This window comes from Microbacterium sp. NPDC059771 (genome assembly GCF_042732495.1).
GTDB lineage: Bacteria > Actinomycetota > Actinomycetes > Actinomycetales > Microbacteriaceae > Microbacterium > Microbacterium sufflavum.
Map to the genome: position 1 here is coordinate 1,971,013 of NZ_JBHWHK010000001.1, position 97,643 is coordinate 2,068,655.

Sequence of the window (97,643 nt, forward strand, 5' to 3'; positions counted from 1 at the left end):
CCTGTGGACGGCAAACCCCGGCAGCTCTCAAGTCCACGACAAGGTCAATCCCGTCCCATTCGGCGAGTACGTCCCCGACCGATGGTTGTACGAGCGCCTTGCTCCCGACCTCGTCGGGCTGATCCAGCGCGAGTACACTGCCGGCACGAACCCACCCGTCGTGACCGTCGGCGAGACCGACATCGGTCTCGCGATCTGCTTCGACGTGATCTTCGACGACGTGATCCGTGCCGCTGCTGAGCAGGATGTGAAGCTCTACATCTTCCAAACCAACAACGCGGACTTCCGCGGCTCTGACGAGAACCTTCAGCAACTGGCCTTTGCCCGGATGCGTGCCATCCAGACCGGTAAGAGCGTGGTGAACGTTTCCACTGTGGGCACCAGTCAAGTCATAGCCCCGGACGGCGCGATCCTCGACACAGCAGGCGTCGACACGGTCGCTGCCGCAATCACGGATGTGCCGCTCCGCTCAGGCATCGCACCAGGCATCCTCGCGGAGAAGTGGCTCGCGTTGAGCGCGCCATTGCTCGCGTTCGGAAGCCTCGCAACACTTGCCCTCATCGTTCGACGTGCATCGTCGAACGGCCCAGACTCGACCCCCGAACCCGAATCCGGAGGCCCGAACCGTGACCATACATGACCCTCTCGAGCCGAACATTCGACCGGAGCCGCTTCTCACGCGCTCGGAGCTTCGACGCCGAGAGACCGCGTCGACAGCCCCGACTCCGCCAGTCACCCGCTCCGAACTTCGGCGCAGGCGCGAGGCCCTGTCCCATCCGCCGATTCCACCAATCAGCGCATCCGACCATCGACCTCGTGACGAGGGCATTCCGAGCCGAGAGCACGACGTGCTGACTCCGGCGGAGACGGTGAACACGACTCCACCCACCACGCCCACGGAGCAGGTCGCTCGACGCGTTGCGAAGCCCGCTCCTGCGAGGTCCATCGGGCGGCGAATCGGGAGAACGCTCATCGTGGTGGGCACATTGACCGTCGCTTCCTCGTTCATGGTCGGCATGACGATCCCGGCCGAGACCGTCGCGGCGACCAGGACGGATACCACGGCGCGGTTCGCGCCTTCCGAGAGCGACGGATCCGCCGCCGATAGTGACATTCAGGCGTTTGTCGTGCCGGAGGATGCTGCGGCGGAGGACCTTGGTCGGTCGAACGGCTTCAGCGTGACGTCCGTCCCGCAGCTCGCGGCGGCAGCAGGAATCCGTTATTTCAGCGGATCCCTGGTGCTCGATCCCGATGCTGAGGTGCAGTGGCCGTTCCCGGTCAGCGTGCCCACGTCGTCGAGTTTCGGGCCCAGGTGGGGGCGAATGCATGAAGGCGCCGACTTCACACCAGGTGAGGGAGCTCAGATCCGCGCCGTGGCCGGCGGGACGGTCCGTATCGCGACCGAGAACGGCGGGGCGTTCGGGGTCACGGTCTACATTGAGAGCAAGATCGACGGGCAGACGGTGTTCAGCCGTTACGCGCACATGTTGCGCGGCTCCCTCGGAGTTCGTGAGGGGGAGAGCGTCTCCGTCGGCGAAGTAGTCGGACGAGTCGGTAACACCGGACGCAGTTTTGGTGCGCACTTGCACCTTGAAGTCTCGACAGGAGACGGAACTGTCGATCCTGTCGCTTGGCTGCGGGAGCAGACCGGTGAATGAGCTCCGGCGCGTCCCGCTTGATGACCTCGACCTGAGAGGCGGGGCGATGAACACTCATCTAGGGCGAAAGGCGGCGACATCGCCGTTTGCCGTCGGTGTGATTGTCGTGGTCATGGCGTCACTGTTGCTCGTGTTGGGTGTCGCCTGCGCTCCGTATCTGGCGACACCTGATGTATCGACGTCCGTCGGCGTCGACGATCCCTCGGCGCTCGATGCTCGAAACGCTGCGCAGGACGTGCCCTCAGTTGCGTCGGTGGGGGAGCCCTCTGCATCGAGCATGGGCATGGGCCCCGTTGCGTGCGCTCTCGGACTGTTCTGCGGAGTACTTCTCCTGCTCCTCAGCGCTCTGCGTCGGCCAATACCTTTACTGAACCCGGGACGTATCAGGTCTCACCTGATACGTCGACTTCTTCCGAGCATCGTGATGAGGGCCACCGCCCCCTCTCTGACGAAACTCCGCGTGTCGCGGACCTGAGCTTCCTCGATTCACGCCGTCCTGCTCTCGTCACTCGGGAGCGAGACGTGACGTCGCCCCCGGGACCCGCTCCTCGTCGAGCACTGACGGCCGGGGCGCGAGGCATGAGCCCGATTACCAGCGGCTCTGCCCTGCCAACGAGATTCAGATCCGAAGAGGAACCCATGCTCAGCGAGCCCGTCCCCCGACCACCCGCCACCCGCGTCCCCACCGCGCAGGACCACGGCCGACGACGACGTATTCGTCACGCCGTGCTCGCCTCCATACCCGTCCTTCTCCTGCTCGCAGGGTGCGCGTCCAACGACTCTCTCTCCCAGCAATACAGGGATGGCAACGAGAAAGGCTTCATCGCAGGAGACTTCCAAGTCGTCGAGATCCCGCAAGGCGAGCGCGGAGAGCCGGTGACATTCGAAGGGGTCACGGAGACCGAAGAGCAAGTCGCGAGTGACGACTACCGCGGCGACGTCCTCGTCGTGAACTTCTGGTACGCCGCATGCGGCCCCTGCATCGTCGAGGCGCCATACCTGGAACAGGTGTGGCAGGACTATCGCGACGACGGCGTGGCCTTCCTTGGTGTGAACACCTACGACCAACCCGCCACCGCGCTCTCGTTCGCCAAAGATAACGGCGTCACGTATCCGAGCGTGATCGACGTCAACGACGGCAAGGTCAAGCTGGCCTTCGCGCAGGTGACGCCGATCCAAGCCACGCCGACCACCCTGGTCATCGACCGCTCCGGCAGAGTCGCCGCCCGCGTCATCGGTCAGCTCGACAGTGCCTCAATCCTCGCGACGCTCGTCGAGGACGTTATCGAGGAGAGCGTCCCATGAACCCTGGAACGCTTATCGTCGACGGAGTTCTGTGGATCGCCATCCCCGTGGCGATCCTCGCCGGGCTTGTCTCCTTCGTCTCACCGTGCGTCCTCCCGTTGGTGCCCGGGTACCTGGGGTACCTCGGCGGAACTGTGCGGCCAGAACAGGGCAAGAGCGGAAGCCAAGAGTCGCACCGCGGTCGACTGATGCTGGGGGTGGCGCTGTTCATCGCAGGTTTCACGACCGTCTTCGTCGCCGTGACCATCCTCGGTGGTGCGTTCGGCTTCGTGCTGCTGCAGTACGCGAACATTCTCACCAGGGTGTTCGGCGTCGTCATCATCGTGATGGGCTTCGTCTTCATCGGACTCTTCGGCGTCGCGCAGCGAACAATGCGCCCACGGATCGGCAGTCGTGCAGGTCTGGTCGGCGCCCCGTTGCTGGGGTTCGCACTCGGAGTGGGGTGGACACCCTGCATCGGCCCGACACTCGCCGCAATCATCTCGATGTCATGGAACTTGGGTGACCCCGCTCGAGCCGGCCTGCTCGGGCTGGCGTACTCGCTCGGCCTCGGTATCCCCTTCATCGTCCTCGCCGCCGGGTGGGGATGGGCGTCCTCCTCGCTCGCCTTCCTCCGACGCCATGTCCGCACGCTCAACCTCATCGGCGGAGCGATGCTCGTCGCTCTCGGGATCCTGATGGTCTCCGGCCTCTGGACCGCTCTCATGTCCCAACTTCAGCAGGTGATTATCAATGTCCCGCTCCCTCTCTGACCCCGACACCAAAGTCGATCCGCTCCGGCCAGCCGACCACGCCGATACCGGCACAACATCTGAGGTGACGAGCCCGGCGCTCAGCGTGACCGGCTGGCTGCGATGGGGGTGGACACAACTGACGAGCATGCGCACCGCCTTGTTGCTGCTTCTGCTCCTCGCTGTCGCAGCTATCCCCGGTTCACTGTTCCCGCAACGCAGCGCAGACCCCAACGGCGTGGTGCAATGGCGAAGGAACAACCCCGATGCGTTCCCGCTCGCGGACGGCCTTGGACTGTTCGACGTCTACATCTCGCCGTGGTTCTCCGCCATCCATCTTCTGCTGTTCGTCTCGCTCATCGGGTGTGTGATCCCGCGTGCGAAGCACCACTATGTCGCCCTGCGGTCACGACCTCCGCGCACTCCGTCTCGACTGTCGAGGTTGCCCGCTCATCGCGAGAGGTTCATCGCTGGGAAGGGTGGCGATGCTGAGGGGGCTGTCTCCGCGGCTTCCGACATGCTGCGCAGATCCGGTTACCGCGTCGAGCGTTACGACCAGGGAGGCACCTACTCGGTATCAGCAGAGCGCGGCTACCTCCGTGAGACCGGCAACCTCGTCTTCCATGTCGCGCTCGTCGGGGTGCTCCTCTCGGTCGCAGTAGGCGGATCCTTCGCGTACACCGGACAACGAGTCGTGGTGGAGGGGACGACGTTCGTGAATGCCTTGAGCGACTACTCGTCCTTCAACCCGGGACGATTCGTCGACGGCGCGGGACTTGTTCCGTACTCGCTCACGCTCGACGACTTCCGTGTCGCCTATCGACTGCCGGGCACACCGGGCGCGGGACAGGCAGAGAACTTCGATGCGCAGATCACGGTCCGCCAGCCGGGCGAACAGGACAGTGAGCGCAGCGTTCGAGTGAACTACCCGACCACGATTGCGAATGACCGGATCTACCTCCTGGGGAACGGGTACGCCCCGACGCTGACCGTGAGGAACGGTGACGGCGACGTCGTGTTCAGTGAGTCGCAGCCGTTCCTGCCGCAGGACTCGAACATGACCTCCCTGGGCATCATCAAAATCCCGGACGGGCTACCGAAGCAAGTCGGGCTCGTCGGGTTCTTCTACCCCACGCAGGGCACTCTCCCGTCAGGTGCGTTCACGTCCATCTACCCCGACGTCGTCGATCCCGTGCTCACCTTCAACGTCTTCAGCGGGGACCTCGGCATCGACGACGGCACGCCGCGCTCCGTCTACACGCTCGACGTGAGCGGACTCGACCAGGAGACGGGCGGCGACAGTGGCACCGACTCGTTGGAACTCCGACCCGGTGACACGGCTGACCTCCCGAATGGCTGGGGGTCCGTCACATGGGAGATCGCAGAGGAACAGCAACCAGTGAAGCGATTCGCCTCGCTGCAGATCCAACAAGATCCGAGCAGTGGGGGAGTGCTCCTCTTCTCGGTGATCGCCATGGTGGGTCTCTTCGCAGGCCTGTTCGTACCCCGGCGTCGCGTGTGGGTGAAAGCCCGCGACGGGATCGACGGCATCCACATCGAGTACGCCGGCCTCGCTCGCGGCGACGACCCCACGCTGCAACGAGCGGTCGACGATCTCGCACATCGTCACTCGACTTCGCTCGGCGCGGAGCCTGTGAAGCCCACCGGCCACTTCTGACAACGACCAGCAGCACGACACGACCGAAAGGAACCCGTCATGAATCAGCTCAGCCTCGACGGCATCTCCCTCCTCCTCGTCTGGACCGCGATTGCCACCTACCTCCTCGCGTTCACCGCGTACACCATCGACCTCGCGCAGCGCAGCGCCGCACCGGTTGCCGTTCCCGTGCGGAAATTGGCGACCGTCGGCGGGCGTGGGCTGGCATCCTCGTCCGAAGAGGTCGCCGAGGATGTTCCCGGCGCCGACACGGCCCTACAGCGGCCACCCCGACGCTTGTGGGCGCGAATCGGAACCTCGCTCACGGTTCTGGCGTTCCTCTTCCAGCTGGGAGGAACTCTCGGCAGAGGCATTGCGGCCGAGCGGGTCCCGTGGGCCAACATGTACGAGTTCGCGCTCACCGGGACGCTCCTCATCGTCGCCGTGTACCTCGTGGTGCTGCGGCTGTACGATCTTCGATTCCTGGGCGCGTTCCTGCTCGGAATGACCGTGCTGCTTCTCGGAGGTGCGACCCTCGGCTTCTATGTCGAGGTTGTGCCGCTGATGGATCCGCTGAAGAGCGTGTGGTTGGTGATCCACGTGTTCGTGGCCTCGCTCGCCACAGCCCTGTTCGCCCTCGCCTGCGGCGTGTCAATCACACAACTGATGCAGGGCAGGCGCGAGCGCCTCCTCAGCGCCGCTCCAGACACGCGACAGCAGAAGCGCGGTCCTCGCTTCCTTCGAACGATCCCGTCCGCGGACGCGCTGGAGACCCTGGCGTACCGCTTCACCATCGTCGGCTTCATGTTCTGGAGCTTCACCCTCATCGCGGGAGCGATCTGGGCGAACGACTCGTGGGGTCGTTACTGGGGATTCGACGTCAAGGAGGTGTGGACCTTCGTGATCTGGGTCCTCTACGCGGGGTACATCCACGCGCGCGCCACCCGGGGGTGGCGCGGTTCCCGGTCTGCGTGGCTGTCGATTGTCGGGTTCGCAGCAGTGCTGTTCAACTTCACCGTCGTGAACATCTACTTCCCGGGGCTCCATTCCTACTCCGGGCTGACGTGATCCGGCAGGGCCGCGGCGCTATCTCACACGTAGACGCCGCGGTCCTCCATGAAACGCACCGGGTTGGTGTAGCCACCGTTGAGGTACACCTCGAAGTGCAGATGGCACCCGAAGGATCGCCCGGTGTTGCCCGCGTATGCGATGACCTGTCCCGACTCGACCCACTGACCGCGACGAACGGCGATTCCGCCCGGCTTGATGTGTGCATAGCCCGAGCTCACGCCGCCACCGTGCTGAATACGGACGTAGTTGCCGTAGTTCCCGTTGGCGCCGGCGTAGTCGACTGTCCCCGAGTTCGCGGCGTAGATCGCCGCACCGCATCCGTTCGCCAGGTCTGCGCCGTAGTGGTAACTCGATGAGCAGCCCTGGGGTCCGCAAATCGGGGTCCGGGGCCCGTAGCTCGAACTGCGCGCGCCACCATGCGGTCGAACCCACCCTCCGCTACCGGCCTGGCCACCTCCGCCCCCATTGCCGCCGCTGTTCGCGGCGGCCTCGGCGGCCTCTCGTTCCCGACGAGCCTTCTCCTCCGCGGCGCGGGCTGCGACGCCGGCCTGATAACCGGCAACCGTCTGCGCGGTCGTATCCTGAAGCGCCGCGAGCTGTGCCTTCAGCGTCTCGAGGTAGGTGGTCTGCTCGTCGAGCGCAGCCTGTGCGGCGTCTGCGGCTTCCTGCGCCGCTGTCATCTTCTCCTCCGCGACCTGCTGAAGTCGGTCGCGCTCGTCTCGAGCGACGACCGCCTGATCTGTGAGCGACTGCGCCGCGTTCTTCGACGAGATCGCTTCGTCGTAGACCGCACGGTTGTGCTGCATGAACTTGTCGAGCGTTCCCAGTCGCGACAGCAGCTCATCCGATTCGGCTGCGGAGCCTGCGAAGAACAGCTGCAGCGTGGTGTCGTCGCCACCGTTGCGATAGAGCTGCGCGGCCAGCTGTCCGGCTTTCCTCGACGCCTCCTCAGCGATGAGGGTCTGTTCGTCGGCTTGCGCCCTCAGGTCGTCTGCGACCCGGATCGCCTCGAAGTACTGCTGCTGCGCTGCGTAGAACTCGTCGGATGCGAGCAGTGCTGCGGCCTCGGTGTCAGCGACCTTCTGCGTCAGCGACTGAATGAGGCCTTGGATGCGTTGAACTTCGACACCTTTCGCTGCCTCGTTGCCCTTGGCGCGCTGAACGTCGTCCCACGACGGGTACGTGGCGGCATGTGCGATGGAAACGCCGGATCCGACCCCGAACGCTGCGAGCGCCACCACGCTCAAGGCGCCGAGCTCGAAGACGCCGCGGCGATTGATTGGGCGCTTCCACAGTCGATCTCTCTCGGCGGGTGTCGGGGCACAGCCGCAGTCATCAGCAGCCGACGCGGAAGCGAGATCAGCGGCTGTCAGGCGTATCGGACTCACTCGTTTGGCTCCTCATCGCTGGGATATCGCCTTCAAGTTACATCACGAATTCGTGATGTATTGTCAGTTCGGAGAGAGTGTCGCCGTCGTAGACTCACTATGGTGACGCGAGACATGCACTTCGATGCGGCGACGATGCTGCCGTCGAGCGCAGCCGTTCGGCTGGCGGAAGTCATGCATGGCCTCTCCTCTCCGGTGCGGCTGCGGATCCTCACCGCGCTGCGACAATCGTCGCTGACCGTCACCCAGCTCTGCGAAGCTGTGGGAGCTGGTCAGACAGCCGTGTCGAACCATCTGCGGCTGATGCGCGAGCTCGGCCTCGTGTCAGGAAATCGCGACGGGCGCAACGTCCGCTACGACTTGTACGACGACCACGTCATGGCTCTGCTTGATGGCGTGCTTGGCCACGTGGCGTACCTCCCGACCGGTGTCGAGACCAGTCCACGCGAAAAGTAGCCGGCTTTCTCTCTGGTTGGGGCTGTGCCGTGGAGAGAGACGACAGCTCCAGGTCTATGAGCTCTTGCGCGAACTCGCCGAGAGCACCTAGCGCGAGCGCGACGAGGACTCGCCAGATGGCGAGTTGATGCAGGGGCTGAACACACTCGCCGGATCGTCATTCAACATGGCGCTCAGCGCCAACAACCACACCGGCGCGGGCCTCGAGATCATCCGCAGCCACGCCCGTCGTGAAGGCTATGAACCCGATGACAACACGGCACCCCGATCCTCGCCGCGCGCATTAGCCCTCCGATATGTTGTGACCAACATCCCTGAGGAGGCAACGTGACCCCCAGCAGCTTCGACGACGAGCTCGCCGCCGCGGCCGCCATCGTCCGCTCCGAGAACGCTGCCGCTCAGGCGAAAGCAGAGCAGGAACAGCAGGTCGCCGCGCAGGAGCTGCAGTCGCTGGGCGCTCGAGGCGCGATCTGGAACGATTTCCTCGACCTGGGCCGGGAATGCGCTGCCAAGCTACGCCAGGCCGGGATCAAACCGCCGGTGAACATCGACTCCTGGGTGCAAACCCACAGCAGTCGCAAGCCACTGGACAACAAGAACAGCGGCTACCGAGCCTGGCAGATCTTCGCAGGACAGCGCGAGCACGAGGTCGTCAAGACCAGCGACATGCTACTCCGCGAAGACGGGCAGGTCGGATGGCGTCACCTGGACGGGTGGGGCAAGCGATTCATGAAGCAGACCCCCGTGACCCTGGCGAATTTCCCGCACCCGGTGCCGGACCCCTGGCCAGACCCCCCTGCGCACTCGTCCGGGCTGCGCATACATGAAGGCAAGGTCGTCGTGCTCATCGTGGAGTCCTACTTCCTGGGCGACACAACCACCTACCACCTGTTCGACGCCCGCGAAGCGCTGCTCGTCGAAACAGTACGCCTCCTCGACGACAAGTAGGTCTACTGCTCTCTCGTCAGTGGATGCGATGCGGTTGTCGCCACTGACCCCTTCTGCGAGGTTCACCGTGCGATCTGCGCCGTCGACATCTCGATGAGAGTCGGCGAGGATGGACGCGTGGATATGCAGGAGAGGTTTGATGGTGTACTCGATGAGTGAGTCACTCCGGATCGTGGTCATCCTCGACTCTGCCGCATCCAATATTGAGATGGTGAAAGCGCTGAAAGAATTCACCGGCATCGGGTACTCGGAATCACGGTCACAGGTCGCAGCGGGTGCGCCGGTCGTTGTCGAGGAGACGTTCACGAACTCATGGTTCGACAGCCGTGGCGGTCAGCTCGTTGGCTTGTTGACGAGTCTTGCGGAGCAGCGAGTGAGCTTCCGACTGTGGGAGGCGTCGGCTGACGTGAACCCTCAGCTAGAGCATCTTCTTGAGGATGGTGACGAGATCTCGCTCGAGATTCTGAGGAACATCGTGGCATCCAGAGATGCCGCGGAGCGCGGCTAGTTAGATGGTGCGCTCAGCCCTCGCTTGAGCGGGCATCGTTCCCGTGGGAGTTCTGCTGAGTCTTCGCGCCGTTAGTGGGGCCATCGACCCGTCGACCGGCGCCGTCCTCTCCGACGCGGTCGGACAGCGGCGTCGCGCATCGCGTCACCGCCGACGGTGGGCATGCCCCAGAAGCTATCGCCAGCGACGCAGGCGTCGACAACTTCCGAGATCGGATCGTCGATCTGGGCTGGCGTCGCGACTATGAGCATGACCCTGGCTTCTGCGGGGGTGAGCACGATGGAGACTTCGGGTGCACCGACACCTTCTCGAATGACGCACGCGCAGGGCATGGTCTCATGAGCCCCACGCCCAGGCGTCGTGCTTCGCTTTGCGGATCACTTCCTCGAGGCGCCCTTCGTATAGCAGCGTGATGTTGCGGGGCGGATCCGCTTCGGGTACCGCGACGTTCAACCACTGCGCCCACGTCCAGGGGGAGCTCACTCCGGTCTGAAGGACGAGAAGAACGTCCGAAAGACCGGCGACCACCTCGCCGTCGTGCAGTTGAAAGACGGGGAAGAGGTAGACGCCGTCTTCGGTGCGCAACATGATGAGGCGGAGATCGTTCCCAGCCTCCATGACCTCAGCCTCCGTCCGTCCGAGGGTGCGGGCCATGCTGGTCACCGTGTAGCACGGACCGACGATCTCAGCCCAGGGGTTCGGTTCCTCCGCGGTCACGGCTCCTTTTTCGGGTTTCCGGGTATGGCGGCGACGAACGTCTTCGATGAGTTCGTTCAGGGTGCGGCGGCCCTCGATGTAGTTCCAGGCGTCGCGGATCGCATCACGTGTCGGAGCAAGGCCGTCGAGGCGGCAGGAGTGGAACGCTTCGAGGACTCCGTCCAGCCGCTCCTCTCGCGTACGGACGTGGTCATCGTTACCCAACGGGGAATGCCGCCTCTCTCATCTGCTGGACCGTCGGGACCTCTAGGCGCAGTGTCCGCAGGTCGAGGAACGCAAGGCTGCCCTGCATCGTGTCTCGTCCGAAGCTCGCCACGCGGCGCCCGTCGTCGGTCGCGCCGCCGCCAGCAACATGCATATGACCATGCATCAGCAGTCCTGGTCGGATGGCGTCCCAGACTTTGGCAACCCGCTCGCGTGACTGTGCGGACTCTGCGAGCGTTTCGTCGGGGAATCCCATCGGGTTGGACCGCAGCACCTCTTGTACGGCGCGAACGGGCGTGCGGGCAGGGGACTCGTGCGTCAGCATCAGATCAGCGGGACCGCCGCCGATGGCCGCGGCAACGTTTTCGTCGGAGATGCGCTCATCGGGCCACCATCCGGTGCCTTCTCGTCGCCAAAGCCTGTCGACGGAGGCTGCACCGCCGAGCGACAGCACCGACCGTCCGCCAATGGTGAGCCTGGCGGGCCTTGCCAGGAGCCAGGTGAGCTTCGAGACTCGGACGGCTGAACTACGCTGCTCGTCGAGGAGCGGCGTGACGTCCGACCATGGCTCGTGGTTGCCGAGCGTGACATAGATGCGGTCGATGTTCGTGTCGGCGAGTGCCTCATCGACGGCATCGGGATCGATCCACCAGTCGCCGAGCTGCAGGATCGTCGTCACGTCCGGTGCCAGAGCCGGCAAGATACGAGAGAGCGTTCTGACCCAGCCGACGTTGCCGTGCCAGTCCCCGCACACCGCCACGCGCTGATCCGGGAGATCGATGGTCGACGCGCGTTCGAGCGCTCTCATTGTGCCCTCGCTGCCTGCCGTGCGCGCGAACGTTCCCGGAACGTCGGGCCGACTCGAAGGCTGCGTTCGACACCCGGATCCCAGCTGATCCACCCGCCTCGCTTCCATTGGATTGCGACGTGGAGGCGGAATGCGTGATGGATCGTGGCGCGAACGGGGTAGGTCAGACCCGCAGGCCACTCGGGGTGCAGCTGGTCATGCGGGAAAAGCTCGGAGAATAGCTCGGAGAACGTCGGTCCGCGGCCGGTGCGTCGCCGCACGCGGGCGATGAAGATGGCCGCGGTCAGGCCCATTTCGTTGGCTCGCTCCTCATCGGTGAGCGCTCTGAACGCCGCGATCCAAGCGTCGGGAGCCTCGACCTCTGTGGCGCTCCACCAGATCGGTCGGGAATCAGTCACTGCTACTCAACAATCGGGGTCGACCTGAACGGGACCTACGCATCGAGGCGACCCGGAGCCGATGCGCAGCGGCACACGTGCAGGTCGAGACGCGAGATCGCGCCAGTCGATGGAGTGAATGTTTCGTATGGCTGTGGAAATTATGCCACATAGAAAAGGCTATATAGCCGAGCCTTTCCCGAAAGGCTTGGCCAGTGGTTCGAAAGAAGGCGGGCGTGACCGAGGGGTGGCAGGAGTTTGCCATAGAACTCGGTCACCAGATCCGCCGTCTTCGGGTGGCGAAGGAGCTGTCTCAGGAAGCGCTCGCGTTCCGTGCAGGACTCACGCGCTTCACCGTCCAGCGGTATGAGGCAGGCGAAGGTCAAACCGGATCGCCCGCGAACCCCTCCTTGCGGACTGTCGTTGCGCTCTCCCAGGTGCTGGATGTGCCCGTGGAGGAACTCCTTCCCGCCAATCGGCCGGACGTCACTATCCGATAGCTCGCTCCTCGGACGAATCCAGGGGATCGCGTGAACTCGGCGCTGGCGTATGCGGTGGCCGTCCGAGTGCACCCGGGATCGCGCATTGAGTCGACGACGCACTCCTGCCGGAGTATGCCGAGAAACGCCCATGAGCTTGCATGCTGTCCTAAGGCCGGATGCAGCGTCATTGGTGCGGCGGACGACAGCGGCGGGTCTGCTCCGACCTGCGGGGACGTCCTCCGCTGTGAGCGAGGTATCAGGGGCCGGGATGAGCGAGGAACTGACCGTACGTGCGTTGCGCTTCGGCGATGAACTCCGCAGGGGACGACGCCGTGATCAAGATTGCCGCGTCGGGGTCCTGATGGGTGTAGAGGCGGCCGATCCTCGATGTCTGCATGAACACGCCTAGGGCGCCGCGGGTCGGATCCTCGCCAGGCAACACGTACCAAGACGGGCCGCCGAACACGGTCGTTCGGTCGGCGACGAAATGGAAACCGTCCGCGTCGCCGGCTGCCCGAAGAGTGAGGCCGCCAACAGTGGCGACGGGTGAGAATGAGGTGAGCGCTTGCATGGAGGTCATGACACGAAAGCCGATGTCGGACTCGTAGACTGTTCCGATCCAGTCGGTAGCGAAGCGCTCCGCGAAGATGTTGTAAGCGTCCTCGTCACCGTCCCAGGCAATACCGCGATTCGTGCGTTGGTAGGCCATTCCGTCATAGACCGACCAGAGGCGGGGCGGGTTGAGCGCGGCGACGATGAAGCCTGCCCATGTGTCTTCGCAGAGACTGGCGAGGAGCTCGTCCAGCGGATAGTCGCGGTAGTAGGCGAGGTCGCGAAGACGCGCGTCGGGTTCTGTGCCGCTGAGAGCAACGGCGAGATCTGGGCGCAGGATGGCGATCTTCGGGATGGTGTGATCGTCCGGTTCGCGTACTTGCCCGTCTTCCCAGGTGACGAGGGTGTCGCTGACGATGTGGATGTTGTCGCCGTCGATGTAGCCCACGATAAGTGTCATTGAGGTACCAACCGGATTCGGTTGTCCCGAGCGGGTTGGAGTCGTCTGGACGCCGCGAGCATGCAAGCACCGTACCGTGCATCGGCGCGGTGAGGGGGTAGCTGCCCGCAGTGGTGAAGCGCGACGTTGTCGCATGGTGCGTGTGAACCACGCTCCGACGTGCGAGAGCGCGCTGACTCATCGCCCTCACAAGTCCGCACGCCATGTGTGTGTGTCCCAAGAAGGCTCTACTCTCGGATCATGCTTGAAGCTGCTGCTGCCATCGGGGGAGTTACTCGCGCCGTGAAGCCCGCCACCGCAATCGGTCGGCGTGCGCTGCAGCGATTGCGCTTGCGCGGTACCTTCGACATCCGATGGATCGAGCTCGACGATGAATACGGGCTCACGGCGGAGGACGTTGGAGACCTAGAGGCCTTTCTTGACAGTAGGGAGGGCCGCGCGATCCTCAGCGCCCTCGCTCTCACACTCCTCACTCCCTCCTCCTCGGTGCGAGTCTCTTCGCTCGCGACGGTCCAAGGGGTCTTCTCCAACAGTGCGCAGAAGTGGTGCGCCATGCATTCGAGCAAGTGGTATCCGGGGCGGGATTCGATATGGAACGACCTGGTCCGCATATACGACAACGCCACGCCAGCGGGTCAGGAGCTTGCTGACGCTGCAGCCGAGTATGAGGACTTTCTTCGCACACCGGTGGGGCGCAGCTCCGGGGCGGAGTCCGGCGCAGCCTCGCGGGTCCGGTATGTGGAGCGCCTCGCGGAGCTGTGCGGCGACATCGACAGGGTCGCAGACGCCGTCACGCTCGCGGATCGGGTCAAGGCATCCATAGCCAGCGCTCCGGCGCCTCCCATCATCACCTACACGAACTCGTCCACGCGAGCGACATTCGGCGACCTCTATGTGGGTCGCACACTGATCGATAAGAGCACCAGTGCGGTGGTGGATGGCCTTCAACTCGGCGAGCGAGGGACGCCGTACCGCGTCGTGGTCCACGGGGCCCCTGGGGCAGGGAAGAGCACGTTCGTGCGCAACCTGCGTCAAGAGCTGAGCAAGGATCCGGACGGTCAGCCAGTCCTGATGCTCACCTGTCGGGCCTACTTCCCAGGTGCGAAAGACCTCAGCATCGTTGAGTACCTCCGGGGAGAGCTGGAGGCTTCCTCGAGCATCGAACTCTCAACCGCCGACCTACACGACGCGTTGACGCTAGGTCTCATGGTCGTGATCTTCGACGGGCTCGACGAGGTAACCGACATCCATCAGCGCATCGAGATGGTTCATCGCATCTCCTCGTTCGCAGGCGAGTTTCCAGCGGTACCGGTTCTTGTCACATCCCGCTCAATCGGGTATGAGCGCGCGCCGCTACCGTCGAACACTTTTGACACTCTGGCGCTCGATGAGTACTCGCCCACGCAAACGCGCGAGTACATCCAGAAATGGTTCTCATTCGTTGAGCGTCCGGACCTGGTGCCCGACTTCATGAGCGAGTCGGAGTCGGTGGCAGACCTCAAGAAGAACCCGCTGCTTCTCTCGCTCCTTTGCATCCTGTACAGGGAGAGGGGATCAATTCCGCGCCGCCGGCGCGACATCTACGCCAACTGCGCCGACCTGCTGTTCCACAAATGGGACTCACATCGGCACATCAACCAGCCAGAAGAGCTTCACACTAACGGCGACCGCATCATGCAAGAGCTTGCGCGGTGGGTCTACAAATCGCAGGCCGCGCAGAACGGACTATCTGAGAAGGTGATCACGAAGACCATCGGCCAGTATCTCTGCGACACGGCGGGTGTCGAAGAAGGCGAAGCCCGACGACGCGCCGCCGAGTTCCTCGCGTTCTGTGCGGATCGGGCCTGGCTACTGGGGACGACCGGGACGGACCACGGCGAGCGGCTCTTCGGCTTCACTCACCGCACCTTCTTCGAGTACTTCGCTGCTGAAGCAATCTCTCGGGGAAGTGGAGATCCCGAGAGTATCGCTGAGACCTTGATCGAAGCGCACAAGCGTGACGCAACCACCGTGCTTCCGGAGTTACTGCTCCAGGCCATTGACGAACGACTAGAGCGTGGCGCAGCCGAAACGTTCAAGCGCGTGTGTGACCGGACCGATGATGAGGTTCTAATACTTCGGCTGATGGAAGGTGTATCGCTGCCCGCGCCCACCCGAGCGAAAGGGTTCGACCGGATTCTCGATCTGTGGCGTGCGAAGCGGGAAATGCCCTGGCCGGCGGTTCGCGCGCTACTGTCGCTCAACAGGGATGCGAGAGACCAGTTCATTCGTGACTACGTAGTAGCCGATGAGGCGCCGGGGCGGAGCCTCTTCGCTGGAGCATGGGCAACGCTCGACCTTCGAGGTGTGACGCACCGATACGCGGAACCATGGAAGGCGGCGGTTGCCGCGCTGACGCCTGATGACTCGCACGACGGAACTTGGTATCGCGGTGCGGTTTCCGTCTGGAACTGGCTCCATCGCGAAGCGCCACTGCCGCCCGCGGAGCGGTCCGCCTACACGGTAAAAGGGGCTTTTGGGTCCTGCATCGGGACTCTGTGGATAAGCCTCGAACAAGCCCACATGGCGTCTGCGTCTGTCGCTCGCTCCGATCTCGACGAGGTATTTCAGCACGCAATAAGTACCGCGCGAGCAAGACGAGTTCTAGATGCTCCGACCACGCTTGCGCTGGTCGACCTCGTGTTCGAGCGCGTTGAGGGGCGGGCGTTCCCTGACGGCAGGCGACTCGAGGGTGATGCGTTGTGGGCATACCTCTACGTGCTCGGGATCATTTACGAGACGCGTATCTATGACGAGCCAGAAGTAGTGGAGGAACTCGCGCCGGGCTTGCCGCGTCTGGGCCGGGACTTGTGGGCCCTGCGAACAGCCGCCGCGGAGAAGGACAGGACATCGAGAGCGGACCTTCCCGTCTCTCTTAGTCGAGCCCCGAGATGGATCCAAGACTGGGGGCTCGGGAAACGCGCGTTCACCTTCTACGGAGGTTAAGCCGCGGACGGGGTCGGGCGAGAGGGGCCGTAGAGCGGTCCATGACTGAGTAACATCAAAGAACCATGGACCTGTTCGTATCGTACGCATGGACGTCACCCGCGCATCGGCAATGGGTCCGGCTACTCTGCAGTTCGCTGCACCTACTGGGATATGACGTTCGAGTCGATCAAGACGTCGACTATGGGAACGGCCTGAGCGGGTTCATGCGCTCGCTCGCTGACGCGAGGCATGTCCTGCTAATAGCCGATGACAACTACGTCAACCGGGCCAACGGAGACGCGAGTTCCGGTGTGGCTGTTGAGAACCGATGGATCCGAGACGCCTTCGACCAACACCCGCCCAACTGGGCCTCCGTGGTCTTCGTCAACAACCCGACCTTTCGACTCCCCGATTGGCTGAGCAACCACAATCCGCTGTCTTTCGATTTCAACTCGTCCGCGGACGCAGTGAATTTCCCTGGTTCGGAACAACTAGACGACCTATGGCGATGGGTGGAAGGCCTCCCGCGGGACAAGACCAACGCTGTCCCCATCAGCACGCAAATTGCGCGAGCAGCCAGACTCGAGCGAATCCGTGGCCTCCGCGATCCGGGACTGCGTCGCAGCCCAACTGTCCAAGACGAGGTCGACTTCGTATTTGGCGAGAGCGTCGATTCAGTGTTCACGCTCGGTCAGGGTGACTTCGAGTTCCCCTTCCAAGTCTCCGCGTGCGCGTTCAATAGCGTTTACGTGTACTCAGACAGGCTCTCCGCCATCGGACTCTTGCGTACCCCGGAACAACTGGCTGAACCGAGCGACGCACTCCTTTCTGCTGGCCGCACGCTGGCCCCGACAGTCGGGCAAGGTGTGCTGCTACTCAACGACAAGGGCGCACTGTGCACGGTTCGGATTCTTGAGGTGCAGCGAGAGATCAACGACGGGTACGAGTACGTTCCGGCGCGAGTTCGATTCACGTACTCCATCGATCTCGACCGATAGAAGACCGACGCGCGCGTTCGGTGCTGCCGGTCCTGAGCGAGCTGACACGCGAAGCGCGTTGGGTTAGGCATGTCGGGACCATGCCCCTCGCCTTCAGCCGACGGTCGGTTGCTGAGTCGAGACGAGAGAAGTAGTCTCACAGGACCAGACCTGGTGTCTCATCGGAACGACGTGAAGTCGTTGTTCTCAACCGTTCTGATACATGAGACACCTCGGAAAACATACTTAGCTCCACCAGGTCGCTGTCACAGACGAAGCCCCCGTGTTCCTCATGAACACGGGGGCTTCGTCGTTCCGAGACCAGCTAGTCGGCGTCGGTGCCGTCGTGAGCCTCCACGTCGTCGTCGCCGGTGGGTGGCACCGTGGGCGGTTCGCCCTTGTTGTCCTCGGCGCCGAGGTTGTCGTTCTCGTCGGGCCCGGGGGAGGATTCGGTGCTGATGTCGTTGCGGTGGCTGTCGCTACTCATGCGCGTTCCTTTCTGGGTGACTTCCTCCAGCCTCTCCTCCCGGAGGATCGGGGGCCAGACGGTTGACAATGCGACCACGCGCGGCCCAGGGAGCAGACGCGGAGGAGGGCATGCCGCAGGAGACGCCGGCGCAGCCTATATTGAGGCCGTGACGATGACCCCGCCCACGCCCGCCGACGGACTCACGCGCGCCCAGGTGGCGGAACGCGTCTCGACGGGCCGAACGAACGCGTTCACGGCCGATACGAGCCGGAGCGCCTGGAGCATCGTCCGCGCGAACGTGTTCACCATCTTCAACGGGATCGTGTTCGCGTGCTTCTTCGTGCTGTTCGCGATCGGGCGGTGGCAGGATGCCCTTTTCGGTCTCGCCGCGTTCTCCAACGCGATCATCGGCTGCGTGCAGGAGTTCCGAGCGAAAGCGGCCCTCGATCGCCTCGCCCTGATGAACGCCCCGCGTGCGCTCGTCCGACGGGACGGTGCCGAGACGGAGGTGGTCCCCGGCGATGTGGTGCTCGACGACGTGCTCGTGCTGCGTGCCGGCGAACAGGTCCCGGCCGACGCCACGGTCACGCAGTCCCGCGGGCTGCAGATCGACGAGTCGATGCTCACCGGCGAGTCGGACCCGGTCGAGAAGCACCCGGGCGATGAGGCGCTGTCGGGGGCGGTCGTCGTCGCCGGCGAAGGGCTCGCCGTCACCACCCGCGTCGGGGCGGACTCGTACGCGAACCGGTTCGCGGGTGAGGCGCGGCGGTTCTCGCTGGTGGCGAGCGAGCTCCGGTCGTCGATCGATCGCGTCCTCACCTGGGTGGGCTGGATCATCGGTCCCGTCGGGCTCCTCGTGCTGAACGCGCAGATCATCGTGACCGGCGGCTATGCGACGGCGTTCAGCTCAGGCTCGTGGCAGCAGGCGGTGGTCAACACGATCGCCGCGTTGACCGCGATGATTCCGCTCGGCCTCGTCTTGATGACCAGCATCGCGTTCGCGGTCGGAGCGTCGCGGCTCGCGCGTCGACAGGTGCTGGTGAACGAGCTGCCGGCGGTCGAGGGGCTCGCTCGTGTCGACGTCGTGTGCCTCGACAAGACCGGCACGCTCACGGTGGGCGACATCGTCTTCGACGCCGAGCACACGATCGGCGGCGCGTCTCCGTCCCGTGCAGACGAGGTGGCCGCCGTGCTGGCCTGGTATGCGGCAGCTCCGGACGCGAACTCGACGGCCCGTTCCCTGCGCGCCGACCACCCGGTGCGCGCACCGCTGCACGTCCGCGGAGACATCCCGTTCTCCTCGGCGCGCAAATGGAGCGCCACGGTGTTCGAGGAGGTCGACGGCACCTGGGTGATGGGGGCACCGGAGATGATCTTCGGCGACGAGGCCACCTCGAGCAGCACCGAGCTCGGCCGCACGGTCACGAGGCTCGCGGAGAGCGGGCGCCGCACGCTGGTCCTCGCGCGGGCGGAACAGCCGCTGTCCGAGTCGGAGATCGCCGAGGAGCGCCTGCCCGCCGGACTGGCCCCCGTCCGCGTCCTCACCTTCCGCGAACAGGTGCGTCCTGACGCCGCGCAGACGCTGGAGTACTTCCGCCGCCAGGAGGTGGCCATCCGCATCATCTCCGGAGACAACCCGCGGACCGTGGCGGCGATCGCGCGCGAGGTCGGACTCGACGTGGAGGAGGGGTTCGACGCGCGGGAGCTCCCCGACGACGATGCCGAGCTCGCCCGGCTCCTCGACAGCCAGCAGGTGTTCGGGCGGGTGACGCCGGAGCAGAAGAAGCGCATGGTGACCGCGCTGCAGAGCCACGGACACACCGTCGCCATGACCGGAGACGGGGTCAACGACGCCCTGGCGATCAAGACGGCCGACATCGGGATCGCCATGAACTCCGGCTCGCCGGCGACGAAGGCCGTCGCGCGCCTCGTCCTGCTCGACGGGCAGTTCTCCCACCTGCCCGACGTCGTGGCCGAGGGGCGGCAGGTCATCGCGAACATCGAACGCGTCTCGATGCTGTTCCTCACCAAGACGGCGTATGCGACGACCCTCGCCGTCGTGTTCGGTGCGCTGATCCTGGCCTTCCCGTTCCTCCCGCGCCAGCTGTCGATCACCGACGGCCTCACCATCGGGATCCCCGCGTTCTTCCTGGCGCTCATGCCGAACGCCTCGCGCTACCTCCCCGGCTTCCTGCGGCGATCCCTCAGCTTCGCGATCCCGGCCGGCGTCGTCGTGGCGGGCGGCCTCACCTGGTACGACGCTGTCGCGCGCGGTCTCGGCGTCTCCGAGGAGCAGCTGCGTACCGGCGCGACCGTGATCCTCGCGATCGTCGGCATCTGGGTGCTGGCGGTGCTGGCGCGGCCCCTCAATCGCTTCAAGGTCCTCGTGGTGGGCGCCATGTTCGTGCTGCTCGTCGGCATCTTCAGCCTGCCGCCGGCGCGCAGCTTCTTCGCCCTGGTCGATCCGGGGGAGGAGCTCGCGCTGGCCCTCACCGGGATCGTCGCGGTGATGATCGCCGCGATCGAGATCATCCGGTTCGTCCATCGCCGCGTCGTCGTCGATCGTGTTCGCCCGAGCGGCGACCGCACCGGCGAAACCGAGCGCGCCGCTCAGGCTGCCCGCGGCAGCACCGTGGCGCGGGTCCTCACGAATGGGGTCGCAGCCCTCGCCTATGTCTTCGGCCTGCTCGCCACGGCGTTCGGTGTGCTGGTGTTCCTCTCGCGCTACGAGGGGACGGTGGGACGGACGGCGTTCTCGCTCCTCGGCGCATCGATCGCCCTGTTCGGGCTCCTGGTGCTCGCGATCGCGGCGGGCGTGCGGCGGGGCAGCGGGTTGTCGCGCCTGTTGCTCACGATCGTGCTGACGCTCGCCATCGCGGTCAGCGTCGCGGTGCTGCTCGCGGGGGATCGTTGGGACTGGGGTGCCGGGATCACGGGGCTGGTCGCGGGCGTGCTCGTGACCCTGCTGTGGACGCCGCCGACGACGCACCGGTTCGGGCGCATCCGCGACAGCTCGATGGGGCGCGGTCGCCCCTGAGCGGCCGCGGTGCCCTCAGTCCGCCCAGTCGACGAGCAGCAGGCTCTGGCGGGTGTCGGCGAACTTCACCCAGCCGTCGCCGAAGAGGTAGGTCATGCCGTAGCCGTCCTCATCGGTTCCCATCGAGAACTCCGGGTCCTCCGTGACGTACACGCCCTCTTCCGACTCCTCGCGCTGCCACCCCTCGGCGAGCAGCCCGGCCTGCGCCTCCGCCGCGTCCGCGGCGCTGACGCGGGCCCATCCGTACAGCTGACCGTGGTCCGAGGGCACCGAGAAGTCGGCCCAGAAGCAGAGCAGTCCCTCGGTGAACTCCACGCCTCCGGCCCGGAACTCCTTGCCCTGCGCACTCCAGCCGGCCGACGTCAGCGCGGCGACCGTGCCGTCGGAGATCATCGACTCGCACGTGAGCTCCTCGCCCGTGGGTTCGGGCGCCGGAACGGGGGCGGGGGAGGACGTCTCGACCGTGGTGTCGGCCGTGGCAGGAGGAGAGCGGGTGGGCTCGGCGTGCGGAGCCCCGCTGCAGCCCGCCAGCAGCAGCACCAGCAGCGCGCCGGTGGCGGCGGGAAGGCTGCGGGCGGTCATGGGGGTCCTCGGGATCGCGGTGGCGGTCAGTCGTCGTGCAGGAGCGCGAGGAGGTCCTGGTGAAGGACTCCGTTGGTGGCGAGTGTCGAGCGGGCGGAGATCGTCTCGCTGCCTTCGAAGGACGTCATCCGGCCGCCGGCTTCGCGCACGATCGCCACGGCGGCCGCGATGTCATACTCCTTCACATCGAACTCGGCCACCATGTCGAGGCGGCCCTCGGCCAGCAGCATGTAGGCGTACACGTCGCCGTAGGCGCGGTCCCGCCAGACCCGGTCCGACAGTCGCAGGAGGGCGTCGAGGTGCCCGGCGTCCCGCCACTGAGCGATGCTCTGGAAGCTCACGCTCGCGTCATCCAGGGAGGACACGGCGGAGACCGTCAGTCGTCGTTCCTCGCCGTCCACGGCGGTCCACGCGCCGTCGCCGGCGGCCGCCCACCAGCGTCGTCCCAGCGCGGGCATGCTCACCACCCCGACCTGGGGCACCCCGTCGACCGCCAGAGCGATCATGGTGCCCCACAGCGGCACGCCGCGCAGGAAATTCGCCGTCCCGTCGATCGGGTCGATGATCCACTGTCGGTCCGTGGCCCCCTGTGCGCCGAACTCCTCGCCAAAGATGCCGTCATCGGGCCGTTCGCTCTCGAGGATGCTGCGCACCGCACGCTCGGTCGCCAGGTCGGCGTCGGTGACATGCGACCGGTCGGCCTTGGTGGAGATCTCCAGATCCGCGGCGTCGAAGCGCGGCAGAGATTGGGCGTCCGCCGCGTCGGCGAGCCGGAGGGCGAGGGCAAGGTCGGCGCGCAGGTCGGTCGCGGCAGGGGGCTGAGTCACGCTCCCAGGATAGTGGCGGTGACCGCGCCGCCCTGAGTGACCATCGGCCACCATGGCCGCGTCCCGAGGCGTACGCGTGTGCTTGGCGCGCCCGGGCGGCACACGATTTCGTCGGCGGCTGATCGGCTGGTAATGTAATTCCTCGGTCGGGGTTATCCCGGGCCATGCACCTCTAGCTCAATCGGCAGAGCAACTGACTCTTAATCAGTGGGTTCAGGGTTCAAGTCCCTGGGGGTGCACCACGCAGAAGCCCTCGATCCGTGCTCCACGGTCGAGGGCTTCTCTCGTACGGTGCTCGTCCGGTCGACGGCGTGCGGTCAGGCGCGCCGGACGGACAGCATCTGCCAGCCCTCCGGAACCTTGGCCTCGAGCGACGCCATGTCTTCCGCCTCGATTTGCTCGACGCCGTCGACCCGGCGGAACGTTCCCGTGGCCTCCATCTTCGCCTCGCCCTTCAGCATCCGCACCGGTGCGGATGCCAGGTCGAACCCAGGCTGCGCGTGGGCGGCCAGCTGTGTGCGCACATCCTCGAGGGACGTGCCGACGACGTCGGCGGTTGCGGTGCCGAGGGGGCGGATGAGGGCGATGAGCATCCTCCCAGCTTAGGAGGCGCGCGACGCGTCAGAGGTCCCAGTCGAGGGCGGATCGCAGATCGACGGGAGGAGGCGCATCCGTGGTGCTCCGCCGCAGGTAGACCGCCACGCGAGAGTGCGCCGTGATCAGCACACTCGTCAGACTGTCGCCGGTGGCGAGATCGACGAAGGTCGGCTCGGAACGTGCCGCAGCCTCGATGCGCGTCATGAGGTCAGCCACGTCGGTGCTGGACGGGAGCGCGAAGTCGTGCCCATCGATCTCGATGTGCGTCGTGGTCGTCTCGGTGTTCCCCATGCGGTCCACGGTAGGCAGGGCTCACCGAGGCGGCAAGAGGGGTTGAACCAGCCTGCGCATCGTGTTACGGGCGGTCACGCCGGGGCGAGGACCGCTTCGCGATCCGTCGGTGCCTGCTCTGCGGGCTCGGACACCAGGTACAGCCCGGTGGGGGCGTTGGCCGTGAACGCGAGTGCGTCGACCCAGGCCCGGTTGACGGCCGGCTGGCGGCTGCCGCTGTACTTGAAGACGAGCGAGCTGCCCGCGTGCACCCATACCGTGGTGCGTCCGCCGCCGATGCTGGCGTCTTCCCGCCAGGTGAAGCCGAACGGCTCCCCGCGGCGGAGCTTCGCGGTCATGACGAGCTGGACGTGTGTGAGCGCCCGATCCTCGATCTCGACCTTCACGCTGTTCTCGTACACGAAACGACCCATGACCTGCTTCCTGTTCCGCCACAGAAACCTGTGCCAAGAGGCGCAACCAAGATGATCACTGGTGTGGTGTTCCTCTACGGTCTCACACATTCGAGGAACCGGATACCCCGGCCGGCGACAGGGGCGTCTCAGGCGACGGGATCGAGGAGGGTGGGGTCGGACGGGTCGAGCGTGCGGGTGTTGCTGACCTTGCGGTCCACGATGCGTCCGCGGATCGTGGCGGCGACATCCGCCGAGCTATGGTCCAGCATCGCCAGCGCGTCGAGCTTCGCCTGCCCGGTCAGCTTGTCCGGGCTGAGCCAGGTGTCCCACGTGTCCGGCGTCAGGAAGGCCGGCATGCGGTCGTGGACCTCTCCGCTCGCGTCCCTGGCCTCCCTGGTGACCACGACGAAGCATCGCACCCGCTCTCCCTCGTGCTCCATGGACCACGTCAGTCCCGCGGCGGCGAGCAGGCCGTCGGCGTGCAGGAAGTGCGGGGTCTTCCGCCCCTTCTCGCCGGTCCACTCGAAGTAGCCGCGCATCGGGACGATGCACCGGGCCGCAGAGAACGCGGGTGCCCAGAACCCGGCCGCCAGCTTCTCCATCCTGGCGTTGATGAGCGGCGCGCGCTGGGGGCGGTTGGGCGGGCTCTGCCAGTCCCAGCGGACGAGCTCGAGGATGCGGCCCTCACCGCGGTCGCGGACGATCGGTGCATTCTCGGTGGGGGCGATCGAGTAGGCGCCGTGCCACGACTTCCACCAGTCCTCGGGACGGCCGCCCTCGGCGACGAACTCGCGGATCAGCTCGTCGGTGGTCGCATCGTTCGCGAATCGTCCGCACATGTCTCACCCTCGCAGATCCGTGTCCGCCGATGCCCCGCGCACCGGACTCGATCGTCCCATCATGCTGCACGGGGTGCGCGGGTGCACGGCCCTGGATGCACGGAGCCCGGATTAGGCTCCGGCGACGTCGATCACGGTGCCGTGCGTGAGCTGCTCCAGTTCGGCGAAGGTGAGGGGCATCACCGTGTGCGGGTGCCCTGCGGCAGCCCAGATCTCCGGGAACGCCGTGAGTGCGCGGTCGAGGTAGGTCGGCAGCGGTGCCGGGTGCCCGACCGGTGCCACGCCGCCGATCGCCTGACCTGTCGCCTCCCGCACGACGGACGCCGGCGCCATCGAGACGTCCGTCGCGCCGACACTGCGCGCCAGGACGCCGAGGTCGACCCGGTGTCCGCCGCTCGTCATCACGAGCACCGGGTCACCGTCGGCGAGGAACACCAGGCTGTTGGCGATCGCGGCGACCTCGCAGCCGATGGCGGCCGCGGCCTCCGTCGCGGTTCGAGCGGAGTCGGGGAGGACCCGGATCTCCGCATCGACACCCGACTCGACGAGGTGCTGATGCACCAGGCGGCTGCGTTCGGGAAGCGAGGGCGCGTCGGTCATGGCACCACGGTAGTGGAGGGGCTCAGGCCGCGTCGCCGACGACGATGGCCTGGGCGTCCTCCGCCGCGGGGTCAGCGGGCTCGTCGTCGATGTGCGCGAGGGCACGACGGCCGAGGAACACGGTGAGCGCGGCGAGGAGCACCGCGACCGCCGCGAACAGGTACGGAACGGTCGCGCTGAACAGGTGCCACAGGAGTGCCGCGATCGGCGGAGCCATCGCGCCACCGAGGAAGCGGACGGCCGAGTAGGCGGACGATGCGACCGAGCGGGGCAGATCGGTGGCCTCCATCACGGCCTCGGTCAGCACCGTGTTCATGATGCCGAGCAGCAGGCCGCCCACGATGATGCACGCCACGAGCGCGGCGGCGCTGTCGACGACGAGTCCGGCGACCACGAGGTCGATCGCCAGCAGGGGCAGCACGACCAGGATGATCCGGGTGCGGGGCATGCGCCGCATCAGCACGGGTGCGACCCACACGCTGGTCACCGCGAGCGCGACACCCCAGCCGAAGAAGGTGAAGCCGATGCCCATCGCGCCGAAGCCCAGGGGGAACGGCGAGAACGCCAGCAGCACGAAGAAGCCGATGTTGTAGAACAGCGCGGCGACGGCGAGGATCGCGAGCGCGGGACGACGGAGTGCTGTGAACGGCGCGGAGAACGGAACGGGCGTGCGCTTCTCGCTCGGGCCGCGCAGCAGCAGGGACACCGCGATGAACGCGATCGCCATGAGCACGACGACACCGAAGAAGGGGCCGCGCCAGCTCTGCTCGCCGAGGATGCCGCCGAGCAGCGGACCCACGGCGATGCCCAGACCCAGGGCTGCCTCGTACAGCACGATCGCCGCGCCGCTGCCGCCCGAGGCTGCCCCGACGATGGTCGCGAGAGCCGTGGAGATGAACAGCGCGTTGCCGAGGCCCCAGCCCGCCCGGAACCCGATCACCGCGTCGACGCTGCCGCTCAGGGCGCAGAGGAGAGCGAACACCACGATCAGCGCGAGACCGACGAGGAGCGTCGCTTTGGCGCCGATACGGCTGGAGACCCAGCTGGTGACGAGCATCGCGAGGCCGGTGACGAGGAGGTAGCTGGTGAACAGCAGCTCGGTCTCGACCGGTGACGCCTCGAGCGACTCGGCGATGGCGGGCAGGATGGGGTCGACCAGCCCGATGCCCATGAACGCGACGACGCAGGCGAACGCGACCGCCCACACCTGCGCGGGCTGCCTCCAGACGGACGGGGTCGATGCGGCGGTGGTCTGGGTCACTGGTGGTCTCCTGCTCTGTCGGCGGTGGTGCGCTCGGCGAGGATCCGGGCCGCGCGGGTGAGCGCGGCCCAGTCGTCGTCGTCGAGGTCTGCGAATCGCGGGGCGATGGTGGAGCGGAACTCCGCCCTCCACTCGTCCACGGCTGCCGTCCCGGCCTCCGTGATGGCGACCGTGATCGCCCGGGAGTCGTCGGGATCGGGGGAGCGGTGCACGAGCCCCTCGCGTTCGAGGGTGCCGATCAGCCGCGTCATGCCCGGCTGGGTCGTGCGCGCCGCCGCGGCCAGCTCGCCCACGCGACGGGGCCCCGTCTGGGTGAGCAGGCTGAGGACGCGCCACTGTGCCGCCGGGGCGTCGTTCCCCGCGTCCTGAGCGGCGATCCGGCCGAGCGCGTACCCGGAGAGCACGAGCGACGGGATGACATCCTCGCGATTCATACCAGCCAGTATATATCGCTTGGTATGTATACGCGTCAGCGGCGGGCGTTCGCGATCCGCGCCGAGAGCTGATGGGCGTGCGCCAGCAGGATGCGGCCCAGCTCGGCCTGGCGATCCGGTCCGAACCGGAAGGCCACACCGGTCAGGCTCAGCGCCCATTCCGGGCGCCCCGCGCGATCGAACACGGCGGCGCCCAGGCCCCAGCTGCCCTCCACGATGAGACCGGGGTTCACGGCGTACCCGCGCTCCTTGGTCTCCGCCAGTCGCGCACGCAGGGGAGCCCGCCCGTGGGCGCGACCCCAGCGGGTCTCCAGGTCGGGGTGGCGTTCGAGATAGGCATCCACATCGTGGTCCGGCAGGAAGGACAGGATCGCCAGGCCGGCGCTCGCGACACCGAGGGGGAAGCGCACCCCCTCGCTCAGGACGAAGGAGCGGATCGGGAACGAGCCCTCCTCGCGCAGCAGGCAGACGGTCTCGTCGGCACGGCGCACCGAGAAGAACGCGCTCTCCTCGGTCGTGACGGCGAGCGAGCGCACGATGTCGCGCGCGAGGCCGGTCACGTCGTAGCGCGCCGCCGCCACGGATCCCATCAGGAACAGCTCCGGCCCCGGCATCCAGCGCGCGCTGTCCGTGTCCCGGTCGACCAGGCCCTCCACGCGGAGGGCGGTGAGCAGCCGATGCGCCGTGGAGCGCGACAGCCCCGAGGCGCGAGCGAGCTCCTGCAGCGTCGCGCCCTCCGCCCCGGACGCGGTGACCAGGCGCAGGAGCCCGGCCGCCCTCGCGATCGCCTGGGCCCCGGGCACGCTTCGAGACGTCGATTCCACATTGTGGACGGTAGTCGGCCTGCGGGCCACATCACAAGACCGTGCTGGCGTGGTCGCACCCGCCGGGCGGATCCTGGAGGAGAGCACGGAACCGAAGGAGCAGACGTGATCGACAAACACTGGGAGTCCGCCGCCGCGGCCGTCGCGGACATCCCCGACGGCGCCTCTCTCGCGGTCGGCGGGTTCGGCCTCTCCGGCAATCCGATCGCCCTGATCGAGGCTCTCCTCGCCCAGGGCACGACCGACCTGAGCATCGTCAGCAACAACTGCGGCGTCGACGACTGGGGGCTCGGCATCCTCCTCGCGGCGCAGCGCATCCGGAAGATGACCTCGTCGTACGTGGGGGAGAACAGGGAGTTCGAGCGCCAGTTCCTCAGCGGCGAGCTCGAGCTCGAGCTGACGCCCCAGGGCACGCTCGCGGAGAAGCTGCGCGCCGGCGGTGCGGGTATCGCGGCGTTCTTCACACAGACGGGCGTGGGCACACAGGTCGCGGAGGGCGGCCTGCCGCGCCGCTACCACCCGGACGGCTCCATCGCGGTCGCATCGCCGGCGAAGGACGTGCGCACCTTCGACGTGGGCGGGGAGCCGAGGGAGTTCGTGCTGGAGGAGGCCATCACCACCGACTTCGCCCTCGTGCACGCCGCCCTGGGCGACCGTCACGGCAACCTCGTCTTCACCAAGGCGGCGCGCAACTTCAACCCGCTCGCGGCCATGGCCGGACGCATCTGCATCGCGCAGGTGGAGCGGCTCGTGGAGCCCGGCGACCTGGACCCCGACGCGGTGCACCTGCCCGGGGTGTTCGTGCACCGCATGGTGGAGGTCGGCACCGACATCCCCAAGCGCATCGAGCGACGCACCGTCGCGGCGGAAGGAGCCTGACATGGCGCTCACGCGAGACCAGATGGCCGCCCGCGCCGCCGCCGAGCTGCAGGACGGCTCCTACGTGAACCTGGGGATCGGGCTGCCCACGCTCGTGCCCAACCACGTGCCGCCCGGCGTGACCGTGGTACTGCAGTCCGAGAACGGGATCCTGGGTGTCGGGCCCTACCCGCGCGAGGAGGAGGTCGACCCCGACCTCATCAACGCGGGCAAGGAGACCGTGACGACGCTCCCCGGAGCGGCTTTCTTCGACTCCGCCCTCAGCTTCGGCATGATCCGTGGCGGGAAGATCGACGCCGCGATCCTCGGTGCCATGCAGGTGTCGGCCGCGGGCGACCTGGCGAACTGGATGATCCCGGGCAAGATGGTCAAGGGTCCGGGCGGCGCCATGGACCTCGTGCACGGCGCGGGCAGGGTCATCGTGCTGATGGAGCATGTGGCGAAGGACGGGTCGGCGAAGATCGTCGACGACTGCTCCCTCCCGCTCACCGGCCGCGGAGTGGTCGACCGCATCATCACCGACCTGGCCGTGATCGACGTGACGCCCGACGGCCTGGTGCTCGTCGAACTCGCCCCCGGTGTCACGATCGACGAGGTCGCCGCCGCCACGGAACCGCCCCTCAGCCTCTCCCCGGAACTGCAGAACGGAAGGACCCCCACCCATGACTGACAACCACATGGTGACGGACGACGACGTGGTCATCGTCGCCGCCGCGCGCACCCCGCAGGGCCGGCTCAAGGGTCAGCTCGCCGCGTTCACCGCGCCGCAGCTGGGCTCGTTCGCGATCCGCGGCGCTCTGGAGCAGGCACACGTCGACCCCGGCGACGTGGATGCCGTGATCGTCGGACAGGTGCTCGCCGCCGGCTCGGGACAGAACGCGGCCAGGCAGGCGGCGATCGGCGCGGGGATCGGCTGGGACGTGCCGGCGCACTCCGTGAACAAGGTGTGCCTGTCCGGGCTGACGGCCGTGATCGACGCCGCCCGCATGATCCGCACCGGCGACGCCGAGGTCGTGGCGGCTGCGGGCATGGAGTCCATGACCAGGGCCCCGCATCTGCTGATGGGGTCGCGCGACGGCTGGGCCTACGGCACCGTCGAGGTGCTCGACCACCTGGCCTACGACGGCCTGACCGACGCGTACGACCGCGAGAGCATGGGGGCGTCCACCGAGCGGCACAACGAGCGCTTCGGCCTCACGCGCGAGGCTCAGGACGCGGTCGCCGCGCTCTCGCACCAGCGGGCCGCCGCGGCGCAGGAGTCCGGCGTGCTCGACGCGGAGATCGTGCCGGTCGAGGTGCCGCAGCGACGCGGTGAGCCGCTGCGCGTCACGAGGGACGAGGGCGTGCGCCCCGACACCACCGTGGAGTCGCTGGCCGGGCTGCGCGCCGCGTTCGCGGAGGGCGGCAGCATCACCGCGGGAAACTCCTCGCAGATCTCCGACGGCGCCTCGGCCGTCGTCGTGGCGACGCGGCGCATCGCGGAGGCGAAGGGCTGGCCCGTGCTGGCGACCGTCGGCGCGAGCGGGCAGACCGCTGGGCCGGACAACTCGCTGCAGGCGCAGCCCGCACGGGCGATCGAGCGCGCGTGCGAGAAGCAGGGCATCACGCCGGCGGATCTGGACATCGTGGAGATCAACGAGGCGTTCGGTGCGGTCGTCGCCCGGTCGCAGACCGAACTGGGTCTCGACAGCGACATCGTCAACGTGCACGGGGGCGGGATCGCGATCGGCCACCCGATCGGAGCGTCAGGGAACCGCCTGGTCGTGCACGCGGCTCACGAGCTCGTGCGACGCGGGGGCGGCACGGCCGCGGTCGGGCTGTGCGGCGGCGGCGGGCAGGGCGAGGCGCTCATCCTCACCCGGTGAACGACCGCGGGCCGTGGGGGCGCGTCAGGACCGCTTGTCCTGGGCGTGCCCCTGCGCGTCGGCGAGGGCCTTCTGCGACCGGAACTGCAGCCGCTGCGCCTTCTTCGACTTCTTGACGGACTGCGGGGAGTCGGCGTCGACCGGGACGCCGTGGCGCTCGCGACGCATGTCGACCACGGCGCCCACCGCGAGTGCCATCGTGATGCCCCAGCTCACCCACGACAGGAGCGAGCGCCAGGTGATGGGTTCGTTGCGGGTGCCGCGCAGCAGCGAGATCCCTGCCGAGATCGCGGCGACGAGTCCGGTGCTGAAGAGGTAGCGCATGCCCCTACGCTACCCGCCGCCCTCCGTCCCTCGCCCTGCCTTGACAACGCGAGGGCGGTGCTGGCAGGGCGCCCATGCAGGCGGGGTCGTTATCATGGGGGAGTCGCGGGTCACCCGCGGCCGCACACACCGTGTATCTACCGGCCGCCGGCCTCTCCGGCGGACAGCGGCGGCACCCGACATCGCGTCATCGACGCGCGAGAGCCATGACACACGTCACCGTCACCCCTCCTGCCCGCGCCCACGAGCCGAGCCTCTTCCGCCTCGCCGGCCTGCCCTACTTCCTGATCGCGTTCATCGCGCGACTGCCGTTCGCCATGATGGTCGTCGGCGTGCTCACCGTGGTGGTCTCGGCCCGCGGCTCCCTCGCCCTCGGCGGACTCACCTCCGCCGCGGTCGGCCTGGGGACCGCCTGCTTCGGGCCGCTCCTGGGCGCCGCGGCCGATCGGTTCGGTCAGCGCGCTGTGCTTCTCGTGCTCGCGGTCGGCAACGCCGCCATGCTGCTGCTGTTCACCGCGGTCGTGTACGGCGAGGCCGCCGACGGGTTCGTCCTGCTCGCCGCGGTCGGCATCGGGGCGACGGCGCCCCAGGTGGCCCCGCTGTCCCGCTCGCGCCTGGTCACGCTGATCGTGGAGCGGATGCCGGAGGAGCGCCGCACCAGGACCGTGTCCGGAACGATGGCGTACGAGTCGGCGGCCGACGAGACCGTGTTCGTGTTCGGGCCGTTCCTGGTCGGCATCCTCGCGTCTGCTCTCGCGCCCTGGGCCCCGCTGGTGGGCGCGGCGGTCCTGACGCTGGTCTTCGTGGGAGCCTTCGCCCTGCACCCCAGCGGTCGCCAGGTGTCGCAGGACCGCGACGCGGACGGCCGTGCTCCCTCGGCCGTGTCCGAGCTGTTCCGCCCGCGACTGCTGATCGTGGTGCTCGGCATCCTGGGCGTCGGACTGTTCTTCGGCGCGATGCTCACCTCGCTCACGTCGTTCATGGCCGACCGCGGTGCGCCGGAGCAGGCCGGGCTGCTGTACGGCGTGATGGGCGTGGGATCGGCGGCGCTCGCCCTGGGCGTCGCGTGGCTCCCCGCCCGCTTCACGCTGCGGGCGCGGTGGCTCGTGTTCTCCGCGATCCTGCTCGCGGGCACGCTGCTCCTCTGGGTCGTCGACAGCCCCGCGGCCATGATGATCGCGCTGGCCGTGATGGGCATCGGCATCGGCCCCACCCTGGTCACGCAGTACAGCTTCGGTGCGGCACGCAGCCCACGCGGTCGGTCCGCGACGGTCATGACGATGCTCGGATCCGGTGTCGTCGTGGGTCAGTCCATCGGCGCGGCCGTGGCGGGCGAGCTCGCGGAGAGCGCGGGAACCGAGGCCGCGCTGGTGCTGCCCATGGTCGCCGCAGCCATCGCGTTCGGCGCGGGTGTCGCGAACTGGGCCCTCAGCGGCGTGACGCATCGACGCGCGCCCGTCAAGCCCTGAGCGCAGATCGGCGAGCGCCGCGGTTCCTCGATAGCCTGGATGAAACCCCCAAGGAGCTCTCCGTGACCGCTGCTGACTTCGTCGTCGTCGCCAACCGCCTACCCGTCGACCGGGTGGTGGGCCCCGACGGCGAAGAGACATGGCGCACCTCGCCGGGCGGTCTCGTGGCCGCCCTCGAGCCCATGATGCGCCGTGTGCACGGCGCCTGGGTCGGCTGGCCGGGGCAGCCCGACGTCGCGCTGGACCCGTTCGAGGCGGACGGCATCGATCTGATCCCCGTCGCTCTGAGCGCGGAGGAGGTCGCCGACTACTACGAGGGCTTCGCGAACGACACCATCTGGCCGCTCTACCACGACGTGATCGCGCCACCCCAGTACCACCGCGAGTGGTGGGAGGCGTACGTGACGGTGAACCGGCGCTTCGCCGAGGCGGCCGCGGCAGCCGTGGCGGAGGACGGCACCGTCTGGGTGCACGACTACCAGCTGCAGCTCGTACCGCAGATGGTGCGCGAGCTGCGACCCGACGTGACCATCGGCTACTTCCACCACATCCCGTTCCCCGCGCACGGCCTCTATGCGCAGCTGCCCTGGCGCGACCAGGTGCTGCGCGGCCTGCTCGGGGCGGACGTCATCGGCTTCCAGCGGGCGCAGGACGCGACCTACTTCCTCACGGCGGTGCGGCGTCGGCTGCGCTATGAGGTCAAGGGAGCCAACGTCGCCGTACCCGAGGGCGGCGAGACCAGGACCGCGCTCGCCAAGGCGTTCCCGATCTCCATCGACACGGCGCCGTACCTGGAGCTCGCCGCGCGACCGGACGTCCGAGCGAGGGCGGCCGAGATCCGCGCGAGTCTCGGCAACCCCAAACGGATCCTGCTCGGGGTCGACCGCCTCGACTACACCAAGGGCATCGGTCACCGGATCAAGGCCTACGGCGAGCTCCTCGAGGACGGGCGCCTGGCCGTCGAGGACGTCACGCTCATCCAGGTCGCCAGCCCGAGCCGCGAGCGCGTGGACGCCTACGCCCACCTGCGCGACGAGATCGAGCTCGCGGTCGCCCGCATCAACGGCGACCACGACACGGTCGGACACTCGGCCATCCGCTACCTGCACCAGGGCTATCCCCGCGAGGAGATGGTGGCGCTCTACCTCGCGGCCGACGTGATGCTCGTGACCGCGCTCCGCGACGGCATGAACCTCGTGGCCAAGGAGTACATCGCGACGCGGACCGACAACCACGGCGTGCTGGTGCTGAGCGAGTTCACGGGTGCCGCCGACGAGCTGCGCCAGGCCGTCCGGGTCAACCCGCACGACATCGCCGGGCTCAAGGACGCGATCATGGAGGCCGTCGAGATGTCGCCCGCCGAGCAGGCGCGCCGCATGAGGTCGCTGCGGCGCCGCGTGCTCGACAACGACGTGAACGCCTGGTCGACCTCCTTCCTCGACGCCCTCGCCGCGGTACGCGGTCGCTGAGCTCGCCCGATACCCGCACCTCGAACGGAGAACCCGTGACGCGCCCCTGGACCCCCGGAACCGCCGACGCCGACCTGACCGCGCTGGCCGCGACCCCCCGGCTCGTGGTGGCCCTCGACTTCGACGGCACCGCCTCGCCGCTCGTCGTCGACCCGATGGCCGCCAGGGCACATCCCGCGGTCGCCACCCAGATCGCCCGGCTCGCCGCGATGCGCGACACCGTCGTGGCCTTCGTCTCCGGCCGCAGCATGCACGACCTGCGTGAGATCACCGAGCACACGGACGACTCGGTGATCGCGCTCGCGGGGTCGCACGGCGCACAGTACTGGTTCCCCGGCGAAGGCGCGGCGGATGCGCCGGGTGCCCCCACGGCGGACGGTGCGCGCGAGGAGCTGTGGGCGGCCGCCCAGCCGATCATCGACCGCTACGAGGGGGCGGAGCTGGAGCCGAAGACGTTCGGCATGGGGGTGCACACGCGCCGCGCCGACCGCGAGACCGAGGAGCGCGTGTTCGCGGAGATCGACGCGCTGGTCGCCGAGCGGTTCCCGCACTGGCGTCGCCGGGCGGGCCATCGGGTGCTGGAGTTCTCGTCCCGGGCGGAGGGGAAGGATGCGGCGATGGCCGCGCTGCGGGAGCGCTTCGACGCGACGGGCATCCTCTTCGCGGGCGACGACGTGACCGATGAGGACGCCATGCGCGTGCTCGGGGAGGGCGACCTCGGCGTGCGCGTCGGCCCGGGGGAGAGCGCCGCGGCCCTGCGGGTGGATTCCCCGGAGCAGGTGGGCGCCCTGCTGGAGACGCTCGCCGACGAGCGGCAGGTCGCTCTCGGGGGCTGACCCTCCGGCTCCCGCTGCGCGCGTGTGGACACCCCACAACAGATCGCCGCGCTTCTGGAGCCCGCGTGCGGACGAACGGGTGCTCGCGCAGGAATAGACTCTCGTCATGTCCTCGCATGATCCCTCCTCCAGCGCGCCCATCGACATCAAGCCCCGCAGCCGCGTCGTCACCGACGGCATCGAGGCCACGACCTCCCGCGGCATGCTCCGTGCCGTCGGCATGGGCGACGAGGACTGGGACAAGCCCCAGATCGGCATCGCGTCCAGCTGGAACGAGATCACGCCGTGCAACCTGAGCCTCGACCGTCTGGCACAGGGCGCGAAGGAGGGCGTGCACGCCGGCGGCGGCTACCCGCTGCAGTTCGGGACGATCTCGGTGTCGGACGGCATCTCGATGGGCCACGAGGGCATGCACTTCTCGCTCGTCTCGCGCGAGGTCATCGCCGACTCGGTCGAGACCGTGATGATGGCCGAGCGCCTCGACGGCTCCGTGCTCCTCGCGGGCTGCGACAAGTCGATCCCCGGCATGCTCATGGCCAGCGCCCGCCTCGACCTCTCCAGTGTGTTCCTCTACGCCGGATCGATCGCGCCGGGGTGGGTCAAGCTCTCGGACGGCACCGAGAAGGACGTCACGATCATCGACTCGTTCGAGGCGGTCGGCGCGTGCCGGGCCGGTCTCATGAGCGAGGAGGACCTCAAGCGCATCGAGTGCGCGATCGCTCCCGGTGAGGGGGCGTGCGGCGGCATGTACACCGCCAACACGATGGCGTCGGTCGCCGAGGCGCTCGGCCTCAGCCTTCCCGGCTCGGCTGCTCCGCCCGCGGCCGACCGCCGTCGCGACTACTTCGCGCACCGCTCCGGCGAGGCCGTGGTGAACCTGCTCCGCCAGGGCATCACGACCCGCGACATCCTCACGAAGGAGGCGTTCGAGAACGCGATCGCGCTCGCGATGGCCCTCGGCGGCTCCACGAACGTGGTGCTCCACCTGCTCGCGATCGCCCGCGAGGCCGAGGTCGAGCTGAGCCTCCACGACTTCAACCGCATCGGCGACCGCGTGCCGCACGTGGCCGACATGAAGCCGTTCGGCAAGTACGTGATGAACGACGTCGACCGTCACGGCGGCATCCCCGTCATCATGAAGGCCATGCTCGACGAGGGCCTGCTGCACGGCGACGCGCTCACCGTGACGGGCAAGACGCTCGCCGAGAACCTCGCCGACCTCGACCCACAGCCGATCGACGGCGAGGTCATCCACACCTTCGACAACCCCATCCACGCGACGGGCGGCCTCACCATCCTCCACGGCTCGCTCGCCCCGGAGGGTGCCGTGGTCAAGACCGCCGGATTCGACGCGGCCGTGTTCGAGGGACCGGCGCGTGTGTTCGAGCGCGAGCGTGCGGCGATGGACGCGGTCGCCGAGGGCTCGATCGAGCCGGGCAGCGTCATCGTCATCCGTTACGAGGGCCCCAAGGGCGGACCGGGCATGCGGGAGATGCTCGCGATCACCGCGGCCATCAAGGGCGCTGGGCTCGGAAAAGATGTACTACTCTTGACGGACGGACGATTCTCAGGCGGCACAACCGGCCTGTGCATCGGCCACATAGCACCCGAAGCGGTGGACGCTGGTCCCATCGCCTTCGTGCGCGATGGTGATCTGATACGGGTCGATATCGCAGCTCGCTCTCTCGACCTACTCGTCGACGAGGCGGAGCTCGCCTCCCGCCGCTCTGGCTGGGAGCCGCTTCCCCCGCGCTACACCCGAGGCGTTCTTGCCAAGTACTCGCGCCTCGTGCGGTCCGCCGCCGAGGGAGCGACCACCGGCTGACCCGGATGCATCGGCATCCGGCGTCCTCCACAGTTCACCAGAAGGAAAGTCATGACTGCTGACACCGTCTCGGCCGTGCCGAGGCCGCCCGCCCGTTCATCCGCCCCGGAGATCACCGGTGCCGAGGCCGTCGTGCGCTCGCTCGAGCTGCTCGGCGTCACCGACGTCTTCGGTCTCCCCGGTGGCGCGATCCTGCCGGTGTACGACCCGCTCATGGACGCGTCGCAGCTGCGCCACATCCTGGTGCGCCACGAGCAGGGCGCCGGTCATGCGGCCGAGGGGTACGCGTCCGCGTCGGGCAAGGTCGGCGTGTGCATCGCCACCTCCGGTCCCGGCGCGACGAACCTCGTCACCGCGATCGCCGACGCCTACATGGACTCGGTGCCGCTGCTGGCGATCACCGGCCAGGTGTTCTCGACCCTGATGGGGACGGACGCGTTCCAGGAGGCCGACATCGTGGGCATCACGATGCCGATCACGAAGCACTCGTTCCTGGTGAAGGACGCGGCGGACATCCCCGGCGCGATCGCGGCCGCCTACGAGATCGCCGGCACCGGTCGTCCCGGTCCCGTGCTCGTGGACATCACGAAGGATGCGCAGCAGGCGGTCGCCCCGTTCGTGTGGCCGCCCAAGATCGACCTGCCCGGCTACCGCCCGGTCACCAAGGCGCACGGCAAGCAGATCCAGGCCGCGGCCGCCCTGCTCGCCGAGGCCAAGAAGCCGGTGCTGTACGTCGGCGGCGGCGTCGTGCGCGGTCGTGCGGCCGCCGAGCTGCTGGAGCTCGCGGAGTCCACCGGCGCCCCCGTGGTGACCACGCTGATGGCCCGCGGCGCCTTCCCCGACTGCCACGCGCAGCACCTGGGCATGCCCGGCATGCACGGCACCGTTCCGGCGGTCCTGGCGCTGCAGGAGGCCGACCTCATCGTGTCGCTCGGCGCGCGCTTCGACGACCGCGTGACGGGCAAGGCGGCGCTGTTCGCTCCGCACGCCAAGGTCGTGCACGTGGACATCGACCCCGCGGAGATCTCGAAGATCCGCACGGCCGATGTGCCGATCGTGGGCGACGTGCGTGACGTGCTGACCGACCTCGACGCCGCATTCCGCGGTGCGACGGGTGGCGCGAAGCCCGACATCGAGGAGTGGTGGTCGTACCTCGACGGCCTCCGCAACGAGTTCCCGCTCGGCTACGCGCCGACGACCGACGGGCTGCTGGCGCCGCAGTACGTGATCCAGCGCATCGGCGAGCTCACCGGACCGGAGGGCATCTTCGCCTCGGGCGTGGGGCAGCACCAGATGTGGGCCGCGCAGTTCATCAAGTACGAGCGTCCGAACGCGTGGCTCAACTCCGGGGGAGCCGGCACCATGGGCTACTCGGTCCCCGCGGCGATGGGGGCCAAGGTCGCCGAGCCGGAACGCCACGTCTGGGCGATCGACGGCGACGGCTGCTTCCAGATGACCAACCAGGAGCTCGCGACCTGCGCGATCAACAACATCCCGATCAAGGTCGCCATCATCAACAACTCCTCGCTGGGCATGGTGCGGCAGTGGCAGACGCTGTTCTACGACGGCCGCCACTCCAACACCGACCTGAACACCGGCCACGGCACGGTGCGCATCCCCGACTTCGTCAAGCTCGCAGAGGCGTACGGCTGCCTCGCGATCCGTGTGGAGAAGGAGGAGGAGGTCGACGCGGCCATCCAGCTCGCTCTCGACACGAACGACCGCCCCGTGGTGATCGACTTCGTGGTGAGCGCCGACTCCATGGTGTGGCCGATGGTGCCGCAGGGCGTCAGCAACAGCTATGTCCAGTACGCGCGCGACCACGCGCCCGCCTTCGACGAGGAGGACTGAGCCATGTCGACCCACGTGCTGAGCCTGCTGGTGGAGAACACCCCCGGCCTGCTGACCCGTGTCGCGGGGCTCTTCGCCCGCCGCGGCTTCAACATCGACTCCCTCGCGGTCGGCGTGACGGAGGTGCCGGGGATCTCCCGCATCACGGTCGTCGTCGACGTCGAGGAGCTTCCGCTCGAGCAGGTCACCAAGCAGCTGAACAAGCTGATCAACGTGATAAAGATCGTCGAGCTCGACCCGACCACCTCGGTGCAGCGCGAGCACATGCTCGTGAAGGTGCGCACCGACAACGCCACCCGGTCGAACGTGATCGAGGTCGTGAACCTGTTCCGCGCGTCGGTCGTCGACTACGCCTCCGACGCCCTGGTGATCGAGGTCACCGGGGACAAGGGCAAGGTCGAGGCGCTGCTGCGTGCGCTGGAGCCCTTCGGCATCAAGGAGATCGCCCAGTCCGGTCTCCTGGCCATCGGCCGCGGCGGCAAGAGCATCACCGAGCGCGTCCTGCGCGGCTGACCATTCCCCACTCTTCCGAACCACAATCAAGGAGAAACACACCGTGAGCACCGAGATCTTCTACGACGACGACGCCGACCTGTCCCTGATCCAGAGCAAGAAGGTCGCGATCGTCGGCTACGGCTCGCAGGGTCACGCCCACGCGCAGAACCTGCGCGACTCGGGCGTCGAGGTCGCGATCGCCCTCAAGGAGGGCTCCAAGTCCGCCGCGAAGGCGGAGGAGGCCGGCTTCCCGGTCAAGACCGTCGCCGATGCGACCGAGTGGGCCGACGTCATCATGATCCTCGCGCCGGACCAGCACCAGCGCACGATCTACAGCGAGTCGATCGCCCCGAACCTGACCGCGGGCAAGACCCTCGCGTTCGCGCACGGATTCAACATCCGCTTCGGCTACATCGACGCCCCCGAGGGTGTCGACGTGATCCTGGTCGCCCCGAAGGCGCCCGGTCACACGGTGCGCCGCGAGTTCGTCGCCGGTCGCGGCATCCCGGACATCATCGCGGTCGAGCGCGATGCGTCCGGCAAGGCGTGGGACCTCGCGCTGTCGTACGCGAAGGCGATCGGCGGCACCCGGGCCGGCGTCATCAAGACCACGTTCACCGAGGAGACCGAGACCGACCTCTTCGGTGAGCAGGCCGTGCTCTGCGGCGGCATGAGCCACCTGGTGCAGGCGGGCTTCGAGACGCTCGTCGAGGCCGGGTACCAGCCGCAGATCGCCTACTTCGAGGTGCTGCACGAGCTGAAGCTCATCGTCGACCTGATGTGGGAGGGCGGCATCGCCAAGCAGCGCTGGTCGATCTCCGACACGGCTGAGTTCGGCGACTACGTCTCCGGACCGCGCGTGATCGACGAGCGCGTCAAGGAGAGCATGAAGGGCGTGCTGTCCGACATCCAGTCCGGCGCGTTCGCGAAGCGCTTCATCGAGGACCAGGACAACGGCGCCGAGGAGTTCCTCGCGCTGCGTGCCAAGGAGGAGCAGCACCCGATCGAGGCCACCGGCAAGGAGCTGCGCTCGCTGTTCGCCTGGAAGCAGCAGGACGAGGACTACGTGGACGGCAGCGCCGCGCGCTGAGTCGATCGTCGAAGGAACGGGCGTCCCCTCGGGGGCGCCCGTTCCGCGTTTCCGGACCTCATTCGTCCGTCAAACATCGGATGTCTATGCCAGGATGGGAGGCATGCGACAGGAATGGTTTGATCACGCCCGCTTCGGGATGTTCGTGCACTTCGGGCTGTACAGCGGCGCGGCGCGGCACGAGTGGGTGCAGAACTATGAACGCCTCACCGACGAGGACTACCGCCCGTACTTCGACAACTTCGACCCCGATCTGTTCGATGCGGCCGCCCTGGCCAGGACGGCCAAGGAGAGCGGGATGGGCTACGTCGTGCTCACGACGAAGCACCACGACGGCTTCTGCCTGTGGGACTCCGCGCTCACGGACTTCACGTCGATGTCGGCCGTCGGACGCGACCTCGTGCGCGAGTACGTCGACGCGCTCCGCGCCGAGGGGCTCAAGGTGGGGCTGTACCACTCGGTGATCGACTGGCACCACCCGGACTTCACGGTGGACTGGAACCACCCCCGCCGCGACGACGAGAACGCGCACGCGCTCAACGAGGGTCGCGACATGTCGCGGTACCGCGCGTATCTGCACGGGCAGGTGCGCGAGCTGCTGACCGCGTACGGCGACATCGACTACCTGTTCTTCGACTTCACCTACCCCGAGGAGAAGGACGGCTGGGCCGGCAAGGGGCCCGAGGACTGGGACGCCGAGGCGCTGCTTGCTCTGTGCCGCGAGCTGCAGCCGGAGATGCTGGTGAACGACCGCCTGGGCATCCCCGCCGACTTCGTCACCCCGGAGCAGTACCAGCCGACCGCGCCACTCCTGCGCGACGGCGAGCCCCTGGTGTGGGAGGCCTGCCAGACCCTCAACGGATCGTGGGGATACCACCGCGACAACACCGATCAGAAGTCGCCGACGCTGCTGGTGCAGATGCTGGTCGACTCGGTCTCGATGGGGGGCAACATGCTGCTCAACATCGGTCCGGACGGCCGCGGGGCGATCGCGCCGCGGGATGCCGGGACGCTCGCGGAGATCGGGGAGTGGATGCGGCTGCACGAGCGCGCGGTCATCGGTGCAGGGCACGCCCCGTTCACCCCGCCGCGCGAGGGCGTGTACACGCTGCGGGGCGACCGCCTCTACCTCAGCCTGTTCAGCTGGCCGCTCGGGTTCGTGCACCTTCCCGGGCTCGCCGACCGCGTGACGTACGCGCGCCTGCTGAACGACGGCTCGTGGCTGCGCACCTCGGTGTCCGACCCCGAGCAGCAGGCGGATCTGATGACCCCCGCCGGCGAGGCCGAGGGGACGCTCACGGTGCATCTGCCCGTGCGTCGTCCCGACGTGCTGGTGCCGGTGATCGAGCTGCGCCTGCGCGTGGAGTGAGCGGGCGGTGGCGGCGGCTCAGGCCGTCGCCACCGGGATCTCCACGCCTTCGAGCGCCAGCCGCGCGGCGCCGTACAGGATCGCGTCCGCGCCCGTGGTCGCCGCCTCGATGCGCAGGCGCTGCGTGGCCAGGGGGTGGCAGGCCTCGTAGACCCGGCTGCGGACGGCCGCGATGAACGGCTCCGAGGCGCTCATGCTGCCCGTCAGGAACACGGCGTGCGGGTTGAAGAAGTTCACGACACCGGAGAGCGCCTGACCCAGGTGCGTGCCCGCCGTGCGGACGAGCGTGGTCGCGACGGGATCGGCGTCGCGCGCGAGCGTGAGCACGTCGGCGGTCGAGGCGACGGCGGTGTTGCCGCGCTCGTGCATCTGTCGCACGAGGCTGGCACCGCTGGCCACGGTCTCCAGGCATCCGGTGTTGCCGCACGAGCAGGGGATGTCGCCGCTGCCGTCGATGCGGGTGTGGGTGATGTCGCCCGCCGCGGCCGTCGCGCCGCGGTGCACGTGACCGTCGACGATGATGCCGCTGCCGATCGCGGTCCCCGCCTTCACAGTGATGCTGTGCTGTCCGTGACCGAGCTGCTCCCGATGCTCGCCGAGCGCCGCGAGGTTCGCGTCGTTGTCGACGACGACCGGCACGCCGTAGCGCTCGGCGAGGTGCTCGCCCACGCGGAAGCCCGGCCATCCCGGCATGCGCGAGGGCTGGTCGACGGATCCCGTGGCGATGTCGACCGGGCCGGGGAGACTGACCCCGATCGCGTGCACCCTGGTGTCCGCCACGAGGCGGTCGAACACCTCGGCGACTCGCGCGAGCGTGGCCTCCGGGCCGTCGGCGACGTCGATCGCGATCGTCTCGCTGTCGAGCAGCGCACCGCTCAGGTCGTGCCGTCCCACGCGGGCGTGCTTTCCGCCCAGGTCGGCGGAGAGCACGAGGCCGTCGGAGGCGATCTGCAGCACGCGGGGCCGGCGACCGCCGCGCGAGGTGCCGGCTCCGGCCTCCTGCAGCACGCCGGCGTCGAGCAGCGCCTGCACGCGGAGTCCGACCGTGGACGCGGCGACGCCCATCGTCGCCGCCAGCTCCGAGCGGGAGCGGGCCTGACCGCGCGCGACGAGGTCGAGGATGCGCCGCGTGTGCGGGTCGTCGACGGGGGTGTCGGCGGGGTTCGTCATGGGAGCCCTTCGTCTCGGAGCATCGTCAGCGTAGCGGGGGAGTGTCGTGTTTCGGGGAGGTGACGCCGTATCACCGTCCGATAAACATCGGATGTTCAGCTTGCGGCACTCACCGAACTATGAAAGCCTCACTTCATACGAAATCCTATTAGGTTAATTCGACCCGCGAAATAACCTTTCCCTTCTCAGGAGGCATTCAATGAAGAAGTTGCGTGTGGGGGCTGTCGCCGCTGTCACGGGCGTCGCCGTGGCGATGACCGGTTGTGCCAGCACGGGCGGCTCCGGAGGCTCCGCCGACGGCGACACCATCGTCGTCGACATGTGGGCGGGCAGCGAGTCCGACGTCGATGCGCTCGAGGCGCAGATCGAGTTCGCGCAGAAGCAGAACCCCGACATCACCATCAAGCTGCAGACGTCGCCCTGGAGCGACTTCTTCACGAAGCTGACGACCAACATGGCCAGCGGCAACATGGCGTGCATCACCGGGATGAGCGGCGCGCAGCTCGGCGGTTACACGGGCGGCTTCCGCGAGCTGAGCGAGAAGGACCTCGAGACGGCCGGGATCGACTGGTCGGAGTTCAACCCGAGCGCCGACGGCATCCTCAGCTTCGAGGGCAAGGTCTACGGCGTGCCGTTCGACGTGGCCACTATGCTCGTCTACTACAACCAGGACATGCTGACCGCCGCCGGTGCCGCCACGCCGGAGATCGGCTGGACGTTCGACGACTTCTCCGCGATCGCCGCCGACGCCACGAAGGACGGCAAGTACGGCTTCGGCATGGGCATGGGCGGCTACCAGTGGATGTCGATGCCCATCGCGTACTCCGCCACGCAGCCGGCCTCCGAGGACGGCACGCTGCACATCGACGACGACGCGTTCGTCGACGCGGCCACCTGGTACGCCGGGCTGGTCACCGAGCAGAAGGTCGCGGCGCCCGTCGCCTCGGCCTCCGACACGGGCTGGGGCGAGAACCAGTACACCGGCGCCAACGCGGCCATGGCCGTCGACGGCACCTGGAACGCGGTCAGCTACCTCAACAACGAGTCCGGCTTCGCCGCCGGCATGGTGCCGCTGCCCGCGGGCGTCGACGGCAACCCCGGACCGATCCTCGGCTCGGGCTACGGCATCGCCGCCAACTGCAAGAACCCGGAGGCCGCGCTGAAGGTCCTCGGCTCGCTGGTGGGTGAGGACGCGCAGGACTACATCGCGTCGTCCGGCCGCTCGTACCCCGCGCGCACCTCCTCGCAGCCGCTGTACTTCGAGTCGATCGACGAGCAGTACCGCGACCAGGTGCAGTCGGTGTTCGAGGCCGCGTTCGCCGACACCGTCCCGCTGTACATGACCAAGAGCTGGCAGAAGCTCGACAGCTACATCCAGCCCAACCTCGTCAGCGTCTACAACGGCCAGATGACGATGGAGGAGCTGCTGTCGAACGCCCAGGCGCAGTTCGGCGAGTGACCCGGCTCCGGCCGCCGCAGCAGTAACAGAGAAAGACAAGAGATGACGATCACGACGACACGTCGAGGATCGCTCGCCAAGGTCGAGGGCCGCCAGGCGCTGGGTTTCGCAAGCCCGGCCCTGGTGGGCCTCGCCCTGTTCACGATCGTGCCCGTCGGGCTGTCGATCGTGATGAGCGTCTTCGACTGGCCGACCTTCGGCGAGCGGACCTTCAACGGGGTGGACAACTACGTCAAGCTGTTCACCAGCAGCCCCGACTTCTGGCCGGCGCTGCGGAACTCGGCGGTGTACACGCTGCTGTACGTGCCGCTGAGCGTCGCCCTCTCGCTCGTGCTCGCTCTCGGACTCGGACCGCGGATCCGCGGTCGCGGCGCCCTGCGCGTGCTCTTCTTCATCCCGGTCGTGACGCCGATGGTCGCCAACGTGCTGGTGTGGAAGATGATGCTGCAGCCGCAGGGCCTCTTCAACGGCCTCTCGGTCAGCTGGTTCGGGATCGAGCTGCCGAACTTCCTCGCCGATCCCTCCTGGGCCATGATCATGGTCGTCGTGATGAGCGTCTGGCAGGGCCTCGGCTACAACATGCTGATCTTCTCGGCGGCTCTCGAGCAGCTCCCCGAGAGCGTGCTCGAGGCGGCCAGCATCGATGGCGCGCAGGGCTTCCGCCGCGTGTGGAGCATCATCATCCCGATGATCTCGCCGTCGATCTTCTTCGCCACCATCATGACGATGATCACCTCGCTGCAGGTGTTCGTGCAGCCGCAGATGCTCACCGGCGGCGGCCCGGGCAACGCCACCAAGCCGCTCGTGATGTACATCTGGGAGCAGGGCTTCACGTTCGGCGACCTCGGCCTCGCGGCCGCCGCCGCCTGGATCCTGTTCGCCATCATCATCGCGATCACCGGCCTCCAGTTCGCCGCGCAGAAGAAGTGGGTGCACTATGAGCACTGAGACCCTCGTCCGCCCCGCCGGCCCCGCGCCGCGCCGCGACCGCGAGCGTGAGCGCGAGAAGGCTCGCGGAGCCTCCACGACTCCGGGTGCCCGCCTCCGCCTGGTACTCGCGCACGTCTGCATCTACATCGCCGCGCTCATCTTCATCGCGCCGCTCGTGTACGCGTTCTTCTCGGCCCTCAAGCCCAACTCCGAGATGTTCTCCATGCCGCCGACGCTCGTCGGCTCGGAGATCCGCTGGAGCAACTTCGTCGACGTGTTCGCCTACGGGCCGTTCCTGACGTACATCATGAACTCGTTCATCGTGGCGGTCGGCGGCACGCTGGTCGTGCTGGTGGTCTCGACCACCGCCGGGTACGCGTTCGGGCGGCTGCGGTGGAAGGGGCGCGACGCCGTGTTCGTGCTCTTCCTCGCCACGCTCATGGTGCCGGCCGAGGTGCTCGTGATCCCGATGTTCCAGGTCATGCAGTGGTTCAACTGGGTCGACACATACCAGGCGCTCATCCTGCCGTTCGCGTTCGGCGCCTTCGGGACCTTCCTCATGCGGCAGTTCTTCCGCGGGATCCCCTATGAGCTGGAGGAGGCGGCACGCGTCGACGGCGCCGGTCCCGTCCGGTCGTTCCTGCAGATCATCCTCCCGCTGTCGAAGTCGGCCGTCGCCGTGCTCGCGGTGTTCACGTTCCTGTCGTTCTGGAACAGCTACCTGTGGCCGCTGATCGTGACGGTCGACTACAACGCCCACGGCACGCTGCCGGTCGGACTGGCCAGCTTCGCCGGTCTCACCGGCACCCGCTGGGACCTGCAGATGGCGGCGGCGATCATCTCGATGATCCCGACCACCGTGCTCGTGATCGTGCTGCAGAAGCACCTGGTCAAGGGCATCGCGATGGCAGGACTGGGCGGGCGCTGAGCATGATCGGTCAGGGACAGGGCACCACTGTGCCCATCGACGGTCGGCCGCGTCCGCGAACCGGGCTGGCGGGGATCGACATCGGCGGCACCAAGATCGCCGCGCTCGTCGTGGGGGAGGACGGCTCCGTCGTCGCCCGCGGCAGCGTGCCGGCCCCGGCCGCCCTGGGCGGAGCGGCCATGGCCGATGCCGCGGCGGGCCTCGTCCGGGCACTCGCCGACGAGGCCGGAGTGCCGCTCGCCGCCGCGGGCGTGGGCGCCGCGGGCGTCATCGACCACGAGACCGGCACCGTGCGGGCGGCCTCGGCCACGTTCGTCGGCTGGGCGGGATTCCCGCTCGCGGACGAGCTCGGACGACGCCTGGGCGTGCCGGTCAGCGTCGAGAACGACGTCAACGCGTTCCTGCTCGGAGAAGCGGCCGCGCTGAGCCGCACCGAGCGCGACGTGCTGGGCGTGATGCTCGGCACGGGCGTGGGCGGAGCCGTCATCATCGACGGCGCGCTCCACCACGGGCCCCACGGTGCGGCGGGCGAGATCGGACACACCCCCGGGTACAGCGAGCTCGTGTGCACCTGCGGGCAGACGGGGCACCTGGAGACGCTGGCCTCCGGAACCTCCATCGCCCTGCGCTACCGCGAGCGGACGGGCGGCGAAGCGGCAGACGCCCGGGCGGTCGCCGCCCTCGCTCGGGGTGGAGACGCGGACGCCCTCGCCGTGTTCGCCGCCGCCGGTCGCGCGGTCGCCCTCGCCAGTGCGAGCGCCGCGACCCTGCTCGACCTGCCGACCGTGATCGTGGGCGGTGGCGTCGCCTCGGCGTGGGACCTGCTGGAACCGGCGATCCAGGCGACCCTGCGCACGGACTCGCCGGTGTCGGGCATCCCGCTGCGCATCGTCCCGGCGCAGCTGGGCTCCGATGCGGTCGCCCTCGGAGCGATCGAGACCGCCCGTCGGGCCCTCGCCCCCGCACCCCCACTCTGAATCGACTCCCCGGATGAGAGGTATCGCATGGTGACCGCACCCCAGGACGCCCACGAGATCTGGATGGGCCCGCTGCCGCCCGTCGCCGACGGCGGCCTGCCGAAGCCCCGCGTGGGCATCGCCGGCATCTCGATCGAGTCCAGCACGTTCTCGCCGCACATCTCCGGCGACGAGGCCTTCACGATCCGTACCGGCGCGGACCTCCGCGCCTACTACCCGTTCCTCGACGAGGGGCGCGAGCTGGCCGAGGCCGCCGAGTGGGTTCCGCTCACGCACGGCCGCTCGCTGCCCGGCGGCGCCGTGGACCCCGAGACATACCGGCGGATGAAGGACGCGATCCTCGACGGCATTCGCGAGCACGGGCCCTTCGACGGCTTCTTCTTCGACATCCACGGCGCCATGAGCGTCGTGGGCATGGACGACGCCGAGGGCGACCTGGCCCGTGCCGTCCGGGAGGCACTGGGACCCGACACGCTCGTCTCCACGTCGATGGACCTGCACGGCAACGTGTCGGAGGTGCTGCGCGATGCGGTCGACCTGCTGACCTGCTACCGGATGGCTCCGCACGAGGACTGGCTCAACACCAAGGAGCGCGCGGTGTGGAACCTGCTCGACCGGCTGCGCGGGCCGCACGGCGCCGACCCGCTCGCGCGACGGCCCTTCACCGCCTGGGTGCCGGTCCCCGTGCTGCTGCCCGGTGAGAAGACCAGCACGCGGCTCGAACCGGCGCGCGGCATCTACGCCGAGCTGCCCGCGATCGAGGCGCTGCCCGGCGTGGTCGACGCGTCCGTCTGGATCGGGTACGCGTGGGCCGACGAGCCGCGCTGCCAGGCCTACGTCGTGGTCACCGGCGACGACCGTGAGCTCATCGCCCGGGAGGCCGAGCGCGTCGCCCGCCGGTTCTGGGACGCGCGCGAGGACTTCGTGTTCGTGGCCGAGACCGGCACGCTCGACGAGGCGCTGGACCGCGCGCTCGCGCCCGCAGCCGCCCGGCCGTACGTCATCTCGGACTCGGGCGACAACCCCACCGCCGGGGGAGCGGGCGACGTGACCTGGACGCTCGCGCGCCTGCTGGAGCGACCGGAGCTCACCGACGGGAGCCAGACGACCCTCGTCGCGTCGATCTTCGACCGTGAGGCCGTCGCGCGGGCGGTCGCAGCGGGTGTCGGCGCCGAGGTCGAGCTCGAGGCGGGGGCCCGCGTCGACCCGGGTCCGCACGGGCCCGTCACGATCCGCGGCACCGTCTTCTCGATCACGCACGGCGACCCCGACGCGGGCACCCAGGCCGTGATCGCGGTCGGCGGCCTGCACGCCATCGTGACCGAGCGCCGCAAGCCCTTCCACCACCTCTCGGACTTCCGGATGCTGGGCCTCGAGCCCACCGAGGCCGACATCGTCGTGGTGAAGATCGGCTACCTGGAGCCGGAGCTGTACGAGCTCGCCGCCGACTGGACGCTCGCGCTCACGCCCGGCGGCGTCGACCAGGACCTGCTGCGCCTCGGCCACCACCGTCTGCGCCCTGGCGTCTACCCCTTCGACACCACCGGCACGCCCGACCTGACCGCGACGGTCGTCCGCCGCGGCGACGCCGAGACGCCCGTCGACTCCACCCCCGCAGAGGAGACCCCCGCATGATGAACTTCGAGAAGCGCACCGGGCCCGACCTCGGCTCCGCGGCACCGGTGTACCCCGCGAACGGTGTGCCGGAGTGGTACCGCGACGCGAAGCTCGGCTTCTTCGTGCACTGGGGCCTGTACTCGGTGCCGGCGTGGGCGGTGCAGCACGGCGAGGGCGTCAACATCCCCACGGAGGACGCCTACGCGTGGCACCAGTACGCGGAGTGGTACGGCAACACCGTGCGCATCGCCGGGAGCCCCACGTGGGAGCGGCACCAGCGCCTGTACGGCCCCGGCACCTCCTACGAGGACCTCGCCGACCGCTGGGACGCCGCGGCGTTCGACGCCGACGCGTTCGTCGGAGAGCTGGTGGGCGCGGGCGCGAGGTACATCGTGCCCACCACCAAGCACCACGAGGGCTTCTGTCTGTGGGACACCGCGACGACCGGCTTCAACGCCGTCGCGCGTGGGCCCCGGCGCGACCTGATCGCCGAGTTCCACGACGCCACGCGTCGCGCTGGCGCGAAGTTCGGCGTGTACTACTCCGGGGCGCTCGACTGGCACGTCAGCGACTTCCCGGCGATCGAGTCCGACACCGACCTGTTCCGGTTCCGCCGCAACGACGAGCACTTCGCGCGATACTCGGCCGCCCAGCTGGAGGAGCTCGTCGAACGCTTCGCGCCGGATGTGCTGTGGAACGACATCGAGTGGCCGGACGGCGGCAAGGGCGACCAGGAGTACGCGGTCGCCGCGCTGCTGCGCCGCTACTTCGATGCGGTGCCCGAGGGCGTCGTGAACGACCGCTGGGGTGTGCCGTACCACGGCTTCCTCACGCGCGAGTACACGGACATCCCGGAGATCATCCCCGAGCCGTGGGAGTCCACGCGCGGACTCGGCTATTCGTTCGGCTTCAACCAGGACGAGGACGAGCGCCACTCCCTGTCCGGCGCGGCCCTGATCCGCCTGCTGGTCGACGTCGTGGCCAAGAACGGCAATCTGCTCATCAACGTCGGCCCCGCGGCAGACGGCTCGATCCCCGAGCTGCAGCGCCGGGCCATGCGCGAGCTCGGGTCGTGGCTCGACGCGAACGGCGACGCCGTCTACGGCACGCGGCCATGGATCCGGATGGGGGAGCAGGCCGGGGCCCCGCGCCGCTACACGACCTCGGCCGGTGCCGTGCACGTCCACGCGCTCGACCCCGCGGCCGGCCGCATCGAGCTCCCCGCGGAGCTCGACCACGCCACGCTGCGCTGGAGCGACGGCTCGGGGGCGGAGGTGTCGCGAGACGGCTCCGGCGCTGTCGCCACCATCCCGCCGGGGCTGCGGCCCGCTCCGGTCGCGGTGCTGTCCGCCCAGGGCGTCTGAGCAGCCACCCCGCACGATGCGAACGACGAGGGCTCCGGTGTCGCGCACCGGAGCCCTCGTCCGCTTCCATCGCCCCGCGCGGCTCAGGGTCGCGTGAGCTCCTCCAGCACCTCGATCACGTGCCGGTAGGGGCGCCCGGTGGCGCGGGTCATGCCGATCTCACACGTGCGGTTGGCGGACACGAACGCGTCGAAGCCCCCGCGCTCCCCGTCAGCGGCCGCGACCTCGGCCGACTCCTGCGCAGTCGCACTCGCGGTGAGCTCGGGGTGCAGCATGCCGCGGTCGCCCGCGAACGCGCAGCAGCCCCAGCCCTCGGGCACGAACACGTCGTCGGCCACGGCGACAGCGATCTCCGTCAGGGCCCCGGTCGCCCCGAGCGCCGTGGTCGAGCAGGTGGGGTGCACCGCGATGGAGGGGAGCTTCGCCGGCACGCTCAACCGCGGCAGCACCTCGCGGGCGACGAAGGTCGTGGCGTCCTCGATGCGCAGTCCCGCGTAGCGCGGATCCTTCGCGACGGACTGGGCGAGCATCACGTCGAGTCCCTCGGTGCACGACGCGGCGTCGCACACCACGGGGAGCTCGCCGTGACGGCTGGCCTCCCACAGCGACGCCAGCACCCGGTCGGACATCAGCCGGTAGCCGTCGAGGTGTCCCTTCGACTTCCACGGGGTGCCGCAGCAGAGCCCGCCGTTCTCCTCCGGGATCACCACCGCGATCCCCGCCCGGTCGAGCAGGTGGCGCAGGGCATCACGGGATCCGTGGCCGCCGTCCTCCGCGCCGAACATCGTGCCGATGCACGCGCCGAAGAACACGGCCTGCGCGTCGGGCGGTGACACCGGTCGATCGGGCTTCGAGCCGCCGCGGGGGAGTCCGCCGTCGTACAGCGGCACGGTGTCGGCGCCGAGCACGGCGCGTCCGAGCTGCGTCACCCCGCGGACGAGCGGGGCGGGGAGGGCGTCCGCGACCGTGAGGGCCACGCCGCCCGCGCGGGTGACCATGCTCCAGTGCTTCGCGGCGGTGCCCCAGACGGCGCCCTCGACCGCGTTCGACTGCTCGGCCCGCAGCCGCCGCACGAGGTCGCCCGTGTTGATGTCGACCGGACACGCGACCCCGCACATGCCGTCGACGGCGCAGGTCTGCACGCCGTCGTAGTCGTAGTCGGCGCGCAGGTCGCGCAGCAGCTCGGTGTCGCCCTGCTCCTCGGCCCACGCCATGTCGCGGCGCAGCACGATGCGCTGCCGCGGGGTGAGGGTGATGCTCTTGCTGGGGCACGTGGGCTCGCAGTACCCGCACTCCACGCAGCGGTCCACCTCGCTCTCGACCGTGGGAACGCGCTTGAGGTCGTGCAGGTAGGAGTCGGGGTCGTCGGAGAGCACCACGCCGGGGTTGAGGATGCCGTCCGGATCGATGAGTCGCTTGAGCTCCCACATCAGGTCGGTGAGCTCGTCGCCGTACTGCCGCCGGACGAACGGCGCCATGATGCGACCGGTGCCGTGCTCGGCCTTGAGCGACCCCTGCTGGGAGAGGACGAGCTCGACGAGGTCGTCGGTGAAGCGGCGGTAGCGGGCCACGCTGTCGGGGTCGTCGAAGCGCTCGTTGAGCAGGAAGTGCACGTTGCCGTCCTTCGCGTGCCCGAAGATGACGGAGCCCTCGTAACCGTGCTCCGCGAACAGCTCGATCAGGCGCTCGCACGTGGCCAGCAGCCGGGGCACCGGTACCACGATGTCCTCCAGCAGCGCGGTCGTGCCGGAGGGGCGGGCACCGGCGACGGCGGTGTAGAGGCCCTTGCGAACGTGCCACAGCGCGGCCCGCTCGGCCGCATCGGTCGTGAGTCGCGGCGGGACGGCGAGGGGGAGGGCGTCGAAGTGCGACTGGGCGGCAGCGCTCGCGAGTGCCAGGGCGTCGGTGTCGGCCGCGTGCACCTCCACCAGCAGGGCGGCCTGCCCCCGCACCTCGATCTCCGCGATCGCCGCCGGGACATCGCTCAGCCCCTGGGCCACGCGCAGCGACGCCGCATCCAGGAGCTCGATCGTGGCGAGACCGAGACGGGTGAGGTCGGGCAGTGCGGACATGGCGGCGGACAGCGTCTCGAACACGAGCAGCCCGGTCGCGATCGCGGGGCGTACCTCGATCGTGCGGAAGCGCGCCTCGGCGACGAAGGCGAGCGTGCCCTCCGAGCCGATCACGAGGTGCTCCAGGATGCGGACGGGGTCGTCGAAGTCGAGCAGGGCGTTGAGGCCGTAGCCCATGGTGTTCTTCATGGAGAACTGCTGTCGGAGGAAGGCCACGTGCTGGGGGGAGGCGAGCAACCGCGCGCGCAGGGCAAGCAGGCCGTCGGCGATCGCCGGCTCGGCGGCGCGGAGCACCTCGTTCGCGTCGGGACGGCCCGTGTCGAGGATGGTTCCGCTGGGCAGCACGAGCGTCATCGACGTGATCGTCTGGTACGAGTTCTCGGTGATGCCGCAGGCCATGCCGCTGGAGTTGTTCGCCACGACGCCGCCGATCGTGCACGCGATCTCGCTCGCCGGGTCGGGTCCGAGCTTGCGGCGGTACCGGGCGAGCCGTGTGTTGACCTGACGCACGGTGGCGCCGGGCCCGACGCGGACGGCGGCGCCGTCGTCCTCCACCCGGATGTCGCGGAAGTGGCTGCGGGTGTCGACGAGGATGTCGCCGCTCACCCCCTGTCCGGAGAGACTCGTGCCACCGGAGCGGAAGGTGAGGGTGCGCCCGGCGGCGCGCACGGCGCCGAACGCGCGCGCCACGCCGGCCGCATCGGCGGGGGAGAGCACGGCATCGGGGACGAGCAGATAGTGGGAGGCGTCGTGGGCGCGGGCAAACCGGTCGATCGACCGGGCATGCACCTCGGTGTCCGGCCCGAGCAGCTCGTGGTCCAGCGGTTCGGCGATGGTGGTCGGCACGGTGCTCCTCTGCTCCGGGTCAAGATTGTCTGACAAGTGTACCGATGACCGGATGCTTCGCTAGGCTGACGGCCATGACCACCCTCACGGACCGCGGCCTCGGCGTCGTCGGCGTGGTCGATGCGGTGACCGCCCAGCTGCGCGCGCGCATCCTCGGCGGTGAGATCCGATCGGGCGAGCCGCTCACCGAGGCCGCGGTGTCGCAGTCCTTCGGTGTGGCCAGGCCCAGCGCGAAGGCGGCGATCGAACAGCTGGTCGCGAGTGGCCTGCTCGTGCGCACGGCTCATCGCACCGCACGCGTGGTGGGTATCGATCAGGCGACGGTGCGCGACGTCTACCGCACGCGCACCCGCCTGGAGAGCGCCGCGCTCCGGGAGCTGGCACGGGCGCGCAGAGTGCCCGCCGCCGCGGTCGAGGCGAATGCGGAGCTGCTCGCGATGGGACCGGGGCCCGACCCGGCGACCGTGGACCCCGATCTGCGCTTCCATACGGCGCTGATCGATGCGCTGCACAGCGAGCGGACCGGACGGATGTATCGGAGCGTGCTCGACGAGGTCCGGTTGTGCATGGCGCAGGTGCAGGGGCGGCGCCTGCTGAACGCGGAGGAGATCGCCGCACAGCATCGGGAGATGCTCGATGCCGTCGCCGCGGGTGCGGAGGACGAAGCGGCCGAGCTGCTGCGGGCGCACCTCACGTCCGCGGAGGAGCGACTGGTCGAGGCGCTCGGGCGCGACTGAGCGTCAGCCCACGTTCGCCGGGGCGTCCTCGATCTGGATGGGCGCGTCCGCCGGGTCCGCCCACACCGGCGCGGGCAGCGGCGTGTCCACTGCGCCGTCCTGGATCGCGCGCAGCGCCTCCGTGATCTCGTCCGCGTTCTCCGGCACCGCGAGGCCGCACGTGCGCAGCTCCGAGGCGAACTGCAGGGTGAGGCGGATCTTGCCCGCCTCGATCGCCTGCGCCGTCGTGCCGGTGCGGATCTCACTGCCCGTCTGGATCGCCGGCACCTCGTCGCACACGTGATAGACCTTGCCGCCGTCGACCCAGACCACCTCGTCCTTGCCGAGCAGCTGGATCACGGTCGACTGGTCGGCCGTGTACTGCTCGACCGACGGCGGGGCGAAGTCCACGCCGACGAACACGGCCAGTGCGGCCAGGACGACGCCGACGATGCCGGCCGTCGTCTTCTGCCCCTTGTCCATGTCCTTGTTCAGGAAGATCAGGATCACGAGCGGGAGGAAGGCGACGATCGCGATGATCGCGCCGAGCTGGTTCTGCACGAAGAAGCGGGTCTTGTCCGCCTTCCGCGCGGGATCGAGCCGGTTCGCCTTCTTCCAGAGCACGGAGCCCGTGATCGACAGGGCCGCGATCACGACGAGCAGCACGAGCAGGGCGATGAACGCCCACTGCGGGAACTGTGCCGTGACGCCCTGCTCCTGGAGCAGACCCGTGTCGGGGTCGCGCACGAGCGTGCCGTCCTCGCCGACGTAGACGCGCTGGCGGAGCAGCCAGAAGATCCCGACGCCCTCGCCGATGATCGCGAGGGCCCACAGCGCGCCCGCGATCCAGCGGAAGCGCATCGCCGTCGTCTTCGCCGCGGCGCTCGGCGTCCACCCCGCCGGTGGCTCCGTGCTCGCGGCGGTGTTCCTGTCCCTGCCGGCGGTCCTGTCGTCGCTCTCGGCCACGTTGATCCCTTCCCCCGAAGGCCCGACCGCACCGGCCAGGGCACGCAAGATCCTAGTGGACGGGGTGTCCTACGCTGGAGGCATGACCTCCGACTCCGACGACGCCCTGAGCTGGGAGGGCGACGACGACACGGCGTCGCATCGCACCGGTCGCCCGCGGCGACGTGAGAACGCGGCCCCGCCCGTCGAGCCGCCTCTTCACGACGCCACGACCACGGAGAGCGCCGCGGTCGCGCCCACGACGCGACCCCCCGCGTCTCCACCGCCCACCGAGGCGGCACCGCCGTCGGCGCCCGCGGCGTCCGTCGCCGCCGACGACGACGAGGCGCCAGCGGGACTCAGCAATGCGATGCTCCTGCTCGTCGGGGTGGTCGGCGGGGTGTATCTCCTCTATTCGGTCGGCTGGGTCGTCGGTGGCCTGCGGCTGCAACCGCTCGCCTCGTTCCTGGTCGCCGACGCGATGTTCCTGCCCTGGTTCGTGCTCGCGATCGCGGCGCCCGCGCTGTGGTTCCTCGCGACGTGGGTCCTCACGCGGGGGAGGGCCGCGTGGGTGCGGGTCGCCCTGCTGCTCGCCGGGGTCGTGCTCCTGGTGCCGTGGCCGTTCGTGACGGTGGGGGTGGTCGGATCATGAGCTCGTCGGAGAACGCATCGGCGGTGTCGTCCGGATCGCCGCGCTGGCTCGCCGGCACCGTCATCGTCCTCGCCGGGCTGTTCTACGCCTACGCGGTGTGGAACGCGGTCGCGCATCTGATCACGATGGCGCAGACCGGTCTGACGGGTGCGGGCTGGGCCGTGCTGCTGTTCGGTGTCGTCTTCCCCCTGATCGTGTTCGGCTTCGCCTCCGCGATCGGGCGTCGCCGGCGCGTGGGCGAGCTCGCCCTCGTGTTCCTCGCGGGGCTGGGCATCGTCGCCGTCTTCTGGATGAGTCTGCTCGCGCTCAGCCTCACGCTCCCCAGCGCCTGACCCGGACGCCACCGGTGGAGCTGGACCGCGCGGCGTCACACGGCACGGAGCGGCATGGCGGCTCGGGTAGAGTTGTCGCGATCGCGCCCCCGACGGTGTGCGGCGCATCGGCCCCTCCCGCCTGTCGCGCTGCCCCGAAGGATCCACTGTGCCGAAGCCCGTCGTGCTCATCGCCGAAGTACTCTCTCCCGCCACGATCGAGGCGCTCGGCCCCGACTTCGACGTCCGCCACGTCGACGGCACCGACCGCGAGGCCCTGTTCGCCGCGCTGGCCGAGGCCGACGCGGTGCTCATCCGCTCGGCGACCCGCATCGACGAGGAGGCGCTGGCGCACGCGCCGAAGCTGAAGGTCGTCGCGCGTGCGGGCGTGGGCCTCGACAACGTCGACATCAAGGCCGCGACCACGGCGGGCGTCATGGTCGTGAACGCTCCGACGTCGAACATCGTCTCGGCCGCCGAGCTCACGGTCGGTCACATCCTCAGCCTCGCTCGGCGCATCCCGGCCGCGCACGCCTCGCTCGCCGCCGGGCAGTGGAAGCGCAGCTCGTTCACGGGCGCCGAGCTCTTCGAGAAGACGGTCGGCATCGTGGGGCTCGGACGTATCGGTGCGCTCGTCGCCGCCCGCCTCGCGGCGTTCGACATGCGCGTCGTCGCGTACGACCCCTACGTCACGTCCGCCCGCGCCCAGCAGCTCGGCGTGCAGCTCCTGTCGCTCGACGAGCTGGTGGCGGAGTCCGACTTCCTGACGATCCACATGCCCAAGACTCCGGAGACCACGGGCATGATCGGCGCGGAGCAGTTCGCGGCGATGAAGCCGACCGCCTTCGTCGTCAACGTCGCGCGCGGCGGGCTGATCGACGAGGAGGCGCTGCACGAGGCGCTCGTCGCTGGCGAGATCGCCGGCGCCGGTCTCGACGTCTTCACGTCTGAGCCGCCGGCGGAGGGCGGCAGCGCCCGTCCGCTGCTCGACCTGCCCAACGTGGTCGTCACGCCGCACCTCGGCGCGAGCACGGAGGAGGCGCAGGAGAAGGCCGGTGTCTCGGTTGCCCGCTCGGTGCGACTCGCGCTGGGCGGCGACCTGGTGCCCGACGCGGTCAACGTGGCCGGCGGCGTGATCGACCCGTATGTGCGTCCCGGGATCTCGCTCGTGGAGAAGCTGGGCCAGATCTTCGCGGCCCTCGCGACCTCGCCGCTCACGAGCCTCGACGTCGAGGTGCACGGCGAGCTCAACGACTACGACGTCAGCGTGCTCAAGCTCGCGGCGCTCAAGGGCGTGTTCACGAACATCGTCAGCGAGACCGTGTCGTACGTGAACGCTCCGCTCCTCGCCGAGCAGCGGGGGATCGCGGTCCGCCTGCTCAAGGACGACGTGAGCGAGGAGTACCGCAACGTCATCACCCTGACGGGGGCCCTGTCCGACGGTTCGCAGCTCTCGGTGTCCGGCACGCTGACCGGCCCGAAGCAGGCGGAGAAGCTCGTCGGCATCAACGACCACGCGCTGGAGCTGCCGATCGAGAAGCACCACGTCGTCATGCTCTACACCGACCGTCCGGGCATCGTGGCCGTGTACGGCCAGAAGTTCGGTGAGGCGGGCATCAACATCGCGGGCATGCAGATCGCGCGCCGCGCGGCCGGCGACCAGGCGCTCAGCGTGCTGACGCTGGACTCGCCCGTGTCGGAGGAACTGCTCGACGACGTGCGCGACGCGATCGACGCCGACCTGTTCCGGCAGATCGAGATCACCGAGGTCTGAGCCGCAGCACCACGGAAGAGGGGCGGGAGCGTGACGCTCCCGCCCCTCTTCGGTTCGCGAGTCAGGCGGTGGCGCGCAGGACCAGGGCGATCAGGTCGGCGAGCTCATCGCTGCGGGGGACGAGCCGCTCGGGTCCGTGCACGTCGAGCGAGTTGTTGAAGTAGAGCCCGTCGCTGACCAGCATCACCAGGTCGAGGCTGGCGGTGTCGCGCACGTGCGGGCGGATGGTGTCGGCCCAGCGGCGCCGGGTCTCGCGGAGCATGTCGGCCGCACGGGCCGAGCCGCCCTGGGCGAGGCGGGTCGTGGCGATCAGGGCGCGGTCGAGGGCGTCGTCCTCCATGACCGACGTGCGGACGTAGTAGGCGACCGGGCCCTCCTCCGCCGCGTTCATGCGCTCCAGGTCGAGGGTGGTGAGGTGGTCGAGCCGCTCCACGAGGCCGGCCTCGAGGTCGTCCTTGGAGTGGAAGTGGTACAGCAGCCCGCCTTTGGAGACGCCCGCGGCCTTGGCCGTCGCGTCGAGCGTGGCGGCGCGCTCGCCCTCGTCGATGAGGATCGCCTCGAAGGCGTCGAGAACCTTCTCGCGGGCGAGGGGAGGTCGGGGCATCGTTCATCCTCTGTTCGGAAACGGGAGGCCGGTCTCTGTTACTATACCAGCCGGACGGTTCACTAACGGAGCCGCCGAGAGTCTGAGAGGTGTTCCATGAGCCGTACTGCGTCGATCCCGACGACAGAGACGGAAGCTCCGCGCGTCGGCGCCAGAGGGTGGGCGGCGCTCGTCGTCCTCATGCTCCCCGTGCTGCTGGTGTCGGTCGACAACACGGTGCTGAGCTTCGCCCTGCCCGAGATCTCGATCTCGCTCGCACCCACCGGTGCCGAGCAGCTGTGGATCATCGACGTGTACCCGCTCGTGCTGGCCGGACTGCTGGTGACCATGGGCACGCTCGGTGATCGGTTCGGGCGGAGGAAGCTGCTGCTCATCGGAGCCACGGGGTTCGCCGTGGTCTCGGCCCTCGCCGCGTTCGCTCCGACGGCCGGTCTCCTCATCGCCGCCCGCGCCCTGCTCGGCTTCTTCGGCGCGATGCTCATGCCCTCCACGCTGTCGCTCCTGCGCTCGATCTTCCAGAACCGCGATCAGCGGCGCATGGCGATCGCGGTCTGGGCGTCCGCGTTCTCCGCCGGTGCGGCCCTGGGGCCGATCGTCGGCGGGTTCCTGCTCGAGCACTTCGCGTGGGGCTCGGTGTTCCTCCTCGCTGTACCGGTGCTGATCCCGCTGCTGATCGGCGCACCGCTGCTGGTGCCCGAGAGCCGTGACCCGCACCCCGGTCGCATCGACCCGCTGAGCATCGCCCTGTCGATGGCCGCGATGATCCCGGTCGTCTACGCGATCAAGTCGTTCGCGGTGGACGGGCCCTCGCTGTACGCGGGGGGATGGGCCGTGCTCGGCCTCGCGATGGGCGCGCTGTTCGTGCGGCGTCAGCTCCGCTCCGACGTCCCGATGCTCGACATGGCGCTGTTCCGAAGGGGCTCCTTCTCCGGGGCGATCCTGGTGAACCTGCTCAGCGTGGTCGCCCTGGTGGGCTTCCTCTACTTCGTGTCGCAGCACGTGCAGCTCGTGCTCGGGCTCTCGCCGATGATGGCCGGGCTCGCACTCGTGCCCGGCATGGCGGCGATGATCGTGGCCGGCCTCACGGTCGTGCCGATCTCGCGTCGCGTGCCGCCGCACGTGCTGATTCCCGCGGCGCTGGTCTTCTCCGTGGTCGGCTACCTGATCGTGGCGATGACGACGCACGACCACGGTGTCGTGCCGCTGATCCTCGCGTTCGCGGTGCTCGGCATCGGCATCGGTGCCGCGGAGACGATCTCGAACGAGCTCATCCTCTCCAGCGCTCCGGCCGCGAAGGCCGGCGCGGCCAGCGCCGTGTCCGAGACCGCGTACGAGCTCGGCGCCGTGCTCGGCACCGCCATCCTGGGCGGCCTCATCACGGCGTTCTACCGCGGAGCGCTCGTGCTTCCGGAGGGGCTGCCCGCCGACGTCGCGCATGCGGCGCAGGAGACGCTGGCCGGCGCGTACACCGCGGCGCAGCAGCTCCCGTCGCAGCTCGGAGACGCGCTGTGGCAGGCCGCCGCCGACGCGTTCGGCTCCGGGGTGACGGTGACCTCGCTGATCGGCGCCGGGCTCGTGGTCATCGCCGCGGTGATCGCCGCCGTCACACTGCGCAAGGCACCCACGCACTGACCACTACGCTGGGGGGACCGGCCCGTACGACCCGCGGTCGCGCCGCGGCCGGTCCACCCCCGTGCAGTGCGCAAGGAGTCTCATGTCGCGTGTCGTGAAGCTGGCCGTCATCCCCGGTGACGGCATCGGTCCCGAGGTCATCGCGGAGGCGGAGAAGGTGCTCGACGCCGTCACCGCCCACAGCGACGTGACGTTCGACAAGACCCGCTTCTCGCTCGGAGCCGGCCGGTTCCTCGAGACCGGCGACACACTCACCGATGACGACCTGGCGGCGATCTCGGCGCACGACGCGATCCTGCTCGGCGCGGTCGGAGGCACGCCGGGCGACCCGCGCCTGAAGAACGCGAACATCGAGCGCGGCCTGCTGCTGAAGCTCCGCTTCACGCTCGACCACTACGTGAACCTCCGCCCGTCGAAGCTCTTCCCGGGTGCCCCTGGTCCGCTCGCCGACCCGGGGGAGGTCGACTTCGTCGTGGTGCGCGAGGGGACCGAGGGGCCCTACGTCGGCAACGGCGGCGCGATCCGCGTCGGCACGCCGCAGGAGGTCGCCAACGAGACCTCGGTCAACACCGCCTTCGGTGTGGAGCGCGTCGTGCGCTACGCGTTCGACCTCGCCGAGCGTCGGCGCCGGAAGCTCACCCTCGTGCACAAGACCAACGTGCTCGTGCACGCCGGGGCGATCTGGCAGCGCATCGTGAACGAGGTCGCGGCCGAACACCCCGATGTGACCGTCGACTACCTGCACGTCGACGCCGCCACCATCTTCCTGGTCACGGACCCCTCGCGTTTCGACGTGATCGTGACGGACAATCTCTTCGGTGACATCCTCACCGACCTCGCCGGCGCCGTCACGGGCGGCATCGGCCTCGCAGCCTCGGGGAACATCAACCCCGACGGCGCCTTCCCGTCGATGTTCGAGCCCGTGCACGGCTCGGCTCCGGACATCGCGGGTCAGCAGAAGGCCGACCCGACCGCCGCGATCCTCTCGATCGCGCTGCTGCTCGACCACCTCGGCTTCGCGGCCGAGTCGGCGCGTGTGAGCGCCGCGGTCGAGGCGGACATCGCCGCGCGCAGCGGTGCCCGCACCACCGCGGAGATCGGCTCCGCGATCACTGCCCGCCTCTGAGCGGCGGGCGTAGGCTGACAGGGCGCGAGGATGCGCCCACCCACGAGGATTGGATGACGACATGACGACGATCGACGCCGAGACGAGCGTGGCTCCCCTGGAGTTCGCCGTGACGAAGAACCTGAACGCCGCGAGCCCGACGCGGCTCGCCGAGGTGCTGGAGAACCCCGGGTTCGGGGTCGTCTTCACCGACCACATGGTCGACATCTGCTGGTCGGCCAAGGGCGGCTGGCACCGTCCGCGCGTGCAGCCCTACGGCCCGATCCCGCTCGACCCCGCCGCCTCGGTTCTGCACTATGCGCAGGAGATCTTCGAGGGCATCAAGGCCTACCGTCACGCCGACGGGTCCATCCACACCTTCCGTCCCGACCGCAATGCCGCGCGCCTGCAGGCGAGCGCGCGTCGTCTGGCGCTTCCGGAGCTGCCCACCGAGTACTTCATCCAGTCGCTGCGCGAGCTGATCGCCGTCGACGGTCGCTGGGTGCCGTCGGGCGCCGACCAGAGCCTGTACCTGCGGCCGTTCATGTTCGCCAAGGAGGCTTTCCTGGGCGTGCGCGCGGCGCAGAAGGTGGCGTACTACGTGATCGCGAGCCCGGCCGGCGCGTACTTCAGCGGCGGTGTGAAGCCGGTGCGCATTTGGCTCTCGGAGGACTACGCCCGCGCGGGCAAGGGCGGCACCGGGAAGGCGAAGACGGGCGGCAACTACGCCTCGAGCCTCCTCCCGCAGGCCGAGGCCGCCGCCAAGGGCTGCGACCAGGTCGTGTTCCTCAACGAGAAACGCGACGTCGAGGAGCTCGGCGGCATGAACGTCGTGTTCGTGTTCAAGGACGGCCGCGTCGTCACCCCGGAGTCCGACAGCATCCTCGAGGGCATCACGCGCGACTCGCTGCTGCAGCTCGCGGAAGACCGCGGCTACACGGTCGAGAAGCGACCGATCTCGATCGACGAGTGGCGCCAGGGCGTCGCCTCGGGTGACATCGTCGAGGTGTTCGCGTGCGGGACGGCCGCCGTCGTCACCCCCATCGGTGCGCTGGTGGGCGAGGGCTTCGACGAGCCCCAGCCGTTGGGCGAGCTGGCGCTGTCACTGCGCGAGGAGCTGACCGACATCCAGTACGGCCGCCGCGAGGACAAGCACGGCTGGCTCGTGCGCCTCGACGCCTGATCCCCACCTCCGAAGACCCCGCGCCGGCTCGCCCGGTCCGGGGTCTTCGTCGTCGCTAGGCTGGACGCATGAAGATCGCCCGGTTCAGCCACGACGACGCCATCATGTACGGGATCATCGACGAGCGCGAGCTCGTGGTGCTGGCCGGGGACCCGATGTTCGCCGGGTACGAGACCACCGGCGACCGGGTGCCGCTCGCCGAGGCGAAGCTCCTCGCCCCCGTGATCCCGCGCTCCAAGGTCGTGTGCGTCGGCAAGAACTACCACGACCACGCCGCCGAGATGGGTGGGGTCGCGCCCGAGGAGCCGCTGCTGTTCCTCAAGCCGAACACGGCCGTCATCGGCCCGGACGACGCGATCGTGCGTCCCACCGCCCTGTCCGAGCGCACCGAGTACGAGGGTGAGCTGGTGGTCGTGATCGGCAAGATCGCCAAGAACGTCACGGCGGAGAACGCCCTCGACTACGTGCTCGGCTACACGATCGGCAACGACGTCACCGCGCGCGATCTGCAGCGCAAGGACGGACAGTGGTCCCGGGCGAAGGGCTTCGACACCTTCTGCCCGCTCGGCCCCGTGATCGAGACCGACTTCGACGCGTCGACGGCGACCATCGAGACCAGGGTCAACGGCGAGGTGCGGCAGCACGCGCCGCTCACCGACATGATCCACTCGGTGGCGGACATCATCGCGTACGCCTCGGCCGTGTTCACCCTTCTCCCCGGTGACGTGATCATGACGGGGACCCCGGCGGGTGTCGGCACGTTCACGGCGGGCGACGTCGTGGAGGTGGAGATCTCCGGCCTCGGCATCCTCCGCAACACCGCGCGCGACGCCGTTCCCGCGACATGACCTCCGGCGCCCTGACGGCGGCGCAGCAGACGGCGGTGCAGCGGCGCACCGTCCTCGTGCTGTCGCTCGGGCAGGTCCTCGGGGGCATCGCGTTCGGGGCGACCGTCTCGCTCGGTGCTCTGCTCGCGGCCGACATCTCCGGCAGCGACGCGCTCTCCGGGCTGGCGACCGCCTCCGTCACGCTCGGCGCGGCACTGTGCGCGATCCCGCTCGCTCGGCTGGCGGCACGGCTCGGTCGACGCCGCGCGCTCACGCTCGGCAACCTCTTCGCCCTGGTCGGCATCGCCGTGGTGATCCTCGCGGCCTCGGTCCGGGTGTTCCCGTTGCTCCTCGTCGGCATCCTGTTGATCGGTGCGGGCAACGCGGGCAACCTGCAGTCGCGGTTCGCCGCGACCGACCTCGCGGCCCCGCAGCACCGCGGCCGCGATCTGTCGATCGTGGTGTGGTCGACGACGATCGGCGGCGTCGCGGGACCGCTGCTGCTCGGCCCCGGCGAGGTCGTCGGCCACGCGATCGGGATGCCGCCGCAGACCGGGTCGTACGTGTTCTCGTTCGTGGCGCAGTGTGCCGCGCTCGTGCTGTACCTCGTGGCGCTGCGCCCGGACCCGCTCCTCGCGGCGCAGCGCCTCGCGACGCAGGCGGCCGCCGCCACCGGGACGACGGCGGTCGACCGTCCGCGGGTCGCGCGCTACGCCATCTTCGCCATCGCCGGTTCCCACGTGGTGATGGCGTCGGTCATGGCGATGACCCCGGTGCACCTGTCGCACATGGCGCACGGGGCACACGGCGCTGCGGCGACCCCGGCCGACGTCTCGGCCCTGGTGGGGATCACGATCGCGCTGCACGTCGGGGGCATGTACGCGCTGTCGCCCGTGTTCGGTGTGCTGGCCGACCGGTGGGGGCGGCTGCGCGTGGTGCTGCTGGGGCAGGTGCTCCTGGGCGGCGCGCTGGCGTTCGCGGTGTTCACGGGGACCGAGGCGTGGGGTGTGATGGTCGCGCTCATCCTGCTGGGCCTGGGCTGGAGCGCGGCGACCGTGGCGGCCGCCGCCCTGCTGACCGAGGCCTCGGCGCCCGAGCTGCGTACGCGCCGCCAGGGTCGCAGCGACTCGCTCATGAGCCTCTCGGCCGCCGCCGGTTCCGTGCTCGCGGGCATCGTGCTGTCGAACTTCCAGTACGCGGGCCTCGGCATCGCCGCCTCCGTGCTCGTCCTCGCGATCGTGGTGTTCTCGCCGCTCGCGCGGACCACTGCGCGGTGACCGACGGCGGGGGAGCCGTCACACGGCGATCGCCCTGAGCGCCATCCGCTGAGCTCACGCGGAGGCGGTGTGTACTGCGCTACGGTCGAGCCATGTCCTCCCAGGCCGGACGAGTCGCCGCAGGTGCTGCGCTCGTCGTCATCGTCGGCGCGCTCACCGGGTGTGCACCGAGCATCGGGACGCTGGTGAGGGACAGCCTCGCCGAGTCCGTGGAAGACGCGCAGGACTCGTTGTGGGAGTACCGCGACCAGATCGTCAGCGACCCGGAAGCGGCCGTCGCCGGACTCGGCTTCGTCCACGACGCGCGTGAGGGTGCCGAAGACGGATCCGGTCTGTACACCCTGGTGGCCCTCGACGACGCCGAGGACGCCGTGACCCTCACTCTCGTCGTGGGCGGCGGTGCGACGACCGGCGGCGGGCACTGGTATCAGCAGTCGAGCGCCGCGACGTGCGTCGACTTCGTCTTCCCGCAGGCCGCCGCCGAGATCCGTGCGGAGGACGGCGTGTGCGGAGACATCCCGGACGCGGACAGGTACGACGAGGTCGTCCCATTCAGGGACCTCGACGTTCGGGAGTCGGTGACGGCGGCGGACTACCCGCCACCGATCTGCCAGTGCCACAGCGGAGGCGACTGCGACTGCCCAGGAGGCTGAGCGAGCGCCGCGGGCTGAGCCCCGCGCACCCGTAGAATCGAAAGGCTATGGCTACTCCTCACCCCCTCACCACGACCGCCAGCGGCGCCGACATCCGCGTCCGCTTCTGCCCCTCTCCGACGGGGCTGCCGCACGTCGGCATGGTCCGCACGGCTCTGTACAACTGGGCGTACGCGCGCCACAACGGCGGGAAGATGGTGTTCCGCATCGAGGACACCGACGCCGCGCGGGACAGCGAGGAGAGCTTCCGTCAGCTGGTCGACGCGCTCACCTGGCTTGAGATCGACTGGGACGAGGGCGTCGAGGTGGGCGGTCCCCACGCACCGTACCGCCAGTCCGAGCGGCACGACATCTATCGCGGAGTGATCGACAAGCTGCTCGCGACGGGCGCGCTCTACGAGAGCTACTCGACGGCGGAGGAGATCGACGCCCGCAACGAGGCCAACGGTCGGGCGAAGCAGCTCGGCTACGACAACTTCGACCGCGACCTCACGGATGAGCAGAAGGCGGCGTTCCGCGCGGAGGGCCGCCAGCCGGCCCTGCGCCTGCGGGTGCCGGACGAGGACCTCACGTACGTCGACCTCATCCGCGGCGAGGTCACCTTCCCGGCCGGGTCGTTCCCCGACTTCGTGGTCGTGCGTCCGAACGGCGTGCCGCTGTACACCTTCGTGAACCCGGTCGACGATGCGCTCATGGGCATCACCCACGTGCTGCGCGGCGAGGACCTCATGCCCTCCACCGCCCGTCAGCTGTCGCTCTACGCCGCGCTGATCGACGCCGGGGTGACGACCTTCGTCCCGCGCTTCGCGCACATGCCGCTGGTGCTGGGGGAGACGGGCACGAAGAAGCTCTCCAAGCGCGACCCCCAGGCCGACCTCTTCCTGCACCGGGAGCGCGGCTTCATCCACGAGGGGCTGCTGAACTACCTGGCGCTGCTGGGCTGGTCGATCGGCCCCGACCGTGACGTGTTCTCGCTCGACGAGTTCATCGCCGCGTTCGACATCGAGAACGTGAACCCGAACCCGGCCCGCTTCGACCAGAAGAAGGCGGAGTCGATCAACGGAGACCACATCCGCATGCTCGACGTGAAGGACTTCGCCGAGCGCTCGGTGCCGTACCTCGCCGCGGCCGGCCTGTTCGACGAGCCGACCCACGAGCAGCTCGTGCTGGCCTTCCGCGCCGCGCCGCTCGTGCAGGAGCGGGTGCAGCTGCTGGGTGAGGTGCCGGGCATGCTCGGCTTCCTCTTCCGCGACGAGGTGTCGTACGACGCCGACGCGCTCAAGGGCCTGCCGGCGAACGCCGCGGAGGTCCTGGAGGCCTGCGTCGCCGCGCTCGAGCCCGTGCAGGACTTCACCCCGGAGAACGTCCAGGAGGCCCTGTCGACGGCGCTCGTGGACGAGCTCGGGCTCAAGCCCCGCGTGGCCTACGGGCCGCCGCGCGTCGCCATCACCGGGCGCCGCGTCTCGCCGCCGCTGTTCGAGTCGATGGAGCTGCTCGGCAAGGACGAGTCGCTGCGGCGACTGCGCGCCCTGGCCGCGTTCCTGGCCGACTGAGCCGCGACGCGCCCGAGCGGCGGCACACGCCGGTGGTTTTGGCGATCGGTCGCCGCTCGGGTAAGCTTGACTCTCGGTGCGAGGCTCCGGTTTCGCCCTTGGGGTATGGTGTAATTGGCAACACGGCTGATTCTGGTTCAGTTGTTCTTGGTTCGAGTCCAGGTACCCCAGCACTTCACAGAAGCCCGGAAATCCGCAGGAATGCGGCTCCGGGCTTCTGTCGTTCTCGGGCGAGGGCGGGCACGCTACGGCGTCTTCGCCGGCGGGCCGGTCTGCTCCGCGCGGAGCACCAGGGCGATGCTGGCGAACGCGATCGATGCGGTGACGGCGGGGAGATAGGTCAGGATGTCGGGCGTGACCGTCGAGGCGCCCCAGCACACCGCGGCGGCAAGTGCGGACACCAAAAAGGCGAGGATGTCGAGGGGGCCGCGCTTCCTGACGAAGACGGCGGCCAGGAGCAGCGCCGCGGCGATCAGTGGTGCCACGGTGGTCAGCACGGCGGCGACGCCGTGGTGGTTCGCCGCGTTCCAGACCGCGAAGTAGAGCTGCGCTCCGGCGAGGACGGAAGCCGCGACGCGGCGGGTTTCGCGATAGAAGGCGTGCATCAGTGCTCCTCAGCGACCCGGGAGCATGGGCCGCTCCCGACGGAGCGAGGGTACGCCAGATCCGCCGTCATGTCCGCATATGAGGACGCCAACGCGACCGAACCGTGCTCCCCGCTACTCGCACTCCCCGAGGAAGCCCAGGTAGCAGACGGCCTCGTGGGTCACGGCAGGCTCATAGTCGTCGTTGGATACCTGGCGGGTCGCGGTCTCCGGCGTGCGGGTGAGGTGTCCGAAGTCGCCCAGGGAGGCGACGTACGTGCCGTCGACATCCTCCGCGATCATCCGGTCGATCTCGGCGCGGTGCTGTGCGCACAGGTCGGCCGCGGTCGGCACCAGTTCCACGCCGGCGCACGCCCCCGCGTACTGGGCCTCCATCGCGGCGATGCAGTCGGTCCAGTCCTGGTCGACGTAGCACGGGCTCACCCCGTCGTCGGCGACGAGGTAGGCGCCGGTCTCGTACTCCTCGCTGTGGAAGGTCTCGGGCTTCTCCGGCACGTCGACCTTGGTCCAGTGGCGCGCCGTGACCACGGCGTAGACCGTGACGATCGCGGCGATGAGCAGCAGGGCGCCGACGATCGACAGCGCGATCCAGAGCCCCGCACGACTCTTGCGGCCGGTGCCGTCGGCGGGCGGGGCGTTCGGGTCGAGCGGCGGGGTGGCGAACGGAGCGGCGCCGGTCGCGTACGCCTCGGTGGTCGCGCCGTACGCCGCGGGGTACGCGGTCGGCGCGGACGTGGGGAGGTCGTGGCCGCCCAGGGGCATCGTCGCGGCGACGGTCGCGGCGGGCGGCGTGGCCTGGCCGCTGACGGTGAGCCAGTAGTCGTACCAGCTGCGGCTCGCCTGGTCGTCGGCCTGCACGCGCTGGGCCTCGGCGGCGGTCAGCGGGAGGCCGAGGGCCTGCAGCCCCTCGTCGCTCAGCAGGGACGATCGGAACTCCTCGTATGACAGCGGCATGGTCGCAGAATATCGGTTCGGCGCCGGATCGGCAGGCCGCGCGGCCGATGTCGGAAGACCCTGGAACACTACCGAGGTGATCGGAATGAGCTCCTTCTGGAAAGCGCTGCCCACCGAGGGGCGCTGGCTGCTGTCCACCGTCGCCATCCAGACGCTCGGGCGGGGCATGACGTTGCCGTTCACGATCATCTACCTGCACGAGGTCCGCGGGTTCGACCTGGGGCTCTCGGGCGCGCTGATGAGCCTGATCGCCATCACCGGGCTCGTCGTGACCGGTCCGGGAGGCACGCTCATCGACCGCTTCGGTGCCCGCCGCGTGCTGATCACGGGGCTGCTGGCGATGATCGCGGGGTGCACGCTCCTGGCGTACGCGACGCATCCTGCCGTGGCCACCGTGGCCGTGGTGCTGATCGGCGTGAACTTCGGCGTCTCCTGGCCGGGGTTCAACGCCCTGATCGCCTCGGTGGTCGAGGGTGAGCTCCGCCAGCAGTACTTCGGCGTGAACTTCGCGCTCGTGAACCTGGGCATCGGCGTCGGCGGCATCGTCGGCGGGTTCTTCGTGAACGTCGACGATCCCGCGACCTTCACCACGATCTTCCTCATCGACGCGGCGACCAGTCTCATCCCGCTCGCGCTGCTCCTCGGGCCGCTGCGACGTGTGCGCACGCAGCCCGACCACGACCCGGCCGACGAGACGGCGGGTGGCTACCGCGAGATCGTGCGCCGGCCCGCGGTGCTGTGGCTGACGCTGCTCACCTTCCTCTCCGTCTTCATCGGCTACGGACAGCTGGAGGCCGGCTTCCCGGCGTTCGCGCGACAGGTGGCAGAGGTGTCGACACAGGTGGTCGGCATCTCCTTCGCCGTGAACACCGCGGTGATCGTGCTGCTGCAGTTCGCGGTGCTCCGGCTGATCTCCGGCAAGCGTCGCACGCGGGTGATGCAGGTGATGGCGCTCATCTGGGCCCTGTCCTGGGTCGCGCTCGGAGCTGCGGGGCTGCTGCCCGACTCGCTCGCGGCCGCGATCGGGGTGATCGCGTTCATGGGGGTGTTCGCATTCGGGGAGACGATGCTGCAGCCGACGGTGCCCGCGATCTACAACGACCTCGCCACCGACCGCACCCGGGGCCGCTACAACGCGATCAACTCGGCGGCGTTCCAGGGTGGAGCGATCACCGGGCCGTTGGTGGCCGGTCTGCTGCTCGGCGCGGGTGCACAGGGCTGGTTCATCGGCGTGATGGTGGCCGGAAGTCTGGCGGTGGGCGTTCTGGCTCTCGTGCTCGAGCGCGTGGTGCCTTCGGAGGCGAACGGCGTCCCCCTCCATCGAACGGAGGAGGTCGCGGGCGAGGCCGCGGTCTAGGCTCCGGAGCATGGCACTCGAATCGCTCTTCCTCCGCCTCGATCGGATCGCCGGCGGGCGGCAGGCCGGCGTCGCGATCAGCGAGGCCGGACGCACCCATCCGAAGACCGTGCGCGCCTTCACCTGGATCCTCTGGCTGCTGGTCGCGGAACTGGTGCTCGGGGTCGGCGCCGTCGTTGTCGCGCTGATCCTCGCCGTCGACGGCGAGAGGGTGCCGTTCGCCGTGTGGATGCGCACGCTCATCGTGCTGGCGATGACGGCGACCCTGTTCTACTTCGCCTGGCGGGCCCGTCGTGGTTGGCGCTGGGCCTACCAGCGCCTGCGCCTCTTCGCGCAGATCTTCCCGGTCATCACGCTCGTCATGGCCGCCATCCCCGGGCTGTACCCGGTGTGGATGGTGACCGAGCAGATCGTGTTCAGCCTCATCATGATCGGCATCGCCGACTTCCTCACCAGCGACCACATGCGCTCCGTCTTCGCGAAGGATCCGCCCGCGGATAGCACCTCGGCCGGGTGACGCGCCACTCCCTTTTCGTCCGGTCGCACCCGAGGCAGGCTTCAGGGGACCGGAACGACGACGGCGGGAGGAGCAGGGATGGCGCGGCTGATCAGGGTGGTGCCGGGCGTCGACCCGGGGTTCCGTCGACAGCGGTCGGGCTCCGGGTTCCGCTACGTCGACCCGACCGGCGCACCAGCGCCCGAGGCCGACCGGGAGCGCATCAACGACCTGGTCATCCCGCCCGCGTGGCGCGACGTATGGATCGCGGCGGATCCGCTCGCGCACATCCAGGCCGTCGGCATCGACCAGGCCGACCGCAAGCAGTACCTCTACCACCCGCTGTGGCGCGTCTCCCGCGACCGCCGGAAGTTCGTGCGCGCCCTCGATCTGGCCTCCGCGCTCCCGAGCGCGAGGGCGCAGGTGACCAGGGCGCTGCGCGAAGAGGGGCAGACCAAGGACAGGGCCCTCGCGATCGCGTTCCGACTGCTCGACGACGCGGCCCTGCGCATCGGATCCGAGCGGTACCTCGCGCGTCACGGCAGCCGTGGACTGACCACGCTGAGGCGCCGCGACGTGCGGCTCAGCGGCCGCGACGTCGCACTGTCGTTCCCCGCCAAGAGCGGTCGCACCGCCTCGATCGAGATCACCGACGAGGCCCTCGCGGAGGCGCTCACGGACTTCGCGGCGGGAGCCTCGAATGCGTTCCTGCTCGCGTACCGCAAGGGGAGGAGGCGTGTGAAGATCACGCCCGCGGAGGTGAACGCGTACCTCAAGGACGTGTTGGGGGCGAGCTTCACGGCGAAGGACTTCCGCACGCTGCACGGCACGATCATCGCCGCCGACGCCCTCGCCCGCATCGGGGCCCTCGACCGCAAGGGTCAGCGCGCGCAGGCCGAGCGGCTGGCCGTGCAGGCCGCAGCGACCGCGCTCGGGAACACGACTGCCGTCGCCCGCAACAGCTACATCGACCCGCGCGTGTTCCGGCAGTACGCGCGCGGACGCACCCTCGATCTCGACGTGACCCCGGAGACCGCGATCCGTCGCCTCCTCGGCGGTCCCGAGACCTCCCGCAAGGTCAACCGGCGAGGGACGAGCAGAGGGCGGCGATCAGCAGCGGCACGAGCCGCGTGAGCACGGCCGCGACCACCGGCCAGCACTGCGCGCGCGTCTTGACGCCGCGTACCGCGGCCGGGACCCGGTCGCGCGGCGACGAGGCCGTCGCGTCGGCCCGGCAGGCCGCGTCCCGGGGGCTCTCCGCGGAACCGGGGGCATCGGCTCGTCCAGGTCTGAACCTCGCCGAGGCCGTGCGAACGGCTCCAGGATGCCAGGATGGAAGGATGGACACCGCCAACCTGACCCGCGAGGAGACCGCCGCGCGATCCGCGGCCGTCACCCTCCACCGCATCCGCGTCGAGCTCGACCTGACCGGAGCGCCGGAGCGGGCCCGCACCGGATTCCCCACCGCGACCACGCTGGAGTTCGACGCGACGACCGACGCGACCTGGCTCGACTTCATCGGCGAGGAGGTGCGCCGCGTCGAGGTGAACGGCGAGGAGCGCGAGGTCGACTACGACGGAGCACGGATCGCGATCACCGGTCTGGCACCGTCCAACGTGGTGCGGGTCGAGGCGGTCGGCGCTTACAGCCGCTCGGGGGAGGGGCTGCACCGCTTCCACGACCCCGCCGACGACCGCACCTACCTGTACACGCAGTACGAGCCGGCGGACGCCCGCCGCGTGATGGCGTGCTTCGAGCAGCCCGACCTCAAGGCCGAGTACACCTTCGTGGTCGATGCGCCGTCGGGGTGGGAAGTGCTGTCCAACCAGTCGCCCGCCCATGTGGACCTCGGCGTGGGCGTGCAGCGCGTGGAGTTCGCCCCTACGCTGCCGATCTCCAGCTACATCACCGCGGTGGCCGCGGGACCGTACACCCGCGTGGACGGGGAGTGGACGCGCGACGAGCAGCGCATCGCCCTCGGACTGTTCGTGCGACGCTCGCTGGCCGAGCACCTCGAGTCGGACGAGATCCTGGAGGTCACGCGGCAGGGGCTCGACTTCTTCACCGAGGCCTTCGCCTATCCGTACCCCTGGGGCAAGTACGACCAGCTCTTCGTACCCGAGTACAACCTCGGCGCGATGGAGAACCCCGGGCTGGTGACCTTCACCGAGTCCTACCTCTCGCGCGGTGCCGCCACCGACGCACAGCGGGCGGCCAGGGCCAACACGATCCTGCACGAGATGGCTCACATGTGGTTCGGCGACCTCGTGACCATGACCTGGTGGGACGACCTGTGGCTCAAGGAGTCGTTCGCCGACTACATGGGCTCGCACGCGTCCGCGGTGGCGACGCGCTTCCACGACGCCTGGGTCACGTTCGCGATGCGGCGCAAGTCGTGGGCCTATCAGCAGGATCAGCTGCCGACGACGCACCCAATCGTGGCCGACATCCCCGATCTCGAGGCGGCGAAGCTCAACTTCGACGGCATCACGTACGCCAAGGGTGCCTCGGTGCTGAAGCAGCTGGTCGCCTACGTCGGCGACGAGGCGTTCTTCGAGGGCGCGCGACGCTACTTCGCGGCGAACGCCTTCGGCAACACCACGCTCGACGACTTCCTCGTGGTGCTGAGCGAGGCGTCCGGGCGCGACATGAGCGACTGGGCGGCGGCGTGGTTGCAGACCACCGGGGTCTCGACGCTGTGGATCGAGGCGGACGACGACGGCCGCCGCACCCTCGTGCAGAGCGGGACCCGTCCGCATCGGCTCCGCATCGGCTTCTACGACCGGGTCGACGGTCGGATCGTCCGCCGCGAGCAGCGGGAGCTCGACCTTCCCGGCGAGCGGGTCGAGCTCGACGTCCCCGAAGCGGACCTCGTGCTCCTGAACGACGACGACCTCACCTACGCGAAGGCGAGAATGGACGACCGCTCGCTGGCGACCGCGGAGGAGTCGCTCTCGGCCATCGAGGACCCCCTGGCGCGGGCGCTCGTGTGGTCGTCGCTGTGGAACGCGACCCGCGACGGTGAGCTCGATGCGGGACGCTTCCTGCGCATCGCCCGTGCTCACGCCCCGGCCGAGCCGAACGGCGGACTGTTGGGGGCGGCGATCCAGAACGCCGCGTTCACCGTGCGCCACTTCGTGGCCGACGAACGCCGGGTCGAGGAGCAGCGCGCCTGGACGGAGGCCGCCTGGTCGGCGCTGCAGGCCGCGGAGGCGGGAAGTGACGCGCAGCTGTCGTGGGCGCGAGCGCTGGCGACGGCCTCGGCGTTCGACGATGTGCACCACGCCGACCTGCGCGACATGCTCGACGGCCGGGGTCCGGACGGTCTCGTGATCGATCCCGACCTGCGGTGGCAGCTGCTGACCGCGCTCGTCACCACCGGACACGCCGACGGTGCCGACATCGCGGCGGAGGAGGAGCGGGACGACACCGGCGACGGACGCACGGCCGCCCGCCGTGCCCGCGCGTCGCGCCCGGAGGCGCCCGTGCGCGCCGCGGCCTGGGCGGCTGCCTGGGATGACCGCTCGCTGACGAACGACCACCTGGACGCCGAGATCGCCGGGTTCCGCGCGGGCGGCCGTCGCGACCTGATCTCCGATTTCGACGCGGAGTACTTCTCCCGCATCCGCGACGCGTGGAGCGAGCGGAGCATCGAGCTGGCGCAGCGCCTGGTGATCGGGCTGTTCCCGGCCGGTGACACGCTCGACCCCGTCGACGCGTGGCTCGATGCGAACGCGGACGCCCCGGCGGCGCTGCGTCGCCTCGTGGTGGAGCAGCGCGACCACCTGGCGCGGGATCTCCGGGTCCGCGCCGGCCAGGCCTAGATCGGCTCGACGCTCATCCCCATGACCGTGCGCACGATCCACGGGTGCGCTCGGTCGTCGTCGATGTGGCGCATGCCGAGCTTCTCGGCGACCCGGCGGGACGCGGTGTTGTCGGGGTGAATGATCGCGGTCAGCAGCGTCGGCGCGAGCTCGCGCCCGACGAGCTCGACGCAGGCGCGTGCGGCCTCCGTGGCGTAGCCGCGCCCCTGGAGCTCCGCGCGCACGTGGTAGCCGACCTCGAGCACGGGTTGCCCGTTCGACGACTGCCACGTGAGACCGCAGTCACCAACGAACGCGCCGTCGTGGGTCTCCAGGGTCCACAGGCCGTGCCCGTCCTGCGCGTAGCGCTCGCGCATGCGGACGATCCACGCGGCGCTCTCGGCGCGGGTCTTCGGCGCGGGATAGTAGGTCATCACCGCGGGGTCGCCGAGGAGCGCGGCGAGGTCGTCGAGGTCGTCGTCGATCATCTCGCGGAACACGAGCCGCTCCGTGGGGCGGGGCAGGAGCCGTCGCGGGGCCGACCGCGGTGGGGTGCTCACAGGTCGAGCGTGTCGCCGGGGTCGAGCACGAAGAACTCGCCGCCGTTCTGTTCCGTCGCCCACTGCAGCCGCTGCCGGTGCATGTTCCTGCCGATCACGGACAGCGTCATGTCGTGCGTGCCGAACGCCCGGCGCGGCTTGACGGCGAGCACGTAGTCCATCGCCTCGCCGATCTTGAGCCACGGGCCGCCGAGCGGTGCGGCCAGGGTCTGCACGTCCACGCCCTCGGGCACCGCGTACGAGTCGCCGGGGTAGTAGAGCTCGTCGTTCACGAGCACGCCGACGTTGTCGATGGTCGGGATCGAGGAGTGGATCACGGCGTGGGTGCCGCCGAAGAAACGCAGTGTGAACGGTCCGACCTCGATCGTGTCGCCGGGCGAGACCACCGTGATGTCGTAGCCGTCTGCCGCCCGGGCGACCCCTTCCGGGCCGTAGACGGGGGTGCCGGGCGCGGCACGGAGGATCCGATCCAGCTGCTCCGGCGTCCAGTGGTCGGGGTGCTCGTGGGTCAGCACGACCCCCACGAGTCCGCTGAGGTCGTCGGGCGGCGTGGTGAAGGAGCCGGGATCGATCAGGAGGGTCTGACCGTTGAGGTCGAGACGGAGGGCGGCATGTTCGAACTTGGAGACGCGCATGACATGAGTCAACCGCTCCGTGGCGGTCGCGGCAATCACCGCGACGGCGCGCCACGCCCGGGAGTCGCGCGGACGCGGTGCCGATTTGGCGCGCAGAGAACGGCCGTGCCATACTTGAACGGTTGTCGCGGGACGGAAACGCTCCGCCAGACGGCCCCATCGTATAGCGGCCTAGTACGCCGCCCTCTCACGGCGGTAACGCGGGTTCGAATCCCGCTGGGGTCACACAACACGACGAAAGCCCTCCGGTTTGCCCGGAGGGCTTTCGTCGTCTGCGGCAGGTGCTCATCCCGCGGGTCGCAGCGACAGGATGCGGAAAGCCGCCGTGCGAAGGGGGACCATCATGAGCGCCATCATCGCCCCGCCGAACACCGCGAACGGCACCCAGACCGCGGTCGCCGAGGCGAGCGCCCCGAATCCGGCCATCGCCGCCGGCATCAGGCAGTCATCGCCGAGGCGGGTGAGCGCGCCCATCCGTCCGAGGTACGCGGTGTCGACCGTCGCGGAGAACGTCGCGCTCAGCAGCACCGAGGCGAACCCTGCGGTGGCGCCGATCACGAAAGCCGCCGTTCCCACCGTCCAGGCCGGTCCCACGCCCAGTGCCGCGATCCCCGCCCCCTGCACGACCAGCGCCCAGAATCCGCCGTAGGCCTCGCGCCGCGGACGCCACTTCGCGACTGAGACCGCCCCGAGCGCGGCGCCGAGGCCCAGCAGCGCCTCGAACAGTCCGACGGCCTGGGCGCCCCAGCCCTCGTCGTGCGCACGCAGCGCCAGACCGATGCCCACGGCCGGCCCCACGGCGAGGTTCAGCCCCGACAGCGCGATCACCAGGGTGCGCGTGGTGCGGTTCGCCGCCAGGTGCGCGAAGCCGGAGCCGATGCCGCGCAGACCCGACTGCCGGGCGGCACGCGCCAGGCGGAACCGGGGGCGCAGCCAGAGGGCGAGGAACGCCAGGACGACCGTGAAGGTGAGCGCGTTGACCGAGGCGCTGCCCACCAGCCCGGTGTGCGCGACCACCAGGCCACCGGCGGCGGCACCGCCCATCGTCCCGAGTCGCGAGGCCGTCTGCGCGGCGGCCCCGTACGACGGCAGGTCGGACGTGCGCACGAGCTGCCGGGCGATGGTGCCCGCCGACGGCTCGTAGAACGCGTCGCACACGCCGAACGCGACCGCGGCGAACACCAGCACGGCGACGGTGGGGGGCGTCGCCAGCACCCACAGGGCGACCGCGACGAGAACAGCCACGCGGGCCACGGTGAACAGCAGCATCACGCGGCGGGCGTCCACGCGGTCCGCGAGCACCCCGCCGAACAGCAGGATCAGTGCCCGGGGGAGGGTTCCGGCGGCGACGATGAGCCCGGCGACCGCGGGGGACGCGATCTGCACCGCCGTCCACGCCAGGGCGATGGTCCACAGCGCATCCCCTGCGTCGGAGAGGGCCTTCACGCCGATCCAGGCATGGACCAGGCGGTCGCGCCGGAACGGCGGAGGCGGCGCGAGCTCGACCGGCTCCTCGACCGCGGTCATCAGGGCTCCGTGGGGAATGCGTGGGCGAACACGAAAACCGGCACGCGCTCCTGGCCGTCGTCCAGGGCGATGCCGCCCTGCCACTCGCGGATGGTCTGCAGCAGCCGCGCGGAGAGGTCCCGCAGCTCGTCGGGGGAGGCCCACGCGGTGGTCTCGGTGTTGGATGCGTCGTACCCGGCATAGGCGGGGTCGTCCCGGTGCCGGTGCCAGCGCTGGAGCCGGTCGATCTGCATGCGGATGCCCTGGCGTTGCGCCTCGCGGGCGAGCAGCGCATCGGCGGGGGAGTCGGCGAAGTCGTCCACCGACCAGGTGAGCCCTCGTCGGGCCACCCGCCACCAGCTGGTGCGGCGGTCGTCCGACTCATCGGGCGCGCGTTCGACGACGCCCGCGCGTTCGAGCATGCGCAGGTGATGGCTGATGCTGCCGACCTGGCTGTCGAGGGCGCGCGCGAGCGTGGTCACCTGGCACGTGCCGTAGAGCAGGAGGTAGTCGTAGATGCGGCGGCGCAGCGGGTGGTGCACGGCGGTGATCACGGAGATGTCTTCCACGGGCATCACGCTAGGGCGGGGTCGGCGGGTGCACAAGAGTTCTTGTATACCCCGGAAAATCAGGTTTGCGAGTCGGGTCCCTCTCGCCGTCAGCCCTCGTCGCCCGTGCGCGCGGCCGGTGCCTCGGAGTGCTTCCGGCGGGTGCGACGCGACCGACGGATCAGCCAGACCACGAGCACGACCACCGCGGCGACCGCCAGCCAGGGGAGCAGGAAGCCCACCGCGATGACCAGTGCGTTCAGCGACACGACGAGGCCGTTCCACCCCGCGAGGAGACCGTCGCCGAAACCAGCGGGGTCGGCCGTGCTCGGCGCGGTGGCCTTCGTGAGCTGCACCTGCAGCGACGACATCGCCACCTGATCGTCGAGGGCAGCGAGCTGCTGCTCGTACGACTCCAGCTGCGCTTGCCGGTCGGTGAGAGCCACCTCGGCCTCGATGAGCTCCGACACGCTGCCCGACTGCGCCATGAGCTGCGTGAGCCGGTCGACCGACGCCCTGGTCGAGTCGACGCGTGCCCGCAGGTCGATCGCGGTCGACGTCACATCCTGCTTCGACGTGGAGGACGACAGCACCTCGCCGGTGTCGCCGAGCGCCGCGATCACGGCGGTGAGGTCGGTGGAGGGAACGCGGATGCTGATCCAGCCGTACGCGGAGTCGGCGGGCGCGGGCGCGCGGGTGTCGTCCGCCGCGAGCGCCTTGCCCACCTCGGTGCTCTCGACGTAGCCGCCGTGCTCCTCGGCCAGCGCGGCGATGGCGTCCGCCGCGTCGGGGATGCTCCTCACCTGTACCGTGGCCTGCGCGGTCGCGATGATGTCGCGGCCGGCGTCCGCCGTGGCGGCCCCCGGCAGCGCCACTCCGGGCAGCATCCCGCCGCTCGTGTCGGAGCGCGCGCCGTCGCCGGGCACCGAGCCGGGCGGGACCGCGGTGGTGCCCTCCGGCGCGGAGTCGGTCGACGATTCGGTCACCGCGTCGCCCGGGAGGCTGAGTCCCTCGACCGTCGACACGGCGGAGCCCCCGACGCTGTGCAGGATCGGCGGGGTGACGAGCACGCCGATCACGAACGCGGCGGCGATCCCGCCTCCGGTGAGCCAGGCGCGGCGGCGCCGACGGGCCTTCCCCTCCGCCGGCCGCGCCGGAGCGCGCTCCTCGGCGATCTCGGCGAACACCGCGTGCTCGATGCGGGCGATGGCCTCGTCCGACAGCTCGGGGAGCTGCTCGGCGGGAGTCTGTGCGTTCATGCGTCTCTCACTTCCTTCACGGCGCCGCGCAACTGCGTGCGCACTCGCGAGAGACGGTTCCGGACGACGGCGTGCGTGACCCCGAGCTCCTCCGCTGCGGCCTGATAGGCGTAGCCCTCCGCCGCGCACAGCCGGAAGATCTCCCGGTCGAGCTCGCTCAGCGTGCCCACCTCGGCAGCGATCCGCGCGGCGAGCGCGGCCGTGATGACCTGCTCCTCCACGCTGACCGTGCTCGCCAGCTCCTCGTCGACCGCGTCCGCCGTGTGCGCCCGGTCGCGGCGACGCTGGCGCAGGCGGTTCGCCGCCTGGAACCGGCAGATCGTCGCGAGCCAGGGCAGGATCGACTCGCCCTGCAGCTCCAGGCCGGGGAGCTTGCGCCACGCGACCACGAACGTCTCCTGGGTCACGTCCTCGGCATCGGCGGGGGAGGCGAGGATGCCCTGCGCGATCCAGTACACGGGCCGCACATGGGCCCGGTAGAGCTCGCGGAAGGCGCCCTCGTCGCCGGCTGCGGCCTGGGCCGCCCACCTCTGATCAGTCGTCTGGGAAGGCATCGGGTTTCCGTTCGGTGTCTCTCACCGGTGAGTGTCACGATCGGGCCCATCGTCTCAGACCCGGATTCCCGACGCGATCGCTCACGCCGCAGGTCGGATGCTCCGGTAGCATGGCTCCGGCGAGAGGGAGTATCCCGGACCCGCGCGTAACGTCATCACGAGCACCGACACCGCTGCTCCGGGCGCGCGACGCACTTCGGTGCGGGGGAGAGACTTTCGGACATCACCGACCCCTCGCGAAAGGTGCAGTGCGCCGTTGGACATCCCCGTCTGGTTCGAGATCACCTCGATGGTCGTGCTCACGATCATCCTGATCGGCGACCTCCTGCTCATCCGGCTGCGGCCGCACATCCCCTCGACGAAGGAGTCGACCCTCTGGGTGGTGTTCTACGTCGGGCTCGCGCTGCTGTTCGCGGTGCTGCTGGGAAACGTCGGCGGCTGGCAGAACGCGGGCGACTTCATCACGGGCTGGGCGCTCGAATACAGTCTCTCGGTCGACAACCTGTTCGTGTTCGTGCTGATCATGGCGCAGTTCGCCGTGCCGCGTCGGCTGCAGCAGCAGGTGCTGATGGTCGGCATCATCATCGCGCTGATCCTGCGCGGACTGTTCATCCTGGTCGGCGTCGCGGTGATCGAGAACTTCTCGCCGATCTTCTACGTGTTCGGCGCCTTCCTGGTCTACACCGCGATCCGCCAGGCCATGCCGGAGGGCGACCACGAGGACGAGGTCAAGCGCGAGAACTTCATCGTGCGACTGCTGCGTCGCCGCATCGACATCAGCGAGACGTACGACGGCTCGAAGATCCGCACGACCGTCGACGGGAAGCGCATGTGGACGCCCATGGTGATCGTGTTCATCACGATCGGCGTGACCGACCTCATCTTCGCGATCGACTCGATCCCGGCGATCTTCGAGATCACCACGAACGGCTTCCTCGTGTTCGCCGCGAACATCTTCGCGCTGATGGGGCTGCGGCAGCTGTACTTCCTCCTCGGCGATCTGCTCGACCGCCTGCGGTACCTCCACTACGGCATCGCCGTGATCCTCGGCTTCATCGGCATCAAGCTGATCCTGCACGCGCTGCACGTGAACGAGCTGCCGTTCATCAACGGCGGACAGCACGTGGAGTGGGTGCCCGACATCGACAACATGGTGTCCCTGGGCGTCATCCTCGTGTCGATGACGGTCGCCACGGTGGCCAGCCTCGTGGCGTCCTCGCGGGAGAAGCGCGCGGAGCGGCGCAGCGCCCCCGTCGGGGACTGAGCGGCCGGGAGGCCCGTCAGAACGATCGCAGGTTCGCCTGCAGCCCGCCGTCGGCGTACTCGCGCCGGAGCAGCCCGCGTCGGCGCAGGATCGGCACGAGCTCGTCGAGGGTGCGGTGCAGGGTGACGGGGTGGAAGTCTCCCCACAGGAGCACGCCGTCGTTGCCCCAGTCGCCGAGTTCCTCGACGAGGTCGGCGAACTCGTCCGCGGTGCCCACGAATCCCGTCCGGTCGGAGAGGCGTCCCGCCCGCGCGAGAGCGGTGAGGTGAGCGCGCAGCGGGGCGTCCTCGCCGCGGTCCCCGATCAGCCGCTGGATGCTGCCGCGCGACACGTGGGCACCGAAGATCGACAGGTCGAGCGGTCGGTCGAGGTCGAGCGTGGTGAGGTCGGTCTCCAGGTCGCTCGACTGCTTGCGGGCGATCTGGTGCAGCGCGGCGTCGTCGGGGCGCGCGGAGGCGGCGACGATGCGGTCGGCCTCCTCGCTCGACGACGTGATGACGGGCTGGATGGCGAACAGGATCGTGATGTCCTCGGGGCGTCGGCCCTTCGCGACCGCGGCCTCGTGCACTCTCGCGCGATAGTCGCGCACCGACTTCTCGTGCAGCGGGGCGAGGGCCAGCTGCACGTCGGAGTTCGCTCCCGCGAAGCCCAGGCCGCGTCCGGAGCCCCCGGGCGAGACGATCGCGGGCTCCCCGTCCGTGAAGGGCAGGGCGTTCAGCGGTCCGTCGAACGCGTAGTGGCGGCCGCGATGCGCGACGGGTCGCAGGCGACTGCCGTCGGCGTACACGTCGGTGGCGCGGTCGGCGACGAGCGCCCCGTCGTCCCAGCTGTGCCACAGCGACCGGATGCCGTCGAGCCACTCCTCGGCGCGGTCGTACGCCTCGTCGTGCCCGAGCTGCGGGGCGTCGGAGAAGTGCCGCGCGCTCCCGGTGTCAGTGACCACGTTGAGGCCGAGCCGATGGCCGCTCAGGTGGTGCAGCGTGGCGAACTGCCGCGCGGACGTGTACGGCAGCGATGCGGCGGGGTTGACGGTGGGGACCACGCCGAGGTGTCGCGTGGCCTGGAAGAGGTACGGCGCGAGCAGCAGCGGGTCGTGCTTCGGTCCGCCGAACGCGTGGCGCACCCGGAGGTCGATGGTCTCGGGCGAGCCGAGCGAGGGGCTGTCCTCGATGATCACGAGGTCGAATCCCGCCTGCTCGAGCGTGCGGGCGGCCTCCTGGTACACCTCGGGCCGCGTCCAGTCGTAGTCCCAGTCGAGGGACGGGTAGCCCCACCCCTGCGGGCCGAAGCCGCGGGCGAGGAACCATCCGAAGTGCTGCGGCCTGGTCATGCCACCGTCTCCCGCACCGACTCGAGCACGCGCGCCAGGTCGGCCACGAGGTCGTCGACGTCTTCGATGCCGATCGAGAGGCGCAGCGTCCCCGGTGCGACGCCGAGCACGCGGCGCTCCTCGTCCGTACGCTGCGCGTGGCTCGTGGTGCCCGGGTGCAGCACGAGCGAGCGCACGTCGCCGATGTGGGTCATGTGCGTGAACACCTCGACCTCCTCCACGAAACGACGCGCGGCGGGGAGGCCGCCGCGCAGCGTGACGGTGAAGATCGAGCCGAAGCCGCCGTCCAGGTAGCGTCGTGCGGTCGCATGGTGCGGGTGGGTCGGGAGGCCGGCGTAGTCCACGCTCTCCACGGCGTCGTGCGCGGCGAGCCAGCGCGCGACGGCGAGCGCGTTGCGCGACTGCCGCTCGACCCGCAGCCCCAGCGTCTCCGTGCCCTGCCCGATGAGGAAGGCGTTGAGCGGGGAGGGGGAGGCGCCGAAGCGCGGCGCGACCGACTCCCGCACGTACGCGATGCGGGCGTTGCCGCCGTGGCGGGCGTACACGCTCGGCAGTCCGCCGCGGCCGGGGAGCACGAGGTGCGGGGCGTTGTGTCCGGCGCGGTCGGCGTCGAAGCGGCCGTCGTCGACGATCACGCCGCCGAGCACGGAGCCGTGCCCGGCGAGGAACTTGGAGGCGGAATGCACGACGATCGCTGCGCCGTGCTCGAGCGGGCGCAGCAGGGCGGGAGTGGGGAGGGTGTTGTCCACGATCAGCGGGATCGCGGACTCGTCGCCGATCGCGCTCACTGCGGCGACGTCGAGCACGTCGTTGCGGGCGTTCGCGAGCGATTCGGCGAACAGCGCGCGGGTGGTGGGACGGATGGCCTCGCGCCAGGCGTCTGGATCGGCGATGTCGTCGACGAACGTGGTCTCGATGCCGAGGCGGGCCAGGTTGTCGAGGAAGAGCCCCCGGGTGCCCTCGTAGATGTGGGTCGACGACACGATGTGGTCGCCGGCTCCGACGACCGACAGCACCGCGGCGGTCACAGCGGCCTGACCGCTCGCCACGAGCACCGCGTCCGCCCCCGACTCGAGCGAGGCGAGCTGGCGCTCGACCGCGCGCACCGTCGGGTTCCCGGTGCGGGTGTAGCCGAATCCCGTCCCCGTGCCGAAGTGGTCGGCGGCGTGGTCGAAGTCGTCGAACTCGAAGCCGGCCGTGAGGTAGATCGGGGTCGCGCGCGACGCAGCGGTCTCGCGACGGCGTGCGGCGTGGACGGCACGGGTGGCGAAGCGGGCGGTGTCGACGGTCATGCGGGGCCTCTCGATCGGGCGGGTGAGCAACAGAGTGTCACGGCGCGTCGCGGCGTGTCCGAGCGGTGGTAACCTGACGTCATGCGGACCGTGCTCCTTCTTAGCGGCCGCGGCGAGACCTCGATCTGAGCCCCTCCTCGTCGCGGAGTCCATCGTGGGCCGAACCGCCAGCCACAGGAGACACGCCATGACCAGCCCCGATTCCGGAGCCCCTTCCGCACGCCGCAGGACCCTCGCCGAGAAGGTCTGGGACGACCATCTCGTCGTGAAGGGCGAAGACGGCCAGCCCGACCTCATCTACATCGACCTGCACCTCGTGCACGAGGTCACCAGCCCGCAGGCCTTCGACGGTCTGCGCAGCGAGGGCCGCCCACTGCGCCGCCTCGACCTGACGATCGCGACCGAGGACCACAACACCCCGACGTGGGAGATCGACAAGCCGATCGCCGACCTCACCAGTCGCACGCAGATCGAGACGCTGCGCCGCAACGCGGCCGAATTCGGGGTGCGCCTGCACTCGCTGGGCGATGCCGAGCAGGGCATCGTGCACGTGGTGGGGCCGCAGCTGGGCCTGACGATGCCCGGCATCACGGTGGTGTGCGGCGACTCGCACACCTCGACCCACGGCGCGTTCGGCGCGATGGCGTTCGGCATCGGCACGAGCGAGGTCGAGCACGTCATGGCGACGCAGACCCTGCCGCTCAAGCCGTTCAAGACCATGGCCATCACGGTCGAGGGCACGCTGCGCCCCGGTGTCACGGCGAAGGACATCATCCTCGCGGTGATCGCGAAGATCGGCACGGGCGGCGGGCAGGGCTATGTGCTCGAGTACCGCGGCAGCGCGATCCGCGCCCTCTCGATGGAGGGCCGCATGACGATCTGCAACATGTCGATCGAGGCCGGAGCCCGCGCGGGCATGGTGGCGCCCGACGAGACGACCTTCGCGTACCTGGAGGGGCGGCCGCACGCACCGAAGGGCCAGGACTGGGAGGACGCGGTCGCGTACTGGCGCACGCTGCCGACCGACGAGGGTGCCGAGTTCGACGCGGAGGTCTTCATCGACGCGAACGAGCTCGAGCCGTTCGTCACGTGGGGTACGAACCCGGGACAGGGGAGCTCCCTCTCCGCCGCGGTGCCGGACCCCGCGCAGATCGCCGACCCGAACGAGCGCGCTGCCGCCGAGCGCGCGCTGGAGTACATGGCTCTGACGCCCGGCACTCCGCTCAAGGAGGTTCCGGTCGACGCCGTGTTCATGGGTTCCTGCACCAACAGCCGGATCGAGGACCTGCGCGCCTTCGCGTCGATCATCCAGGGCAAGAAGAAGGCCGACGGGGTCCGCGTGATGGTCGTGCCGGGCTCCGCGCGCGTGCGGCTGGAGGCCGAGGCTGAGGGCCTCGACAAGGTCATCACCGACTTCGGTGCCGAGTGGCGTTTCGCCGGCTGCTCGATGTGCCTGGGGATGAACCCCGACCAGCTCGCCCCCGGTGAGCGGTGCGCGTCCACCTCGAACCGCAACTTCGAGGGACGACAGGGCAAGGGCGGCCGGACGCACTTGGTGTCTCCGCTCGTGGCGGCCGCCACGGCGATCCGCGGCACCCTGTCCAGCCCGAGCGACCTGACGGAAGAGGCCTGACCATGGAGAAGTTCACGACCCACACGGGCATCGCGGCTCCGCTGAAGCGGTCGAACGTCGACACCGACCAGATCATCCCCGCGGTGTTCCTCAAGCGCGTCACCAAGACCGGCTTCGAGGACGCGCTGTTCCACGGATGGCGGCAGGACCCGGAGTTCGTGCTCAACCAGCCCGTGTACCAGGGCGCATCGATCCTCGTCGCCGGTCCCGACTTCGGTACCGGCTCGAGCCGGGAGCACGCCGTGTGGGCGCTGCGCGACTTCGGCTTCAAGGTCGTGCTCAGCCCGCGGTTCGCCGACATCTTCCGCGGCAACTCCGGTAAGCAGGGCCTGCTCGCCGCGACGATCTCGGAGGACGACCTCGAGCGGTTCTGGGCCGAGATCGAGCGGAATCCCGGGGCGCAGATGACCGTCGACCTCGAGGCGCGCACCGCGTCGGTCGGCGGCATCCAGGCCGACATCGGCATCGACGATTACACTAGATGGCGGCTCCTCGAAGGGCTCGACGACATCGGGCTCACGCTGCGCAACGAAGACAAGATCGCGCAGTTCGAGGCCCGTCGCGAGTCGTGGCGGCCGCGGACCCTCCCCGTTCAGTGAGACGGAGGGGGCGGGGGAGCCAGGGGTAACCCCGCCCCCGATGAACGAAGTGAGGCCCCAATGACGACACCCGTGCGCGACGCTCTTCCCGACGACGTCCCTGCGCTCACCGGAGACGTCCTCGCCATCCGAGGAGGCCGACCGCTGCGTGGCCGGGTCGACGTCAAGGGCGCGAAGAACCTCGCCACCAAGGCGATGGTGGCTTCGCTCCTGGGAGAGACGACGAGCGTCCTGCGCGACGTGCCGGCGATCAGCGATGTGGCCGTGGTCCGCTCCCTTCTCGAGGTGCACGGTGTCCGGGTGTCGGAGGGCGATGAGCCGGGCTCGCTCGTGTTCGACCCGAGCGACGTGGAGTCGGCGCACTTCGAGGAGATCGACGCCCACGCGGGCGCGTCCCGCATCCCGATCCTGTTCTGCGGGCCCCTGCTGCACCGGCTGGGCCAGGCGTTCATCCCCGACCTCGGCGGCTGCCGCATCGGCGATCGCCCGATCGACTTCCACCTGGACGCGCTGCGCAAGTTCGGCGCGATCGTCGAGAAGCTGCCGAGCGGCATCCGCCTCTCGACCGGCGGCACCCGCCTGCACGGCGCCAACATCCACCTGCCGTACCCGAGCGTCGGGGCGACCGAGCAGGTACTGCTGACGGCGGTGCGCGCCGAGGGCGTCACGGAGCTGCGCAACGCCGCGATCGAGCCCGAGATCATGGACCTGATCGCCGTGCTGCAGAAGATGGGCGCGATCATCTCCTACGAGCCGAACCGGGTGATCCTCATCGAGGGCGTCGAGAAGCTCCGCGGCTACGACCACCGGTCGATCTTCGACCGCAACGAGGCGGCCTCGTGGGCGTCGGCCGCTCTGGCGACGGACGGCGAGATCTTCGTCGGCGGCGCCAAGCAGCAGGAGATGCTGACGTTCCTCAACGTGTTCCGCAAGGCGGGCGGCTGGTTCGACATCCAGGAGGACGGCATCCTGTTCCGGCGCGACGGCGACATCAAGCCGGTCGTGATCGAGACCGACGTGCACCCCGGCTTCATGACCGACTGGCAGCAGCCCCTCGTGGTCGCGCTGACCCAGGCGCACGGCCGCTCGGTCGTGCACGAGACCGTGTACGAGAACCGCATGGGCTTCACGGAGGCCCTCGTGAAGATGGGCGCCGACATCGTCGTGCACCCGCGCGGGCTGCAGGACGGCCCTCGCCGCGTGCCGCGCCGTGACCTGGAGCAGGCCGCCGTCATCACCGGCCCGACGCCGCTGCACGGCGCCGACATCGTCGTGCCCGACCTGCGCGGCGGATACAGCCACGTGATCGCGGCGCTCACGGCCTCCGGCGAGTCGAAGGTGTCGGGCGTCGACATCCTGGCCCGCGGGTACGAGAAGTTCCTCGCCAAGCTCGACGCGCTCGGCGCCGACTTCGACGTCCTCCGGTGAGCCCGATGGCTTCCCGGTCGCCGGAGAAGACGCGTCCGAGTCTGTTCTGGCCGCTCGCGGCGATCGTCATCCCGCTCGTGTCGCTGCTCGCCAAGATCCGTGTCACCGGTGGTGAGAAGCTGCCGCGCGACGGCGCGTTCGTGCTCGCCCCGAACCACTACTCCGAGTTCGACCCGCTGATCGTCGCGGTCGCCGTGTGGCGCATCGGCCGAGCCCCGCGGTTCATGGCGAAGGAGAGCCTGTTCCGTGTCCCCGTGCTCGGATGGGTGCTGCGTCGCACGGGCATGGTGCCGGTCGCGCGGACGTCGTCGGCGACCGCGGCCAAGCAGACCATGGCGCAGTCGGCGGAGCTCGTCGAGCACGGCCGCGGCGTGATCGTGTACCCGGAGGGCACGCTCACGCGCGACCCGGATCTGTGGCCGATGCGCGGCAAGTCCGGCGCGGTCCGCCTCGCCCTCGCCGACGGGATCCCGCTGATCCCGATGGCGCAGTGGGGTACTCAGGAGATCATGGGTCGCTATCAGAAGGGCCTGAGCCTTTGGCCGCTGCGCAAGCCGGTCCGCGTGCTGGTGGGCGACCCGATCGACGTCGAGGATCTGCGCGGGCGTGCGACCGAGCCCGCCGCGCTGACCGAGGCGACGAGCCGCCTGATGAACGCGATCACGGCGCTGCTCGAGGAGTTGCGCGAGGAGAAGGCACCAGCGGAGCGGTGGAACCCCGCGAGCCACGGCCAGAAGGAGACCGGTCGACTTGACTCCTAAGAGGAACACACCAGCGGGACCCCGGGTCGCCGTGATCGGCGCGGGCAGCTGGGGCACCACGTTCGGGAAGATCCTGGCCGATGGCGGAGCGCAGGTCACGATGTGGGCCCGCCGCGCCGAGCTGGCGCACGAGATCGACGAGGCCAAGCGCAACTCGCGCTACCTGCCGGGCATCAACCTCCCGCGCACCATGGCGGCCACGCACGAGCTCTCCTCGGCGCTCGACGGGGCGGAACAGGTGTACCTGTCGGTGCCGAGCCAATCGCTGCGCGAGAACCTCAAGGCGCTGCGACCGCTGATCGCGTCCGGCGATGCCCGGATCGTCAGCCTCATGAAGGGGGTCGAGCGGGGCACGGGTCTGCGCATGAGTCAGGTGATCGAGCAGGAGCTGCGCTGCGACCCGGAGCGCATCGCGGTGGCGTCCGGCCCCAACCTGGCGCTGGAGATCGCGCGCGAGCAGCCCACCGCGGCCGTCATCTCGTCGCTGAGCCAGGAGACGGCGGAGGTCGTGGCGCGGGCCGCGCGCAACGGCTACTTCCGCACGTTCGTGAACACCGACGTGATCGGCACCGAGTTCGGCGGGGTGCTGAAGAACCTCATCGCCGTCGCGATCGGCATCGTCGACGGCGTCGGCTACGGCGAGAACACCAAGGCCTCGATCATCACGCGTGGTCTGGTCGAGATGACCGACTTCGCGGTCGCGAACGGCGCGCAGCCGGAGACGCTGCAGGGGCTCGCGGGGCTCGGCGACCTGATCGCGACGTGCCAGTCGCCGCTGAGCCGGAACAACACGGCCGGGCGGCTGCTCGGACAGGGCTATTCGTTCCAGGACGTCGTGAAGCAGATGCAGCAGACCGCGGAGGGGCTGGCCTCGGTCGCCCCCGTGCTGCAGCTCGCCCGCGAGGCCGGCGTCGACATGCCGATCGTCGAGCAGGTGAAGATGGTGCTCGACGGCAAGATGGATCCCCGGGATATCGCCCCGCATCTCACGACGGACGACGACACCCCGCAGGGGGAGAGGACCAACCATGGACAAGCAGACGGTGGTGGTGCTCTTCGGAGGGCGCTCCAGCGAGCATTCGATCAGTTCCGCAACGGCGGGGGGAGTGCTCGGCGCGATTGACCGCGACCGCTACGCGGTGATCCCGGTGGGGATCACGCGCGAGGGCGCCTTCGTGCTGGAGGACGACGACCCGGCGAAGTTCCCGCTCGATGCGGCGCACCTGCCCGAGGTGGTCGACAATGGCACGCGCATCCTGTGGCCGGAGCCGGGCGGCGACCGCACGCTCCGCGTGGTGCACCCCGGCGGCGCCGTCGACGGTCTCGGCGAGATCGACGTGGTGCTGCCCATCCTGCACGGACCGCACGGCGAGGACGGCACGATCCAGGGGTACTTCGACACGCTCGAGGTGCCGTACGCGGGCGGCGGCGTGCTCGATTCGGCGCTGTGCATGGACAAGCACTTCATGAAGATCGCCCTGCAGGCCGCGGGCATCCCGGTCGCGCCGTGGGTCACGGTGCGGCGCGCGGCGTGGGACGGCGACCCGTCGTCGGTACGCGAGCAGGCGGCCGGTCTGGGCCTCCCGGTGTTCGTGAAGCCCGCACGGGCGGGCTCGAGCGTGGGGGTGTCGAAGGTGAGCGCCCCGGAGGAGCTCGACGCGGCTCTCGCTGTGGCGTTCGCGGAAGACGACAAGGTCCTCATCGAGTCGGGGATCACCGGGCGCGAGATCGAGGTCGCGGTGCTGGAGGCGGCGGAGGGTGTCCGTGCCTCGCTCCCGGGCGAGATCGTCCTCACGTCGCGCGGCTTCTACGACTTCGAGGGCAAGTACCTCGGCGGCGACGGGGTCGACGTCGTGTGCCCGGCCGAGCTGAGCGACGCGGAGGTGTCGGCGGTGCAGGAGGCCGGGGTCCGCGCGTTCGAGGCGGTGGACGGCCGGGGCCTCGCCAGGGTCGACATGTTCCTCACGCCGTCGGGCGAGCTCGTGGTGAACGAGCTGAACACGATGCCCGGGTTCACGCCGATCTCGATGTTCCCCAAGTGCTGGGTGTCCTCCGGGCTGAGCTACCGCGACCTGATCACGGAGCTGGTGGAGGCGGGTCTGCGCCGCTGACCCGGGTTCTCCGCGGCGCTCAGCCCGCGGGGAACTCCACGCGGTCCGTGCACTGCGCGGTCGCGGGCGACAGGCCGGACTGGATGCTCGACGAGAGGGTGTTCACGATCGACTGGAAGTCGATCTGCTCGCCGCGGCGGATGATGACCTCCACCGCGGGCTCGCGCCCGTAGGTGACGAGGCGCTGCCGCTCCTCCTCCTGATCGAGCACCAGCCAGTCGACGCCGCCGAGCGTCGTGCAGACGAGCGCCGATGGCGCGGGGGGCTCCACGCCGCAGCGCAGCACGATCGTGGGGTCGCCCCAGGCGCCCGTGGCCTGCGCGTCGGTCCACACCCGGTCGAACCCGTCGACGCTGTCGGGGAGCAGCACGGAGACGGAGGCGCAGCCCGGATCGTTGGCGTCGTCCGCGGGTTCCAGGTGGACGGTGGTCGAGCATCCGGTGACGACGGCGGCGAGGGCGATCGCCCCGGCGACGGCGGCGAGACGACGAGAACGGGGCATGCATCCAGGCTACCTTTGACGACATGCACTCCCGACCCGATGCCGACGACCCGCGCCTGGCAGAGCTCTCGGAGGGACGCATCCTGCGGTCGATCCTGAGCCGCACGACCCCGGGAGCGCACACGCTCCTCGGGCCGGGTGATGATGCGGCCGTGATCGCGGCGCCGTCGGGCTCGGTCGTCGCGACGACGGACACGCTGGTGCACGGTCCCGACTTCCGACTGGCGTGGTCCAGCGGGCATGATCTCGGCTGGAAGGCCGCGGCCGTGAACCTCGCGGACGTCGCGGCGATGGGGGCGCGTCCGACCGCGCTGCTGGTGGCCCTGGCGGTGCCGCGCGATCTGCGGTTGTCGTTCGTGGAACGGCTGGCCGACGGATTCCGCGATGCGTGCGCGGCCCTGGCGCCGGGGTGTGCGGTGGTGGGCGGCGACCTGACGGTGTCCGATGTGCTGACGGTGGCGGTGACCGCTCTCGGTGACCTGGAAGGGCGCCCTCCCGTCACGCGGGCGGGTGCGCGACCCGGTGACGTGGTCGCGGTCGCCGGCGAACTCGGTCATGCCGCGCATGGGCTCGCGATCTTGTTCGGGCGCTTCCGCGACGGGGACGCGCCGATTCCGGTCGACCCGTCCCTGCTCGGACCAGGGGAGAGCGCGGCGGTGGCTGCGCAGCTGCGTCCGTCGCCGCCGATCGGGCTGGGCGTGGTGGCCGCGGCGGCCGGGGCGACCGCGATGATGGACGTCTCCGACGGGCTGGCGCTCGACGCGCGGCGGATGGCGGATGCCTCGGGGGTGACGATCGCGCTGGAGCGCGCCGAGCTCGGTGACTTCCCGGAGCGGGCGCTGGCGGGCGGGGAGGATCATGCGCTGCTGGCGAGCTTCCCGGACGGGATCCTGCCGCCGGGGTTCCGGGCGATCGGCACCGTGAGGGAGCGCGCGGACGAGAACCTGCTCTGCGACGACCTCCCGGTCGACGTCAGCGGCTGGGACCCCTATCGCGACTGGGACTCCGTGGCGGGCTGATCCTGTTCCGCAGGCGCGGCCTCGCCCGCGCGTTCGCACCACCAGAGCGCGGTGTCGCCATAGGTCTTCTCGCGGAATACGTGCAGTTCCGCCGCCTCGACGTCCGGAGGGGTGGAGCGACGGGCACGTTCGACGATCAGCACCGCGTCGTCGCTCAGGAGCGGCGCGAGGGCGATCAGGTCCGCGGTCATGGCGGCGTCATCGAGGTCGTACGGCGGGTCCGTGAACACGAGGTCGTAGGGCCCCGTGGCGCGGGCCAGGTAGGAGCGGACGCTCGCTTCGTGCACCCGTGCCGGCGGCCGGCCGCTCGCCCTGGCCACGGCTCCCGCGTTACGGCGCACGACGGCCGCGGCGGGGCGACCCCGCTCGACCAGGTCGGCGGTCGACGCTCCGCGGCTGAGCGCCTCGAGCCCGAGGGCCCCTGAGCCGGCGTACAGGTCGAGGACCCGCGCGCCGTCGATCGCTTCGAGCGACTCGAGCGCGGCGAACAGGGACTCCCGCACGCGATCGCTCGTGGGCCGCGTCCCCGCCCCAGGAACCTCGAGACGGATGCCGCGCGCGCGTCCTGCGATGATCCTGGTCACCCGTTCACGATACGACAGGGGGCGACGACGTCGTGTCGGTCGCGTTCTCTAGACTCGGAGCATGTCGCTCACGCTCGAATCCTCGCTGGAGGAGGCTATCGGCGCGGCGTCGGCCAAGACGCTGGGTCGCGCCTTCGGCATGAAGACCGTGGGCGATCTGCTCGGCCACTACCCGCGGCGCTATGCGGATCCGGGTGAGCTCACGCCGATCCGCGATCTCCCGATCGGCGAGACGGTCACGATCGTCGCCGAGGTGCTGTCGTCGAGCTTCCGTCGTATGCGCAACCGACCCGGCGCGATGGTGGACGTGGTGATCGGCGACGGGGTGGGCCGCATGTCCTTGACCTTCTTCGCGAAGAACATCGGTGCGGCCGAGTGGCGGTCGAACGATCTCGCGGTCGGCCGACGCGGGGTATTCTCCGGCAAAGTGGGCGAGTTCAACGGCGTCACGCAGTTCGCGCATCCCGAGTACGAGCTGTTCGATGATGAGGATGCGGCGCGCCGTCGGGCCGACGCGCGGGCGGCGGTGCCCATTCCCATCTACCCGGCGACGTCGGCGATCCAGACGTGGCAGATCGCCCGCCTGGTCGGCCGCGTGCTGGACGGGCTGACCGAGGTGCCTGAGCCGCTGCCCGAAGAGGTCCGTCGCGGCGAAGAACTGCTCACGGCGCGGGAGGCGCTCGAGCGCATCCACCGCCCCCGCACGCGCAACGACATCGACCCCGCGGTGCGCACCCTCCGCATGCACGAGGCGCTGACCCTGCAGACGGCGCTGCTGCAGCAGCGCCAGGCGGTGCGCGCCCTGGCGGCCACGTCGCGCCCGGCTCACCCCGGTGGGCTCCTCGAACGGTTCGACGCTGCGCTGCCGTACACCCTGACCCCCGACCAGGAGACCGTGGGCGCGCAGATCGCGCATGACCTGGTCGGTGCGTGGCCGATGAACCGACTGGTGCAGGGCGAGGTCGGCTCGGGAAAGACCCTCGTCGCGCTGCGCGCCATGCTGCAGGTGGCCGAGAGCGGGGGACAGGCGGCCCTGATCGCCCCGACCGAGGTCCTCGCGGCCCAGCACCTGCGCTCCATCACGAAGATGCTGGGCCCGCAGCTCGCCCCGCTGCTGATGCCGACGCTGCTCACGGGTCAGCTCCCCGCGGCCGAGCGGCGCAAGGCTGCGCTCCGGGTCGCCTCCGGGCAGTCGCTCATCGTGGTCGGGACGCACGCGCTGCTGGGGGAGAAGACCACGTTCGCCGATCTCGGGCTCGTCGTTGTCGACGAGCAGCACCGCTTCGGTGTGGAGCAGCGGGAGGCGCTGCGCGCGAAAGGATCCAGTCCGCACGCGCTCGTCCTCACCGCGACGCCGATCCCGCGCACGGTCGCGATGACGGTCTTCGGCGACCTCGACACCTCGGTCATCCGCACGATGCCCGCCGGTCGCGCCGGCATCGAGTCGTACGTCGCTCCGCTGGCCGAGCATCCCGGCTGGTTCAACCGCGTGTGGGAGCGGGCGGCGGAGGAGATCGCGCAGGGTCGACAGGTGTTCGCGGTATGCGCGGCGATCGACACGGCGGCGAAGACGGCGGAGGCGGGCGAGCAGGAGCTTTTGGCGCCGGAGGGCGGGAAGGGGCCGCGCTGGGGCGTCGTGCAGCTCGACGAGGCGCTGGCCACGCATCCGACGCTCGGCGGCCTCCGGCGCGCGGTGCTGCACGGGCGCATGCCGTCGGAGGAGAAGGATGCGGTGATGCAGTCCTTCGCCCGCGGCGACATCGATCTGCTGCTGGCGACGACCGTGATCGAGGTCGGGGTCGACGTGCCCAACGCCTCGACCATGATCGTGCTCGATGCCGACCGCTTCGGGGTGTCGCAGCTCCATCAGCTGCGCGGACGTGTGGGTCGTGGCGGCGTGCCGGGGTTGTGCCTGCTGGTTACCGAGGCCGAGGAAGGCTCCGTCGCGCGGGAGCGGGTCGATGCGGTCGCTGCGACCCTGGACGGGTTCGCCCTGGCCGAGGTCGATCTGGAGCTGCGGGGGGAGGGCGACGTGCTCGGTGCTGCGCAGGCGGGCGTGCGCTCGTCGCTCAAGCTGCTCAGGGTCGTGAAGGATGCGGCGCTGATCACCCGCGCGAGGGAGCTCGCGGAGGGGATCCTGTCCGACGACCCGGAACTCGCGCGCCACCCCGGTCTCCGCGACGCCATCGGTCGCCGCGTGACGGACGAGGACCGCGCGGCGCTGGCGAAGAACTGACGCCGTTCGGCCGTGCCCTAGGCTGGATGCATGAGCAGCAGGATCGCCGTCGTCCCGGGTTCGTTCGATCCGCCGACCCTGGGTCACCTCGATGTGATCCGCCGCGCGGCCGCCCTGTACGACGAGCTGCACGTGCTGGTGGTGCACAACCCCGGCAAGGAGGCGATGCTGCCGATCGCGCAGCGGCTGTCCCTGCTCGAGCGCTCGATCGCCGAGGACGGCATGCAGGGCAACATCGTGATCGGCTCCTGGAGCATGGGTCTCCTCGTCGACTACGCGCGCGACGTGAACGCGGGCGTGCTGGTGAAGGGCATCCGCTCGCAGGTCGATGTCGCGTACGAGTCGCCGATGGCGATCGTGAACCGTCACCTGGCCGACATCGAGACCGTCTTCCTGCTGCCCGATCCCGCGCACGCCATGGTGTCGAGCTCGCTCGTGCGCCAGGTCGCGTCGCTGGGGGGAGACATCGCGCCGTTCGTTCCGCCGGCCGTCGCGTCGTTCCTCGACACCGGTGCGCGCGGCCTCTGAGGCCGCCCGTCCGGCCCGGTCGCAGGGAGACCCCGGTAGCATTGAGGGGTGCGTTCCCGACTCAACAGCCCCTTCGTGCTCCCCGTCCGTGACATCGTCCGGCGTCCGGGGGAGATGCGCGAGCACACCTTCACGGTGACGCTCCCCGAGCAGTGGGGGGAGGGCATCGTGACCTTCGAGTCAGGCTCCGAGCTGGATCTCGACGTGCGTCTGGAGTCGGTTCACGAGGGCATTCTCGTGTCCGGTTCCGCGGATGGAGAGTACGTCGGCGTCTGCGGCCGCTGCCTCACCGACATCTCCGAGTCTGTCGAAGTCGAGTTCCAGGAGCTTTTCGCGTATCCTGGTGAGGAAGAAACTGACTTCGAGGTTCAAGACGACCACGTGGATCTTGAAACTCTCGTCAGGGATGCGGCCGTATTGTCGCTTCCATTTCAGCCGGTGTGTCAGCCGGATTGCCTCGGGCTCGACCCGGTCACAGGCGAGAGGCTGACCGAGAGCACCGGGACGGAGCAGGCCGCTCCCATCGATCCTCGATGGAGTGCGCTCCAGCAGATCACAGACCAAGACGGCACGGCAGAGAGCCGTGCCGCCGAGAAAGAAGAGAGCTAGTCATGGCTGGTAACCCCCCGAAGCGCAAGGTCTCCCGTTCGAACACCCGCTCGCGTCGCGCGCAGTGGAAGGCGGAGGCTCCGGCGCTCGTCAAGACCGTCGAGAACGGCAAGGTCGTCTACAGCCGTCCGCACCAGGCGAAGGTCGTCACCGACTCGCAGGGCACCGAGCTCTTCCTGGAGTACAAGGGCCGCAAGGTCGCCGACGTCTGAGTCGCGTACCGTGACGGAGGTCCCCGGGGGGACGAGACCTCTCCCAGCAAAGCTCCGCGTCGACATCGACGCGGAGCTTCTGGAGTTGGCACTCACCCATCGCTCTTACGCCTACGAGCACGGCGGCATCCCGCACAACGAGCGCCTGGAGTTCCTCGGCGACTCGGTGCTGGGGCAGGCGGTGACGGTGATGCTGTTCACCACGCACCCCGACCTCGACGAGGGCGAACTGGCCAAGCGGCGGGCAAGCGTCGTCTCGACGGTGGCCCTGGCCGAGGTGGCCCGCGGTATCGACCTCGGAAGTCATCTCTTGCTGGGTCGCGGTGAGGAGCAGACGGGCGGTCGCGACAAGGACTCCATTCTGGCCGACACCATGGAGGCCGTGATCGGCGCCACCTACCTCTCCGCGGGGCCGGAGGCGGCGACCGAGCTGGTGCTGCGATTGACCGAGCCTCTGCTGGCGGACCCGGAGCGCTACGGCGCCGCGATGGACCCGAAGACCAGCCTGCAGGAGCTTGCCGCCCGGGTGGGTGCTACGCCGCCGCAGTACTCGGTCGAGGCGAGCGGACCGGATCACGACCGTCGCTTCACGGCCACGGTCGCCGTCGGAGACGTCGAGATGACCGGCACCGGAAGCAGCAAGAAGACCGCGGAGATGGCGGCCGCGCTCAGCGCCTGGCGCGTGCTCAACGAGCGTGCCTGAGCTTCCCGAGGTCGAGGTCGTCCGCGCGGGCCTCGCCCCGGCCGCGGTCGGCGCGACGATCACGGCCGTGAGCGTCTTCGACGAGCGCGCCCTCACCAGGCACACGGCGGGTGCTGCCGACTTCGTGCAGCGCCTCGAGGGACGTGCCGTCACGGCGGCGATGCGTCGCGGCAAGTTCCTGTGGCTTCCCCTCGATGACGACGGGGAGTCGGCGCTGATCGCGCACCTCGGGATGAGCGGACAGCTGCTGCTGCGGGCTCCCGACGCTCCGTCCGAGCGCCATGAACGCGTGCGCCTCGGGATCGAGCATCCCGTTCACGGTGAGCTCGCGGTCGTATTCGCGGATCAGCGCACGTTCGGCTCCCTCGCCGTCGATGCCTTGGTGGAGGACGGGCCCTCGCGCGTACCGACGCAGGTGGCGCACATCGCGCGCGATCCGATGGACCCGTTCTTCGACGACGACGCCTTCCGACTGGCTCTCGCTCGCCGGCACAGCGCGGTCAAGCGGGTGCTGCTCGACCAGGGCGTCGTGAGCGGTATCGGCAACATCTATGCCGACGAGTCGCTGTGGGCCGCGCGTATCCACCCCGAGACGCCGGCCGATCGACTCTCGACCCCGGCCGTGCACCGTCTGCTCACCGAGGTCCGCACCGTGTTGGCGAAAGCCCTCGCCGAGGGCGGGACCAGCTTCGATGCGCAGTACGTCAACGTGAACGGCCAGGCGGGGTACTTCGCCCACTCCCTCAATGCCTACGGCCGCGGCGGGGAGCCGTGTCCGCGGTGCGGCGGCGCCATTCGGCGGGTGTCGTTCATGAACCGGTCGTCCCACTTCTGCCCGACCTGCCAGCGCCGCCGCTGAGGTCACACCGGCTGGAAGGCTCGCCCGAGGAGCGGCCGCGTCGCCCAGGTGCTCGCCCACACCAGCCCGATCCCGGTGATGAGAACCACGGCGATGGTGGCGATCGAGACGGGCGCCGTGATCAGTGCGATTCCGAGCAGGGGGAACACGAGGAACGCGGCGCAGAGGGCGGAGCCGAGAGAGGTCACGAGCACCGGGGCGACGATGGAGCGTCGGCGGGCGCGATCGATCATCTCCATCGGCATCCCCAGCTGGTGCAGGCTTCGGTGGAGGTCTCTCTGATCGATCACGTCCGCAGCCTGATTGACGCCCACGGATGCCGCCACCATGAGGAACGATCCGATCAGGGTGATGATGAGTCCGGTGCGGATATCGGCGGCGAGCGTCGCGTCGGCCCCGGATGCACCAGGACCGTCGATCTCCGCCATGAGCGCGACACCGGTCCCCGCGAAGACGGCCATGAAGCTCGCCATCGCGATGCCACCGACCTGACGCCACGCAGCTTTCGGCGCATCCAGGACGATGCGGGCCGAGAGCATGCGGTCGGGCTCCTGTGCCCGGCGCAGGCTCGTGCGTGCCCAGATCGACAGTGCCCAGGGGCCGACCAGGTTCAGCACGGCGAGCGCCGCGGCGTAGAGGCCACACAGCACGATGACGGCGATCATCCCGCCGGCGATGGCGGGAACCGCCTTGATGAGCACGAAGGCGATCGCCAATCCCCCCACGGCGATCACCGCACGGATCCAGTGCATCTTGGTGACGACGGCGCGAGTGCGCACTCCCAGCGGCGAGATCACCACGCGGCGCAGACCGATGGAGGCACTCACCACGGCCAGCAGCAGCACCACGGCGACCACGAGGAGGATCGGAACGGGTGGCAGGAGCACAGCATCGAACCCGAGCGGTGCGCCGCGGAACGGGATCAAGCCGATGAGCGGACTGATCGCGAGGTGACCCGCCACCCCGATCGCGGCGCCGACGGCTGCCACGAGCAGCGACTCCGCCACGGTGGCGACCGTCACCCCCGCGGGTGTGACACCGAGCAGGCGGAGTGTCGACAGCCTCTCGTCGCGACGGCGCGCTGACAGTCGGGCGGCCGCACCACCGAGGGACATGAGCGGCACGACGAGGAGGACGAGAGCGATGCCAGCGAGTGCCTGGTAGAGGGCAGCACTGTCATCGGACCACCGCCAGAACGACTGCGCACCGCCGATCACCGTGAGGACCAGGGTGGTGACGATGCCGAAGGCGACGACGGGGAGCACGAGGACGCTGTTCTCGCCGCGGGCCGGCCGCAGGAGGAGCGTCAGCACGCCGGCGTTCATGCGTCCACCGCCGAGGAGACGACGCGCCCGTCACGCACGGCGACCGTACGGGTGCAGCGTGCCGCGACGTCGGCGTCGTGCGTGACCACCACCAGCGTGCGTCCCTGGCCGGTGGTCGACCACAGCAGTGCATCCATCACCTCTGCGGAGGTGTGCGAGTCGAGCGCGCCGGTCGGCTCGTCCGCGAAGACGATCTCCGCCCCCGTCGCCTGCGCGCGCGCGATCGCGACACGTTGCGCCTGACCGCCGGAGATTTCGCCGATGCGTCGATCCTCCATTCCCGCCAGTCCGAGCGCGGCGAGCCAGGAGGCGGCGTGCGGGATGGCATCCTTCTTCGCCACGCCGTTGATCATGGAGGCCAGGGCCACATTCTCGACCGCGGTGAGCTCGGGGATGAGGAGTCCCTGCTGGAACACGAAGCCGAATCGTTCGCGCCGCAGGCGCGAGCGCGCGGATTCCCCGAGTGCGGTGACCTCGACGGGTCCGCCGGCGGACGGGTGGAACGTGACGCTGCCGGCGTCGGGGGCCGTGATGCCCGCGAGCACGTGCAGCAGAGTGGTCTTGCCCGATCCGGAGGCGCCCATGATGGCCACGGCTTCTCCGCGCTGCACGGCGAGGTCGATGCCGGCGAGGGCGCGCGTGGCCCCGAAGGTCTTGGTGAGAGCGTGAGCTTCGATCACGAATGCGTTCATGATTCCAGCCTTCCCGCGCGCGGCCCCCACGTCGTCGGCCGTCCGGATGACCGTCCGGGAGCGGAGTCATCCCAGAGGATGACCCCCCCCCCCCCGGACCCAAACTTCCTCCGCCCCACGCCCCCGTCCCAAACCGAGCGGAACCCAACCGCCCCTTTTATGTTGAGCCCCCGCCGGTTCTTCTCCTCGT

94 protein-coding genes and 3 tRNA genes (1 of these 97 running past the window's edge) are annotated in these 97,643 nt (G+C 69.5%); 63 read left to right on the forward strand and 34 right to left on the reverse strand.

Annotation, left to right across the window (positions count from 1 at the left end; all coding sequences use genetic code 11):
• The 6 genes from lnt to ccsB all read left to right on the forward strand — a co-directional run.
• Window positions 1-640, forward strand: partial view of an apolipoprotein N-acyltransferase gene (lnt, locus tag ACFV3I_RS09335; RefSeq protein WP_136046179.1) — the 3' portion only. Its footprint begins 983 nt before the window's first position; only the last 640 of its 1,623 coding nucleotides appear in the window; the start codon falls outside the window, past its left edge; it ends in the stop codon at window positions 638-640.
• Between the two features lie 337 nt (window positions 641-977).
• Complete coding sequence (locus ACFV3I_RS09340; protein ID WP_136046180.1) at window positions 978-1,658, forward strand: M23 family metallopeptidase; 681 nt, start codon at window positions 978-980, stop codon at window positions 1,656-1,658.
• 639 nt (window positions 1,659-2,297) lie between these two features.
• On the forward strand, window positions 2,298-2,963 hold the full coding sequence (locus ACFV3I_RS09345) for a TlpA disulfide reductase family protein (RefSeq protein ID WP_136046181.1): 666 nt from the start codon (window positions 2,298-2,300) through the stop codon (window positions 2,961-2,963).
• On the forward strand, window positions 2,960-3,715 hold the full coding sequence (locus tag ACFV3I_RS09350) for a cytochrome c biogenesis CcdA family protein (RefSeq protein ID WP_136046182.1): 756 nt from the start codon (window positions 2,960-2,962) through the stop codon (window positions 3,713-3,715). Before ACFV3I_RS09345 ends, ACFV3I_RS09350 begins: the two co-directional genes overlap by 4 nt.
• Entirely contained in the window at window positions 3,696-5,372 is a 1,677-nt protein-coding gene (locus ACFV3I_RS09355; RefSeq protein WP_136046183.1) for a cytochrome c biogenesis protein ResB, read from the forward strand. Before ACFV3I_RS09350 ends, ACFV3I_RS09355 begins: the two co-directional genes overlap by 20 nt.
• A 39-nt stretch (window positions 5,373-5,411) precedes the next feature.
• Window positions 5,412-6,419 (forward strand): c-type cytochrome biogenesis protein CcsB, encoded by a 1,008-nt coding sequence (ccsB, locus tag ACFV3I_RS09360; protein ID WP_136046184.1) that lies wholly within the window; start codon window positions 5,412-5,414, stop codon window positions 6,417-6,419.
• Between the two features lie 23 nt (window positions 6,420-6,442).
• On the opposite strand, the gene ACFV3I_RS09365 is transcribed toward ccsB, so the two are convergent.
• The gene (locus tag ACFV3I_RS09365) at window positions 6,443-7,801 is read right to left on the reverse strand and encodes a peptidoglycan DD-metalloendopeptidase family protein (protein ID WP_136046211.1); all 1,359 of its coding nucleotides are present in this window, start codon (window positions 7,799-7,801) and stop codon (window positions 6,443-6,445) included.
• Between the two features lie 108 nt (window positions 7,802-7,909).
• Between ACFV3I_RS09365 and ACFV3I_RS09370 the strand changes: the two genes are divergently transcribed.
• From ACFV3I_RS09370 to ACFV3I_RS09385, 4 genes are all read left to right on the forward strand, one after another.
• A complete protein-coding gene (locus ACFV3I_RS09370) occupies window positions 7,910-8,266 on the forward strand; it encodes a helix-turn-helix transcriptional regulator (protein WP_136046185.1) in 357 nt (118 codons plus the stop codon).
• Between the two features lie 127 nt (window positions 8,267-8,393).
• Entirely contained in the window at window positions 8,394-8,597 is a 204-nt protein-coding gene (locus ACFV3I_RS09375; RefSeq protein ID WP_136046186.1) for a hypothetical protein, read from the forward strand.
• The gene (locus ACFV3I_RS09380; RefSeq protein ID WP_136046187.1) at window positions 8,594-9,214 is read left to right on the forward strand and encodes a hypothetical protein; all 621 of its coding nucleotides are present in this window, start codon (window positions 8,594-8,596) and stop codon (window positions 9,212-9,214) included. The genes ACFV3I_RS09375 and ACFV3I_RS09380 overlap by 4 nt, the downstream gene beginning before the upstream one ends.
• A gap of 151 nt (window positions 9,215-9,365) precedes the next feature.
• On the forward strand, window positions 9,366-9,722 hold the full coding sequence (locus tag ACFV3I_RS09385; RefSeq protein ID WP_136046188.1) for a hypothetical protein: 357 nt from the start codon (window positions 9,366-9,368) through the stop codon (window positions 9,720-9,722).
• 336 nt (window positions 9,723-10,058) lie between these two features.
• On the opposite strand, the gene ACFV3I_RS09390 is transcribed toward ACFV3I_RS09385, so the two are convergent.
• A complete protein-coding gene (locus ACFV3I_RS09390; protein ID WP_136046189.1) occupies window positions 10,059-10,643 on the reverse strand; it encodes an antitoxin VbhA family protein in 585 nt (194 codons plus the stop codon).
• Window positions 10,636-11,451, reverse strand: a complete 816-nt coding sequence (locus ACFV3I_RS09395) for a metallophosphoesterase (RefSeq protein WP_136046190.1) — start codon at window positions 11,449-11,451, stop codon at window positions 10,636-10,638. The genes ACFV3I_RS09390 and ACFV3I_RS09395 overlap by 8 nt, the downstream gene beginning before the upstream one ends.
• 592 nt (window positions 11,452-12,043) lie before the next feature.
• On the opposite strand from ACFV3I_RS09395, the gene ACFV3I_RS09400 reads away from it, so the two are divergent.
• Window positions 12,044-12,328, forward strand: coding sequence for a helix-turn-helix transcriptional regulator (locus tag ACFV3I_RS09400; protein WP_378822738.1), 285 nt, complete (start codon window positions 12,044-12,046; stop codon window positions 12,326-12,328).
• A gap of 238 nt (window positions 12,329-12,566) precedes the next feature.
• On the opposite strand, the gene ACFV3I_RS09405 is transcribed toward ACFV3I_RS09400, so the two are convergent.
• Window positions 12,567-13,310 (reverse strand): hypothetical protein, encoded by a 744-nt coding sequence (locus ACFV3I_RS09405; protein WP_136046193.1) that lies wholly within the window; start codon window positions 13,308-13,310, stop codon window positions 12,567-12,569.
• Between the two features lie 252 nt (window positions 13,311-13,562).
• On the opposite strand from ACFV3I_RS09405, the gene ACFV3I_RS09410 reads away from it, so the two are divergent.
• Window positions 13,563-16,307, forward strand: a complete 2,745-nt coding sequence (locus tag ACFV3I_RS09410; RefSeq protein WP_378822739.1) for an NACHT domain-containing protein — start codon at window positions 13,563-13,565, stop codon at window positions 16,305-16,307.
• Window positions 16,308-16,372: 65 nt separating this feature from the next.
• Window positions 16,373-17,287 carry a TIR domain-containing protein gene (locus ACFV3I_RS09415; protein WP_136046195.1) on the forward strand — a complete coding sequence of 305 codons (915 nt, stop codon included), beginning with the start codon at window positions 16,373-16,375 and terminating at the stop codon, window positions 17,285-17,287.
• A 304-nt stretch (window positions 17,288-17,591) separates the two neighbouring features.
• On the opposite strand, the gene ACFV3I_RS09420 is transcribed toward ACFV3I_RS09415, so the two are convergent.
• On the reverse strand, window positions 17,592-17,753 hold the full coding sequence (locus ACFV3I_RS09420; RefSeq protein WP_168387320.1) for a hypothetical protein: 162 nt from the start codon (window positions 17,751-17,753) through the stop codon (window positions 17,592-17,594).
• 154 nt (window positions 17,754-17,907) lie between these two features.
• On the opposite strand from ACFV3I_RS09420, the gene ACFV3I_RS09425 reads away from it, so the two are divergent.
• Window positions 17,908-20,772, forward strand: a complete 2,865-nt coding sequence (locus tag ACFV3I_RS09425) for an HAD-IC family P-type ATPase (protein WP_308194371.1) — start codon at window positions 17,908-17,910, stop codon at window positions 20,770-20,772.
• A gap of 15 nt (window positions 20,773-20,787) precedes the next feature.
• On the opposite strand, the gene ACFV3I_RS09430 is transcribed toward ACFV3I_RS09425, so the two are convergent.
• Window positions 20,788-21,354, reverse strand: a complete 567-nt coding sequence (locus tag ACFV3I_RS09430) for a hypothetical protein (protein ID WP_136034988.1) — start codon at window positions 21,352-21,354, stop codon at window positions 20,788-20,790.
• 26 nt (window positions 21,355-21,380) lie between these two features.
• Entirely contained in the window at window positions 21,381-22,181 is an 801-nt protein-coding gene (locus tag ACFV3I_RS09435) for an inositol monophosphatase family protein (protein WP_240744682.1), read from the reverse strand.
• A gap of 166 nt (window positions 22,182-22,347) precedes the next feature.
• Here ACFV3I_RS09435 and ACFV3I_RS09440 point away from each other — a divergent pair.
• Window positions 22,348-22,423: transfer RNA gene (locus ACFV3I_RS09440), tRNA-Lys, on the forward strand.
• A 75-nt stretch (window positions 22,424-22,498) separates the two neighbouring features.
• Here the strand turns inward: ACFV3I_RS09440 and ACFV3I_RS09445 are convergent.
• The 8 genes from ACFV3I_RS09445 to ACFV3I_RS09480 all read right to left on the reverse strand — a co-directional run bounded on the left by ACFV3I_RS09445 (window position 22,499) and on the right by ACFV3I_RS09480 (window position 27,401).
• A complete protein-coding gene (locus ACFV3I_RS09445; protein ID WP_136034984.1) occupies window positions 22,499-22,774 on the reverse strand; it encodes a hypothetical protein in 276 nt (91 codons plus the stop codon).
• Between the two features lie 28 nt (window positions 22,775-22,802).
• Window positions 22,803-23,069: a hypothetical protein gene (locus ACFV3I_RS09450; protein ID WP_136034982.1), complete on the reverse strand. Its 267-nt coding sequence runs from the start codon at window positions 23,067-23,069 to the stop codon at window positions 22,803-22,805.
• A 74-nt stretch (window positions 23,070-23,143) separates the two neighbouring features.
• Window positions 23,144-23,482, reverse strand: coding sequence for an ATP-dependent DNA ligase (locus ACFV3I_RS09455; RefSeq protein ID WP_136036733.1), 339 nt, complete (start codon window positions 23,480-23,482; stop codon window positions 23,144-23,146).
• Window positions 23,483-23,610: 128 nt separating this feature from the next.
• Window positions 23,611-24,303 carry an SOS response-associated peptidase gene (locus ACFV3I_RS09460; RefSeq protein WP_136034978.1) on the reverse strand — a complete coding sequence of 231 codons (693 nt, stop codon included), beginning with the start codon at window positions 24,301-24,303 and terminating at the stop codon, window positions 23,611-23,613.
• A gap of 111 nt (window positions 24,304-24,414) precedes the next feature.
• A complete protein-coding gene (locus tag ACFV3I_RS09465; RefSeq protein ID WP_247638694.1) occupies window positions 24,415-24,903 on the reverse strand; it encodes a YbaK/EbsC family protein in 489 nt (162 codons plus the stop codon).
• A gap of 22 nt (window positions 24,904-24,925) precedes the next feature.
• Window positions 24,926-26,164, reverse strand: a complete 1,239-nt coding sequence (locus ACFV3I_RS09470; protein ID WP_136036736.1) for an MFS transporter — start codon at window positions 26,162-26,164, stop codon at window positions 24,926-24,928.
• Window positions 26,161-26,598, reverse strand: coding sequence for a MarR family winged helix-turn-helix transcriptional regulator (locus ACFV3I_RS09475; RefSeq protein WP_247638695.1), 438 nt, complete (start codon window positions 26,596-26,598; stop codon window positions 26,161-26,163). The genes ACFV3I_RS09470 and ACFV3I_RS09475 overlap by 4 nt, the downstream gene beginning before the upstream one ends.
• Window positions 26,599-26,633: 35 nt before the next feature.
• The gene (locus ACFV3I_RS09480) at window positions 26,634-27,401 is read right to left on the reverse strand and encodes an IclR family transcriptional regulator (RefSeq protein ID WP_372490590.1); all 768 of its coding nucleotides are present in this window, start codon (window positions 27,399-27,401) and stop codon (window positions 26,634-26,636) included.
• 126 nt (window positions 27,402-27,527) lie between these two features.
• Here ACFV3I_RS09480 and ACFV3I_RS09485 point away from each other — a divergent pair, with 126 nt between their 5' ends.
• Genes ACFV3I_RS09485 through ACFV3I_RS09495 form a run of 3 tightly spaced genes read left to right on the forward strand, consistent with a single transcriptional unit; the run spans window position 27,528 to window position 30,166 of the window.
• Complete coding sequence (locus ACFV3I_RS09485) at window positions 27,528-28,301, forward strand: CoA transferase subunit A (protein ID WP_247638696.1); 774 nt, start codon at window positions 27,528-27,530, stop codon at window positions 28,299-28,301.
• Window position 28,302: 1 nt separating this feature from the next.
• On the forward strand, window positions 28,303-28,971 hold the full coding sequence (locus ACFV3I_RS09490; protein WP_247638697.1) for a CoA transferase subunit B: 669 nt from the start codon (window positions 28,303-28,305) through the stop codon (window positions 28,969-28,971).
• Window positions 28,964-30,166: an acetyl-CoA C-acetyltransferase gene (locus ACFV3I_RS09495; protein ID WP_378822740.1), complete on the forward strand. Its 1,203-nt coding sequence runs from the start codon at window positions 28,964-28,966 to the stop codon at window positions 30,164-30,166. The genes ACFV3I_RS09490 and ACFV3I_RS09495 overlap by 8 nt, the downstream gene beginning before the upstream one ends.
• A 24-nt stretch (window positions 30,167-30,190) precedes the next feature.
• Here the strand turns inward: ACFV3I_RS09495 and ACFV3I_RS09500 are convergent, their stop codons facing one another.
• Window positions 30,191-30,490 (reverse strand): hypothetical protein, encoded by a 300-nt coding sequence (locus ACFV3I_RS09500; protein ID WP_025103262.1) that lies wholly within the window; start codon window positions 30,488-30,490, stop codon window positions 30,191-30,193.
• A gap of 206 nt (window positions 30,491-30,696) precedes the next feature.
• On the opposite strand from ACFV3I_RS09500, the gene ACFV3I_RS09505 reads away from it, so the two are divergent.
• From ACFV3I_RS09505 to ACFV3I_RS09540, 8 genes are all read left to right on the forward strand, one after another.
• Window positions 30,697-31,959: an MFS transporter gene (locus ACFV3I_RS09505; protein WP_378822742.1), complete on the forward strand. Its 1,263-nt coding sequence runs from the start codon at window positions 30,697-30,699 to the stop codon at window positions 31,957-31,959.
• 62 nt (window positions 31,960-32,021) lie between these two features.
• The gene (locus tag ACFV3I_RS09510; protein ID WP_136046204.1) at window positions 32,022-33,428 is read left to right on the forward strand and encodes a trehalose-6-phosphate synthase; all 1,407 of its coding nucleotides are present in this window, start codon (window positions 32,022-32,024) and stop codon (window positions 33,426-33,428) included.
• Between the two features lie 35 nt (window positions 33,429-33,463).
• A complete protein-coding gene (otsB, locus tag ACFV3I_RS09515; protein ID WP_136034961.1) occupies window positions 33,464-34,264 on the forward strand; it encodes a trehalose-phosphatase in 801 nt (266 codons plus the stop codon).
• 106 nt (window positions 34,265-34,370) lie between these two features.
• Window positions 34,371-36,089 carry a dihydroxy-acid dehydratase gene (gene ilvD, locus ACFV3I_RS09520; RefSeq protein WP_136034959.1) on the forward strand — a complete coding sequence of 573 codons (1,719 nt, stop codon included), beginning with the start codon at window positions 34,371-34,373 and terminating at the stop codon, window positions 36,087-36,089.
• Between the two features lie 51 nt (window positions 36,090-36,140).
• Complete coding sequence (locus tag ACFV3I_RS09525) at window positions 36,141-37,940, forward strand: acetolactate synthase large subunit (RefSeq protein ID WP_378822743.1); 1,800 nt, start codon at window positions 36,141-36,143, stop codon at window positions 37,938-37,940.
• Between the two features lie 3 nt (window positions 37,941-37,943).
• Entirely contained in the window at window positions 37,944-38,453 is a 510-nt protein-coding gene (ilvN, locus tag ACFV3I_RS09530; protein WP_136036742.1) for an acetolactate synthase small subunit, read from the forward strand.
• Between the two features lie 43 nt (window positions 38,454-38,496).
• Window positions 38,497-39,525, forward strand: a complete 1,029-nt coding sequence (gene ilvC, locus ACFV3I_RS09535; RefSeq protein ID WP_136034953.1) for a ketol-acid reductoisomerase — start codon at window positions 38,497-38,499, stop codon at window positions 39,523-39,525.
• A 94-nt stretch (window positions 39,526-39,619) separates the two neighbouring features.
• On the forward strand, window positions 39,620-40,894 hold the full coding sequence (locus tag ACFV3I_RS09540; RefSeq protein ID WP_378822744.1) for an alpha-L-fucosidase: 1,275 nt from the start codon (window positions 39,620-39,622) through the stop codon (window positions 40,892-40,894).
• Window positions 40,895-40,912: 18 nt separating this feature from the next.
• Here ACFV3I_RS09540 and ACFV3I_RS09545 read toward each other — a convergent pair whose 3' ends face one another.
• Window positions 40,913-42,064 (reverse strand): ROK family protein, encoded by a 1,152-nt coding sequence (locus ACFV3I_RS09545; RefSeq protein WP_378822745.1) that lies wholly within the window; start codon window positions 42,062-42,064, stop codon window positions 40,913-40,915.
• A gap of 199 nt (window positions 42,065-42,263) precedes the next feature.
• Between ACFV3I_RS09545 and ACFV3I_RS09550 the strand changes: the two genes are divergently transcribed.
• The 6 genes from ACFV3I_RS09550 (at window position 42,264) to ACFV3I_RS09575 (ending at window position 49,339) form a co-directional block, all read left to right on the forward strand.
• Window positions 42,264-43,523: an ABC transporter substrate-binding protein gene (locus ACFV3I_RS09550; protein ID WP_136036744.1), complete on the forward strand. Its 1,260-nt coding sequence runs from the start codon at window positions 42,264-42,266 to the stop codon at window positions 43,521-43,523.
• Between the two features lie 42 nt (window positions 43,524-43,565).
• Window positions 43,566-44,471 (forward strand): carbohydrate ABC transporter permease, encoded by a 906-nt coding sequence (locus ACFV3I_RS09555; RefSeq protein WP_136034945.1) that lies wholly within the window; start codon window positions 43,566-43,568, stop codon window positions 44,469-44,471.
• Window positions 44,461-45,381 (forward strand): carbohydrate ABC transporter permease, encoded by a 921-nt coding sequence (locus tag ACFV3I_RS09560; protein WP_136034943.1) that lies wholly within the window; start codon window positions 44,461-44,463, stop codon window positions 45,379-45,381. Before ACFV3I_RS09555 ends, ACFV3I_RS09560 begins: the two co-directional genes overlap by 11 nt.
• A 2-nt stretch (window positions 45,382-45,383) precedes the next feature.
• A complete protein-coding gene (locus tag ACFV3I_RS09565; RefSeq protein ID WP_378822746.1) occupies window positions 45,384-46,358 on the forward strand; it encodes an ROK family protein in 975 nt (324 codons plus the stop codon).
• A 63-nt stretch (window positions 46,359-46,421) separates the two neighbouring features.
• Window positions 46,422-47,993: a M81 family metallopeptidase gene (locus tag ACFV3I_RS09570; RefSeq protein WP_342589034.1), complete on the forward strand. Its 1,572-nt coding sequence runs from the start codon at window positions 46,422-46,424 to the stop codon at window positions 47,991-47,993.
• The gene (locus ACFV3I_RS09575) at window positions 47,990-49,339 is read left to right on the forward strand and encodes an alpha-L-fucosidase (RefSeq protein ID WP_378822747.1); all 1,350 of its coding nucleotides are present in this window, start codon (window positions 47,990-47,992) and stop codon (window positions 49,337-49,339) included. The genes ACFV3I_RS09570 and ACFV3I_RS09575 overlap by 4 nt, the downstream gene beginning before the upstream one ends.
• An 83-nt stretch (window positions 49,340-49,422) precedes the next feature.
• Here the strand turns inward: ACFV3I_RS09575 and ACFV3I_RS09580 are convergent, their stop codons facing one another.
• Entirely contained in the window at window positions 49,423-52,257 is a 2,835-nt protein-coding gene (locus tag ACFV3I_RS09580; RefSeq protein WP_378822748.1) for an FAD-binding and (Fe-S)-binding domain-containing protein, read from the reverse strand.
• A gap of 74 nt (window positions 52,258-52,331) precedes the next feature.
• On the opposite strand from ACFV3I_RS09580, the gene ACFV3I_RS09585 reads away from it, so the two are divergent.
• Window positions 52,332-52,994: a GntR family transcriptional regulator gene (locus ACFV3I_RS09585; RefSeq protein WP_136036985.1), complete on the forward strand. Its 663-nt coding sequence runs from the start codon at window positions 52,332-52,334 to the stop codon at window positions 52,992-52,994.
• Between the two features lie 3 nt (window positions 52,995-52,997).
• Here ACFV3I_RS09585 and ACFV3I_RS09590 read toward each other — a convergent pair whose 3' ends face one another.
• Window positions 52,998-53,939 carry a hypothetical protein gene (locus tag ACFV3I_RS09590; protein WP_378822749.1) on the reverse strand — a complete coding sequence of 314 codons (942 nt, stop codon included), beginning with the start codon at window positions 53,937-53,939 and terminating at the stop codon, window positions 52,998-53,000.
• Window positions 53,940-54,021: 82 nt separating this feature from the next.
• Here ACFV3I_RS09590 and ACFV3I_RS09595 point away from each other — a divergent pair, with 82 nt between their 5' ends.
• From ACFV3I_RS09595 to serA, 3 genes are all read left to right on the forward strand, one after another.
• The gene (locus tag ACFV3I_RS09595; protein ID WP_240745418.1) at window positions 54,022-54,570 is read left to right on the forward strand and encodes a hypothetical protein; all 549 of its coding nucleotides are present in this window, start codon (window positions 54,022-54,024) and stop codon (window positions 54,568-54,570) included.
• Window positions 54,567-54,902 (forward strand): hypothetical protein, encoded by a 336-nt coding sequence (locus ACFV3I_RS09600; RefSeq protein ID WP_136034927.1) that lies wholly within the window; start codon window positions 54,567-54,569, stop codon window positions 54,900-54,902. Before ACFV3I_RS09595 ends, ACFV3I_RS09600 begins: the two co-directional genes overlap by 4 nt.
• 148 nt (window positions 54,903-55,050) lie before the next feature.
• A complete protein-coding gene (serA, locus tag ACFV3I_RS09605; RefSeq protein WP_136034925.1) occupies window positions 55,051-56,655 on the forward strand; it encodes a phosphoglycerate dehydrogenase in 1,605 nt (534 codons plus the stop codon).
• A 61-nt stretch (window positions 56,656-56,716) separates the two neighbouring features.
• Here serA and ACFV3I_RS09610 read toward each other — a convergent pair whose 3' ends face one another.
• Complete coding sequence (locus tag ACFV3I_RS09610; protein ID WP_136034922.1) at window positions 56,717-57,259, reverse strand: TetR/AcrR family transcriptional regulator; 543 nt, start codon at window positions 57,257-57,259, stop codon at window positions 56,717-56,719.
• Window positions 57,260-57,355: 96 nt separating this feature from the next.
• Here ACFV3I_RS09610 and ACFV3I_RS09615 point away from each other — a divergent pair, with 96 nt between their 5' ends.
• From ACFV3I_RS09615 to ACFV3I_RS09650, 8 genes are all read left to right on the forward strand, one after another.
• A complete protein-coding gene (locus ACFV3I_RS09615; protein WP_247638710.1) occupies window positions 57,356-58,891 on the forward strand; it encodes an MFS transporter in 1,536 nt (511 codons plus the stop codon).
• 82 nt (window positions 58,892-58,973) lie between these two features.
• A complete protein-coding gene (locus ACFV3I_RS09620) occupies window positions 58,974-60,017 on the forward strand; it encodes a 3-isopropylmalate dehydrogenase (RefSeq protein ID WP_136036988.1) in 1,044 nt (347 codons plus the stop codon).
• Between the two features lie 61 nt (window positions 60,018-60,078).
• Window positions 60,079-61,179, forward strand: coding sequence for a branched-chain amino acid aminotransferase (locus ACFV3I_RS09625; protein WP_247638712.1), 1,101 nt, complete (start codon window positions 60,079-60,081; stop codon window positions 61,177-61,179).
• 68 nt (window positions 61,180-61,247) lie between these two features.
• Complete coding sequence (locus ACFV3I_RS09630; RefSeq protein WP_136034913.1) at window positions 61,248-62,027, forward strand: fumarylacetoacetate hydrolase family protein; 780 nt, start codon at window positions 61,248-61,250, stop codon at window positions 62,025-62,027.
• Window positions 62,024-63,283: an MFS transporter gene (locus ACFV3I_RS09635; protein ID WP_378822750.1), complete on the forward strand. Its 1,260-nt coding sequence runs from the start codon at window positions 62,024-62,026 to the stop codon at window positions 63,281-63,283. The genes ACFV3I_RS09630 and ACFV3I_RS09635 overlap by 4 nt, the downstream gene beginning before the upstream one ends.
• 92 nt (window positions 63,284-63,375) lie before the next feature.
• Window positions 63,376-63,936: a hypothetical protein gene (locus ACFV3I_RS09640; protein ID WP_378822752.1), complete on the forward strand. Its 561-nt coding sequence runs from the start codon at window positions 63,376-63,378 to the stop codon at window positions 63,934-63,936.
• Window positions 63,937-63,983: 47 nt separating this feature from the next.
• Complete coding sequence (gene gltX / locus ACFV3I_RS09645) at window positions 63,984-65,489, forward strand: glutamate--tRNA ligase (protein WP_206251344.1); 1,506 nt, start codon at window positions 63,984-63,986, stop codon at window positions 65,487-65,489.
• Between the two features lie 99 nt (window positions 65,490-65,588).
• Window positions 65,589-65,660 (forward strand) — tRNA-Gln (locus tag ACFV3I_RS09650).
• Between the two features lie 74 nt (window positions 65,661-65,734).
• Here the strand turns inward: ACFV3I_RS09650 and ACFV3I_RS09655 are convergent.
• Window positions 65,735-66,094 (reverse strand): hypothetical protein, encoded by a 360-nt coding sequence (locus tag ACFV3I_RS09655; protein WP_378822753.1) that lies wholly within the window; start codon window positions 66,092-66,094, stop codon window positions 65,735-65,737.
• 114 nt (window positions 66,095-66,208) lie between these two features.
• Window positions 66,209-67,048, reverse strand: coding sequence for a hypothetical protein (locus ACFV3I_RS09660; RefSeq protein WP_136034903.1), 840 nt, complete (start codon window positions 67,046-67,048; stop codon window positions 66,209-66,211).
• An 85-nt stretch (window positions 67,049-67,133) separates the two neighbouring features.
• Here ACFV3I_RS09660 and ACFV3I_RS09665 point away from each other — a divergent pair, with 85 nt between their 5' ends.
• The 4 genes from ACFV3I_RS09665 (at window position 67,134) to pepN (ending at window position 72,725) form a co-directional block, all read left to right on the forward strand.
• Complete coding sequence (locus tag ACFV3I_RS09665; protein ID WP_206251340.1) at window positions 67,134-68,405, forward strand: MFS transporter; 1,272 nt, start codon at window positions 67,134-67,136, stop codon at window positions 68,403-68,405.
• A 10-nt stretch (window positions 68,406-68,415) separates the two neighbouring features.
• The gene (locus ACFV3I_RS09670) at window positions 68,416-68,922 is read left to right on the forward strand and encodes a hypothetical protein (protein WP_378822754.1); all 507 of its coding nucleotides are present in this window, start codon (window positions 68,416-68,418) and stop codon (window positions 68,920-68,922) included.
• A gap of 78 nt (window positions 68,923-69,000) precedes the next feature.
• Window positions 69,001-70,035, forward strand: coding sequence for a DNA topoisomerase IB (locus ACFV3I_RS09675; RefSeq protein WP_378822755.1), 1,035 nt, complete (start codon window positions 69,001-69,003; stop codon window positions 70,033-70,035).
• Between the two features lie 206 nt (window positions 70,036-70,241).
• Window positions 70,242-72,725, forward strand: a complete 2,484-nt coding sequence (pepN, locus tag ACFV3I_RS09680) for an aminopeptidase N (protein ID WP_247638718.1) — start codon at window positions 70,242-70,244, stop codon at window positions 72,723-72,725.
• Here pepN and ACFV3I_RS09685 read toward each other — a convergent pair.
• Complete coding sequence (locus ACFV3I_RS09685; protein ID WP_247638887.1) at window positions 72,722-73,192, reverse strand: GNAT family N-acetyltransferase; 471 nt, start codon at window positions 73,190-73,192, stop codon at window positions 72,722-72,724. The two genes, pepN and ACFV3I_RS09685, sit on opposite strands and share 4 nt — an antisense overlap.
• A gap of 68 nt (window positions 73,193-73,260) precedes the next feature.
• Window positions 73,261-73,899 carry an MBL fold metallo-hydrolase gene (locus ACFV3I_RS09690; RefSeq protein ID WP_136036993.1) on the reverse strand — a complete coding sequence of 213 codons (639 nt, stop codon included), beginning with the start codon at window positions 73,897-73,899 and terminating at the stop codon, window positions 73,261-73,263.
• A 152-nt stretch (window positions 73,900-74,051) separates the two neighbouring features.
• Between ACFV3I_RS09690 and ACFV3I_RS09695 the strand changes: the two genes are divergently transcribed.
• A tRNA-Glu gene (locus ACFV3I_RS09695) sits at window positions 74,052-74,124 on the forward strand.
• Between the two features lie 60 nt (window positions 74,125-74,184).
• On the opposite strand, the gene ACFV3I_RS09700 is transcribed toward ACFV3I_RS09695, so the two are convergent.
• The 4 genes from ACFV3I_RS09700 to ACFV3I_RS09715 form a co-directional block, all read right to left on the reverse strand.
• Window positions 74,185-75,426: an MFS transporter gene (locus ACFV3I_RS09700; protein WP_378822756.1), complete on the reverse strand. Its 1,242-nt coding sequence runs from the start codon at window positions 75,424-75,426 to the stop codon at window positions 74,185-74,187.
• Complete coding sequence (locus tag ACFV3I_RS09705; protein WP_136034507.1) at window positions 75,426-75,974, reverse strand: helix-turn-helix domain-containing protein; 549 nt, start codon at window positions 75,972-75,974, stop codon at window positions 75,426-75,428. Before ACFV3I_RS09705 ends, ACFV3I_RS09700 begins: the two co-directional genes overlap by 1 nt.
• A gap of 89 nt (window positions 75,975-76,063) precedes the next feature.
• Window positions 76,064-77,212 (reverse strand): DUF4349 domain-containing protein, encoded by a 1,149-nt coding sequence (locus ACFV3I_RS09710; protein WP_378822757.1) that lies wholly within the window; start codon window positions 77,210-77,212, stop codon window positions 76,064-76,066.
• The gene (locus tag ACFV3I_RS09715; RefSeq protein ID WP_241115020.1) at window positions 77,209-77,766 is read right to left on the reverse strand and encodes a sigma-70 family RNA polymerase sigma factor; all 558 of its coding nucleotides are present in this window, start codon (window positions 77,764-77,766) and stop codon (window positions 77,209-77,211) included. Before ACFV3I_RS09715 ends, ACFV3I_RS09710 begins: the two co-directional genes overlap by 4 nt.
• Window positions 77,767-78,022: 256 nt before the next feature.
• Between ACFV3I_RS09715 and ACFV3I_RS09720 the strand changes: the two genes are divergently transcribed.
• Window positions 78,023-79,030 carry a TerC/Alx family metal homeostasis membrane protein gene (locus ACFV3I_RS09720; RefSeq protein WP_136034513.1) on the forward strand — a complete coding sequence of 336 codons (1,008 nt, stop codon included), beginning with the start codon at window positions 78,023-78,025 and terminating at the stop codon, window positions 79,028-79,030.
• Between the two features lie 16 nt (window positions 79,031-79,046).
• Here ACFV3I_RS09720 and ACFV3I_RS09725 read toward each other — a convergent pair whose 3' ends face one another.
• Both ACFV3I_RS09725 and ACFV3I_RS09730 read right to left on the reverse strand, forming a co-directional pair.
• Window positions 79,047-80,360: an LLM class flavin-dependent oxidoreductase gene (locus tag ACFV3I_RS09725; protein ID WP_247638723.1), complete on the reverse strand. Its 1,314-nt coding sequence runs from the start codon at window positions 80,358-80,360 to the stop codon at window positions 79,047-79,049.
• Window positions 80,357-81,652: an O-acetylhomoserine aminocarboxypropyltransferase/cysteine synthase family protein gene (locus tag ACFV3I_RS09730; RefSeq protein WP_136034517.1), complete on the reverse strand. Its 1,296-nt coding sequence runs from the start codon at window positions 81,650-81,652 to the stop codon at window positions 80,357-80,359. Before ACFV3I_RS09730 ends, ACFV3I_RS09725 begins: the two co-directional genes overlap by 4 nt.
• A 187-nt stretch (window positions 81,653-81,839) precedes the next feature.
• Here ACFV3I_RS09730 and leuC point away from each other — a divergent pair, with 187 nt between their 5' ends.
• The 6 genes from leuC to ACFV3I_RS09760 are packed head-to-tail and all read left to right on the forward strand — an operon-like array spanning window position 81,840 to window position 88,184.
• A complete protein-coding gene (gene leuC / locus ACFV3I_RS09735; RefSeq protein WP_247638724.1) occupies window positions 81,840-83,285 on the forward strand; it encodes a 3-isopropylmalate dehydratase large subunit in 1,446 nt (481 codons plus the stop codon).
• Between the two features lie 2 nt (window positions 83,286-83,287).
• On the forward strand, window positions 83,288-83,884 hold the full coding sequence (leuD, locus tag ACFV3I_RS09740) for a 3-isopropylmalate dehydratase small subunit (RefSeq protein WP_136037000.1): 597 nt from the start codon (window positions 83,288-83,290) through the stop codon (window positions 83,882-83,884).
• 60 nt (window positions 83,885-83,944) lie between these two features.
• The gene (murA, locus tag ACFV3I_RS09745) at window positions 83,945-85,312 is read left to right on the forward strand and encodes a UDP-N-acetylglucosamine 1-carboxyvinyltransferase (RefSeq protein WP_136034524.1); all 1,368 of its coding nucleotides are present in this window, start codon (window positions 83,945-83,947) and stop codon (window positions 85,310-85,312) included.
• 5 nt (window positions 85,313-85,317) lie between these two features.
• Window positions 85,318-86,073: a 1-acyl-sn-glycerol-3-phosphate acyltransferase gene (locus ACFV3I_RS09750; protein WP_136034526.1), complete on the forward strand. Its 756-nt coding sequence runs from the start codon at window positions 85,318-85,320 to the stop codon at window positions 86,071-86,073.
• The gene (locus tag ACFV3I_RS09755; protein ID WP_136034529.1) at window positions 86,063-87,196 is read left to right on the forward strand and encodes an NAD(P)H-dependent glycerol-3-phosphate dehydrogenase; all 1,134 of its coding nucleotides are present in this window, start codon (window positions 86,063-86,065) and stop codon (window positions 87,194-87,196) included. The genes ACFV3I_RS09750 and ACFV3I_RS09755 overlap by 11 nt, the downstream gene beginning before the upstream one ends.
• Window positions 87,102-88,184 (forward strand): D-alanine--D-alanine ligase family protein, encoded by a 1,083-nt coding sequence (locus tag ACFV3I_RS09760; protein ID WP_247638725.1) that lies wholly within the window; start codon window positions 87,102-87,104, stop codon window positions 88,182-88,184. Before ACFV3I_RS09755 ends, ACFV3I_RS09760 begins: the two co-directional genes overlap by 95 nt.
• 19 nt (window positions 88,185-88,203) lie before the next feature.
• Here ACFV3I_RS09760 and ACFV3I_RS09765 read toward each other — a convergent pair whose 3' ends face one another.
• Entirely contained in the window at window positions 88,204-88,686 is a 483-nt protein-coding gene (locus ACFV3I_RS09765) for a DUF3515 domain-containing protein (RefSeq protein WP_206251329.1), read from the reverse strand.
• Between the two features lie 23 nt (window positions 88,687-88,709).
• On the opposite strand from ACFV3I_RS09765, the gene thiL reads away from it, so the two are divergent.
• Entirely contained in the window at window positions 88,710-89,705 is a 996-nt protein-coding gene (thiL, locus tag ACFV3I_RS09770; RefSeq protein ID WP_136034536.1) for a thiamine-phosphate kinase, read from the forward strand.
• Here thiL and rsmD read toward each other — a convergent pair.
• Window positions 89,675-90,289 (reverse strand): 16S rRNA (guanine(966)-N(2))-methyltransferase RsmD, encoded by a 615-nt coding sequence (rsmD, locus tag ACFV3I_RS09775; RefSeq protein ID WP_247638726.1) that lies wholly within the window; start codon window positions 90,287-90,289, stop codon window positions 89,675-89,677. The two genes, thiL and rsmD, sit on opposite strands and share 31 nt — an antisense overlap.
• A 61-nt stretch (window positions 90,290-90,350) precedes the next feature.
• Between rsmD and ACFV3I_RS09780 the strand changes: the two genes are divergently transcribed.
• The 6 genes from ACFV3I_RS09780 (at window position 90,351) to mutM (ending at window position 95,436) form a co-directional block, all read left to right on the forward strand.
• A complete protein-coding gene (locus ACFV3I_RS09780) occupies window positions 90,351-92,525 on the forward strand; it encodes an ATP-dependent DNA helicase RecG (RefSeq protein WP_378803658.1) in 2,175 nt (724 codons plus the stop codon).
• 30 nt (window positions 92,526-92,555) lie between these two features.
• Complete coding sequence (gene coaD, locus ACFV3I_RS09785) at window positions 92,556-93,053, forward strand: pantetheine-phosphate adenylyltransferase (RefSeq protein ID WP_136034542.1); 498 nt, start codon at window positions 92,556-92,558, stop codon at window positions 93,051-93,053.
• A gap of 114 nt (window positions 93,054-93,167) precedes the next feature.
• Entirely contained in the window at window positions 93,168-93,662 is a 495-nt protein-coding gene (locus ACFV3I_RS09790) for a YceD family protein (protein WP_378823220.1), read from the forward strand.
• Between the two features lie 2 nt (window positions 93,663-93,664).
• Window positions 93,665-93,874, forward strand: a complete 210-nt coding sequence (rpmF, locus tag ACFV3I_RS09795) for a 50S ribosomal protein L32 (protein WP_050721097.1) — start codon at window positions 93,665-93,667, stop codon at window positions 93,872-93,874.
• 10 nt (window positions 93,875-93,884) lie between these two features.
• Entirely contained in the window at window positions 93,885-94,577 is a 693-nt protein-coding gene (gene rnc / locus ACFV3I_RS09800) for a ribonuclease III (protein ID WP_136034544.1), read from the forward strand.
• Window positions 94,570-95,436, forward strand: a complete 867-nt coding sequence (gene mutM, locus ACFV3I_RS09805) for a bifunctional DNA-formamidopyrimidine glycosylase/DNA-(apurinic or apyrimidinic site) lyase (protein ID WP_247638728.1) — start codon at window positions 94,570-94,572, stop codon at window positions 95,434-95,436. Before rnc ends, mutM begins: the two co-directional genes overlap by 8 nt.
• A 2-nt stretch (window positions 95,437-95,438) precedes the next feature.
• Here mutM and ACFV3I_RS09810 read toward each other — a convergent pair whose 3' ends face one another.
• A complete protein-coding gene (locus tag ACFV3I_RS09810; protein WP_247638729.1) occupies window positions 95,439-96,761 on the reverse strand; it encodes an FtsX-like permease family protein in 1,323 nt (440 codons plus the stop codon).
• Window positions 96,758-97,453 carry an ABC transporter ATP-binding protein gene (locus ACFV3I_RS09815; RefSeq protein WP_247638730.1) on the reverse strand — a complete coding sequence of 232 codons (696 nt, stop codon included), beginning with the start codon at window positions 97,451-97,453 and terminating at the stop codon, window positions 96,758-96,760. Before ACFV3I_RS09815 ends, ACFV3I_RS09810 begins: the two co-directional genes overlap by 4 nt.
• Window positions 97,454-97,643 lie beyond the last annotated feature (190 nt).

Coding starts and splice junctions, on each gene's coding strand:
- leuD (WP_136037000.1), top strand. CDS start 83,288: ATGGAGAAGTTCACGACCCACACGGGCATCGCGGCTCCGCTGAAGCGG.
- ACFV3I_RS09555 (WP_136034945.1), top strand. CDS start 43,566: ATGACGATCACGACGACACGTCGAGGATCGCTCGCCAAGGTCGAGGGC.
- ACFV3I_RS09420 (WP_168387320.1), bottom strand. CDS start 17,753: ATGAGTAGCGACAGCCACCGCAACGACATCAGCACCGAATCCTCCCCC.
- ACFV3I_RS09385 (WP_136046188.1), top strand. CDS start 9,366: ATGAGTGAGTCACTCCGGATCGTGGTCATCCTCGACTCTGCCGCATCC.
- ACFV3I_RS09345 (WP_136046181.1), top strand. CDS start 2,298: ATGCTCAGCGAGCCCGTCCCCCGACCACCCGCCACCCGCGTCCCCACC.
- ACFV3I_RS09620 (WP_136036988.1), top strand. CDS start 58,974: ATGTCGCGTGTCGTGAAGCTGGCCGTCATCCCCGGTGACGGCATCGGT.
- ACFV3I_RS09445 (WP_136034984.1), bottom strand. CDS start 22,774: ATGCTCATCGCCCTCATCCGCCCCCTCGGCACCGCAACCGCCGACGTC.
- gltX (WP_206251344.1), top strand. CDS start 63,984: ATGGCTACTCCTCACCCCCTCACCACGACCGCCAGCGGCGCCGACATC.
- ACFV3I_RS09635 (WP_378822750.1), top strand. CDS start 62,024: ATGACCTCCGGCGCCCTGACGGCGGCGCAGCAGACGGCGGTGCAGCGG.
- ACFV3I_RS09600 (WP_136034927.1), top strand. CDS start 54,567: ATGAGCTCGTCGGAGAACGCATCGGCGGTGTCGTCCGGATCGCCGCGC.
- ACFV3I_RS09455 (WP_136036733.1), bottom strand. CDS start 23,482: ATGGGTCGTTTCGTGTACGAGAACAGCGTGAAGGTCGAGATCGAGGAT.
- ACFV3I_RS09780 (WP_378803658.1), top strand. CDS start 90,351: ATGTCGCTCACGCTCGAATCCTCGCTGGAGGAGGCTATCGGCGCGGCG.
- thiL (WP_136034536.1), top strand. CDS start 88,710: ATGCACTCCCGACCCGATGCCGACGACCCGCGCCTGGCAGAGCTCTCG.
- ACFV3I_RS09355 (WP_136046183.1), top strand. CDS start 3,696: ATGTCCCGCTCCCTCTCTGACCCCGACACCAAAGTCGATCCGCTCCGG.
- ACFV3I_RS09540 (WP_378822744.1), top strand. CDS start 39,620: ATGGGAGGCATGCGACAGGAATGGTTTGATCACGCCCGCTTCGGGATG.
- ACFV3I_RS09655 (WP_378822753.1), bottom strand. CDS start 66,094: ATGCACGCCTTCTATCGCGAAACCCGCCGCGTCGCGGCTTCCGTCCTC.
- ACFV3I_RS09395 (WP_136046190.1), bottom strand. CDS start 11,451: ATGAGAGCGCTCGAACGCGCGTCGACCATCGATCTCCCGGATCAGCGC.
- ACFV3I_RS09465 (WP_247638694.1), bottom strand. CDS start 24,903: ATGACCGACGCGCCCTCGCTTCCCGAACGCAGCCGCCTGGTGCATCAG.
- ACFV3I_RS09790 (WP_378823220.1), top strand. CDS start 93,168: ATGCGCGAGCACACCTTCACGGTGACGCTCCCCGAGCAGTGGGGGGAG.
- ACFV3I_RS09665 (WP_206251340.1), top strand. CDS start 67,134: ATGAGCTCCTTCTGGAAAGCGCTGCCCACCGAGGGGCGCTGGCTGCTG.
- ACFV3I_RS09810 (WP_247638729.1), bottom strand. CDS start 96,761: ATGAACGCCGGCGTGCTGACGCTCCTCCTGCGGCCGGCCCGCGGCGAG.
- ACFV3I_RS09460 (WP_136034978.1), bottom strand. CDS start 24,303: ATGTGCGGACGATTCGCGAACGATGCGACCACCGACGAGCTGATCCGC.
- ACFV3I_RS09500 (WP_025103262.1), bottom strand. CDS start 30,490: ATGCGCTACCTCTTCAGCACCGGACTCGTCGCCGCGATCTCGGCAGGG.
- ACFV3I_RS09760 (WP_247638725.1), top strand. CDS start 87,102: ATGGACAAGCAGACGGTGGTGGTGCTCTTCGGAGGGCGCTCCAGCGAG.
- ACFV3I_RS09550 (WP_136036744.1), top strand. CDS start 42,264: ATGAAGAAGTTGCGTGTGGGGGCTGTCGCCGCTGTCACGGGCGTCGCC.
- ACFV3I_RS09615 (WP_247638710.1), top strand. CDS start 57,356: ATGAGCCGTACTGCGTCGATCCCGACGACAGAGACGGAAGCTCCGCGC.
- ACFV3I_RS09690 (WP_136036993.1), bottom strand. CDS start 73,899: ATGCGCGTCTCCAAGTTCGAACATGCCGCCCTCCGTCTCGACCTCAAC.
- ccsB (WP_136046184.1), top strand. CDS start 5,412: ATGAATCAGCTCAGCCTCGACGGCATCTCCCTCCTCCTCGTCTGGACC.
- ACFV3I_RS09545 (WP_378822745.1), bottom strand. CDS start 42,064: ATGACGAACCCCGCCGACACCCCCGTCGACGACCCGCACACGCGGCGC.
- ACFV3I_RS09610 (WP_136034922.1), bottom strand. CDS start 57,259: ATGCCCCGACCTCCCCTCGCCCGCGAGAAGGTTCTCGACGCCTTCGAG.
- ACFV3I_RS09350 (WP_136046182.1), top strand. CDS start 2,960: ATGAACCCTGGAACGCTTATCGTCGACGGAGTTCTGTGGATCGCCATC.
- ACFV3I_RS09675 (WP_378822755.1), top strand. CDS start 69,001: ATGGCGCGGCTGATCAGGGTGGTGCCGGGCGTCGACCCGGGGTTCCGT.
- ACFV3I_RS09585 (WP_136036985.1), top strand. CDS start 52,332: ATGACCACCCTCACGGACCGCGGCCTCGGCGTCGTCGGCGTGGTCGAT.
- ACFV3I_RS09570 (WP_342589034.1), top strand. CDS start 46,422: ATGGGCCCGCTGCCGCCCGTCGCCGACGGCGGCCTGCCGAAGCCCCGC.
- ACFV3I_RS09630 (WP_136034913.1), top strand. CDS start 61,248: ATGAAGATCGCCCGGTTCAGCCACGACGACGCCATCATGTACGGGATC.
- ACFV3I_RS09710 (WP_378822757.1), bottom strand. CDS start 77,212: ATGAACGCACAGACTCCCGCCGAGCAGCTCCCCGAGCTGTCGGACGAG.
- ilvN (WP_136036742.1), top strand. CDS start 37,944: ATGTCGACCCACGTGCTGAGCCTGCTGGTGGAGAACACCCCCGGCCTG.
- ACFV3I_RS09730 (WP_136034517.1), bottom strand. CDS start 81,652: ATGACCGTCGACACCGCCCGCTTCGCCACCCGTGCCGTCCACGCCGCA.
- ACFV3I_RS09575 (WP_378822747.1), top strand. CDS start 47,990: ATGATGAACTTCGAGAAGCGCACCGGGCCCGACCTCGGCTCCGCGGCA.
- ACFV3I_RS09495 (WP_378822740.1), top strand. CDS start 28,964: ATGACTGACAACCACATGGTGACGGACGACGACGTGGTCATCGTCGCC.
- ACFV3I_RS09815 (WP_247638730.1), bottom strand. CDS start 97,453: ATGAACGCATTCGTGATCGAAGCTCACGCTCTCACCAAGACCTTCGGG.
- ACFV3I_RS09670 (WP_378822754.1), top strand. CDS start 68,416: ATGGCACTCGAATCGCTCTTCCTCCGCCTCGATCGGATCGCCGGCGGG.
- ACFV3I_RS09560 (WP_136034943.1), top strand. CDS start 44,461: ATGAGCACTGAGACCCTCGTCCGCCCCGCCGGCCCCGCGCCGCGCCGC.
- ACFV3I_RS09375 (WP_136046186.1), top strand. CDS start 8,394: ATGCAGGGGCTGAACACACTCGCCGGATCGTCATTCAACATGGCGCTC.
- rpmF (WP_050721097.1), top strand. CDS start 93,665: ATGGCTGGTAACCCCCCGAAGCGCAAGGTCTCCCGTTCGAACACCCGC.
- ACFV3I_RS09565 (WP_378822746.1), top strand. CDS start 45,384: ATGATCGGTCAGGGACAGGGCACCACTGTGCCCATCGACGGTCGGCCG.
- ilvD (WP_136034959.1), top strand. CDS start 34,371: ATGTCCTCGCATGATCCCTCCTCCAGCGCGCCCATCGACATCAAGCCC.
- ACFV3I_RS09430 (WP_136034988.1), bottom strand. CDS start 21,354: ATGACCGCCCGCAGCCTTCCCGCCGCCACCGGCGCGCTGCTGGTGCTG.
- ACFV3I_RS09410 (WP_378822739.1), top strand. CDS start 13,563: ATGCTTGAAGCTGCTGCTGCCATCGGGGGAGTTACTCGCGCCGTGAAG.
- ACFV3I_RS09625 (WP_247638712.1), top strand. CDS start 60,079: ATGACGACGATCGACGCCGAGACGAGCGTGGCTCCCCTGGAGTTCGCC.
- pepN (WP_247638718.1), top strand. CDS start 70,242: ATGGACACCGCCAACCTGACCCGCGAGGAGACCGCCGCGCGATCCGCG.
- ACFV3I_RS09425 (WP_308194371.1), top strand. CDS start 17,908: ATGACCCCGCCCACGCCCGCCGACGGACTCACGCGCGCCCAGGTGGCG.
- ACFV3I_RS09750 (WP_136034526.1), top strand. CDS start 85,318: ATGGCTTCCCGGTCGCCGGAGAAGACGCGTCCGAGTCTGTTCTGGCCG.
- ACFV3I_RS09640 (WP_378822752.1), top strand. CDS start 63,376: ATGTCCTCCCAGGCCGGACGAGTCGCCGCAGGTGCTGCGCTCGTCGTC.
- ACFV3I_RS09765 (WP_206251329.1), bottom strand. CDS start 88,686: ATGCCCCGTTCTCGTCGTCTCGCCGCCGTCGCCGGGGCGATCGCCCTC.
- ACFV3I_RS09660 (WP_136034903.1), bottom strand. CDS start 67,048: ATGCCGCTGTCATACGAGGAGTTCCGATCGTCCCTGCTGAGCGACGAG.
- leuC (WP_247638724.1), top strand. CDS start 81,840: ATGACCAGCCCCGATTCCGGAGCCCCTTCCGCACGCCGCAGGACCCTC.
- murA (WP_136034524.1), top strand. CDS start 83,945: ATGACGACACCCGTGCGCGACGCTCTTCCCGACGACGTCCCTGCGCTC.
- ACFV3I_RS09475 (WP_247638695.1), bottom strand. CDS start 26,598: ATGAATCGCGAGGATGTCATCCCGTCGCTCGTGCTCTCCGGGTACGCG.
- ACFV3I_RS09700 (WP_378822756.1), bottom strand. CDS start 75,426: ATGACCGCGGTCGAGGAGCCGGTCGAGCTCGCGCCGCCTCCGCCGTTC.
- ACFV3I_RS09450 (WP_136034982.1), bottom strand. CDS start 23,069: ATGGGGAACACCGAGACGACCACGACGCACATCGAGATCGATGGGCAC.
- ACFV3I_RS09505 (WP_378822742.1), top strand. CDS start 30,697: ATGACACACGTCACCGTCACCCCTCCTGCCCGCGCCCACGAGCCGAGC.
- ACFV3I_RS09715 (WP_241115020.1), bottom strand. CDS start 77,766: ATGCCTTCCCAGACGACTGATCAGAGGTGGGCGGCCCAGGCCGCAGCC.
- ACFV3I_RS09490 (WP_247638697.1), top strand. CDS start 28,303: ATGGCGCTCACGCGAGACCAGATGGCCGCCCGCGCCGCCGCCGAGCTG.
- ACFV3I_RS09685 (WP_247638887.1), bottom strand. CDS start 73,192: ATGATCGACGACGACCTCGACGACCTCGCCGCGCTCCTCGGCGACCCC.
- ACFV3I_RS09725 (WP_247638723.1), bottom strand. CDS start 80,360: ATGACCAGGCCGCAGCACTTCGGATGGTTCCTCGCCCGCGGCTTCGGC.
- ACFV3I_RS09415 (WP_136046195.1), top strand. CDS start 16,373: ATGGACCTGTTCGTATCGTACGCATGGACGTCACCCGCGCATCGGCAA.
- coaD (WP_136034542.1), top strand. CDS start 92,556: ATGAGCAGCAGGATCGCCGTCGTCCCGGGTTCGTTCGATCCGCCGACC.
- ACFV3I_RS09525 (WP_378822743.1), top strand. CDS start 36,141: ATGACTGCTGACACCGTCTCGGCCGTGCCGAGGCCGCCCGCCCGTTCA.
- ACFV3I_RS09370 (WP_136046185.1), top strand. CDS start 7,910: ATGGTGACGCGAGACATGCACTTCGATGCGGCGACGATGCTGCCGTCG.
- ACFV3I_RS09595 (WP_240745418.1), top strand. CDS start 54,022: ATGACCTCCGACTCCGACGACGCCCTGAGCTGGGAGGGCGACGACGAC.